The following is a 115343-nucleotide window of genomic DNA, read 5'->3' as shown; positions in this document are numbered from 1 at the left end:
ACCGGGCTTCACTTTGGGAACCGGTATTGCGGTTAACCATTCCTGTTGTGAAGTCGTTGTAGAAACAGGTTGTTGCATCCAGTCCGCCTGCACTTCGATCTTTGTACCTGCTGCTGCATTACCCCATACGGTAAAGGGCTTTGCCTGTTGCAGTACCATATCAGACTGGATGGTGTTTGCCAGGGTGAACGATGGAGGAGCAGCAAAAGCGGCCGGGCCGCCAAACACAGCCCAGCCAGAGAATGCTGTATAAAGTATCAGAGCGCGCATATTAGTCGTTTATTTTTACACGAACGAAACGTGGACGGTACAATTGCGGATGTTCTTTTACATCATTGAAGAAGTCGAAAGAGTTCACGTTATAACTGATCAGCAATTCATTGGGCTTCGAGAGCACAGGATGAACTTTCGCATTATATGGGAAGAAGTCCTTGTCCATTGAAACAGATGCGCTGCAATCAAAGAGCCTGATCACTTTTCCGAAGGGGCCAACAGGAGAATGGGACAAACGCATGGACACAAATCTTCCTACCCCTTCTTCCTGGAATACCAGCGCATAGCGGCCATCATCCAGCCTCATCATGCCCAGCTCATTGGAAAGACTGTCTGTAACCGTTTTGATCTTCGTGAGATCATTGGTCCAGCCATTGCCATCAAAGAAACGCCACTGGCCGAAATCCTCTATGGAAGCGGGCTCTACGCGGGCGATCATCAGTTCCTTCTTCATGCCACGGATACCATAGATGTATACATAGCCATCGGGACCGGAAGCGCCAGCTTCTTTCGTATTCACATAAATGCCTGCGCCGAAAGAACCGGTACTGTCTACGCTTTTTCCCAGGAAAAATGGAATATCGATCTGTCTTTGAGTAGTGAACGGCGGCTGGCTATTGCCTGGTAATACCACCAGTGTATTGCCCATTTCCTTAAATGGAAAAGGGGAACCATCGTGTGTATCCTTGATTCGATAGCCGAAAATATAAAGATCATTGTTCTTAGCCTGGTTCACGAACCCATCTCCCATCCAGTAATATTCATCCGAACCGGTTCCGGGTGTATTGGGTACAAAGAGTGATTTGTTTTTTCCATTTTCTTTCGGCCAGTAGAAATTGATGCGGTTACTGTCGGGTTCCGATCCTTTCAGTACAGAAATGGAATTATGGATCATTTCGTAACCTGGTTTCAGTTTGCCATCTTCGCCGATCTCTCCCAGCATGGTATCGCTGAACCAGATGATGGTTTCGCTGCCGGCTGATGAATTGGGGTTCTCGCGGCCGTCACGGGTTACGGCAAAGATGCCGTCACCACCGAACCAGCCGAAAGTGCGTTTGAAGAGGCGGCTCCATTCGGGCGCTTCTTCAGCAGTGAAGGAAACGGAATCCAGGCTGAGTTGCTTCTTTTCTTCAGCTGGTTTTTCCGTGTTGCTGGTGCAGCCGCTCATGAGGAGGGATGCGAAAGCCAGTGAAGCAACCGAAAATAGAACGTTCCTTTTTACATTTTCCATCTTACTACAGTATTATGGTGCAGGAATAAAAGTATAAACGAATTGCTCTTTGTCCGTATAAGGAGGGCCAAGCCAGGAGAGGTCAATCACAATATCCATAACCAATTGGGAACTGGAGATACTCCTCACCTTATATACTTCTACAGTTCGCTGCGCAGGGCTGAACAGGTTGTAGTATTCCCATTGAAACGTTTTTTCATCTTCACTTAATTGCCATTTATCATATACATTAAGGCCTTCCAATCCGCAACCAGGAGCTCCAAAATTCACGCTCATGGAACTATCTCCATTGAATGTGTAAATATTGTCGGGTTCACATGCGTTCAATTCTTCTTGCGGAGGTGTAGCTGTAATGCGAAGAGTAGAGATCAGCTTCCATTTTCTTGAATAGATAATTTCCGCGCCACTGGCTTCCGTGTGAACCGTGAGGTCTTTTTCCGTTACTCTACCGAGATTGTCTGTCAATTTGAAATTGAAACCGACCAGTTTATCAATCTCAGCTTGTTGCAAGGTGTAGTGGAATACATACCTATATTTGTTATCACCTAAAGCAGCAGGATCCACCATTTCTGTACCATAATCTGTATCGGCCTGCAGGTTTACACCTTTGGTGATGGCCAGAGATTTGACCCCGTCCGGCACAACCATATCAAGCGTTACTTCAATATCTTTGGTTGATTTGTTCACAATAAAGTCCGTAGACAAATCCAGCCTGGGAATATTGGGATCGATATCATCCTTATCGCAACCTGTGAAAACAAACAGGCAGACTGCCATCAGCAGTGTAAATGGGAATAGGCGCATGATCGTTAGATTTAATATTTTAGATAAACAGATGTTTCAGTTAAATGCCTTTTGTTTTCCAGAACTGCTCGATCTCTTCCAGCGATTTCTCCTTGGTTTCCGGCACCAGCCTCCACACGAAGAAGAAAGCGATCACAGACATCACCATGTAGATCCAGAAAGTGATTGCGGGACCAACAGAGGATTGCAGCATCGGGAAAGTTTGGGAAACGGCAAATACCGCCACCCAGAGAAAGAAAATGGCAACGGACATGGCTCTTCCACGCACATTTGTGGGGAAGATCTCGGCCACCACTACAAATGTGAGCGGCCCGAGCGAAATAGCAAAGAACGCGATATAGGCCAGGATCGCCACCAGGATCATCGGCCCCTGGTTGAACCCGAAATGGAAAGCAGCCCCTACCAATGCCAGGCAGATGGTCATTCCACCGGCGCCGATCAGCAGCAAAGTTTTACGCCCCCATTTATCTACATAACGGATAGCCACAATCGTAAACAGGGTATTGATAACGCCCACCAGCACAGTCTGCATCAATGCGCTTGATGAGCCGTCGCCACTGGATTTGAAGATCTCCGGCGCATAGTACATGATGGCGTTGATCCCTGTCACCTGTGAAAGTATGGCGAGAATGATGCCGATGAACAGTACATAACGAAGGCCGGGTTTCAACAATGCACTGAAACCGGACTGCCGTGCATCTTCCTGCATGGCAGCGCGAATGGATTGCAGTTCCTCTTTTGCTTTTTCTTCTCCGTTCACTTTTGTGAGCACGTCTTCGGCTTCGCCCAGCCTGTTCTGCTGCGCCAGCCAGCGGGGGCTTTCGGGCACATTCAATAATAGAATAATGAACAACAGTGAAGGCAGCAATCCACTTCCGAACATCCATCTCCAGCCGCTTTCCACATTCCAGGATTCGTTGTGCATTCCGGCGATCCATGCATTCACGAAGTAGATGAGCAGGATGCCGAGAACGATGCCCATCTGGTAAATGGAAATGAGTCGCCCGCGGATATTAGCCGGGGCGATCTCAGAAATATACAATGGAGATAACATGGAAGCGATGCCGATACCGATGCCTCCTATGAGCCTGAAAATAATGAAAGAGTTCAATCCCATGGGAAGCATGATACCGAGGGAGGAAATGGCAAAAGCGAATGCTGAGATCATCAGCACTTTCTTCCTGCCAATGCGGTCGCTCAGACTTCCGGCAAACATCGCTCCGATCACACAGCCTACCAGCGCACAACTGGCCACCCATCCCATCATGGCGGGCGACAGTGAGTATTTCTGCTGAATGAACCCGATGGCGCCGGCAACCACTGCTGTGTCGTAACCGAACAGCAATCCTCCCACTGCCGCCACATAGGTACATTTGTAAACGTATTGTAATCCCTGTTTGTGCATAATCGTTAGTAGTTAGTTTATTCTGTTATCAATCAGATGCTCTGTGCGTACATATGCCTTGATAGTGGCGCACTGCTGCCCTTCACTTTCTCCATATGGCCTGATGGTGTACTCACCGGCATCGGCAGGTACAATGAAGGTTTCAGCATAGTGAACAATAAATGGTTTGAATGCATTGGAAGGACTTTCAACAATAGCTTCCCTTCCTTCGATCAGGTTCAGCACATTGAATCTTCCTTCAGTATGATGTGTGACTTTCTTTGTGAACCAATGTCTCCTTGTTTCAATAAAAGAGAACTCATCCAGCCCTGTCCGTTCTTCTTTCCAGCCATCCCCTTCCGTGATCAGTTCCTTTTTATCGAGGATATGTTCGCGGGTCCATTCGGTGGTGCGGTCCCACTGGATCACATTCCTGCCATGTTCCAGGGAGATGGGGCGTGGTTTTCCATCGAGTCCCATTCGTCCCCAGTCCCACAACTTGAATGTAAAAATGTACGGCGTGGCGCTGATCTCCAGTACAACGCTGTTGGACCCTGAGCAATGCACGGTGCCAGAAGGAATGAGTACATGATCATGTTTTTTGATGGGCCATTTCTGTACATAAGCTTCAGCATCAAAACCGGAGCCATTGTCCTGAGCATCTTTCAGTGCAGCGATCATTTTCTCCGGCACTACATTATCCTTCAGTCCGAGGTACACGAAAGCGCCTTCTTTGGCTTCGAGAAAATAATAGCTTTCGTCCTGCGTATAAGCCATGCCGAATTTTTCGCGGATATATTCTTTCAGCGGATGCACCTGCAGGCTGAGATTGCCACCTTCCATTGTATCGAGAAAATCGAAACGGATAGGGAACTCTGCACCGAATGCTTCGTACACTTTTTTACCGAGCAGTTGCTGCGGCTGATTGAACACGAGGTTGATGCTGGGTGTTTCGAAGATCATATCACCGAATTTCAACAGCAGGCTGTTCTCTTCCGGAACACAGTCGAATCCCCAGGCGAAATTCACCTGGTTGGGATCGAGGCCGATCACTTTCTTCAGCCATTGACCGCCCCAGGGGCCGGGATCAAAATAAGGCACTACGCGAAAAGGCTGTTGCACAGCTTGCCTGAAAGCGGCCAGCAATGCGGCCCCGCGGACCATCTTCGGTTCACCGGCAATTACAGTGTCCAGTGCAAAATCCCAGCGCTCCATGAGTGCAACCTTGTGGCGGTCTATCACTCTCCAGTCAACGAAGAAGGAGCGCTTGTATTTGTAAGCGAAGCTATCAGTGAAATTGGTGGCGCCCAGGTTGCTTACTTCGTTCCTGCGGAAACGGAGCTGGATCTCCCAGCGTGGCATATCCGCATATACGAGTACATCCGGTTTGGGAACAGCCAGGGTAGCACCGATGCCGGTCACAACAACAATTCCTTCTGCTATGGCTTCCACTTCCTTTTCCATGTCAGCAAGCAGATTTGCATCAAAGAACTGGTCCAGTTTCAACGGAGAGATATAACCGAAAACAGGATCATCAGTTACATAAGGGTACACCATCTCATTGATGGTTTGCTCTGGTAACAGAGCGGATGAAGTCTCAAAGATCCGGGCAGTTGGGAATCCTTTACGAATTTGCGTTACCACTTCAGTCAATTGTACGCCATGATAACATTCCACGGCAATTACAGTGCGTTTCTTTCCGGCAGCAGAAGCCTGCTGCTCCAGGGCTGTGATCACGGACGACCAGCCGCTCCATCCTTCGTAACCATCTACACTGATGGCGGGGTACTTGTCAAAATTTGAAATTTCCAATGCTCGGTCTTTAAAAGTGAAACAATATCTTGAATCGTCTTTACGCTAATATCCGTTGTTGGGCAGATTGGTATTGAGTTCACGTTCTGTCTGCGGTATAGGGAAAAGATAATTTCTTGCTGCTGGTACCACACCGGGCTTGGCTTGCGGCACCAGGGTTTCCAGGGTATTGGTGCGCGCGAGATCGAACCAGCGATGGCCTTCGGCTGTCAGTTCCAGTCTTCTTTCTTTCAACACGGCTGCGCGGAAGGCGTCTTTGCTGAGCCCATCATAATCGGGTACGGTATTCCGGTAGGTAGTGCCGTCGAATCGGGCGCGCTTACGCACCATATTGATATACTCATGTGCTTCATCGGGATGATTGTCTTCATTCATCGCTTCAGCGTACATCAACAGTACGTCGGAGTATCGGATCACGGGAAAATCCTGTGAACTCTCATTGCCTTTTGGTTCGGCTACCCTGTCCCAGTACTTCTGGATATACGGCCGGATAGTAATAGTAGAACCATCAGTTTTAGTAACGCTGGTGATGAAGGTCACTTCCCTTCTCCGGTCCTCCGCATCATAGCTGTCGTACAACTGCTGTGTAGGATACTGCCATCCCTGGGCATTCACCACACCTGCATCTCCGAGTTGGGGAGGCAGAAGGCGAACGAGGAATTGTCCTACTTCCCAGAAGATGATAGCGCCACCGGCATCTCCAAAACCAACGGAGAAAACTGCTTCCTTGCCTCCGCGACTGGAGAGTTTGAAGGCATCTGCAAAATCTTCCCAGAGATCATATTGTTTGGAATCGATCACCACTTTGGCTTGCTCCGCTGCTTTGGTCCAGTTCTTCTCGGTGAGATAAACTTTGGCGTCCAGCGCATAGGCGGCGCCTTTAGTAGCGCGTCCCCTTCCCTGACCGGGATCGAAACTGAGCGGCAGATCGGTCTGTGCTGATCTCAGATCGGCATGGATCTGTGTGTAGATATCTGCCACTTCCGCAACGGGCGGTCTCAGCGGCTCCACTTCTTTCAATACGAGCGGGATCTTTCCGAACATGCGCACCATGTTGAAATACATGAGACCGCGGAGGAATTTAGCTTCACCCACCAGCCTGTTGCGCAGGTTCACATTCATATCGATGAGGGGTATGCGCTCGATAGCAATATTGGCCAGGGTGATGGTCTTGTAATGCATCGCCCAGATCTCCTGCAATGCTGCATTCTGCGATGTATAAGTGAAAGTGCCCAGTTGATCGAATTGCGGAGCGCCTACCTGGTTATTGATGAGCTCATCGGAGGCCAGTCCTGCAGTTACCCAGAATGTGCTGTGGTACACGCCTGCCGTGGACCCTGTGTTGATGGAGTTGAGGTAGGCATAGATGGAATTAACCGCAGCGATGGCATCCTGTTCTGTTTTATAGAAATTGTTGATGTTGACCAGGTGTTTAGGGTCCTCTTCCAGGAACTTGGAGCAGGAACCCAGGCTCAGTAAACCGATACCGAGCATTATGGCGAATGATGTTTTTCTTGTTTTCATTTTTTCAGCAGTTTACTTTTTTAAAGCCCGAGGTTGATGCCGAAGATGAAGGTCTTTGCCTGGGGATAACCGCCCAGATCCAGTCCCATCAGCGTGGTTGACTGACCGAAAGCATTGGCTTCGGGATCAAAACCTGAATAATCGGTGATGGTGAAGAGGTTGGTGGCGCTTGCATACAAACGCAGTCTCTTCAGGTGCATCTTTTTCAGCAACCTGGTGCTGAATTCGTAACCCAGTTGAATATTCTTGAGGCGGAGATAGGAAGCATCTTCCACGATGTTTGTAGAGATGAGACCATTGTCGAGACTACCAGCCGCCAGTGCGCGTGGGTATTTGTTACTGGGATTAGTGGGCGTCCACCTGTTCAGGGCTGCTTCTGCCAGCAGGTTGGTCTGGCCGTTGAAGTTGAGCAGGTCCAGGTTGTTCAGGTTCGCCATTTTGTTTCCCTGGGAACCCTGGAAAAAGATGTCGAGGCTCCAGTTTCGGAAGTTCAGGTTATTGGAGAAGCCCCAGGTGAATTTCGGTGTGGCATAACCGAGGATTACACGGTCGTTCACATCGATCTTCTTATCGCCGTTGATGTCTTTGTATTTACGGTCGCCTGCTTTCGCATGTGAGGCGGCGTTAGGTCCTGTAGGTTCCTGTCCTACCAATACCGGGCTGGAAGCTGCTTCAGCATCGGTCTGGAAGATGCCATCGAACACATATCCGTAGAAAGCGCCAACAGAGAGGCCCTGGCGGAGGATCAGTCCACCCATCAGCGGAATATCGTTCTCTGAATTGAGGTTGGTGATCTTGTTGCGGTTGATGGAAATATTGATGGCGCTGTTCCAGTTGAATTCCCCTTTTATATTTTCGGTGCGGATATCGAAATCGAAACCATGGTTCTCGATATTACCGATATTCATCACGGCGAAACCAAATCCGGAGGTTGTTGGAATGGGTGCATTCAGCAGCAGGTCATTCGTTTTCTTATGATAGAAATCTGCTGTGAGCGCAACCCGGTTGTTGAAGAGACCGAGATCGAAACCGATATCGAACTGACGGGTGGTTTCCCATTTCAAATCAGGGTTCACATAAGTTTTCGGCTCCAGGCCGGTATAAACTTCGCTGCCCTGGCTGCTGTTGAATACCCCTTCACCGAAAGCATCCACTACTGCCAGTGATTGATAAGGTGGTATCGATTGGTTACCGATCACGCCGTAGCTGGTGCGCAGCTTCAGATTGCTGATCTGGTCCACATCTTTCATGAAGTCCTCTTCCGAAACGCGCCATGCAAAGGCGCCAGATGGGAAGAAAGCATACTTGTTGTTGATACCGAATTTGGAGCTGCCATCAATACGGCCGGTAAGCGTGAAAAGATATTTGCTGTTGAAAGTATAGTTCAGGCGGCCGAGGTAAGAGATCATACTCCAACTGCTTTCAATATTGACGGGCTTCTGCGGTTTTTGTCCGGCGTAAATATTGTGATAGCCTGTATGGTTGCTGGGAAATCCGAATGCGATCACATTCAGCCTGTCCATATTGAATCGCTGCATGGTATAACCCAGCAATGCGTTCACACGGTGTTTGCCGGCAAAAGTATTGTTATAGGTGAGCGTATTCTCATTCAACCAGGTCATTCCATCTGATTTGCCAAGTGATGCTTCGCCTTCACTGGCCTGTGTGCGCTTCAGGAAATTGGGACCGAAGCTGCCTTCTTCAATGGAGAAGGCGTCAACGCCGAAGCTGCTGCGGAATTCCAGTTGTTTGGTGATCGCGTATTTCAGGTAGGCATTACCGAGAAAGCGCGACATAGCCGTGTTAGAAATATATTCTTTGGCTTCTGCTATCGGGTTGCCCAAAGTTTTGCCTAAGTAAAATCCTTCCCTCCTGTTCTCATAAGTGTAGCCACCGGGACCATTGGGATCATACACCGGGAAAACCGGGTTGAACTGGATAGCGCTGAGCACTACTCCCGGAACGATCTGCTGGTCGTTGGTGAGTACGCCTTTGCTGTTCACGCGTGAGTATGCGAGATTGGCACCCACTGTGAGTTTATCATTGATCTGACGGTCCAGGTTGGCGCGGAAAGAATAACGTTTGAAATCGGAATTGAGGATGATGCCATCCTGTGAGAACAGTGATCCCGAGATGTTGTATTTTGTTTTTTCATCACCGCCGCTTACAGAAGCCTGGAGATTGCTGATGGGCGCAGTGCGAAAAAGCTCGTCCTGCCAGTTTGTGCCCTTGCCGAGGTTCCTGGGATTCACGTACACCGGCATCTGGTTGGCATTCATCCTGGCTTCGTTGTAGAAATTGGCGAATTGTTCCGCGTTGAGGAGGTCCAGTTGATTAGCGATCTTCTGGTAGCCGTGGTAGGCTTCAATATTCACTTGTCCGTGTCCGCTGCGGCCACGCCTGGTAGTGATAAGCACCACGCCGTTAGCGCCGCGTGCCCCGTACATGGCGGTGGCCGAAGCGTCTTTGAGGATCTCGATCGACTCAATGTCTCCCGGATTGATGCTGGATAAGGGGCCGAGCCTGGGGCCGCGGGTAACGCCGCCGTTCACATCGCCACCATCGCTGTTCACCAGCATGCCATCTACCACGTAGAGCGGTTCATTGGCGGCATTGATGGAGCTGGTACCCCGGATACGGATGGAAGGCTCGCCCCCGGGCTTACCCGAAAGTGTGGTTACCTGCACACCTGCGGCGCGGCCCTGGAGGGCCTGATCGAAGGATGTGGCCGGGATGGCTTTGAGCTCATCCGCTTTCACGGACACTACGGAACCGGTGAGATCGCTTTTACGGGCAGTTCCGTATGCGATCACCACCACCTGGTCCAGCTCTGCATTTACATCTACTAAAATAATGTTGAGGGAGTTCCTGTTACGCAGCGGAATTTCCTGCGTTATGAAACCGATGTGCGAGACAACCAGTGTGTCTTTTCCGGCAGGCACTGCAATGGAGAACTGACCGGTTTTGTTGGAGGCCACGCTCTGCATGAGGCCTTTCACAGTAACTGTAGCCCCCTCGATTGGACTGCCGGAGGCGCTGGTGATTTTTCCTGTTACCTTTCCGGGTGAATCCTGGGCGATGGCCGGGATGATGCACCACAGGAAAAAAGCGGTGAACAGGGCAGCAAGCTTGTCGTTAGATGAATACTTTCTCATTAAATAAGCATTGAAGAGTGTGGGGATCAAATGTCCGAATGTTCGTACATATTATAGCATAAATTTTTTTAAGGTTCTGTGGATAAGGTTCAGAGGCCCTGGTTAGTGACGTTCTATGTCGATTGTATACGTGAACCTGTCGGCCCTGTAATGACCGAGGTTATATTCGATGGGACGATCGCCTGCATCACAGACCACGCGTTTGCGGAAGAGAATGGGCGCGCCGGGTTCAACGGCCAGCAGTTTGCTGATCCGCTTATCGGCAAGGATAGCGCTGATCCCTTCTTTGGATACGGAGGCCACAATATGATGATCGTTCTCCAGCATCTCGTATAATGGTTTGTTGAAATCGTCATCGGTGGTAAGACCGGTACGGGGATGGAAATAGGAAATGAAGTGAACGATGGGTTCGCCGTCCAGGCCCTTTACGCGCTCCATCTTCAGCACAGTAGCGCCTGGAGCGAGTTTGAACAGTTGCTGGATCTCTTTGTCCGGCACCACATTGGACACCTTGATGCTGTAGTTGCGGAAGGTCATCCCCTTCTCGTCCATTTCGTGGGTGAAGCTGCTCCATTTGTCGAGCTTGGTGGAAATATTGTTGCGGGCCACTGAAGTGCCTACGCCTTTCTTTCTCACCAGTAAACGTTCATAAACAAGTTTGTTGGTGGCCTGTCTTACTGTACTGCGGCTCACGCCCAGCTTCTTGGCCATATTGATCTCATTGGGCAATAGTTTACCATTCTGATACTCGGGCTTGGCGATCAACCTGCGTAGCAGATCCTCTACCTGGGCATGTAACGGAAGCGCGCTCTGATGATCAATTTCCAACTTGTCCTTATCCATGTGAGCTTGTTTATATGTTCGTACATACTAAATTAAGGAGATTTGGGAAGATGCCAAATTTTTTTTGAGTGGTGCACAAAAAAAGCGCCGACCATCCGGTCAGCGCCCCAGTATAGAAATTCTCATGTAATCTTTGGTGCTTATGCTTTTGCCTGCAGGTCAACTTTCAGGTTGATCTCTTCGCTGATAGCATCGTCTTTCTGACCAGGATAGGTAATGCCCCAGTCGTGACGGTTGATATTGAAATCAGCTTTCGCTTTGAAAGAAGCCGGAGTGCTTTCAACAACATCGGCATCGAAAGTGATGTTCTTGCTGATACCTTTCAGTGTAAGGTTGCCAGAGATCTTCAGCTTGTTGGAACCGGAGTCTGCAACAGAAGTGATCTCGAAATTAGCTTCGGGATACTTGGCTACATCAAAAAAGTCGGCCGCCTTCAGGTGACCTTCCAGTTTTGCTTTGTAAGTAGTATCGGTGATGTCTGCATTCGAAATGGAATTCATGTCGATAGTGAATTTACCACCGGTCAGTTTTCCGTCCTGTACATTCAGGGTACCGCTTGAGATCTTGATGGTACCATTGTGCTTGCCCGTTACTTTGTTGCCCAACCAGGCGATGCTGCTCGCTGCAGGGTCAACAGCCAGACCTTCACCAGCTACGGGTTGAGTGGTTGAAACACTGTCTGTGGTTTCAGCCTTTTTTCCTTCAGGATTGTCAACGCAGCTTGTCAGGAATACAGATCCGCCTAACAGCACAAAGAGAAGTTTTTTCATGTTTTCCTTTTTAATTTGATTGGTTGAAAAAATACAACCGGCCTCCGTCAGAGGGTGAAATTGACCGGTTTCTAGAATGACTTACAACAAAACAAACGCCAAACAGTTTTTGTTGTTGAAACATCATATTTATTTTTTTCGATGGGTCCAGCTGCAGATAATTTTGTCTAATAACCTCTTAATCAACTACTTCTAAAACCAACTGCGAAACATCGATCAAAATTCTTTTTCTGATTTCTCATCGGAAATTCGATGCAAAACGGGTTGATTGATTCATTCAGTATTTGCCGGGGCAATCCCGCCGGAAATTTTCCATTATTTTGCAGCCCTTTTTCCCGCCATCAATCAAAAATCATGAGCATCTTCCCTAGCAGCTATTCTACCCTGTCCGCAGCCGCCCTCGGTGCCTTCATCGAACAGAAATATGGCTTTTCACCTGTACAGTGCCGTTATAAACTGCGAGGGTATTGAAGGCATCCGCCACGGCATCCTGTATCAATTTGCTACAGGCGCTCCCATCATAGAACAGAATGATGAACAGACCATACAATCCGCCCAATACCTGGCCCGGCTACATCAAAAAACAGAAAACCTGGAATTACCTTATAACAGGAAGGAGTATACGATAGATTCATTGCTCCATGAACCTTTGCGCGCCATCCGGCCGGCCTGCGAATATTTCAATCTTACAGAGCAATACTATCAGTTGGAATCCATTGCTGCAAAGCAACTGGAAACGCTCAATAAACTGAACAGCTCTGCATTCGCTACAGGTTATTGCCATTATGATTTCATGCCCAAGAACTGGCACCATGATCAGCAGGGCGCAATCACTTTATTTGATTTTGATTTTGCAGGCAAGGGATGGTTGATGAACGATATCGCCTCCTATGCCATCTATCTTTCGCTCCTTACCCCGGATAAACCGGATGCACAAAGGCGGCTTCAACTCTTCGTTGATGCATACTCGAAAATACGGATGCTGCAACCGGAAGAGCTGAAAGCGCTGTCCGCGTTGGGTTTTCTCTTTATTCTCTTTTACCTGAAATACCAGTATGAGAATTTTGAAGACCATACCAATGTATATTTCGGTCCCAGGTTCCTGAGAGAACGGATGAAGCAAATCGGGTATTACCTGAACTTCACAGAGGGATTGTTTTGATCCGGGGATTTACGCCCTCACCACTTCAACATTTTCCTTTTTCACCATTTTCAAAAACCTGAATGCCAGGAAACCTGCAGCGAAAGTGAGACCGGTGATCAGCCCCAGCCACATACCCGATGCGCCCAGATCCAGTTGGAAAGCGAAGTACCAGCCCACAGGGATACCAATTACCCAGTATGCCACGGCAATCAGAAATGTAGGCGCTTTAACGTCTTTGATACCACGAAGCAATCCTGCGCTGATAGCCTGCGTGGCATCGCTGATCTGGAACACGGCAGCAAAGAGCAGCAAGGTGGCGGCCAGCGCAATCACTTCGGTATTATCGTTGAACAATTGAGGTAATAAAAAGCGAAAAGATGCAAAGATGATGGCGCAGAGAACGCCATAGATCAGGGCCGTGATCATGGTGCTTTTACCAATGAGGTTGATCAGGCCCCAGTCCTTTCTCCCAAATGAATTGCTCACGCGGATCGATCCTGCCTGCGCCAGTCCCATGCTCACCATGAAAGTGAATGCAGCAAGGCTGAGTGCAATCTGGTGCGCAGCCTGCGCCACAGCGCCAAGTGTACCGATGATGATGCCAGATACGGCAAAGGCGCCGGCTTCCATGCCCAGTTGTAAACTGCTGGCCGTACCGATATGCAATAACTCACCCATCGTTTTGCGGCGAATTTTCCATTGTGAACCGCGAACGGAAATATAGGGCCGGAAGATCTTATGACGGAAAATCACTATCAACAACACGAAAAACATCAGAGTCCTGGTGATCAGCGTGCCCCACCCTGCTCCCACCAGTTCCAGCCTGGGTGCGCCCCAGTTACCATAAACAAGCAGCCAGTTGATGAACACATTGAGGGGAAGCGAAATCAGCGAAAGCACCATGGCTGTTTTCGTATATTCAAGACCGTCAGTGAACTGTTTCAGAGTCATGAACATGAGCATCGGGATCATGGAAAGGCTCATGAGCTTCATGAAAGGCACTGCATGATGCACCACTTCAGGGTCCTGACCCAGGTGATACAAAATATCCGTACCGAAACAAAGCGACAGCGATATAACGATCCCCATTACCGAGCAGAGCACAAATCCATTGAAGAGATAATGCGAAACCTGCCCGTCGTCATTCCTGCCATTGGCCATGCTCACCATCTGCGATACGGCGATGGTCATACCGATACCAAACACCAACGGAATATTAACAGTGTTGATCACGAGGGCTACAGCGGCAAGCTGGTGGTAATCGATGGAGCCCACCATGGCGCTGTCTATAATATGTAATGCCATCTGCGCCAGTTCCCCGATAATAATGGGAATGGCCAGTTTGATAGTAGCTGATGCTTCAGTTCTCAGTCCAATACGCTCTTTGTTCATAGAATCGGCAAAAATAAAATTGTTCAGGGGGAATAACAGGACAAATGTCCAATTGTTTGACCCCTATTTTTCGGCGGTTCAACTTTCATCCCCTTATAATCCGCTCCCGTACCCGTTTTCAGCGACTTAATAATTTTTTCTTCCAGATTTTTTTTGTAGAATTCAAAACATCACTAATTTTGCTAACACTGTTAGGTAAAATTCAAATATGGGCATAACAGAAAGACGGCTGCGGCAGCGTGACGAGGTGCGCTCAAGCATTCTGGCTACCGCATGGAGGATCGTAACGGAAGAGGGATGGCAATCACTCTCCATCCGCAAGATCGCCGACGCCATCGAGTACAGTGTGCCGGTAATCTATGATCACTTTGGCAGCAAGGAAGATATCCTGTTAGAGTTTGCACGGGATGGATTCAGATTGCTCACAAAGAAAATGGACCAGGCCAGGAACAAGCATGCAACCCCTGCCGGCCAGATCAAAGCAATGGCAGACGCCTACTGGAATTTCGCATTCCGCAATAAGGAATACTACCAGGTAATGTTCGATCTCGGCATCCCCTGTATAGAACAGGAAAAATGCATACCCGAGAAAGTGGGATTCAGGGAACTGATGATTCAACCCATCAATGCCATCCTCGGAAAGAATGCGAGTGAAGACAATGCCTGTCTCAAAAGTCATACGTTCTGGTCCATCCTGCATGGGCTCATCTCTATCAAAATGATGCGCACTTCAGATATGTGCGATGAACTGAATAAAATGGTTTTGGATGATGCCATCAGCGGCTTCATCAAAAACCTGACTCCTTAAACGGAATTTTTTTTCCCGAAATCGCTAACACTGTTAGGAAATATAGCAGTGTTACAACATTAACTGACGCGATCCGCCTGCCTGAATGGAAACTTAACCTCCGGTAAACACTGAACAGTAAAACAGAACAGATACAATAGATCCGTGAAAATTGTAATTACAAACGCGGGGAGTTTTCTCCCCCCAAACAACCATGTTATGCAACCATTTCTGAAGACCAATGGACGAGCCTTGAAACCGTTTCTGACTGTCCAACTATACGCCCTCATTTCCGGCGTACTTATCACCTCCATTATATTATCCGCCTGCGGATCATCAGCCAATCCCGGACAGGGATTTGCCGCGCCGCCCCCTCCGGAATTACCGGTAGTGGCTGTGCCGACCGCTCCGGCTACTACTTACCGTGAGTATGCCGCCGCCCTGGAAGGCAAAGTGAATGTGGAGATCCGCCCGCAGGTAGCAGGCTTCCTGGAAAAGATCTATGTGGACGAAGGCGCTTTCGTGAAAGCAGGCCAGCCACTCTTCAAGATCAACGACAGGGAATACAGCGAGACCTACAACAACGCCAAAGCAAGTCTCACTGCCGCACAGGCGAATATCCAGCGTGCGAAAGTGGAAGTGGACCGTCTCACTCCCCTGGTAGCCGCCAAAGTGATCTCTGAAGTGCAGCTTAAAACCGCACAGGCCAATTACGATGCAGCTGTTGCAGCAGCCGACCAGGCGAAAGCAATGGTGGGTAGTTCCCAGATCAATATCGGGTACACACTCATCAAAGCCCCTGTGAGCGGTTATATCGGCCGCATTCCTTTCAAAACAGGAGCGCTGGTAGGAAAAGGCGAAGCACAGGCACTCACCGTATTGTCTGACGTGAGCGAGATGTATGCTTACTTCTCTCTCAGCGAACCTGATTTCATCGCTTTCAGGAACCAGTTCGAAGGCAATACCCTGGAAGAAAAAGTAAGAAAGGTCCCTGCAGTTGAACTGCTGCTGGCTGACGGCAGCGTATATACGCAGAAAGGAAAACTGAGCACCGTTGATGGTCAGTTCAACAGAACGACTGGCGCCATCAGTTTCCGCGCTTCCTTCCCCAATACAGGCGGAACGCTCCGCACAGGCAACACCGGGAGGGTTCGCATCCCGAAGCTGATGCAGTCCGCACTGGTGGTTCCGCAGGAAGCCACTTTCGAGATCCAGGACAAAGTATTCGTATTCGCACTGGCAGACAGCAATAAGGTGGTGAGCAAACCGCTGGCTATCTCCGGTAAAACAGCCAATTATTATTTCGTGTCGTCCGGTATCACAGCTGGTGAAAAGATCGTGTTCTCCGGAGTGGGCAATCTCCGCGATGGTATGGCCATTGTGCCCCAGCCTATCTCCGCAGACAGCCTGCTGAAGGCAAAACCGCTGTAAGAACCAATACATGATGCTGTCAGTCGCTCGCCTCTGGTGAGTGACCGGTATTTGTTCGCCTCCGGCGAACACCGCGTCGCCGGAGGCGACTAAATAAAAATCACTCGCCGGAGGCGAGCGACTGGCAGCACTCAAAGCAAAATCAAATTCCATGTTTAAGAAATTCATTGAACGACCGGTACTATCAACGGTTGTATCCATCATACTGGTGCTGTTGGGGATCATCTCACTGACCACCCTGCCGGTTACACAGTTCCCGGACATCGCACCGCCCAGTGTTACCGTTACCGCCAACTACCCCGGCGCCAATGCCGAAGTATTAGCGCGCGCGGTGGCCACCCCCATCGAAGAAGCTGTGAATGGCGTGGAGAACATGACCTATATGACCTCCAACTCCAACAACGACGGCTCCATGACGCTCTCCGTATTCTTCAAGCTGGGCACTGACCCTGACCTGGCAGCGGTGAACGTTCAAAACCGGGTATCCAAGGCCGTTAGCCTGTTGCCTGCTGAAGTAGTTACCGCCGGTATCAGCACACAGAAGCAACAGAACTCCATGATCATGGTGCCTGCCCTCTACTCTACCGACAGCCTGTTCGACGAAACCTTCCTTCAGAACTATGCCCGCATCAACCTGATCCCCGAGATCCAGCGTGTGCCCGGCGTAGGTCAGGCCATGAGCTTCGGTTCCAAAGATTACGCCATGCGGATCTGGCTGAAGCCGGACAGGCTCGCCGCCAATAATCTCTCTCCCCAGGATGTACTCCGCGCAATCCAGGAGCAGAATATGGAAGCGGCTCCCGGCCGGTTCGGACAGAGCAGTACCGAAAGCTTCGAATATGTACTCAAATACAAAGGCAAGGGCAATCATGGCGAAGACTATGAGAACATGGTACTGAAAGCCAGTGCAGACGGATCTATCCTTCGCCTGAAAGATGTGGCCCGCGTGGAATTCGGATCATTCAATTACACAGTGGATAACAAATGGGGCGGTAATCCCGCCATTGGTATCGCCATCTTCCAGACGGCAGGTTCCAATGCCAACGAGATCCAGATCGCCATCAACGAAGTACTGAAAAAGAATGCCGAGCTCTTCCCCAGGGGCCTGCATTACATGAACATGTACTCTACAAAAGAGTACCTGGACGAATCCATCGACCAGGTGAAACATACCCTGATCGAAGCCTTTATCCTCGTATTCATCGTGGTGTTCATCTTCCTGCAGGATTTCCGCTCCACGCTGATCCCCGCCATCGCAGTGCCGGTAGCCATCATCGGTACTTTCTTCTTCATGCAGCTCTTCGGGTTCAGCATCAACCTGCTGACGCTGTTTGCACTCGTGCTTGCCATCGGTATTGTGGTGGACGATGCCATCGTGGTGGTGGAAGCGGTACATACGAAGATGGAGCATACAAGATTGCCGGCGCGTGAGGCCACTATAAAATCGATGCAGGAAATTTCCGGCGCCATTATCTCTATCACGCTCGTGATGGCTGCGGTTTTCATTCCCGTAGGTTTCATGCAAGGCCCTGCCGGTGTGTTCTACAGGCAGTTCGCCTTCACGCTGGCCATCGCCATCCTCATCTCTGCGGTGAACGCGTTGACGCTGAGCCCCGCGCTTTCTGCGCTCTTCCTGAAGAACCCGCATACAAATGACGAGCATGGACATGCGCCGAAAAAAGGATTCACACAGCGCTTCTTTGCCGGGTTCAACCGCGGCTTCAATGCCATGACGGACCGTTACGGACGCAGTGTGAAATTCCTGGCCAAATTCAAATGGATCGCCATCGCCGGCCTGCTGCTGGTAACAGGCGCAACCTTCTGGATGGCCAAAACAACACCAACAGGCTTTATCCCTGCGGAAGACCAGGGTTTCATTCTTTACAACGTTACACTGCCTGCCGGTTCATCACTGGATCGCACCAAGGAAGTGATCACGAAAGCAGAAGATATTATCAGCAAGATGGAATCCGTGGAAGCTTACTTCAGTGTTACCGGTTTCAACCTGCTGAGCAACTCCGCCAGCTCCAATTACGCGATCGGTTTTGTTCGACTGAAAAAATTCGCAGATCGCGGAGCCGTGAAAAAGCTCGCGGACAATATGGGAGCATTGCAGGGTGCGCTGGGCGCTATCAAGGAGGCCAGCATCTTTACCTTCGCCTTCCCTACGGTTCAGGGCTTCGGTAATGTGGAAGGTTTCGAATTCATTCTGCAGGACCGCAACAACGGTCCGGTTGATAAACTGGGCGGCATGGCCTGGGCCTTTGCCGGTGAACTGATGAAGCGCCCGGAGATCGCGATGGCCTTCACCACTTTCAATGCAGGCAACCCGCAATACATGGTGGATATCAATGAAGCCAAAGCAAAACAACTAGGCGTTTCCGTTAGTGATATCCTCAATACCATGCAGGTGATGTACGGCAGCACTTTCGCATCCGACTTCAACCGTTTCGGTAAGTTCTACCGGGTAGTGGTGCAGGCAGATGTTGAATACCGTACAAATCCGGAATCACTGGGCAACATGTTCATCAAGAACAGTTATGGAGAGATGGTGCCCTTGAATACGGTTGTAACCCTGCAGAAAACATATGGTCCTGAAACAGTAACACGCAACAACCTCTTCAATGCCGTTACCATCAACGGTATGCCGAATCCCGGCTACAGTACCGGTGATGCCATCAAGGCGGTTGATGAAGTGGCAGCACAATTCCTGCCCCGTGGATTCAAACACGAGTGGACAGGTATGAGTAAAGAAGAGATCGCCGCAGGTGGACAATCAGGAGTGATCTTCCTCCTTTGCGTGATCTTCGTATACTTCCTGCTGGCTGCGCAATACGAAAGCTACCTGCTTCCGTTTGCCGTTATCCTGAGCATTCCCTTTGGGATCTTCGGGGTGTTCCTCTTCATCAAACTGGTAGGCATCGATAACAATATCTATGTTCAGGTAGGATTGATCATGTTGATCGGTCTGCTGGCTAAGAACGCCATCCTGATAGTAGAATACGCGGTGCAGCGGAGACGACAGGGCATGACCAGGCTGGATGCCGCGCTGGAAGCAGCAAAGCTTCGTCTGCGCCCCATCCTCATGACCTCCTTCGCCTTCATTGTGGGTATCACCCCGCTGATGCGCGCCACCGGATCATCCGCACAGGGTAACCGGAGTATCAGCTTCGGCGCCGCGGGTGGTATGCTTACAGGAGTTATCCTCGGCGTATTCATTGTTCCGGTACTGTACATTATTTTCCAGTACCTCCAGGAAAAAGTATCCAGGAAGAAAGAAGAGAAAGAAGTGTTTGTTGCTGAATAATTAATAATCGAAGTATGACAACCATCAACACCAAATTATATAAAAGCATTGCTGTGGCGCTGGCCCTTGCAGGATTCTTATCCGCCTGCAAAGTAGGCAAGAACTATCAGCGTCCTGAACTGCCTTTGCCGCAACAGTTCAGTGCTGCGGACTCCGCCAATTCCGTGAGCTACGCAGACACCAGCAGCATTGCGGATATAGAATGGAAAGAATTCTTTACTGATCCCGCATTGCAGGCATTGATCAGCAAAGGCATCACTTATAACAATAACCTGCAGGCCGCCATCAAAAGAATGGACCAGGCGCAACAGCAGGTCAGGCAAGCGAAGCTGCTGCAATTACCGGATGTGAACCTTCAGATCCAGGGAAGCATCAACCGCCCGTCTGACAATAGTTTGAACGGTCTCAGTGTTGGCACCTTCCTCGGCAAATCTTATGTTGAGAATTATGTGACCTCGCTGAACTTCAGCTGGGAAGCAGATATCTGGGGTAAGATCCGCCGTCAGCAGGAAGTGACCATCGCTTCCTACCTGCAACAGCAGGAAGCCGTAAAAGCGGTGCAGACACAGCTGATTTCGGATATTGCTCAGGGTTATTACAATCTCCTGATGCTTGATAAGCAGCTTGAGATCACAAAGAACAACCTTTTGTTGAACGATAGCCTGGTGCTGGCCACCCGTGCACTCCGCGATGGCGGCTCCGTTACCACCCTGGCCGTTCAGCAGGTGGAATCTCAAAGGCAGGCCACTGCCCTGCTGATCCCGCAACTGGAAGAGAGTATCGTGATGCAGGAAAATGCACTGCAGTTGCTTACCGGACAAAATCCCGGCAGCATCGAAGGCAGAAGCACGCTGAGCCAGCAAACCCTGCGCGAACAATTATCTGCCGGTCTTCCCATTGCCATGGTAAGCCGCAGGCCCGATGTTCGCAGCAGCGAAATGGCCCTCACCGTTGCCAATGCACGAGTAGGATTGCAGCAGGCCAATATGTATCCTGCGCTCAATATTACAGCAGGTGGTGGTCTTGAATCTTTCAAGGCCAGCAACTGGTGGAGTGTTCCCAATTCTTTGTTTGGCATGGCCGCAGGCACCATCCTGCAACCCATCTTCAATCGCCGCAATCTCAAAACCAATTATGAGGTTGCCAAATTGCAGCGTGAAGAAGCAGTGGCCAATTTCCGTCAGAGTGTATTGCAGGCCACTTCAGAAGTGAGCAATGCGCTGACCCGGACTGCCAAACTCAAAGAGCAGCGCGTAATTGCCGATGCACAGGTAGACACATTGCGTTCCGCCGTGCAGAATGCGCAGTTGCTGTTCAAATCAGACATGGCGAATTATCTTGAAGTGATCACCGCGCAGACCAATGCACTGCAGGCAGAGCTTAATGTGGCCACCATCCAGCGCAGCCAGCTCGGCGTTGTTGTTGAGCTCTACCGCTCGCTGGGCGGGGGTTACAAATAAATATGTATGGGTATCGGTTGAAGTTGAAGGGCCGTCTCGCAGGAGATGGCCCTTTCTTTTCGCAGTGGCCGGTGGCTCGCCGGCGAGCAAATCCGGCTCTCTGCCGGAATATGGTCAGTCCGCGCAGCCTCAGTGATCAGGTCTGAATCCGGGCCGCATTGTTTTTTACCGTTCAATAAACGGAACTGGCCGGAAAATAAGCGGATTGTATTTATCATTGAAGAATATTACATCTTTATCTCCTTAACAATTAATTCAGCAGGGGTCGATCTACATAGGGCGCCGTCCGTTTGGGCGGCTTTTTTTACCCCGTAATACTTACTATTGCAGTATCCTCAAGCTTCCATAAAATATACGCCGCGATGATATCATCAACGGAGTAATATCTTTTCCCGTTTCAATTCTCCACCGCTTCTTTGCAACGTCACTACCACCAGACCTTTCGAAAAAGACACTGCCGGGATCAGGATCATATTACTGCCAGGATTAACCGAATGTTTTCCTGAGTAAAGTCTCATACCTGAAACACTCACAACACTGATCATAAGATTCTCCGATGAAACGGATTGCACCTGCACCTGGATATCCTGCCCCGACTGGCTCACACGCCAGTCGTTTACGCTCAATGCTTCTACCCTGATAACAGGTGAATACCATGAAACATTATCCACATCCAGCTGCTTCAAACGGTAATGGATAGTTGTAAAATTGCCTGCATCCGGATCTGCAAAACCATAACCGACCGGCACAGCGCTATTCCCATCCAATGCTTTGGAGTGTACCCATCCCGCGTATTGCCAGTTACCACCTTCCCGGCTCCGTTGCACTTCAAAGCCTTTGTTGTTCTGCTCGCTGGTTGTTGTCCAGCTTAGTTTCACCCGGCCCCCTTCTGCCACGGCGCGGAAATCCTGCAGTTTCACCGGTAATGTATTGATTGGAGGAACGCCGGTGACCGAACAACCGGAACTGGTATAGCCCAGGCCCGCAGTAACGATTCCGATTGGAGCATAACCATCGGAAAACGCCGGCTCACAGGCTGCAGCATTACAACTGGGCATATTAACCGTACTTGTGCCACTGGCAATGGTACGATCAACCGCCAGAAGGTCTAGACCACTGGCGCAATTGATGGAGCCATTGAGATTGATCCTTCCCCTGTCCTCTATTTCAATGGTCCCATTACCATCGATGGTGCCTGCATAACGGAAAGTAATATTGCTTTTGATGCGAAGCGTTCCCTCTACTGTAATAGAACTGATATTTGAATTTGCACAGGCCCCTGGAAAGTTGGACGTTGCCCCCATACAAAAATCAGCATTGATACAAAGAACAGTTCCCGACGGAATGGTAAACGCAGGACCCGGCGCCGTCAGCAGATCAGCCTCGGTAATTGTGAAAGCCTGTGAAAACCCGGAATAGAATGATAACAGCAAGGCACAAACGAAATAGAATTGTTTTAGCATAAAGTAAGAATTTACTCGTGTGGTAAATAGAAATACGGGAGGAGCTAAAACATGACGGGGAGAATAATGAATGAGGAAATGATATCCGGCAATATATTAAACTTTTACAATATTTAATATCAATTAATTACGACTACCAAAGATTTACTGGCACCTGAAACGGTAACAGGGAATATTAAATTTTCATGATCACATTGAAATAAATTGTATTTTGGCCGCACTGCAAGTGAATACCCCTAATGCCAATAACGACCCGGGTCACCATGAGGATCTTCAGGAACAACTGTTCCAGGAGCTATTCCGTGAATATGAGCAACGCCTCTATGTTTTCATCATGAAGATCCTTCGTTCAGATGCTACGGCCAGGGATATTATCCAGGACGTATTCCTGAAATTATGGATCATCCGCAGCAAACTTCCCGAGATCGAGAACATCAATGCATTCCTCTACAGGCTTACGGAAAACCGCGTGTACGACCACTTACGAGCCAGCGCCACCCGCAAGGAATACAGGCAGGCATTGTGGGAACAACTGCAACGCGCCAATAATGGCGAAGAACAGCTCCTGGAGAAAAAAGAATATCATAGCATTATCCGCGATGCCATCAAACAACTCCCTCCGCAGCGCCGCACTGTTTACCTGATGAACAAAGATGAGGGTCTCAGGCAGAAAGAAATTGCCGACAAACTCCAGCTATCTCCCAATACTGTCCGCAATCACCTGGCCGAAGCCATCAAACAGATCGGTTCTTATGTGAAGCGGAATATTTCAGGGTTCCTTTCCATTCTTCCATAATGACTGCACTGCTGAAGTCCTGTACCGTTTCCAGCCCGTATTGAACAGGATACGGTCATCATTTCTGGTCGTTCAAAATTTTTTTTCAATTACACTGGTAGATTTTTGCAAGCTGTCCGTCACACCTTCATATGACGAACAGAACCGAGATCCTTTTTCAAAAATTCCTGGATGGCACCTGCACAAAACAGGAGTTCAACGAGCTGATGGACCTGCTGCAGAACAATCAGCAGGAAGAACCAGTCCGCGCCATGCTGCAAAAAGTTTACAAAGAGGTGGAGCAAACCCTCCCTTCGCATACCTGGGTGGATGCAACCGGCAGTCTGTTACCCGAACAACCGGTACAGACGGAGCCCGGGCCGAAACGCACGGTGCGAAGTCCGTTCAGGCTTGCCGCCGCAGCAGCCATCCTGCTGGTGGCGTCACTGATAACCTGGGCATTACTGAAGCAAAGCGGCAATGTGCAAACCAATCATCTGGCGCAGACCGTAACCAAATCCACCGAAAAGAAAGAACAGAAACATCTCGTGCTTTCCGATGGCACACAGGTCTGGCTCAATGCCGCCAGTGAGCTCACTTATCCTCCTTCTTTCGATGGCGCCACGCGCGTGGTATACCTTAAGGGAGAAGCGTACTTCGATGTGAAGCATGCAGAGAAAATACCTTTCCTGATCTATACCGGCAATGTAGTAACCAAAGTATTGGGCACCGCTTTCAATATCCGCGCTTACCCTGATCAACAAGATGTTCGTGTAGAAGTGAAGCGCGGAAAAGTACAGGTAAGCAAGTCCAACAAACTGATGGCAACATTAACACCGGGCCAGGCCGTAATGGTGCCTTCCATCGCAAAGGAAGATGCTGAACTGAAAACAGTGAAGGAAACAGAAGTTGCAGAATGGAAAGCAGGCAAACTCCATTACCGGGACCAGCCATTGAAAGAGATACTGCTGGACCTGGAACGACATTTCAGCGCACAGATAGAAGTGGAAGACAAAGCATTGCTGCAGGAAAACCTGAGCACTACCTGCGACAAGAACTCGGGCCTGGAAAATGCGTTGGACAATATCTCTCTTTCACTGGGAGCAAGTTTTGAAAAGAAGAATGGCAAATACATAATCATACAGAAATAAGAACCATTAAACCAGATCAACTGATGACCAAAACAAGGGATTGACCCAAAAAAGAAACCGTTACCGGTGGCACCCGATAACGGTGGATGTTTTATTAAACCCATTTCGAATTAACAAAACTTAGTAAAGCTATGCTTTTATTGGATTCCGGCAAAGGCCGGGACAGGGTATTTGCCTTGTCCAAAATTAACTGCTTCAATTCCAGACTGCTTATGCGTGTAACCCTGCTATCAGTTGCATTCCTTACCTGCCTGGTGACACTCGCAAACACCAGTTCAGGGCAAAACCTTAAAGAAAGGATGACGGTCCGTTTTACGAACATGCCGTTGAAAAAGGTATTGCGGGAACTGGAGAAAACGACGAAGTTCAACTTCACCTGGCGCAGTACCGATGTGGCCAACAGCCCGTTGATCAATTACGAAGCTACCAACGAGCAATTACTCAAAGTACTGGCTTATGTGCTTGAACCAGCCGGGCTTTCGTATGTGCAGCGTAACAATAATATCGTACTGGTACGCAGGCCTGCCACTCCTTTCAGGCCGGTGGTAACATTTGAAGGAGGCAAACCCCTGGTAGTATTGATGCCGGTGTATGATACAGTGCCTTCAGTTATTGTGAAGGGGCGTGTAACCTCCAGTGAAAAACTCGGAGAACCGGTCCCGAATGCTTCAGTAACGGTAAAGGGCAGACGCATCAGTACCATGTCCGACCCCGATGGCTATTTCACCATCAAAGTTCCGAAAGGCGCTATATTCTTAACCTTCACCCAGATCGGTTACGAGCCTACCGAAATGCGCGTCGATTACGATGGCCAGATGTTCGTGTCTATGAAGCCGCGCGCTCAGGCGATGACAGAAGTGATCACCACGGGGATCTATAAGCGCCCGAAAGAAAGCTTTACCGGTGCTGCCACCACCATTTCCGGTGATCAGATCCGGGCCATGAGCATGACCAACGCACTTTCCGCCATCAAGCTATTTGATCCTTCCATCCGGATACCAGATAATATCCAGTTCGGCAGTGACCCCAATCAATTGCCCAATATCAGCATCAGGGGCAGCAATAACTTTACACAATCACTGGGCGCCACTTCTTCTGTGCCGCAATCAGGCGCTGATTTCATGGCCAGTTATAGTTCCAATCCCAACCAGCCGATCTTCATCCTCGACGGATTTGAAGTGAGCCTGCAAAAGATCTATGACCTCGACATCAACCGCATCGCTTCTTATACCATTCTGAAAGATGCCGCCGCAACCAGCATGTATGGTTCGCGCGCTTCCAATGGCGTGATCATCGTAGACACCAGGCAACCGGCTCCCGGAAAACTGCAGGCATCCTACAGCGGCAGCCTCAATATCACCGGACCGGACCTCTCAGTATACGATCTGCTGAATGCAAGGGAAAAACTGGAAGTGGAAAAGATCGCAGGCATATATACACAATATGCAAGCGAAACCGAACCTGGCGCTTCTTCGGATGCTTACTGGAGAAGGCTTCGCTCCTACCGTGAATCACTGGTGGCAAAAGGTGTGAATACAGACTGGATGTCGCTCCCCCTCAGGAACGGCGTTGGCAGCAACCACTCGTTGAATCTGGGTGGCGGCGACCAGTACATGCGCTACCAGCTCAACGTCAACTACAAGAGTGATGCAGGTGTGATGAAAGGCAGCAGCCGCAATATCTATTCAGGAGATATGACCCTTTCCTACCGTTACCGTGGCCTCAACTTCCGTAATGCGATGAGCATCGGTTCAGGAAAAGCTATTAACTCTCCATACGGTAATTTCAGCGATTACAGCAGGCAGAATCCTTACTGGGCGCCTTATGACGATGCCGGCAACCCCGTGAAGGTCCTGGAGCAGTTCGAAGAAGGAACAGCTTATACCAATCCTTTATTCAATGCAACGCTCAATGTGATCGATAACAATGAATACAACAATATCAGCAACAATACCGAGATCGAATGGAACGTGGGCAATGGCTTCAGGATCACCGGCAGCGTAGGCATCACCAAACAGACCGAAGAGTATGATGAGTTCCTGCCTTCACAACATACCAGGTTTGTAAATGAGACCAATCCGCTCAAACGTGGCTCTTACAGTAAGACCTATACGAAGTTCTTCAATCTGCAATCCAGGTTGAAATTCGATTACAGTCACCGCATCGGCCGCGGGCAGATCTTCAACACTGCTCTCGCCGAGTTGAACCAATCCAACAGGAGCGGGCAAAGTTACTCAGTGATAGGTTTCCCTCACGAGAGGCTTGATGATATCCTTTTCGGCAATAGTTATCCGGAGAACTCAAAGCCTAGCGGATACAAGGATATCTCCAGGAGGGTCTCTTTTGGAGAGAACTTCAGCTTCACATGGGACCAGCGCTATGCAGTGGAAGGAAGTATTCGTTTTGATGGGGCTTCGCAGTTCGGCAGTAATAATCGCTTTGCAGCCTTCTGGAGCCTCGGCGGTTCCTGGAACCTGCACAAGGAAGAATTCTTCACCGGAATTCCACAGGTGGATCAATTAAGGATCCGTGGTTCTATCGGTACTACCGGCGATGACCGTTTCAATACCAACCAGGCCATCACTACCTATAACTATTTCACCAATACCAGCTTCCACGGCGTTCCAGGTACCAATCTCTCTACCTATGGCAACCCGGATCTCAGCTGGCAACAGGCCGTGAAAAAGAATATCGGCTTGGACCTCACCATGTTCAATCAACGCCTGCAGGTGAACGGCGATTTCTATGTTACTAATACAGACAGGTTATTGCTGGACGTTAATACCCCTCCTTCGGTTGGTGTTACCAGTTATAAAGAAAATATCGGCAGCCTGCAGAATATCGGCTACGAATTTTCTCTCAAATACAATATCATCCACCAGACTAAACGGAGCGTATACTGGACAGTATTCGTGAACGCGAACTCCAATAAATCAAAGATCCTGAGCATTTCCAATTCCCTGAAGAAACTGAACGAATTGAATGATCAGAATCCGACTTCAGGCGCCGATCAATACAAACAGGTCCGTCCGCAGAACAAGTACGTGGAAGGCCAAAGCCCTGACGCTATCTGGGGTGTACGTTCGCTCGGCATCGATCCCAGCACCGGTCGCGAAATGTTCCTGACAGCTGACAACAAGATCACGTATACCTGGGACCCCAGGGATAAAGTGATCATCGGTGATCCAACAGGCGGCCTCTTTGGCAATTTCGGCAGCAGCGTTACATTCAGGAATATAACGCTGAGCGTTGCCTGCAGTTTCCAGACAGATGTGCAGATCTACAACCAAACCCTGGCTGACCGCGTGGAGAATGTGAACCTCACCTGGCAGGCAGACAAACGCGTACTCACCGAACGTTGGAAGAACCCGGGAGATATTACACAATACAAAGGGCTGCGTGATGAAAACGGCTTTACAGTTTCTACGAGGACTTATGTTACCAGCAGGTTCCTGCAAAAGAACAATTTCATCAACCTCAGTTCACTTTCCGCCAGTTACCAGCTACCCGACAAGATCAGCCGGAAAGCAAAGCTCAAAACCACCAGGTTCTCGTTCATTGCCAATAATATCACACGCTGGTCCAGCATTGAAATGGAACGCGGGCTGGATTATCCTTTCGCGAGAACATTCACCTTCAACCTGGTTACCAATTTCTAAACCGGACAATTTTCAAAGCATGAAACTCAACAAGATCATATACACTGTTACTGCAATTTCCCTGCTGATAGCCACGGGATGTAACAAATGGCTGGACGTACAACCTGAGACCACCATCAGTGAACGCGACCAGTTTGCCACTGAATCAGGTTTCAAAGACGCCATGCTGGGAGTTTACATAAAACTCAGCGATGCCAAAACATATGGCAGGAACCTCACTTTCGGGTTCCTTGACGTGGCAGGCCAGTGCTATAATATCAATACCTCGGATGCCAACTATGCGCAGGCCGTTAAACTGAATTTCCTGGATCCTTCCGCAAGGAAGTATGCAGACAGTATCTGGCAGGATATGTACGCCAATATCGGCAACATCAACCAGATACTCACCCATCTCGATTCCAATAATATCCGGTTCAGCGGACGTTATAAGAACCAGTTAAAGGGCGAAGCCCTTGCCATGCGCGCCTTCCTGCATTTCGACCTGTTGAGGTTGTTCGGTATGTCGCCCGCAGCCAATGCAGAAGCGAAAGCCATTCCCTATGTTACACTTTTTAAAGTGAAGGTATTCCCGGTACTCACCGTGAACGAAGTGATAGAGAAATGTCTTGCAGACCTGGCAATTGCAGAGGGATTGCTGGCGGAAGACAAGTCACTGGTGAAGAACTATGACCTTGCAGACCCCTACAAGTCTTTCACGCGCCACCATATGAATTACTGGGCGGTGAAAGGATTGCAGGCCAGGATCAACCTGTACAAGGGAGATAAGCCGGCAGCGCTGGCTGCTGCGCTGGAAGTGATCAACAACCAGGCGGCAAACTTTCCATTTGTTACTCTTTCTCAGGCATCCGCTACTTACAACAGGGACTACACTTACGCCAACGAGCACCTGTTTGCCGTGTTCATCAACAACCTTCAGGCTTTGTCTGAGTCTCACTTTCTCGGCAATATTCAAGGTGGCCCGGCCACACTTCCATTGACTGAAACACACCTGAAGAATTTGTACGAAACCGCAGCGGGAAACAGTACCGATATCCGTTACAATTACCTGTTCAGCGCCACCGGTTCTGCCTGGGCTACCATGAAGTACAGTCAGTTCAATATTGTTTCCAGCAGTCCTGAAAGTGATTATCTCCGCAAGAACATTCCATTGATAAGGGTTTCAGAAATGTATTATATAGCTGCTGAAGCTGCCCCCACCCCTGAAGAGGGAACTACTTATCTCAATATTATAAGACAGGCCCGCGGACTCACACAATTGTCCCTTAGCCAAACAGCCACCACGCTGGATACCGAGCTCAGGAAAGAGATCAAGAAAGAATGTTATGCAGAAGGCCAGAACTTCTATTATTTCAAAAGAAAGAACGGCACACGCATCATTACAATTGCAAACGGCAATCTCGCAACCACACCCGCAAGCTATGTATTGCCTATTCCTGAAGTGGAAAAAGAATACGGCGATTATTAATCTCTAAAAACGAGTTTTATGTTTTGCAGAAAACATTCATTATACATCATACTGCCGGCGCTGGTCCTGGCGGCTTTTACCTCCTGTAAGAAAAGCGAGCTAACCTCTTTTGAAGAGAAGCCCATGGTCCATTTTTATAAAAGGTTCGATGATCCGAAAAAAGACAGCTTCCTGTATTCTTTCGCCATTATGCCTCCTGAACGGACGAAAGATACCATCAAACTACCTGTTCGTATTTCAGGCGTTGCAACCGACAGGGACAGGAAAATAAATCTCAAACCTGTTGCAGACAGCACCACCGCCGTGGAAGGAACTGACTACAACATTCTTTCGGCAATTGTTCGCGCAGGACATTACAATGATTCCATCGTGCTGGTTGTACTCCGCAGTGCTGAAATGAAAACCATGGAAAAACGCCTGGTGCTGGAGATCATTCCTTCAGAGGATTTCAATCCCGGCCTGTACGACACGCCTTCAGCAAATTCAACAGTGAAGCTCACCGGGGGATCTGTTCGAATGCTGGTAAGGATCAACGATTTTCTTACCAAGCCTTCCAACTGGGATTCATTCCTCGTGTATTTCTTTGGCAATTACAGCCAGGTGAAATACCGATTTATTATCGATGTAATCGGCAGGGGTGAATTCCCTTCAGGCCCTACCGGCCTTCCCTATGGCCAGTTTATAGCCTACCAGCAGCTCATGCGCCAGGAACTGGACAAATACGAAGCAGAGCATGGCAGCATGATCGATGAGAACGGAAACATCGTGGAATTCTGATCCTTTTACCTCAGATTAAATCAAACAGTATGAAATTATTCTATTCCCTTTCCATTGCCGCACTGACAATGGCATCGATGCAGGGTTGTATAAAAGATAAAGGCAATTACACTTATAATGATATCAATTCCATTTCCATCCAGAAAGATATCCCGGATACTTATTTCGTGATGGTGCAGGACTCATTGAAGATAGATCTCGAAGTAAACCAGACCATGCCGGCAGCAAAGGGCATCACTTACGACTGGGTATTCTATCCTTCAAGCGCTGCACCTTACAGGAAACATATCGGTAATTCGGCCAATCTTCGGGCGCTCATCACCGATGCACCCGGTTCCTACGTGCTGGACCTTTTCATCACAGACAACAATACCAATGTGAGCTTTTACAAGAAGTTCTCCGTAAACGTAATGAGCGCCTTCAATGAAGGCTGGCTGGTATTGAATGAAAAGGATGGACATAACGATGTATCGATGATCCTTCCTTCCGACACCACTATTCACAATATTTTCTCGAAAGCGAACAACAACCAGTTCCTTTCCGCCGGGAAAGGTTCCATCACCGTCTTCCAGAGAAGAACAGCACAAATGGTTTACCTGTTCACACCGGGAAGCGGCTTACAAGCCAGTGTTTCCAATTTCACCATCGAGAGCAGGTTTAATGATTGGTTCTTCATTCCGCCTGCTACTGAAGCCCCGCTGGCCGTTTTCACAAATGGCGGCGAAGAGCATTTCCTCACCAGCACCAGGGCCTATGGCGTTAACCTCATCACGCCTCCTCCCTACAAATATGGAGTGGCCACTATCGGGGATTATTACCTGGCGCCCTACCAGATATCCAGCAGTGTTTATGGTTTTATTTTCTATGATACCATCGCGCAACGCTTCTGGTTCCGTTCAGGAAGCGACTTCTCATTACAAACCGTGGCCAGCGCCAAACCTACCGATGTGTGGAACCTGAACAATGTAGGCAAGAGACTGCTCTACGCAGGTCCGGGAACAGGAAGTAATTTTGTTTCCGTGTTCGAAAGCAACACCAAGGACTCGCTTTTCGTTTGCACAGGTCTTTCACAGGGCACCAACAGCTACGGGATATCATCAGACACATTGCCTGCCGGACTGCCTCTTCAATCCGCTGGTAAATTCCTCGCTTCACGAATGGTCCCTCATATTTATTTCGCTTATAACAACCAGTTATACATCTGGGACATTCCCGGGAAACTCCAGCGCCTCATTTATACATTCCCGTCAGGCACAGAAGTAAGGAGCCTGAAATGGTACGCAAACCCCAAAAACAGTTCTGACCCTGATAACAACCGCGTGATCATGGCCGCCACCAAAGAAGGAAGCGAAGGCAAGGTTTACCTGTTCGGCGTGGAAGCCACCGGCGACTTCACCGGAGGCACTTACAGCAAAGTATTCGATGGGTTCGGATTGATCCATGATGTAACTTTTAAGCCCCAACCCTAAACAATAAGCCCAATGCCGGTTACCCGGACATCTTCCGGGTGGCCGGCTTTTCCCTCATTCATTTTAAGATTTTCATCGATGAAATATTATTTTGTCCTGCCATTGCTTTTTCCCTTTATGTCCGCAGCACAACAAGCACCTGCCATTGTACAAGGCATTTACAACAGGACCAAAGCAGTGGCCGTATCCCTGTACGAAGTGAAAGATGGCGAACGCGAAGAGTTCGCTAAAACCAAACTCAGCGCCGGCAACAATTTCGCCTTTCAACTACCAGCAGCCAAAGCAGGTTTTTATTATCTGGGCAATGATGCGCAGCGAGGCGGCGTTCGCATTTACCTGTCCCCCGGCGCAAAGCTCAACCTGCTGGTAACGGATTCCGGCTACCAGTTACGCAACGCATCAGCAGAAAGCAAGCTCCTGCTGGAATGGGAGAACTTACGCGCACCTCTCCGCGCCATGAGCAGGAGTATGAGCAACGACAATTCACAATACCGCCGCCTGGCCGACACCTGCACCTACCGCAGTTTCTTTCCCATGCTGGAAGCCATGCTGCCCAAAGCTGAAGCCTTCAAAAAGAAGATCAACAGCCCCAACAAATCTTTCAACGAATTGCTGCGCTTCACGGTGGATGCCGATATGCAATCCATGGCCGTGATGTTCCTGTTGCAACCCAGGTCTGCACATCCGCAGCGGACCGATTACCCTGCTTACTATCAGCAGGTCGCAAAGTCGAACATACTGAACACAACACGTATCTATGCACTGGGCGAAGGACAGGACCTCCTCTCCGGCTTCCCTACATTCAAAATGTTACTATCCGATCCCAAACCGGAAAGGGAAAAAATGTTCGACTTCATTTTGGAACAGGTTGCCAACGATACTTTAAAAGGCGACCTCGTGGCCAGGCGCCTTGTCACCGGCAGATCTTACGAAGAAGTACTGACCAACATCAACAAATATGGCCAGTTCCTTTATACAGAAAGACAATTGGCGATGAAAGAAGAAGCCATGGAAAAGCTGGTGAAATACCAGAAGGGCGCCCCCGGCTATAATTTTGATCTCGAAGATATCAACGGGAAAAAAGTTAGCCTGAAATCACTTGCAGGAAAGATAGTAGTGGTGGACGTTTGGGCTACCTGGTGCGGCCCTTGCAAAGCAGAGATCCCCCATCTGAAAACACTCACAGAAGAAATGAAAGGGAAAGATGTGGTATTCGTCAGCATCAGCACAGACAAGGAAGCCGACAAAGAAAAATGGAAAAAATTTGTTGCAGAGGAAGAGTTGGACGGCGTTCAGCTCTATGATCCTTCCGGCAAATCCGTGATCAGCTATTACAAGATCCCCGGTATTCCACGTTTTATGGTGTTCGATAAAGCAGGAAAGATCGTAACTGTGGATGCACCACGCCCAAGCACACCCGAACTGAAAAAACTGGTGGAACAATATTTGTAAACGCAGCTGTGCTCATTTACTCAGGGAACAGTCGCTCGCCTCTGGCGAGTGACTTTTTTTTAGTCGCCTCCGGCGACGCGGTGTTCGCCGGAGGCGAACAAATAACCGTCACTCGCCAGAGGCGAGCGACTGCCCGCTAAGTAAATGCAACCTGTTACTTAAGTCAGCAGCGCTTGCCTGGCTGCACCTCTCGTAAAGGCAATGGCTTTGTCTGCCTTGTGTAGCTCCCCTCCCTGCAATGTTATCGCTTCACATTTTTCTCCTTCCAGCTGCAGGAATACTTTCGCGGGATTCAGCAAACGCGGAGCGCTCAGGAAAATCTCCCGGCAATTGATCAACCGCAATGCAGACTCTCCTTCTTTATCCGCCATCACCTGTAATCCACTGATCCAGGCATCCTGCACATTATCCATTACCACTGCCGGCCTGAGATCCTTTTCCTGGAATTCAAATCGTATATTGCTAAGGGTTAGTCCTTTTACATTCCGCGCATAGAGCCCATAGGCCGGAGGGCCATAGGGTTCCGTTCCCCATACCCCGAAATACTCGGAAGCAACAGCCGGTATGTCCCTTTTGGCAGCCTGTGCAGCCGTTCCGCCTCCTGCATAACGAATATGTATATCCGAGAACTGGATATTCTCCAGGTACACATCATTCATCGCATTCAGCGTTATGCAACTATTGACTTCCCCTGGAAATGGCTTCACCACAAATGGGATCTCGGGATGGTCCACAGGCCCTGTCACCACAGTTGCCTGAATGTTTTTGAACTGGATATTCCGCACGAAAGAAGGTTCGGAAGCAGCCGTATTGTTATTGTTGTTGTTCCTGGATGTTCCGCTGAAACCAATCCCGACAGGCCCTGTCACATTCCGCATGATAATATTCGAAAAAATGAAATTCTCTAATTGCCCTCTCCCTGTGCTGATCTTCACAGGACAACCATAAGACTCCATGATCACGCAATTGGTGACGGTGATATTCTGCGACTTTCCGCCACCAAAGCGGAAGATGGACCAGCGCGTACTGAAAGTGCAATTGGTGACCGTTACAAACTGGTTACTTCCGAAGAGCGCGCAGGCATCGTCCTGGCAGGCAACATCGCAGTTGGAAATATGCACGTAAGAAGAATCGTTGAAATGGAAACCGTCGTTGTTGCGGTTTACACGGTTATGGATACGTACGCCATGGATCTGCACATTGCTGCAATGCAAAATGCGGAAGCAGTGATAAGCACTGTTGGTGAGAAAAGCATCACGCACCAGCACATGTTTACATTTGTAGAGGATCAGCAAATGCGGGCGGTCCATATTCCCCGGCGTTCCACCCGGACCAGTGCCATCTCCCCTTCCATTGTTGAAAGCAGCGCCGCTGCCATCTATGGATCCCTGACCTTCTATACTGATCCTTTCCGCATTGGCGGCAAAGAGCAATACCATATTCCCGTTACCCGGAGGGATACCTTCGCCTGCTTTGTAATCGCTTTTCAATGTACTGCCCATCAATCTCGCTTTGGGCGCCAGGTGCAGGGTCACAAAAGATCTTAATTGTACAGTACCGATCATGAAATCCCCTGCCGGCACCAGCACGATGCCGCCGTTTTGCTGATGACAGGTATCGATAGCTGCCTGCAAAGCAGCACTGTCATTTGTTTTGCCGTCGCCTTTAGCGCCATAGTCGCGCACATTGTAAACCGGGAATACCGTGGGAAGATGAGATGCAGCCTGTGTTTCCGGCTCAATTCCATTGGCAAGGGCATTTGTGCTGAAGGCAGAAAGACCTGCCAGGGATAAAACAGGAACAGTGATCTTTCCCAGCAATTGCCGGCGAGTGATCGGGTCAGGATTTTCGTTCTTCATGATTGCAGCTTTTTATAAATCTACAAGAATTCATCCCCCGGGCGCTGGCAATCCCATAAGTTATTTTGGCAAAGCGGCCGGAGGTGGATATTTTTAATGTTCTTACACCCGGACGGATGACAGAAACCACAGTTTGTATTATCGGCGCCGGCCCTGCCGGGGCAGCAGCAGCTTTGCAATTGGCACAATACGGCATTCACTCTGTGATAGTAGACAAGGCATTTTTCCCGCGCGACAAAGTCTGTGGCGACGGCCTCAGCGGTAAGGTGATCACTGCCCTTACCCGCATCGATCCTTCCATTGCGGAAAGATTGCAACAGCATACCGAAAAAATCAATAGTTGGGGCGTCACATTTGTATCTCCCGGTGGTGTAAGCATGGACGTTCCCTACAAGCCGCAATACGATCCCGGGGAAGATGCGCCCATCGGTTTCGTTTGCAAGCGTATCCACTTCGATCAGTTTTTGGCAGACGAAATAAAAAGAAGACCTGAGATCAGTTTCATTGAAGGCGTATCCATCGATCAATACAAATTGGAGGACGATGGTTACCTGCTTTCCGAAGCCGGCGGGTCATTGCAAATAAAAGCCAAACTGGTGATCGTGGCCAATGGGGCCCATTCATCTTTCACCAGGCATGTAGCCAATTTCACCATTGAACCTGCACACCATGCCGCAGGCGTAAGAGCATATTACCGGAATGTAACGGGCATGCACAGTGATAATTTCATCGAACTGCATTTCCTGAAGCCCCTGCTGCCAGGTTATCTCTGGATCTTCCCCCTGCCCAATGGCGAAGCCAATGTAGGGCTGGATATGATCAGCAGCGAAGTGAAAAAGAAAAAAGTGAATCTCAAGCAATTATTGCAAACCACTATTCAGGAAGATCCCGTACTGAAGGAGCGATTTAAAGATGCCAGCGCTATCAGCCCCATTGAAGGATATGGACTACCGTTAGGCAGTAAACGCCGTCCCCTTGCCGGGGAACGTTACCTGCTCACCGGGGATGCGGCATACCTCATCGATCCTTTTACTGGTGAAGGGATCGGTAATGCATTGTATACCGGCAGGATCGCGGCAGAGCATGCCAGGGATGCTATCCAGGCAAATGATTTTTCCGAAGATGCCCTGGCATCCTATACAGATCATGTGTATCGTGTGCTGGGCGCGGAACTGAGCCTGAGCCACCGTTTACAGAAACTGGTGAGGTACCGCTGGTTGTTCAATTTCCTGATGAAGATGGCCACCAGGAACAAGCAGCTGAGGGATCTTGTTTCCTGCATGTTCTACGAGGTGGATGTAAGAAAGAAACTGGCCAGTCCGGTTTTCTACTTAAAACTCCTGTTCAATCGGTAGCTATTCCAAATTCAGCATTCACAAAAAGGATACAGGAATCACTGTGCTTCGGCAAACTCCCCATTGCATCCTGCACTATACCTGAGGGGATCCTCTTCTCGAAATTGTTACGGAACCAGTTCAGTCTGTGCCGGTAGGAATAAGCCAGTATTTTCCTGATCTCGAATTCAAATACAGCAGTCCCCTTTCTGTCGAATTCCTGCATCAGTCCATCAAGTTCTGAATGGTCCAGGCCAAGCGTATGCCCTATCTCATGGGCAATTACATGTGTTTCTCCCTGGTGTGTTCTTTTGAGCCTGATATGAAAAGCCTCACAGGTAAGCCCGATTGATTTTGTAATATCAGTAACCCGGCAATTGTTCAGGTTATTTTCGAAGGAATCTTTCAGAAGGAATACGTTTCGGATATCTGCGCCGGATTTTCCGGATGGATCGAGTCTTCCTTTTTTCTCGTTTTGTTTCCATGCTTCCTCCGGGTCATTACAGGAAAAAACTTTGAGATCGAAATGAAGAGGATATCTTTCGCCGGTGAAGTCCATTTTCTTATCCATCACTTTCAGGAAAAATTTACCACTGAGTTTATTCCAGAAATCCACTCCGGCCTGAGCCGCAATGCTGTCTGCCTGCTGGCCGGAAGTAACATAATAATTTGCGCGGATAATGATCCTGTGCCCGTATTCCGGATCTGCTTCCAGGTAAGTGCCAAAATCATACGTTGCGCCAGGCCCGATATTCGGTTGATAGCCGCATAAAACACACAGCAATACAACAAGGATAAAAGGTTTCATTCCTTTTGTTCAGGTTAATGTGAAATGATCTGTTGCTGATGGGCGGCTATGCATTACCGGCAGCACATGGAGAACCCTGTTGCATTTGCAGGAGCAAATGGTTCACGCAACACATGCGGGCTGCGGCAATACAAAGCCAGTCGGGACTTTACCCGCGTTACGCAGAGGGATTTGAATGGATGCAGTAAACAGAGGTGCAGGCAGCACTCCATAGGGAGCACTGCTTCTCAAAGCGCCTTCAGATGATAAACTGAGGGTCCGTATGGCTCCCCGGATGCAAGGGGGATTGCTCCATCAAAAGGCAGGCACTGTAAGTTTTATGAGGTAATATTCCCGGCTCTCAGCCCGGCCGGATAGTAGTGTAGGCTGTCGCTTCAATAAATATACGCAAAAAATGGAATAATGGAAATCCGGAGCAGAATATTGACAGATCACAAGAAGCAAAAAGGGCCCTTCCGGGCCCTCATGATTTATTAGAGATCAATAGGATTATTCTCTTACCAGTTTCTTTGTAATGGTCTTTCCATCTATATCCATGCGAAGGATGTATACACCGCGCGCATTGGCTTCCGGACTGAACATTACCCTGTGACTGCCTGCATTCAGCACCTTGTTTACCAGCACCGCTACTCTCCTGCCGGTAATATCGTATACTGTCAGGTTGGTCTGTGATGCCTTATGGAGATGGAATGTGATAGTGCTGTTGCCGCGGAACGGATTCGGGAATACGGCAAATTTCAATCGCTCTGCTGTATGGGCATCCAGCTCAACTGCCAGCGGTCGCTCTGCCACCGCCTGTTGACCGGTACTTGTTTGCACAACCAGTTGCGGCGGGTTGCTTCCAAACTCTTTGGAATTCCAGAACACACGGGGATCGTGGGCTGTAAGGCTCTTCATCGCAAAGCTGACTTTATTATGTGATGCAGCCAGCTCACCCTGCACATAACTGGTAACATCAAACGCTATATAGCCATAAGCAGTATTGGTGACCGTATTGGTATCCAGCCCCGCACCTGAAGCCGGTTTATTATTCCAGGTGAGTGCCGATTCACTCCAGGTAATATTGGCTACTGCGTAAATACCAATGGGAACACTGGGAACAGTAGTAAGATCAACCTTTCCATAAACACGAAGCGTAGCCGAACTTACGTTTCCACTGACAGAAGAAAGATCGAAGCGCAGATAGGATTCCCGCGCATTATTCAACTGTCCGGATGGAGCCACTTTAGTGATCAGCAAGGTAGGATCTGTAGTTCCATATGTGATTGCTGCGTTTGTACCATCCCGTACGTAGGCATCGGCTTCAGGAGTGAGTGTAAAAGTGCCGCCACTACCTGATCCTGTCTGTATCTTCACTTCGGTATAACTGTTCCAGAGGTTTATACTGTTACCATGACCAACAATACGAACATATTTTCCGTTTACGGGTGTAAAGCTGAATGTTTCCAGCGCCGTGCTGCTGCCGCTGCTCACAAGGCCGGAGGCTGCGGTAGTCCAGGTATTGCCATCATTCCCCACCAGCACATCAAAAGTGGAGGAGCGCACATTACCGTTGTAGAAAGCGATCTGTACACCAGTTACCGAAACAGGATCGGTGCCCAAACAAAACTGTATCCATTGTCCATCACCACTGGCAGACCAGCGGGTATTGAGGTCATCGTCCAGCACATTGGCGGGAACATTTCCATCGTCGGCGCTGGCAGTTACCGGCGCACAGGACGGAGGCGCTGCCACACTGATATTCACTGCTGCAGAAGTAGTGCCTGCATTGCTGTTGTCAGTTGCTTTTGCTGTGAGTACATAATTTCCGGCGGCAACACTGTTCCAGGTATATGAATAGGGAGATGCAGTGGCTTCGCCCAGTTTGGTAGCGCCATTGAAGAATTCCACTTTGGTAACGGTACCATCCGCATCTGCCGCTGTGGCATTGATCACTACCGATGCGGGCGCAGTAAAGCCGGCATTATTGGCTGGCGATGTGATGCTCACGGTTGGAGCGATATTACCCTGTTGTTGTTGCAGCTTCACTTCCGTGTAACTGTTCCAGGCATTCACAGTATTGCCATGTCCCAGGATACGGACCCATTTGGCCTGCACAGGAGTAAAACTGAAAGTTTCCAGCGCCGTGCTGGCGCCACTGCTTTGTAATCCCGTGGAAGCATTGAGCCAGCTGCTGCCATCGAGACTGTATTGCACATCGAAGAGCGATGATCGTGCATTACCGTTATAGAAGGCTATCTGCACACCGGATACAGCCACGGTATCGCCCAGGCAGAAAGAGATCCACTGACCGTCACCACTGGCAGACCATCTCGTGTTCAGGTCATTGTCCAGCACATTGGCTGGTACATTGCCATCATCTGCACTGGCTGATACAGGCAAACAGGGAGGATTGGGATTACCTCCGCCGGGGAAATCATCGGCAGGTGATTTGATCCGCTCGCGGACCCAGGCGCCTGCAGGTTTGAGACGGGCAACCGTCCAGGGACCATTGGAACAGGTGCCGGAGGTCCAGACTGCTCCGCTGCGACTATCATCGGAATAGTTCCAGTTACACCAGCTGATCTTTTTGGTGCGCATCAGGTCGAGATACTGCTGGCTCCTGGTGAAATTGTTCCCGCCATCGCCAGATGCTTCCTGTGTTCCAAACTCAGTTACAAACACCGGCATCCTGTCTGCGGCCCAGCTCAATTCATTGAGATAGCTGGTACCATGACTGGCCGCATAAAAGTGAAAAGTGTACATAATATTGGAATGGTTCACTGGGTTATTGAGGATGTCCTGTGCCGAACCGCCGGAAGAAACACCAAAAGAAGCCCAGCCATGTGTGCCGATAAGGATGGGCGCATCGGCATCGATGGCGCGGATCACGGGGATCAGTTCATTAGCGTAGTTCCTGATGGCAGACCAGCTCACATTGTTGGGCTCGTTACAGATATCATACAGGATATTGTTCTTGTTCTTATGTGCATTGGCAATGGCCGTGAAGAAGGTCTTAGCCTTGGTAAGATTGGCATTGGGATCACCGGGAGTCAGCTGGTGCCAGTCTACCAATGCATACATACCGCGTGCGGTCACCTTATCAATGATGGTGCTCACCATCTGTGTAAAGCCGGCGGGATCGGTGTCATAGCCACCTTCCTGCACATAGAGCGAGATGCGGAGGATATCAGCCTCCCAGTCGTTGGCCAGGGCATCCAGCGATGCATCGGTGATACAATCGCCCAGGCCGTACCATTGCAGGCCATGCGTACTCATACCACGCAACTGGATGGGATTGCCGTACTGGTTGCAAAGTTTCAACCCTATCACCTGCAATTGCCCGTTCTGCTGAACAGGCGTTTGCGCCTTCGCGTTATAAGCCCCTGCCAGCAGCAGCATAACGCAACCATAGAAAAACAGTGTAAATTTTTTCATGAGGATGTAAATTGAAGGTTTAATAAGAACAAAGGAGCAGGACCTGGAAAGGCCCTGCTTATTGTGATTGACTGCTTATTCTCTGAGCAGCTTCTTTGTTGTGACTTTTCCATCGATAGTCACATGTACAATATATATTCCTGCTGTATTGGCTCCTGAATTGAAGATCACCCTGTGATTACCTGCACTCAGCCTGTTGTTCACCAGCACAACCACTCTCCTTCCTGTAATGTCATACACAGATACATTGGTCTGTGATGATTTTTCCAGGTGGAAGGTGATGGTACTGATGCCGCGGAATGGATTGGGCAATGCAGCCAGTTTCAGTTTTGCAATTGCCGGTTTATCCATTTCAACGGTAAGCGGGCGGTTCACCTGGCTTTGCTGGCCTGCACCCGTCTGCACCACCAGCTGCGGCGCATTGCTGCCGAACTCTTTGGAATTCCAGAACACGCGCGGATCGTGGGCAGTCAGGCTTTTCATCGCAAAGCTGACCTTATTGCGCGATGCGGCCAATTCGCTCTGCACATAACTGGTTACATCCCAGTTGATATAGCCATAGGCAGAATTGGTAACTGTGCTTGTATCCAGCGCTGCACCTGTAGCAGGCTTATTGTTCCAGGTGAGGGCGGATTCGCTCCAGGTGGTATTGGCAACAGCGTACACGCCGATGGGCACGGAAGGCACTGTTGTGAGGTCCACTTTTCCATAAACGCGCAGCGTTGCGGAGTTTACATTACCACTCACGGACGAAAGATCGAAACGCAGGTAAGATTCACGTGCATTATTGAGCTGTCCTGACGGAGCCACTTTCGTGATCAGTAAAGTGGGATCGGTGGTGCCATACGTGATGTCAGCGTTTGTTCCATCCCGTACGTAAGCATCGGCTTCAGGTGTTAGTGTGAATGTACCACCGGAACCGGACCCAGTTTGTATTTTCACTTCGGTATAACTGTTCCAGAGATTCACACTGTTACCATGACCAACAATACGAACGTATTTGCCGCTTACAGGGGTAAAGCTGAATGTTTCCAATGCTGTGGAAGTTCCGCTGCTTACAAGGCCGGAGGCAGCCGTTGTCCAGGTATTGCCATCATTGCCCACCAGTACATCAAAAGTGGAAGAACGTACATTACCGTTATAGAAAGCGATCTGCAGACCGGTAACGGATGCAGGTGTTTCAAGACAGAACTGTATCCATTGTCCATCACCACTGGCAGACCAGCGGGTATTGAGATCATTGTCCAGCACATTGGCAGGCACATTGCCATCATCCCCACTGGCTATTACCGGCGTACAGGATGGCGCAGAAGACACGCTGATATTTACTGCGGTACTGGTAGTGGCGGCAGTACCATTATCTGTTGCTTTGGCTGTGAGCACATAGTTTCCTGCGGCCACATTGCTCCAGTTGTAAGTGTAAGGAGCAGCAGTGGCTTCGCCCAGTTTGGTAGCGCCATTGAAGAATTCAACTTTGGAAATAGTGCCATCACTGTCAGCAGCCGTTGCTGTAATGGTAACAGCCGCCGGTGCAGTAAAGCTGGCATTATTGGCCGGTGTTGTGATGCTTACCGTAGGCGGTATATTGCCCTGCTGTTGAATCACTTCCACTTCAGTATAACTGTTCCAGGCGTTCACGGAATTTCCATGACCGAGTATCCGCACATATTTCGTTTGCACAGCAGCAAAGCTGAATGTTTCCAGCGCTGTGCTGGTGCCGCTGCTTTGCAGTCCTGTCGCCACATTGGTCCAGCTACTACCGTTGTTGCTCACCTGAAGATCGAAAAAGGAAGAACGTGCACTACCATTGTAGAAAGCAATGCGTACGCCAGATACGGAAACGGTATCGCCCAGGCAGAACTGGATCCATTGACCATCGCCACTGGCAGACCAGCGTGTGTTGAGGTCATTGTCAAGTACATTGGCAGGTACATTGCCATCATCTCCGCTGGCCGTTACCGGATCGCAGGGAGGTGCAGCTCCCACTGTAATACTTACTACAGGAGATGTTGTGGTGGCGCTGCTGTCGTCCGTTGCTTTCGCAGTGAGGTTGTAAGCGCCCTGCGGCACATTGTTCCAGGTGAAAGTATACGGAGCGGTATCATCTTCACCCAATTTGGTAACGCCATTGAAGAACTCAACCAGGGTTATATTGCCATCTGCATCAGCCGCGGTAGCATTGATGGTGATACTGGCCGGCGCCGTGAAATTGGCGCCACCGGCGGGTGAGGTAATATTCACCGTGGGACTGCTGTTTCCGCCCTGCGTGATGAAACTCAGTTGCGGCGCATTGCTGCCAAACTCTTTTGAATTCCAGAACACCCGCGGATCGTGGGCTACCAGGCTCTTCAAAGCGAATGCCACTTTAGTTCTGCCCGCTGCTATCTCACTCTTCACATAGTTGGTCACATCGAAATTGACATAAGCATAGGCCGTATTGCCCACCGCCGCTGTAGCCAGTTCCGTTGTGCCGGTAGCAGGCTTGTTGTTCCAGGTGATGGCGCTTTCGGTCCAGGTGGTGTTGGCCACAGAGTATACTCCTGTGAGTACTGAAGGAACAGCTGTTCCGTCCACTTTTCCATAAACGCGCAAGGTAACATTATCGATATTTCCTGTAATGCTGGCAGCATCGAACATCAGGTAGGTCTCGCGCGCATTATTGAGCTGACCTGCCGGAGAAACTTTTGTGATCAGCAATGTGGGGTCGGTAGTTCCATGTGTGATGGCCGCATTGGTGCCATCCCTCACATAAGCATCATGCGTGGGCGTTAGATTAATTGGGTCCGGCGCTACGCGATAATGCGCCGTTAAGGTAACATCGTTATCACCCAGTGTTACTGTCTGCGAAGCGTTGCCTCCCTGGCTCCAGTGATCGAACACATATGTAACACCATTCAGGGTCTGTGGTGAAATGGCGGAAATATCCCTGGCCATTCCTGATACTGCTTCCGTTGTGTAGGGGGCAGTGAAGGGAACGGCATCCAGGGTTACCTGCAAGCCTGTAGGGTTGGTGGCCAGTGTAAGATTGGAAGTAATGGGGAATACTTCCACGTATGTTGTATCGATCACTCCCTGCGAATCTTCAACGGAGAGGTATATACGATACCAGATATTCGTTTCATTATGCCCCGCCAGGTCTGCCACAAAGGAAGAAGCTGCCACACCATTGGGCACCTGAGGGCCGGGATGCGTATGTGTTGCGTGATGGAAAGCGATCCACCATTTGTATTTAGCAACCGGGATAGCGCCATCTTCCGGATCAGTACCCGTACCGGAGAAATTGATCTGATCACCCGACCGGAACTGTGTTCCATTGGCAGGGCTGGTAATAGTAGCTGTGGGTGGCTGGCTCACCGTAAGTGTTGCATTGTTACTGGTAACGCTGCCCACACTATTGCTTACAACCACATTATAAGTACCGGCATGGCTTGTTTGCACATTGGTAATAGTATAGGTAGCGCTGGTGGCGCCTGAAATATTGGTAGTTCCTTTGCGCCACTGATAGGTTGGAGCCGGGCTTCCGGTGGCTGTAACGGAGAAACTTGCATTGCCGCCTGCAGGCGCCACGGTATTGGCAGGCTGTGTAGTGATTATAGGCGCAGAAGTTCCACCGGCATACAATATTTTGTAGAGTGTATTATTGCCAATGCGCAGGTAGTACAGGTTGCCATCAGGCCCCTGTTTGATACCCACATTGTCTGCACTCAGACTGGAAGCGAATCCGGTTCTGCTGGCGCCACTGCTGGGTGTTATATAATCGATCCAGGTGCCGCAATAATCCAGGAAAAAATATTTCCCATTGTAAGTAGAAGGATAATTACTGATAGCGCCATTGAAGAAAGTGCCGCCATTGATCGCACAACCCTGCCCGTTAGGTGGAGGATCTGAACGGTTGGTGGCATATACATACAGCGGATTCACAAATCCGGAGCAGCCGCTGGTACACATGCCCTCTTTGGTGGGCCAACCGAAATTTTGTCCGCCAGTAGTAGCATCATTGATCTCTTCCCAGGTGGCATTGCCTACATCGTTCACCAATAATCTTCCGCTCACAGGATCTACAGCAATGGTGAAAGGATTCCGGAGACCATAAACCCAGATGCGGCTCCGGGCTGCGTTTCCAGTGAAAGGGTTACCGGCCGGAACAGATCCGTCTGTATTGATGCGAAGGATCTTGCCGAGGTAATTGTCCAGGTTCTGCGAATTCGATCCCACCTGGTTCTCTCCTACTGCTACAAACAATTTCCCATCCAGTCCAAAGGCAAGTCCGCCTCCGTTATGATAGATACCGCTGAGTGTGGGAAGGTCAAGAATTGCCGTTTCACCGGTGGCGAGATCATTGGATCCAAGCGTGAAACGGCTTACCCGGTTATGCGGGCCGGAAGTGTGCGTGTAATGGAGATAGATATAATTGTTGGTAGCGAAGTTAGGGTCCACGGCCACACCGATCAGTCCGCGTTCGCCACTGGTGTTCACTGAAAGGGAAATGGCCGGCGTACTCAGCAGGCTACCGTTCTTGATCACCCGCAGTTGGCCGCCTTTCTGACAGACCAGGATACGATTGTCCGGCGTGAAAGCCATGGCAGTTGGACTGGTAAGCCCTGTAGCCACCTGCACGCGCGTGAAATTGGAAGGTAATGTTTGTGCCTGCGCGTGCCGGAACAACATCAGGAATACAAGGCAGCATAGCATAAGCAGCCGCCAGGATTTTGGTTGGTTTTGTACTTTCATATAAGATAGGTTTAAATGGAGCTCTTATTTTTAGCTGCATGCCATTGGCAAACAACCAGGTTTGTATACTTATTCCTGAATGATGCGATGCGTAACGGCCTTACCGCCATTCACCAACCGCAGCAGGTAAATCCCTTTGGCGCCTGCAGGAGGCGTAAACTGTGTTCTGTGCTCTCCCGCCGACAAATAGCCATTCACCAGCACTGCAACTCTTCTACCCTGGATATCGAACACGGTGAGTTCAGTATTACCCGGCTGGTGTACACGGAATGTGATCTTGCTGCTGGCGCGGAACGGGTTGGGATAAGCGAAGATGGATGAGCGCAGTTCCGGCTTATTCTCCTTTTGCAATGCTATTGACGCAACATTGGTTACCAGGCTTTCTGCTGTTTGCACTACAAGCTGTGGAGGATTGGACCCGGTTTCCTTCGAATTCCAGAAAACGCGGGGATCATGAGCTGTAAGGCTTTTCATCACAAAGCTGAGTTTGCTGCGCGATGCTGCCAGCTCACTTTGCACATGATTGGTTACATCGAATGTGATATAGGCATAGGCTGTATTGGTAACAGTATTGGTATCCAGGCCTGTACCTGATGACGGTTTATTGTTCCAGGTAAGGGTGGCTTCATTCCAGGTAGTATTGGATACAGCGTACACACCAATAGGCACACTGGGCACAGAAGTAAGATCTACCTTACCGTATACACGGAGGGTGGCCGAAGAAACCGTTCCGCTCACCGATGAGAGGTCGAACCGGAGATAAGCTTCGCGGGCATTGTTGAGCTGCCCTGCCGGAGGGACTTTTGTGATCAATAAACTGGCATCAGTGGTACCATGGGTGATATCGCCATTGGTGCCATCGCGCACGTAGGCATCTGCTTCGGGAGTAAGCGTGTACGTTTGTGCAGCTCCGTTATCTGTCTGTATCTTTACTTCGGTATAACTGTTCCAGGCATTCACACTGTTACCATGACCCACAATTCGTACATACTTTCCCGTTACCGGGGAGAAGCTGAAAGTCTCCAATGCAGTGGAGGTTCCGCTGCTCACAAGTCCGGATGCAACAGTGGTCCAGTTTGTGCTATTATTCCCCACCAGCACATCAAAGGTGGAGGTACGCGCATCACCACTGAAGAAAGCGATCTGCACACCTGTTATGGTTACGGTATCATCCAGGCAGAACTGTATCCACTGACCATCGCCACTGGCAGACCAGCGGGTGTTCAGGTCATTGTCCAGCACATTGGCAGGGATATTGCCATCATCTGCACTGGCGGAAACCGGCGTGCAGGCAGGAGGCGCAGTAACGCTTATATTCACGGCAGCGCTGGTGGTGCTTGCATTTCCATTATCCGTAGCCCTGGCAGTAAGCACATAATTACCGGCAGCAACATTGCTCCAGTTGAATGTATAGGGAGACGAGAGGGCTTCGCCCAGTTTGGTGGCGCCATTGAAGAATTCAACTTTGGAAATGGAGCCGTCACTGTCCGCCGCAACAGCTGTGATACCAACAGATGCCGGCGCCGTAAAGGCCGCATTGTTCGCTGGTGAGCTGATGCTCACTGTAGGCGCAATATTGGTCTGCTGCACAATCTCCACTTCGGTATAACTGTTCCAGGCATTCACTGTATTACCATGACCGAGGATACGCACATATTTCGTTTGTACCTGGCTGAAAGAAAATGTTTCCAGCGCCGTAGTAGTGCCACTGCTTTGCAACCCGGTAGCAACATTCGTCCAGCTACTACCGTTGTTGCTCGCCTGGATATCAAAAAGGGAAGCACGTGCATCGCCATTGAAGAACGCGATGCGCACACCTGTAACAGCTACTGTATCACCCAGGCAGAATTGTATCCACTGACCATCACCGCTGGCAGACCAGCGGGTATTCAGGTCATTGTCCAGCACATTGGCTGGTACATTACCATCATCACTACTCGCAGAAACCGGGTCGCAACCTCCGGTGGGAGGTGCACTACCGTTCGGCCCAACCATGGATGGCGAGAGGATCTGCGCCGTCACTGCCGCAGCAGAAACTTCATCTGCGCCGATATCGAAGCTGCCTGTTCTTGTTTGTCCATCCATATCCTTGCCGGCCCAGGAATAAGAACCTGTACCAGCATTGATGGCGGGACTTCCGCTTTGCAAATGGAATGTGCCCGTAGCATCGCGCGCCAGCAAAGGATTAACGTTGATGTAACCACCGGAGGGCATATCGCCTGCTCCGCTGGTTTGGTAAATAATATTGTTGCTCCACACGGCACCGGTATACGGTCCGTCGATGGCAGCCGCTTCACCGCCCCCCTGGATGATATTGTTGGCAAAGGTGGTATTAGTGGCGCCCAAACCATTGGTGCGGCTGGTCATCCTGTAATTGGATGTATTGTTCACAAGCGTATTGTACACAATGAGGCAGCGGTCTGGCCGGTCATGCGAGGTCAAAGGATCTCCATCCGCTACTTCACCACCACCATTACCGATATTGATCGCCACACTGCAGCTTTCATAGTGATTGCTATAGATCTTGTGGTCATCGCCAAATATGCGGAGGCCGGGCGTATTGAGGAAATAGTTGCCATACACTTCACAGAAATTTCCGTGACGCAGCGTAAGCTGCGCCGGGCAATCACGCACGGTATTGAAGCGTACCACCAGCTTTGAAGCTTTCACGGAAAGCAGTTCATTTTCACCGGCGCAATCTTCAAAAAGATTGTATTCAAAAATGCTATTGGTGTTGCTGAGGCTATAACCGCTCAATCCGAACTGGATCGTTTCGTTCCCGTTGCCGGACTCGGGAGGCTGATTGTAGAAATAATTATGATGCACCCATAGCCGTTGTGCGATCTGGCTTCCTGATCCTCTTACGATGATGAATTTTCCCAGACCGGTCTTGTTCTGGAAAGTGTTGTAATCCACTTCGTGATCGTTACCATTGAGCAGCAGGTAATCGCCGTCTCCGGTATTCTGAAAGAGGTTCTGCGTCCAGCGGATGAAGCTGGTTCCACTTGCCATAGTGGCCTGTGATGCAGCATGTGTGAATTTGAAGCCTTTGATGATGATATACTTTGCGGGACTGTTCAATGCAAACCCGTTGGTACCTTTGATCTCGGCGCCAAGTATTGATTGCGCCTGGATGGTAATGGGTTGGGAAGCCGTTCCCTGTTTATTGATGGTGATGTCTGAACTGGCAGTGTACACACCATTGCTGAGGATGATAACATCTCCCGGATTGGCATTGTTGATAGCTGTTTGCAAAGCGCTCAGGGAAGATACCGTGATGGTTGCAGCCTGTGCTCCGGTTATAACGGAGATGCATAGCAGCAGTGTTAAGACCTTACTGGTCCATGTCCGGTTCTTCAGAGAATGGGCTGTTGTTTTGTTCATGTGGCAATCGTTTACGTTTAAGGCTTATTAGAAGAAAAAGCAGGAGGATCAATCCTGCTGTATTTTTGAAGTAATTGTTTTTCCGTTATGCACCAGCTTCAGGATAAGCACGCGGTTATTGCCTTTGGCATTGAACGGCACCCTGTGGTCTCCTGCTGGTAATTGTGCATTTACCAGCCTGGCCACTTCCCTGCCCATGAGGTCGTACACCACAAGGCTAGTTTGCCCGGCTTCAGGAAGATGGAACGTTACAGTTCCTGATTGCCTGAATGGATTGGGGACCATGCGGATGCTGGCTGGTTGTTGCCTGATATTTTCCGCAAGCGGCATCATTATTGTTTTTGAAGCACGGCTGGCTTCTTCCTCATCACTAACAGTCACCACCAGTTGCGGCGGATTGGCTGTTGCTTCAGAAGAATTGTAGAAAATGCGTGGATCATGCGCTGTCAGGCTTTTCATCACCAGGGATACATCGCTGCGGCTGGCTGCCAGCTCGCTAATTATGTAGCTGGTAATATCCCAGTTGAAATAAACATAAGCGTCATTGGTGACGGCAGTGGTATCCAGGCCAGTGATTCCGGCTGCCGGCTTATTGTTCCAGGTGATTGCATTCTCCGTCCAGGTGGTATTGGAGCAGGGAAATACAGCCACGGGAACGCTGGGTGTTGATGTGCCATCTATCTTACCATACACACGAAGTGTTGCGCTGGTAACGGTGCCGGTCACCTGCGCGAGATTGAATCGAAGGTAAGCTTCGCGTGCGTTGTTGAGCTGGCCTGTGGGCGCAATTTTCGTGATCAGTAAAGTACTGTCTGTAGTGCCGTGTGTAATATCAGCATTGGTACCGTCGCGCACATAGGCGTCGGCAACGGGGTTGAGGGTGAATGTTTGTCCGCCGCCTGTTGCTGTTTGTATTTTCACTTCGGTATAACTGTTCCAGGCATTCAAACTATTGCCATGCCCTACAATTCGTACATACTTACCTGTTACCGGGGTAAAGCTGAAGGTTTCCAGTGCAGTGGATGTGCCGCTGCTCACGAGTCCGGAGGCGGCTGTAGTCCAACTAACGCCATCATTACCTACCAGCACATCAAAAGTGGATGTGCGCGCATTGCCATTATAGAAAGCGATCTGAACACCTGATACTGAAACAGGGTTACTGCCCAGGCAGAACTGGATCCATTGTCCATCTCCATTGGCAGACCACCGGGTACTCAGGTTATCGTCCAGAACATTCGCGGGCACATTACCATCATCAGCACTGGCCGTAACGGGATCGCAGCCCGGAGGCGGCGTTCCGATATCGCTGGGGCAAAGGCTGGCACTGCTTTCCGTAACACAGAAATCCGCGAAACGGACCTGCTCATCGCGCAGCACATCATCTTTTCCACGGTATACGCCCCATTTGGGACGATTGTAGGATGCGCCTTCGCGCCACATATCCAGGCTGGAATTGCTATAGCTGAGGAGCGTGGCTCCATCGGAAAATCTTTTCAGCGTTATTTCGAAAGTTCCCCCGCTTCCTTCAGAGCTTTTGTACTTCACATATGCTTCCACCCATTCACCTTTGAACGGTGCGAGGTCTACCTGGTGTACTGTGCCCAGACCGCCGGAGCCTGAACCCGAGCTATGGATGATCTGCATTTTTTCCGGGCTGCCTGCGCGGGGTGTAATGGTGATCAGCGGAGCGCCTGCATCACCGTCAATTGCCTTTATCTGGAAGATATGCGTGAAACGGCTGCTCGGCTTGAAACCAGCATCCAGTTTAAATTTCCAGCGATAATAAGCAGTCTGCCCGCTGGTATGCTGGAGGTCTGCCGGAGAACCGTTGCCTCCTTTGATCTCCATGCGCACCCTGTCTTCATTCGTACAACGGTCGTTATCCAGGATATGATGACTGTGAAAAATGAAAACATACTTGTTAAGGGTATTGTCGAAGGTCTGGGTTACGTGCTGCCCAAAACTTGTATGCTGGCAGTCAGGGTTCTCAACTCCGAATCCTTTCGATCCAATAAGCGCGTATGTATCCGAAGATCCGTTGGCACTGAGCGTCACCTGTGCCTGCGATGTTGCGGTACTAACGGTGAGCAATAGTGTAATGGCAGCAATGTAAAGATGTTTCATCAGATAAAGTTTAATTGTGAATATTCATGGCGTCACTTCCCGCCAATAATGGCAGGCGCCCACGGAATAGGCTTAAGTCTGGGGAGTTGCTACTGAAAAAGGGTGCATCAGGAAAATGCGCCAATCACAATAAACTTCATGGAACAGCCGGGCAGATAACACCAGAGGAGTGTTGTCCGGAACAGAAATTACCTGCAACGGTATACGTGAAATAAATAATTTATTCCGGTACCTGCGTCAGAGAGATTAACAGACTACTAAGCTATATTAGCAAATAGATGAATTACTAACGGTGAGGGATATGTTTATTCCCGGTTTGTGGTCAGCCGCAGACCTGATAGCAGGCCAACGAAATAGATTTGGCAATTACGCCATCAACCTGTAAATTTATTCATCACTCATCTCCCTGCAAGTTCCTCTTCCCCACTCCCTTCCGGTTGATTGCATTCAACAATTTGATTTCATCATCAAACGGATTGATCATGAACCGATTTTTCAGTGAATACTGGTGGTTGTTCCTGCTGAGGGGAATTTTTGGCGTGGTCCTGGGCCTGATGGCTTTATTCATGCCGGGCGTAACTTTTACCACCCTCATTATTTTTTTGGGCGCTTACCTGCTCATCGACGGCATCTTCAGTATCGTGGCTGCCATCAATGCCCGCAAAACGCTGGACGCCTGGGTTTGGTACCTGGTATCAGGCATCTTCGGCGTGCTGGTGGGCATCATCACTTTTTACAATCCGTTCGCCACTGCCCTGGCCCTGCTCTATCTCATCTCTTTCTGGGTGATTGTGGCAGGTATTATCGAGATCGTGATCGCCATCCGGTTGCGGAAGGAGATCAAAGGCGAAGGCTGGTATATTCTTGGTGGTCTTCTTACAGTGATCTTCGGTATCCTCATCCTGGTGAATCCTATTGCCGGGGCCCTCACCCTCACCATGATCTTCGGTATCTATGCACTGATCTTCGGCATCATGCTGATCTACCTCGGCATCAAACTGAAACAGCGGAAAGGGCAACCTGTCCGGTAAAGATACCCTGAACGATCACGTTATGGTTTTCAACACTTTCATAGCGGCAATCTGCTATCCATTCCCTATTTTTGTGATATAAATAATGGTCATGTCGTTTTTTAAAGATAAGGTAGTAGTCATCACAGGCGGTAGCGATGGGATAGGCAGAGCACTGGTAGAAGCATTCATCGATCAGGGCGCACGCGTAGCCACCTGCGGCCGCAATCACGACAAATTATATACTCTCCAGATGCAGCACACCAATGTTATGCTGCATACCATGACCTGCGATATCTCCAAAGAGAACGACGCCAAACGTTTTATTGATTCCACCATCAAAACCTTCGGTGGTATAGATATCCTCATCAATAATGCCGGTATCAGCATGCGTGCCCTGTTCAAGGACATGGATCTTGACGTGCTCCGGAAAGTGATGGACATCAATTTCTACGGTTCTGTTTACTGCACCAAGTTTGCATTACCCTCCCTCCTGGAGCGTAAAGGGACCGTGGTAGGTGTGAGCTCCATCGCCGGCTATCGCGGGCTGCCCGGCAGAACAGGTTACTCCGCTTCCAAGTTCGCCCTCCAGGGTTGGCTGGAAGCCCTCCGCACCGAAATGCTGGAAACAGGCGTACACGTGATGTGGGTTTGCCCGGGTTTCACGGCCTCCAACATACGCCATGTTGCCCTCAACCAGGAAGGTCAGCCCCAGGGCGAGTCTTCCATGGAAGAAGGAAAGATGATGTCAGCAGAAGAATGCGCCCAGCATATCCTCAGGGCCGTTGAAAAAAGAAAGCGTACACTTGTTCTCACCAGCACCGGTAAACGAACCGTGTTCATGAACCGCTTCTTCCCTTCACTGGCCGACAAACTGGTGCATAAATTCTTTTACAAAAACGGAGAACTGGTCAAATAAAAATTACCCTCAGTAAATGGCTATCATCACCCTCACATCTGATATAGGTCAGCAGGATTACCTCGTGGGGGCGGTGAAAGGACAACTATTACAGGTGAATCCCCAATTCAACCTGGTGGATATTTCGCATACCATCTCCCCTTTCAATCTTCCCCAGGCCGCCTATGTTTGCCGCAATGCCATCAGGAACTTTCCTCCATTTTCTTATCATATCCTGCTCGTAAACCTCTTCGAGAAAAAACCTGAACAACTGCTCCTTGCCTATCACAACGACCAATACATTCTTTGCGCCGATAATGGCCTCCTCACCATGATCCTGGAAGACAAACCCGAAATGGTGATCGGCCTCCAGCTCAACCGCTCCGCTATCAAGAACACACTCTACTGCGCCCGTGTAATGGGAGAAGCCATCCAGGAACTGCTTAACGGAACCAGTCTCCAGCATATCGGTATCCCTGATGTAAGCTTCACGGAAAAAAATCACCTGCGCCCGCTCTTAGGTGAGAACTGGATAGAAGGACAGATCATCTTCATCGACAATTTTGAGAACATCATCGTGAACGTGACCCGTGAACAATTTGAAATGCAGCGTCGCGGCCGCAGTTTCAAGATCGTATTCAAGCGCAACGAAATGATCTCCACCGTCAGCGAAACCTACGCAGACGTACCGGAAGGTGAAAAACTCGCCATCTTCAATGCTGCCGGCTACCTCGAGATCGCCATCAACAAAGGCAATGCAGCCGGCCTCTTCGGCTTGCAGGGATTCACCGAACAAAGCGCCTCTATGCAGAACAGGTTGTTTTATCAGACCGTCCGGATCTTCTTTGAATAGCAGTCACCCTGTAAATAATTTTGGATTTTGTAGCGCAAAGGTGGATGGAACGCGGCTGGAAAACAAACCAACGCTTTTTTAGGTTCTATTGGGCATTTGATGGATGGGGTTGGGCTTTTGTAACTGGACCGGACGGTTGAGCTTTTGTTTCCAAGGCCGCTGATTCCATACCACCGTTTGCGCATGGGCGCCTGAAGTATGCCACATTTTTACCTCCCATTCAAAGAAGACCATCCGTCTGATAGTTGGGGGGAGAGGGGGTAAGAGTGCGTTAGCGGGAGTAATGGTAACAGATATTTATTAGAGAAATATGAGAGGCATTCGGAGGCAATGCTCATACACCTTCATGAAGATTTGTATGACTCCATCAACATAAGAATTTCTTCAAAAAGTTGTCAAAGTATCACAATGCCGCATTCGGGGCGGTTCCTGCTGCACCTCCGGGGGGGCCATGGTTTCGAGTGTGCTGGCAAAATGGGCCTTGAAAACAAAAGCTCCACTGCCCGGTTCCAACTACAATAGCCCCACCCAACCCTACCAAAGCCCCATAGAACCAAAAATGCGCAGGTTTGTTTTCCAGCCCCTTTTGCCAGCACCCGAGAAACCCTATATTTGCGACAGTTTTAAAAATTAATCCATTATGAATTTCAACCGGGTAAATAACATAGTAGGTTGGATAGTCTGTTTGATTGCCTGCACTGTGTATATTATGACCATGGAGGCTACCGGCAGTTTCTGGGACTGCGGTGAGTTCGTTTCCAGTGCTTATAAATTACAGATCCCCCACCCACCTGGCGCCCCCCTCTTTGTGCTTTTAGGAAGATTTTTCATCATCCTTTTTGGCGACGATCCCACATCTGCCGCAAGGGGCGTGAACTTCATGAATGCGATCGCCAGTGGTTTCACCATCCTCTTCCTCTTCTGGACCATCACGCACTTTGCACGTAAGATCGTGCAAAAAAGCGCCGGGGTACTGGATAAGGGTCAACTGTTCATCGTGATGGCCGCTGGTGTGGTTGGTGCACTCGCGTATACTTTCTCCGATTCTTTCTGGTACAGCGCCGTGGAAGGTGAAGTTTACGCACTCTCTTCTTTCTTCACCGCCATCGTTTTCTGGGCCATACTGAAATGGGAGCATGAAGTGGACCTGGAAAGCAAAACTGATGGTCACAAATTCTCACGCGCAGACCGCTGGATCATCTTTATCTTCTTCATGATGGGTCTGTCTATCGGCGTTCACCTGTTGAACCTGTTGACCATTCCCGCCATCGTTCTCGTTTATTATTTCAAACGCTATAAGGTTTCCCAATGGGGCACTTTCTTCGCCTTCCTGATCGGCTGTGTAATTACAGGCATCGTGCAGGTGGTAGTGATCCAATGGTCTATCAGAGGCGCAGGTTCCTTCGACATCTTCTTCGTGAATGAATTGGGAACTCCGTTCTTTGTAGGTTTCGGCGTTTACTTCGCCTTGCTGGCCCTCCTGCTGATCGCAGGTCTGCGTTTCAACGATGCCAGCATCAAGAAATTCACACTGTTCCCTTTATGGCTTTGCGCTATCATCCTTTTATTCTGCTTCCCCTTCATCAAATCAGGCGGTACCTTCTTCCTCCTGCTCCTGCTGCTGGGTGGCGTTGTAGCCCTCTGCTATTACAATAAAGAACGTATCGGGTCTTTCCTGAAGATCGGCGTATGGAGCACCATCTTCGTGATCCTCGGTTACTCCACTTATTTCACCACACTCGTCCGCTCTACCGCCAACCCATCGGTTGACATGTACAATGTAGACAACCCGGTGAGCCTGGTGGGTTACCTGAGCCGCGATCAGTATGGCGACTGGCCCATACTTTATGGTCCTGATTTCGTATACCGCCCGCCGTATGTAGTTACCGGTGACCAATATGCGAAAGGTGAAGAGAAGTACGAAGTAGTTGGAAAGAATCGTAAACAGGACTATGGCGCTCAACCCGAGCAACGTGATCTCGATGCCCTCCAGCAACAACACCCGGACTGGGATGTGAGCAAGATTGGACCGCATATCTTCCCGCGTATGTATGACAATGGCAATGAACGCAACCAGGAATACGTGTACCGCGCATTCGGCGGTATGATGGAAGGACAGCAACCCACTTTCGCCAACAATATCCGCTACTTCGCGGATTACCAGTTCCGCTGGATGTACTGGCGCTACTTCATGTGGAACTTCGCCGGAAAACAGAACGATCTCCAGGGCTTCGGTAATATCCGGGATGGGAACTGGAACAGCGGCATCACGTTTATCGACAAACTTTTCGGTCATAGTACGCCCGATGTGCTGCCCGCAACAGCCGGCTCCGAAAACAAGGCCAATAACAAACTCTTCTTCCTGCCATTCCTCCTGGGTGTGGTTGGATTCATATTCCAGTTGAACAAGACCAGAAGGGATTTCCTCGTGAACTTCCTCCTCTTCTTCTTCACCGGTTTCGCCATCGTGATCTACCTCAACCAGAGCGGCTACCAGCCACGTGAGCGTGATTACGCCTATGTAGGGTCCTTCTATGCCTTCGCAGTGTGGATCGGCCTTGGCGTTCTCTGGGTGAAAGAAAAACTGCAAAAATTCCTTTCGCCTGATGTTGCCGGTTATATCGCCTTCGGCGCCACATTGCTGGCAGTGCCCGTGCTGATGGCTTCGCAGGAATGGGATGATCACGACCGCAGCAAAAAAGTACTGGCCCGCGATCTCGGTAAAGACTACCTGGAAAGCTGCGCACCCAACGCACTTCTTATCTCCTTCGGCGATAATGACACCTATCCCCTCTGGTACACACAGGAAGTGGAAGGCATCCGCAAAGACCTCCGCGTTGTGAACTATAGCCTGCTGGGTACCGACTGGTATGTGAACCAGCTCAGGTATAAAGTGAACGAAAGCCCGGCTATGGACGTGATCTTCACGCCTGACCAGATCCAGGGAAGCAAACGCGATATCACTTTCACAGCCGATTATCTGCGCCGTGGCGGTTACAATAACCTCCTCACAGGATATGACCCCAATCAATACTATGATCTCTACACGGTATTGAAGAATGTTACCGCCAGCGATGCTCCCAACACCAGCATGCAGATGGATGAAGAATCCAGGGCCAACATCCTTCCTTCCAATAAAGTGAGCATCCCCGTTGATGTGGAAGCTGCCAGGAAAACCCTCAAGCTCAATCCGGGCGACAGCATCGTGAGCGAACTGAAACTGGATATCAAGAAGAGCTATCTCTACAAGAATGATCTCGCCGTACTGGCGCTGATCGCAGCCAATAACTGGAAACGTCCCATCTACTTTACTTCCACGCAGGAACTGGAAGACCTGGGCCTCGAGAAATACGCACGCATGGAAGGGCTCTCCTACAGGCTGGTGCCCATCGAGAACTCACAGATAGGCGTAGACGACAGCTACAAGAACGTGATGGAGAAATTCGTATACGGCGGCGCAGAAAGACCCGGCGTTTACTTTGATGAAGAGAACCGCAGACACCTCAACAGTATCCGTCAGGCACACGCATTCCTGGGACTGCACCTCGCAGAAAACGGCCAGAAAGACTCTGCACGAAATGTGCTCAACAAATACGATAAGAACGTTTTGCAGGAAAACCTCCCGTATGGATTCACCAGCAACAGGGGCAATTTCCACAACCGTGTAAGCATGACCTTCCTCCTGGCTGCACTTCGCGCAGAAGACTGGACTCTGGCCGATAAGGTTTCCAAATCACTGAAACGTGACCTGGAGCAGCAGATGTCTTACTACCGTTCACTCGGTGATGCCATGCCCAACGAAAAACTGGCCATGGAAGCTGCCGCCATCATGAATGGAAGAGGTGGAAACCTGTCTGACAAACAATTCGATTTCGCCAACGATATCCTCTCTTCATTCCAGATGCTGAACCAGATCGGAGAATGGGAGAAGCAATTCAAACCAGGTGGCAAAGGAGGTAGTGCGGAACTCGCACCTGACAGCCTGAGCACTCCTGAGAAACCAGCTATCGATACAACGAAGCCGTAGATTATTTTCTCCGGTATCACCTATAAATCAGGGAGGCGGCCAATGGTCGCCTCTCTGATTTATACCCAAAAGAGCTGAGAGCTGGCAGTCGCTCGCCTCCGGCGAGTGACTTATATTTGCTCGCCTCCGGCGAGTGACTTATATTTGCTCGCCTCCGGCGAACGCTGTGTCGCCGGAGGCGACGGAACGAAACTCACTCGCCGGAGGCGAGCGAGTGGGCACAGCGCAATGAAATGTAACAGCCTTTTGCGTCAGCCCCACCGCGTTGTCCCGTCAAACAAATTCAACCCTGATTTGTAATTAGATAGATACGTTTCGTACTATTCTCATCTCATACCCCAAAATATCCTTAAATTGAGGTAAGTGATCGTAACCATTTAAATGATTAGTGCAGTGATAGGATTCAGGTTCAATAAATTCGATCCCAATCAGAACGGGAAAAGTAAGTTCGACCAGTTGCTGGACGCATTCATGCAACTGCTCACCTACACCAACGGGGATGTCAGCGAAGCCCTCAGCTGGATGAACCAGCTTGACAAAGAATACGAGCTCACAAATGATGAATATGGCATGGGTGATTTCATCGAGGACCTTCGGGACAAAGGCTTTATCCAGGAGAATTCCGTCAACGGGGAGATCACCATCACACCAAAAACAGAACAGGGCATCCGCAAACGCTCGCTGGAAGAGATCTTCGGTAAACTCAAAAAAACAAAAGCAGGAGACCACCATTCTTTCAAACCCGGTCAGGGCGATGAACAGAATCCCGAAACCAGACCTTTCCAGTTCGGTGATATGCTGGAGCAGATCGATTTCACCACCAGTATCCGCAATGCGCAGATCAACCACGGCATCGAAGCATTCAATATGCAGGAAGATGACCTGGCCATCCGCGAAACGGATTTCAAGGCGCAAACCTCCACTGTGCTGATGATCGATATCTCCCACTCCATGATCCTTTATGGTGAAGACCGCATTACGCCGGCAAAGAAAGTGGCCATGGCGCTCAGCGAACTCATCACCACAAAATATCCGAAGGATACGCTGGACATTGTTGTATTCGGAAACGACGCCTGGCCTGTGGAAATAAAAGACCTCCCCTACCTGCAGGTAGGACCTTATCATACCAATACCGTGGCGGGGCTTGAACTGGCCATGGACCTGCTTCGCAGGAGAAAGAACCCGAACAAGCAGATCTTCATGATCACAGATGGAAAGCCCACCTGTTTGAAAAGTGGAAAACGTTACTACAAGAACAGTTACGGGCTGGACAGAAAGATCACCAGCCGATGCCTCAACCTGGCCGCACAATGTAAAAAATTAAAAATACCCATCACCACTTTCATGATCGCTACAGATCCATATCTGCAGCGCTTTGTACAGGAATTTACAGAAACCAACAGCGGTAAGGCGTTCTTTGCATCGCTCGACAGATTGGGGGCCTTTATCTTCCGTGACTTTGAGAGCGGTAAAAGAAAGACTGTGTTTTAATGAAAAAGAATAATACAACAACAATCGGGAAAAGTATCACTACTCTCGGTCAATTGAAATCGAGCGGGTATAAGTCACGCTCTGTCAAAGACGAAATCAGAACAAACCTCCTTGCGAAACTGCAGCAGCAGGAGAACACTTTCAAGGGCATTATCGGTTATGAAGACACTGTTGTTCCCGATGTGGAGAGGGCATTGCTCTCCCGGCACAATATGCTATTCCTCGGTTTGCGCGGACAGGCAAAAACACGCATGGCCCGGCAGATGACAGAACTGCTGGACGAATACATTCCCGTGATAGCAGGCAGCGAGATCAATGATGATCCATTCAACCCCATCAGCCGTTATGCACTCGACCAGATAGCCACCTATGGCGATGAAACGCCCATCCACTGGCTGCACCGCAGCGAACGTTACGGCGAAAAGCTCGCCACGCCAGATGTTAGCGTGGCCGACCTGATTGGTGATATCGATCCCATCAAAGCGGCTAACCTGCGACTCAATTTCTCCGATGAACAGGTGATCCACTATGGCATCATTCCACGCAGCAACCGCGGCATCTTCGTGATCAATGAAGTGCCTGACCTGCAGGCGCGCATCCAGGTGGCCCTCTTCAATATCCTTGAAGAAGGCGATATCCAGATCCGCGGCTTCAAACTCCGGATGCCACTGGATATCCTGTTCGTGTTCACTGCTAACCCTGAGGACTATACGAACCGCGGCTCCATCGTTACGCCACTGAAAGACCGTATCGAAAGCCAGATTCTCACACACTATCCAAAGAATATCGATACTGCCCTTGCCATCACCGAACAGGAAGCAGATATCCTGCCTGAGCAATCCAGCCTTGTTGAGATCAGCGACCTGCTGAAACGCATGGTGGAACAGATCGCCTTTGAAGCGCGCAGCAGCGAACTGGTAGACAAGAAAAGCGGCGTATCCGCCCGCCTCAGCATCTCTGCCCTGGAGAATGCCATCAGCGCCGCAGAGCGCAGGGCCGTGATCAACGGTGAGCAACAAACGCAGGTATGGGTCAGCGATCTCGTGGGCGTTGTACCCAGCATTACGGGAAAAATTGAACTGGTGTATGAAGGAGAACAGGAAGGCCCCTTCCAGGTAGCCATGAACCTGCTGGAGAAATCCATCCGCAGCCAGTTCGTGAACTACTTCCCCAATCCTGAATCACTGAAGAAGAAACGGACACAGGCGCAACAGGAAGAGAATCCCTACCGCAGCATCCAGGCCTGGTTCGATAAAGGCAATACGCTCGATCTCTTTCTCAATCTGAAAGACGAACAAAAAATACAACAGCTTTATAAAGTTGACGGATTGCATGCGCTGGTGAAAAAATATTACAGGCAGGCGAATGAAAAAGAAGCAGCTTTACTGATGGAGTTTGTGTTGCACGGACTCAGTTCTTTTTCCCTGATCAGTAAAAAAATAGTGGAAAACAAGATCGAATTCAAAGACCTGATGGGCTCCATGCTGAATTTAGGTAATACTACTTCTTATTCAGATGAAGAATTTGATAACGAAGATTTTAACTAACTGTACCATACGGTACATCTACTTAATAAGCCGCTCAAAGCCACGTGCAGAGCGGCTTTTTCTTATCCATAACACTTTTAGGGTATGCCGTTTTTTTGGTAGATGCAGCAACAGCATCTAACTTTATTCCACCACCGGAAATTACACCATCCCACTCTCTGATTATTGCAACCCCTAAATTGGTCCCTCTCCACCAACCCTATCCGTTACAGATTTTTCTGGAACCATTTTATTCTTTAACCATAAACATCCCAGACATGAACGCAAAAAAGAAAGCGCCGGTCAGGGGGCGGACGGATATTGTGAAAGTTGATCCTGTAAAGGATTACAAGCAGCATATCATGAAGCCCGATCTTAAAAAACTGGAGCCGAAGCTCAAACTCTTCGGATTCCGCAGAGTGGAAGAGATGCCTCAGATGCCACTGATCTGCAGACTGAAAAAAATTGGACCGGTGATCCTTCATCCGAAACAAACCTTCGATCCTCATATCGGAGAGATCAGGGAATTCATTCGCCCGGTTACCTGTGATTCACTGCAAAAACTCAAAGCGCTGGTAGGCACTCCCAATGAAGTGCTGGCCAGGGAAAGGAAGATGAGAGCCAGCACCAATATCAGGAAAGTGCAGATGCAACATCTTCCGGCAGAAGCAAAATTCAAATTCACTTCGCTGGATGCGCCAGGCAGGATCGCACTGCATGATATGGCGCATAACCTGCTCCACGGTTACGTGGAAGAAGAGCGCATGCAGCGTCAGCCTTACAAAGCGGTTGTGGACTACATGATCGGTAAAGCCAGGGAGCTGCCCACTTTCGTGGCGCAGGAGCTGATCGTTTGTCCCGGTGAAACCGTTTTCTTCAACGGGTTTGCAGCCATGTTCTTCGTGAACGTGATCGTGTATGGCGATGGCCAGATCAGAATGGCGAACAATTCCAAACTGCATGCTTATCATATCAAACATGTACCTGTTTGATCATTCAATACTACTAACACTTTAAAACATATTTTATGGCAATGTTTACTGGTCCGGGTAACGATGGCGTTAACGGTCTGACCGGCAGCGCAGGAGCGCCACCGGCTCCCAATACAACAGCAGCGAACGGCCCCGGCGGCCGCGATGCAGAATGCAGCACCTGGGGCGATGAAAAGCCCACCAATGGCGGCGCAGGCGCACATGGCGGACAGGGCGCGCAGGGACATCCAGGCAACAATGGCGGTCATGGCAGCAACGGTTCACACGGCGCTGTTGTGACGATAGACAGTACTTTCCTCACGGGAACCATCACACTAAATTTCCGCGGCGGCAGAGGTGGTAACGGTGGTGATGGTGGCAATGGCGGACAGGGACAGCAAGGTCAGAACGGAGGCAACGGCGGTCAGGGCGGCAGCGGCAAAGGCTGCGAGCCTCATGCCGCAGACGGAAAAGGCGGCAATGGCGGCAAAGGTGGTCGTGGAGGTCGCGGTGGCAACGGCGGCAATGCCGGCAGCGGTGGAAATGGCGGCCATATCGTGATCCTCTACGACCCCAATGCCCTCTTCCCGAATGTGATCGCAGATCCCGTGGACGGACTGGCAGGCGGCCCTCCCGGCGCACCTGGTGCAAGAGGTCAGGGTGGTCCCGGCGGCCCCGGTGGTAATCCCGGCAGCGGCAGCAGCTCAGGCGATGGCGGCACTACCGGCGATCCGGGAGAAGACGGAACAAACGGAGCTACCGCAGCAACCGGCAGCCCCGCTACAGTTGACATCATTGAACAACCCTGATCATGATACAACCAACACTCAACAGTTTCTATCAGCGCAGGATTGCGCTGGTAGAAACTACGGTTATAGGTCAACGATATACAGACGGCAGCAGGCTTTCCTCCCAATACAACCAGCTTTGGCAATCGTTACTGAAACCAACGTTCAACATCCGGCCCGTAACCACTCCCCTGCGTGCAGCCTCCATATGCGTAGACGGAACGCCGGTGGTATTTTCGGTTAAACTAACCCGTGAGCAGGAAGCCCCGGCCTTCCGCGTGCTGGTGGAACCCGGCGGCACCGGCATTACCGTACCCGAGCAGATCAACTGCTCCCTCCGGGCCGCTGATGAACTGTTGCAGATCATGGGCTGGCAGCAAGCCGCAGAACAGGTGAACAGGATCATCCATCATGTATTCCCCGCCAACAGCGCTGAACTGGAAAACTGGTGGGGAGGCATCTGGCTCGGCACTTCCATTTCAGAAACGCATACTGAATTACGTATGTACCTCAATCTTCGTCATGGCAATGCCCTGCAACGATGGCAGCGTGTGGCCGATGTGCTTACCGAATTCAGCGACGATAGTATTGCGCCGGTGCTGGAGAAACTCATTGCCCAAACTTCGCCTCATGCCATACCCGTTGGACTGGGCATCGTGATCAGCGGTTCGGTCAGGGGTATCCGTTTGTATGCCGGAATGCAGGAACCATCCGAAGAGAGTATTATGGGATCTATTTCAGGAGATGCATCCCTGGTGAAAAATGAAATACACTGGTTCTGTAATGCCATCCTGGAAAACTTCGGACCATTTGCGCGGCAAAGCATTACACTAGGTTATGATTTCCATTTGGATAAGAAAGGAGTTTTACAGCCACTGATCTCGCGCACCAAGATCGATGTGGCTTGTCAGCGCTTTGCAAAAGCCGAAAACTTTATTCCATTTTTACACAAATTGGTGCAACAATTCCAATTCGATAACAGCCAGCTTCCCTCCTTCCTTGCTGATCTCCGCCACTGCTTCAACGGATGCGATGTGGAATACATCAGCCTGGGAGTGGATAGCGGCATCGATCACCTGACCGTTTATGCTAAACCTCATTCACTTCAACCCGCAGGCAGTAACTGATGCCGTGCAGCGGGCAGAGCATTTTCTGATTTCACAACAGGATGCTGATGGCTGCTGGCGCGATTACCAACTGGAACCAGGCGCCTCGGAAGCCTGGACCACCGCCACTGTTTTGTATAGTCTCACCGGTGCCCAGCCATCTTCGGTTCCCGTTCCGATCGTGAATGCAGCCATACAGGCATTACTTAACCTGCAACGTCCCACTGGCTGGGGCTATAACCGCCATACCGCAACAGATGGCGATTCCACCGCTTGGGCCTGCCGGGCGCTCGCTTCCCTGGAAGCCCTGCCCGGCACTTTACTGGCTGCCCTCCTGCAGAACTATATTCATGAAAATGGCAGCACCAGAACTTTCTTATTGCAGGAAAGGTTCGGTAGCTGGGCAGGTAATCACGCAGACGTACAACCGATGATCGGCCTGGCTCTGTTGAAATGCTATTCCAGCAAAACGGCCTTGCAGGCTACTGAAATGACCCGCCTTATTTTCCTCCTGCGGAACCATTGCATCAACAGTGCCGGCAATGGACTTTGGAGATCATTCTGGTGGGCTTCCGACGCCTATGCCATCGCCATCAACCTGGAATTCCTTCAAACCAGCGGTGGGATCCCCGTAACTATCCGGCAGTCAGCAATTACCTGGCTGAAAAAGGAAATAATCCCTCAAACCGCTTTTGAAGCGGCACAACTGCTGAAGATCGCTTTATTGTGTGGGTCCGGCGCATATCTTGCCACAAGTTATACCCGGTACCTGCTTGATAAACAAATAGACGATGGAAGCTGGCCCCCGGCTCAACTATTGCTTGTTCCAAAACAGTTTGAAAAAATACAACAGGGAAACGATCACTCTTCAGCTTTTACAGACAAAAATAAACTGATGAGCACGGCAATGGCACTAACTGCATTGAAAACAGTATTGGCAACATTTGGGTCTCCCGGCATCGTAAGAGTTTTTTCATCCTGTAGCTGAACCGTATCATTATTTTTTAGCAAACAGGTAGATCATCAGTACCAGGTACAGGAAAAGAATGATGAATGTATCAAGGCTCAGCAGCCAAAGATGCTTTTTCTTTGGCTTGAAAAGCAGACCAAGCCCTACTACTGTTGTCATTAGAATAGTGATGAATACCGAGATCAGGTGTGAAGAGGAGATATTCCTGAAAATTGAGCCCTGCCTGTAAAAAACATCATCAACGCCAAGTATGAACATATTGAAAACATTACTGCCCAGCAAATTCCCTACCGCCATATCCAGCGCTCCTATTCTCAATGCGGCCAGCGATACTACCAGTTCAGGCAGCGAAGTTGCTGCGGCAATGAATAGTGTTCCGAAAAAAGAATTACCCAGGCCCGTCCGGGCTGCAATGTTTTCACCAAAAAAAGGAAGGAACACCGCTGCCCCGATCACTACCAGGGCATTCAGCGCATAATTGCCTACCGCTCTTCTCAATTCCGCCGAACGCGAAGCGGTAAGAACAACAGTTGATGGTGGCGATTCAACCAGGGAAGCATGTTCATACTTATATATGCCCCATACAGCAATAAGGTAAATAGCGAAAATCAGGAATGTAAAACTGCTCATCCAGAGTATGCCCGGAACCTGGTCAGATAGGTAAATAGCCATTCCTGCCACCGTTAGCAAGATGATCCCAAAAATTGCCGCAACGATATGGCTCGACTTCACTTCAGACAGAAGGGGTCTTTTTACACGGGCATCCAATACAGAAAGAATAAGCAGGTTAAAAACGCAGCTGCCGAAGATATCGCCGGCCGCCAGGTCCGGCACTTTAACGATCGCCACGGAACTGATGCCTGTTATCAGTTCAGGCAGGGATGTAACTGAGGCCATTATGATCAGCCCTACCCAGGCTTTCCCCATTCCCGTCAGCTCAGCAATCTTATCGCCATAGAAGGAAAGCTTTGAGCCGCTAAAAATGATAACGGCAGCACATAAGATAAAGCCAGAGATGTTGAGATAAAGATTTTCCAAGTTGAAAATATTTTCTATACTTGTTCAGGGATCACCAGTAGCGGCTTTTGGGTTACATAAGCCATATTTTTAGTGATACTTTTCACAAAGAAGTTTTTAAGAAAAGTCTTGTTTCTCCTCACCATCACCATCACATCATAAGGAACCCGCTGGTCCAGCGTTTCCATTGCTTCAATTACCGATATAGCGTCCAGCAGTTGATAACGGACCTTTACAGCGCCGGATCGTCTTTGCTGGTTGCAGGCGTACTGTTCAAAGTTATGTTTATCTTTTTCCTTTTCAAATACCGGTTCACAAATATCCTGAAAATGAAGGACCGTTATGGCTGCATCATACAATTTGGCAATTTCTTCAACTATTGAAAGGGCAGCCTGGTCATTTCCAGAAGATTTGGTAGCAAAAACAAAATGGCTGGTTTCTCCCGGCACATATTTTTCCGGCACCAGCAAAACCGGCCTGTCTGATCTATCTGCAATCCTTGCAGATACAGAGCCTACAATAACTCTTTTCAGCCCACTGCATCCCTGAGTACCCATCACAATCAGGTTTACCTGATTGATTGCAGCAAAATCAAGTATGCTGCCAACCAAAGGAGGGCGTCCGATAACTGCAGATACCTCTACCCCGCTTATTCCTTCTATAACCTTTTTGATGAGCCGCTGCAGCCGCCTCCTGATATTTTTTTCGCATCGTTCATTGTACTGTTTTCGCGATTGCATGGTTCCGATAAAAACGTTTTCGAGCGGAATATGAACGTGGTAAAGAATAATGGAACTCCCCGCTCTCTGAGCAAGGTCCACTGCAAAACGGAATGCTTTTTCTGCAGCAGGAGAAAAATCCGTGGGAACTAACAGACGTTTCATAATTCAATTACTTATGATCAAAATTATTACACGGATAAATTTGAGATAGAAATAAGTTATGAGGAATGACGAAGCTCATATGCTGAATTGATTATGAGAATTTCCAAAAACATCAAAAAAAATACACAGGCGCCCGAGGTGCCTGTGTATTACATGGTTTCAGGTACATTATCGTTGTTCAATAGAACTGGTATTCAGCTTCCTGCTTCAATGCCCGTACTACGGCTTTGTCTTTTCCACGCAGCAAATGGTGATAATCTTTAGGATTGATCGGCTTGAAATATTCAATTGGCGACAAGCTCAGTTTCCTTTTCAATCCCATATCCTTCATCAGCAGGTCCAGGTGATGATAATTGAACGGAGCGATGCAGGTTCCGCTGAATTCCGAAGCAATAGGCCTGCTGCTGCTGCGCCATTTCTCCATATAGTCCATTTCCTTATTCATCTTTTCAACGGAAGGCAGCGCCAGTTTCTGTTCCGCATACCGCACCAGCCAGTTGGCCGCTACTTCAGAAGTAAGCGTGGTGAATAAACTTGAATTGAATCCCACAAATCCGAGTTGAGGCAATTGCGGGTTGATGATATTCCTGAACAGCCGGTATTGTCCGTTCTGCCCGATGATGAATTGTTTGTACGCAGGCTCCAGGAAAGGCAGTTCCTGTGTAAAGCCTGTACCAAACACGATCATGTCAGGCTGGATGGTTTCACCATTGCCGAGTATCACGTTCTTCCCTTCCATTCTGGCAATAGTGGTCTGTTTCGCATTGATAAGCCCTGACCTCACTTTCTCATAAAATCCTTCCGGTGCAACACCCAGGCTGCAACTGATCTGATCTTCGATCCTGTGTTTTGGCACCATTCCACAGGCTTTCAGTTTGAATTGCATTTTCAGTAAGGCTTCCAATCCTCTCCATTGCGCCCATACCAACGGCTTGCCTATTGAATGCAATATTTTTTGCCCGAATGATTTGCGTGGCGCACTGAAGAATGCCTCCGATAATCGTGAGAACAGCAGGAATCGCATATTCACTTTATTTCCGAAATAGCGTGGTACCTTCCACTGTGCCTTACGATAGAGCAAAGTACAGGCTGCCGCATTGTCGGCCGCTGTTGTTGCAATATCCGTAGCCGATTTGGCAAAGCCCACTACCGCAACTTTTTTTCCTTTCAACATATTCGCATCCTTCACCTGGCTGGAATGAAGTATCTCTCCTCCTTCCTGCAAAAAACTCTCACTACCTGCAACAGCAGGAATATATGGTTTGTGGAATGTGCCTGTGCAAATAGCTACAAAATCGAATCGCATGTATTTATCTTCAGCGGTCTTCAGGTCCGTTACCTCCATATGCCAGGCGCCTTCCCGGAAACTCAGTGTGTTCACCTTAGCATTGAACCAGATATGCGGAAATACCCGGAATCTTTTCGCATATCCTTCCAGGTAAGCCTGCACCTGTTCTCCTGAAGGCCACAAAGGGTAACCTGCCGGCATCGGATAATCAGAGAAAGCATATTCATCCCTGGTGGTTTGTGTTGCAACGCCAACGTAGGAGCGGCTTCTCTCCCATACTCCCCCTGCACTGGACGATTTTTCCAGGACAGTAACCTGGTATCCTTTCTCGATGAACGCTTTTGCTGTGGCGAGACCGCTGATGCCGGCCCCGATAATGCCGATATGTTTCATGGGATCTGTTTTAATTGTTGAACCAAAGCTAACCTTCACTGTTAGTTCACTTACCCGCCGGTTAATGATTGCGGGTTGTTGCTTAACGGAAGACAAAATCGGCTAAACGGGATACCACTCATTTTCATTAATTTTAGTCACTACCTTTTAAAAACACCTTTTTATGGCAAAAAGCAAGACCATCTCCGCCGCTGACGATTTTTTCGCCAATGCCGAAGCATGGCATGATGAATTCGAACAATTGAGAACGATCCTGCTGGATTGTCAACTGGATGAAGAACTGAAATGGGGACAGGCCTGTTATACATACCAGAATAAGAATATCGTTCTGATACACGGTTTCAAGGAATACTGCGCACTACTTTTCTTCAAAGGCGCGCTGCTCAACGATCCAAACGGCATCCTGGTACAACAATCAGAAAATGTACAGAGCGCCCGGCAGGTCCGTTTCACCAATGCGAAACAGATCACCAAATTGAAAACCGCACTGAAAACATATGTGTATGAAGCCATCGAAGTGGAAAGGGCCGGACTGAAAGTGAAACTGAAAAAGGTGGAGGAATATCCGGTAGTGGAAGAATTCCAGAAAAAGCTCGACAGCAAACCTGCACTCAAAAAGGCTTTCGAGGCATTGACGCCTGGCCGCCAGAGAGGATATCTTTTGCATTTCTCATCCGCCAAACAATCCAAAACCCGTGCTGAGAGAGTGGAAAAATGTACAAAATTGATACTTGCAGGCAAGGGGCTTAACGATTAGGAGTAACCGATTTGATCATCTGAATCAATGTTGCCTATGGAAAAGAATAAAATCAGTAGAAGTACTATAATAGCAACTCAATATTTTGAATTCCTGGACCATCATATTGAAGATGTTGTGAACGGAGATGTACCTGATTTCTTCGAACTGAACCGCATTGCGCGCGAACTGGCCGTTTCCCACAAGCATCTCACCGATATCATCAAAACAGAGAAAGGGCACCCTCCCTGCCATTTCTATGATGCAAAGATCATCAGCAAAGCCCAGGAATTACTGATTGAATCCGATCTTTCCATTGCACAGATCGCCATGAAACTGACCTACGACCCTTCCAATTTTTCAAAGTTCTTCAAGAAGTTGACAGGGTTCACTCCCGGTGATTACAGGAATGAAAAAAAGAAGTAGTAATCCGGTAAAAAATCCGAAAAGTTCACCATAATAAACCTGTTTACATCATTGACCTTCGTATCCAACTTAAAAAAGGATACTATGGCAAACAACAATGTAAATGGAAAAGTGGTCTTAATTGCAGGAGGAGCCAAAAACCTTGGCGGATTACTGAGCAGGAACTTTGCGGCGAAAGGAGCCAAACTGGTGATCCACTACAACAGCGCCAGCACACAGCCCGATGCGGAAAAAACATTGACAGAAGTACAGGCAGCAGGAGCAGAAGCCATCCTCTTCCAGGGAGATCTTACCAGGCCAAGGAATATCATCACGCTTTTTGATGCAGCCGTTTCAAGATTTGGTGGTATCGATATCGCCATCAACACAGTCGGCAAGGTTTTGAAAAAACCAATTGCAGATACAACCGAAGCAGAATACGATAGCATGAGCGATATCAACTCGAAGGCCGCTTACTTCTTCATCCAGGAAGCAGGAAAGAAACTGAACAACAATGGTAAGATCTGCACCATCGTTACCTCGCTGCTGGCTGCCTATACAGGACTCTACTCTACTTATGAAGGAATGAAAGCGCCAGTAGAACATTTCACCAGGGCAGCTTCCAAAGAATTCGGCGGCAGGGGAATTTCAGTGACCGCAGTTGCGCCCGGACCAATGGACACGCCGTTCTTTTATGGACAGGAAAGTGAAGATGCCGTTGCCTATCACAAATCAGCGTCTGCACTCGGTGGTTTGACAGACATAAAGGATATCGCGCCGCTGGTAGAGTTCCTGGTCACTGATGGCTGGTGGATAACCGGACAAACCATTTTTGCAAACGGAGGTTATACTACAAGATAAACATTTCGCACAGTCAGTATGAAAATGAGAAGCTTTGGCAGGCTTTTCATTTTCTTTTTTATAGAATAATAAAACATTACAACTATGGTCCTGAAAGTCATCAACGCAATACTGATCCTTATTGCCGTTTTCATGGGGTTCAAACAGGGATATGCCATGTTCTCAGGAAAACCGGAAATGTTGCAGATGTTCAGCAAATGGGGATTGGAAAGAAATGGCGTAATGATAAATGGCGCCATTACCATCATCGCTGCCTTGCTGATCCTGTTCCCAAAAACTTTCGTTTGGGGCAATTTCCTGATGGCCGCAGGGATCCTTCTGATCATCTGTTTTCAACTGCTGGATAAAAATTTGAAAGGAGCAGCCATTGAACTGCCCTTCCTCCTGCTCAATCTGGTGATCCTCTATCTGCAGCATCCTTTGAAAAATAACTGATTGCCATCCTCCGGACAGACTACCTGAACTGTTCTTTTCCTCCCTGTTTTTTACTTCTCAAAAAAAAATTGCCGATTTTTTTTGCACAATCATTTGACTGCATATATTTGCAGTCAAATAGCTGCAAATGGAATTAAGAAGAGATGTTTTCCAGGCCATTGCCGACCCAACCCGCAGGGCCATCATTACTTTACTGGCAGTGAGCGCCATGACTCCCGGCGCCATTGCTGAAAATTTCGATTCCTCCCGTCAAACCATTTCCAAACATATTCAGATCCTCACCGAGTGTGAACTGGTAAAACAGGAACAGAACGGCAGGGAGATATTCTATCATTTAAACCCTAAAAAGATGAAAGAGATTGCAGATTTTATCGAGCCTTTCCGGAATCTTTGGGATGATCGTTTCAACAAACTGGAATCGATCATGAAAAAATATAAAACTAAAAAATAGAAATCATGGAAAGAAAGACACAGGTACATGCTGAAGAGGGGAAACAATACCTCACCATCACCAGGGAATTTGAGATACCCGTTGACCTTTTATTCCAGGCCCATACCGATCCGGAGATCATTACGCAATGGATGGGCACCAAAGTATTGAAGTTTGAAGGCAAACAAAATGGCGGCTTTACTTATGAAACCTCGGACCCGCAAGGGAATGTGGTATTCCGGGGCAATGGCGTGTTCCATGAATTTGTGCCGAACGAAAAACTGGTCCGTACTTTCCAGATGATGAGTGAAGGCTTCGACGCACAACTGGAATTCTTCACATTTGAAGCGCTGGATGAGGATAACAGCAAACTCACCATGTTTGTAGTGTACAAAACCCCTGAACACCGGGAAAACCAACTGAAACTTCCATTCAGACAAGGTCTCAACTGGGCGCATAACGAAATGGAAAAAGTGGCGAAACAGATAAAAGCAGCCCGCTAAGGTCCGGCACAGTTTTTCTTGTTATCAAATAACCATAAAAGCAGTCATATGAGTAAATCCACCACAAAGAAATTATCCGCAGCTGAACAACAGGAACTGCTGCAAACATTGAAAGCCCGTTTCGATAAGAATATGAATCGCCACAAAGGAATTGCATGGGAAGATGTTCGCGCCAAACTGGAATCCAAACCGGCAGCCCTGCATACACTCAATGAGATGGAAATCACCGGCGGAGAACCGGACCTGGTGGGATTCGATAAGAAGTCCGGCGAATTTATTTTCTTCGACTGCTCTGCAGAATCACCGAAAGGCCGTAGAAGCGTTTGTTTCGATGGTGAAGCTCTCGCCGCCCGCAAACAGCACAAGCCAGACGACAGCGCCGTAGAAATGGCCAAAGCCATCGGTGTTGAAATATTATCCGAAGAAGAATACCGCTATTTGCAGGAACTGGGAGAATTCGATCTGAAAACATCCAGTTGGATCCAGACCCCGGCAAAGATCAGGAAACTCGGCGGTGCTTTGTTCTGCGACAGAAGATATGATACAATATTTGTGTATCACAACGGCGCAGATTCTTATTATGCAGCGAGAGGATTCAGAGGAAGCCTGAGAGTGTAATGACTATTACTTATTTATTTTGGTGCTGGCAGTCGCTCGCCTCTGGCGAGTGACTTGTATTTGTTCGCCTCCGGCGAACACTGCGTCGCCAGACGCGACTAAAAAGCAGTCACTCGCCAGAGGCGAGCGACAGCCAGCACGCTGTACAGCCCCAACTTTCCATTTTCTCACTTTTCCGTCTCATAGATCAGCTGCACTACTCCTGACCTGAACACTTTCGTATCCATCAATTTCAACCTCACCCTTTCTTTCAGGTTCTCAAATAAAGGTTTGCCGCTTCCTAACGCTACCGGGTGTACGGAAACCCTGTATACATCTATCAATCCCAGATCGATAAAAGTTTTGATCAGGCCCGCTCCGCCGTATAACCAGATATCTTTCCCTCCTTCATTCCTGATGGCGTTCACAGCAGCAACGATATCACCAGAAACAAAACTGGCCCTGTCATCATTTCTCTCCTGTTTTGAAAAAACGAACTTCTTCTTCTCATGTACATTTTTCCATAACTCCTGTTCTGTTTTACCGGCATTTGCATCGGGTTGGTAATTACCCCAGGCATCATAGCTCACCCTGCCGTAGAATATGGTATCGATACCAGACAGGAATCCATTAAAGTCCATATCATCATCCATAATACACCAATCGATCTCGCCATTGGGACCTTCAATAAAACCGTCCAGTGTAACCGCCAGGTCCAATACTATTTTTTTCATGATTAAAATTTATTTGACGTATAACAAAACCAATACACGCTATTGTTCGGATTGTGGAAAAATGAACAGGCTAAGAATGGAAACAATCTAAACAGTATCTTGCAACTTTCTGCTACCCATGTACACGAGAGAAGAAATATCGAAGATCAAACAATCCTTCTGGGCTGCATTCGGCAGTTACATGAAGCCCATACAATCCGTCGATGGCCTGCCCGTTACCTGGCTCAATTACAAGACAGGCGTGAATGGCATCAGTTTTAAAATGGATGCGGACCGCGACCATGCCATCATCCTCATCTCCCTCTCACATAAGAATCCTGAAACCAGACAATCCCATTACCAGCAATTCATCCGGCTCCAGCCCATGCTTTGGGACGCTTTAAAGGAAGACGACTGGATCTGGAAAGAAAATGAAACGGACTGGTTCGGCAAAACCACCAGTTCCATCAGCAAGCTGCTCGAAAATGTAAATGTACTCAAACAATCAGACTGGCCTGAAATCATTTCTTTCCTCAAACCGCGCATCATGGCCCTGGACGAATTCTGGTCTATCACAAAGCCCGCTTTCGAACAATAAACCACCAGGCTGCCTCCTCATCCGTTAATTCAAATGCCTCATCCGTAAAGTCAGTCGCCACATTCATTCCTCCAATTGGCATCTTTGTGCAAAGCCCCGCTTGAATGAGGATCTCTATTATTCATGTTTTTTGTCTCCTGCTCACACTAGGTTGCTGCTTGCCGTTATCAAAGGCGCAGCAGGCTGGTCAGTGCGACAGCTGGGCCACTACCCTGGCAAACAAAAAAGGAACGGTTACCGCACTCTGGGACAACATCGAACCTTTCATTTACATGAACAAAGCCGGTCAACTTTCCGGGGTGGAATACGAGATCATGGAAAGCCTGAAATCATACCTGCAGCTGAAATACAAGATAGAGCTCGATATCCGCTGGATGCAGGCCGGAAGCTTCCACAATATTTTCAGCAGGGTGAAGGAAAGTGATTGCAGCGGCCTCTTCGGATGGTCCTATTATTCCATTACCCCTGAAAGAAAAAAAGAAGTGCAGTTCACCATGCCCTATATGCCGGATGTGAATGTGCTGGTCACCAATAACCTGGAACCCATGTATGCAAGCCCGAAAGAGTTCACCGGGCGCCTCCGCGATATGCACGCTTTCACACAACCGCAAACCACCATGGAAGAGGATGTGATGATGCTGCGCAACAATTTCTACCCCGGACTGCCCCTCTCCTATGCCACAGATGATTACGAGATCATGAAGGCTGTTGCCAATCACAATAACAGCTTCGGTTATGTGCCACTGTCAGTTTACATCGTTGCATTACAAAAAGATATTCGTGTAAAAAGGCAACAGGTGCTGAGCAGCCACAGGCAAGGCTTTGCAGCCGTGATGCCGATCAGTTCGGATTGGAAACCTGTAATGGACGAATATTTTTCCTCGCCTCTTTTCCGCATGAAGGCCAGCGCCATCATCGCCAAATACCTCGGCACGGAAGTGAAAGACCTGGTGTTCGAAGACAGCCTGCTAATGAACGGTCCTGCTGCATCCGACCTGGTATCGCTGGAAAAGGAGATCGTCACCAAACGATTGATGGACACGGTTGTTGAAGTACAACAGCAGGGCGCATTGCGCAATATCCTCATCATACTGTTCGGATCAGGCGTACTGATGAGCGCTGTACTGTACAGCCGTTTCCGCACAAGGCAAAAACTCAATGCCCAACTGGAACAGCAGAAGCAACAGATAGAACAGATGAACCAGCTGCTGAAGATGAAGATCCTGCAGGCAAGGCTCAACCCGCATTTCCTGTTCAACTCGCTCAATTCGATCCAGTATTTTATTGCCGGTGGCGATAAGAAAATATCGCTGCAATATATCAGTCGATTTGCCGCCTTTCTCCGCAAAGTGATCAACTATGGCGACGAGCTCAGCATTCAGGTACAGGATGAAGCCAGTCTGCTGCGCGAATACCTCTGGCTGGAGCATTGCCGCTTCTTTGACAAATTCGATTATGAGATCACCGTGCATCCATCCGCCAGCAAGGCCAGCATCCTGCCTTTCCTCACACATTCGCTGGTGGAAAGTGCACTGTACAAAGGCATCCTGCACCTCAACAACGGGCATAAGGGAAAACTTGATGTTGAATTCATGGGCGAAGCAAATTCGCTGGTGGTAAAGATCTCCGACAATGGCTGCAACCGCACCATCAGTCAGATAGTGGAAAACAGGAAAGAGCATATTAACGGTGATGAACAAATGCTGATGCGGAGGATTGAACTTTTCAATGCGCACAATCAACGGAAGATAACCGCCAGCGCGGCAGACAATCATCAGTCCGGTGAGCAGCACCGGCATGTGGCCACACTGGAAATACCTCAACCTTTATTCGATCTGAACCAAACTTAACAACCTTAATTATGAAATACCAGGCAATCATCGTGGAAGATGAACAACTGAACCGCGATTTCCTGCTGAACCTTTTACAGGAATTTTGTCCACATATCGAAGTGGTAGCCACAGCCGCTTCCGTGAACGAAGCCGTATCCGCCATCCGGGCCCATGATCCGCAGATCATTTTCCTGGACATCGAGCTGCAGACAGCTACCGGCTTTGATGTACTGGAACTGGTGCGCGACACAAAATTCGAGATCATCTTCACCACCGCTTACGATCATTACGCCATCAAGGCTATCCGCTTCAGCGCCATCGACTACCTGCTGAAGCCCATCAATTACGAAGAGCTAACACGCGCTGTGAGCAAAGCCATCGAATCACTGAAAGTAAAACAGCAGGACGATCGTCTGGAATTACTCATGCGCAATGTCCGCATCCCTTCGGGAGATGATTTTTCCATCAGTCTCTCCACTGCTGAAGGCATCGAATACATTCCCCTTCAGCAGATCAGTTACCTGGAAGCAAAAGGTCCGTATACCACTTTCTTCCTGAAAAGCGGGAACCATATGATCGTGTGCAAACATTTGAAGGAATATGAAATGATGCTGACCGAACATGGTTTTTTCCGTTTACACAATTCCTATATGGTGAATATGAAAGAAGTGAAAAAGATGATACGTGCAGACGGTGGTTATGCCGTGATGAACAACGATGCCATGATTGCCATCTCGCCCAGGAAGAAAGATGAATTCCTGCAACTGATGAGCCGGCGGCTGGTGTAAGCCTCCTTCAACTTTATCCCATTCAAGATGTCTAACACGAACCATATTCTGGAACAACAATTCAGGCTGCTGCAACAGGAGAACGAAATGCTGCGCAGTGGCCGGTTTCCGCATACCAACTCGGTGAATGTGCCCGATGAGCTACGTCCTGTTTTTGATGTGGCGGAAGGAACAGTACGGGAATATTTCAGGGATTTCAAAATGGATCCCGGCTGCGGCACCATCGAGATCAATGATCAGCGCTATGTGCTGGTGCGCGCCTCCGCCTTTTCCAAAGGATTCCTGGAAACGATACAGGGGCTGTATGCAGACAAAGGCCCCAGCGAAGCCTTCGCCATCGGCCGCAATTTTCTTTTCGACTATGCGCATGTGATAGGCACCCATGATGCGCGCGACTTCCACCAGAAAATGAACCTCACCGATCCCATTGCGCGGCTGTCCGCAGGTCCCGTGCATTTCGCCTGGTCGGGCTGGGCATTCGTGAACATTCACCCGGAAAGCAATCCCAGTCCGGATGAGGATTTCCTTTTATTGTACGATCACCCCTACTCATTTGAAGCCGATAGCTGGATACGCGCAGGCGTATTGAGCAAAGAGCCGGTCTGCGTAATGAACTCCGGTTATTCTTCCGGATGGTGCGAAGAAAGTTTCGGACTGCCACTTACTGCCGTTGAAGTAAGCTGTATTGCCAAAGGTGATGCCAAATGCAGTTTCGTGATGGCGCCGCCACACCGCATACAGGAACACCTGGAAAAAATAAACAGTAAGAAAAGATATGCTTCGCGAAAACAGTACAATATCCCCACACTCTTTGAAAGGAAAAAAGTAGAAGAAGAAATGGAAAGATCGAAAGCCCTGGCAGAAGAATCAGCCAAAGCAAAAGATGATTTCGTCGCCAACATGAGCCATGAACTGAGAACCCCGCTGGGCGCCATTCTCGGCTTTGCAGACCTCTTACAGAAAACCGATCTCGATCCCGTGCAGCAGGAATATCTCGAAGCTATCCATACTTCAGGCAAAAGCTTACTGAGCATCATCAATGATATCCTCGATCTCTCCAAATTAGACGCCGGTAAATTCATCATTGAATCCGTTCCCTTCAGTATACCCGAACTGATGCACTCCATCCAGGTGATGTTCTCGCCCAGAGCTGCGGGTAAAGAGCTGCGCCTCAGCTGCAGCGCCGATCTCAGCATCAACTACCAGGTAACCGGAGATCCCATGCGCCTCACACAGATACTGGTGAACCTGATCGGCAATGCCATCAAGTTCACAGACAATGGCAGCGTGGATGTGAACTGCATCGTCAGTAAAGAAGATCACGACTCACTCGAGCTGCATTTTTCCGTACGCGATACCGGCATCGGCATCGAACCTGAAAAGATACACAGCATCTTCGACCGCTTTACACAGGCCGAATCACATATCACCCGCCAGTACGGCGGCACAGGGCTTGGACTGGCCATCACCAGGCAACTGATAGAATTGCAGGGAGGAAATATCCGGGTAAAAAGTGAACTGAACAGGGGAACAGAATTCCATTTTATGATCCCCTACAAAAAGGCACATGAGCAACTGCATCAAATACATACCCCATCGAATGGCGCCCCGCGCTCCTTTGGCAGCTTCCGCAGGGTCCTTATCGTGGAAGACAACCTGATCAACCAGAAACTCACCTCCACCATCCTGCATCACAATGGTTTCGAGGTCCGCATCGCGAAAAATGGACGAAAGGCCATCGATATGCTGAAGGAATCAGGGTTCGATCTTATCCTCATGGATATCCAGATGCCCGTACTCGATGGTTACCGCACCACACAACTCATCCGCGACGAGCTCCATATCGGCACTCCCATCATCGCCATGACAGCACATGCGCTTAGTGGTGAACGTGATAAATGCCTCAAAGCAGGCATGAACGACTACCTCGCCAAACCTTTCAGGGAAGCCGATCTGCTGGACAAGATCGCGTATTGGGCATCGTTGGCAGAAGGCAATCATGATTCCAATCATCCCAATTTCAAAAGGATCGACCTCAGTTTCCTGCTGGAGCAAACGCGCAACAACAAGACTTTCATCAGGGAAATGATCCGCATCTTCCTGAAACAATATCCCAAAGACAGGGAAAAACTGAAAAACGCGATTTTAAAACAAGACTATAAGCAGATCTATAAAACGGTACATGCGCTGCGGAATACAGTAGGCTTGTTCGGGCTGTCCTCTTCTATCGGCAATCCGCTGCTGGAAATGGAAAAGCTGGCCCTCGCCAATGAAAAAGTGGAAAACATTCAGCAGCTCCACAACAAAGTGCTGCCGTTGTTCGAAGAAGCTGTAAGAGAGTTGGAATTGTTCAAAGATAATTAGCGTGCCGCCAGTCGCTCGCCTCTGGCGAGTGACTTGTATTTGTTCGCCTCCGGCGAACACCGCGTCGCCGGAGGCGACTAAACAAAAGTCACTCGCCAGAGGCGAGCGACTGGGCACACTCAGATAATATTCACCTCGCGTTCCAGAGCTACGCCAAATCTTGATTGTACACTATCCATTATTTTTGTACTCAGCTCGTATATCTCAGCGCCCCTTGCATTTCCATAATTCACCAGCACCAGTGCCTGTTTCTCGTGGCAACCGGCATCGCCTCTCCTGTAACCTTTCCAGCCGCACTGCTCTATCAGCCAGCCAGCAGCTAATTTCACTGAGCCATCTGCGTTAGTATAACCAACAATGCCTGGGAAATCCTGTTTCAGTTGTTCATAATGCGCAGCGGGCACGGATGGGTTCTTGAAGAAACTGCCGGCATTACCAATTTTTGCGGGATCAGGTAATTTAGAGCTCCTGATCCGGATCACGGCATCGGCAATGGCGCGGATACTGAGTTCTTTCACTCCCATCCTTTCCAACTCCTGTTCGATGGCGCCATAACTGGTATTGAAACGCGGCGTTTTGTTCAGACGGTACGTCACATTAAGGATCACGAACTGGTCCCTGTAACGTCCTTTGAACACGCTTTCACGATAGCCGAATGCACAATCATTATTGGTGAAAGTCAAGATCTTTTTGTCTTTGAGATGGAAAGCTTCCAGCTCTTCGAACACATCCTTTATTTCTACTCCGTATGCGCCGATATTCTGCATGGGACTGGCGCCAACATTCCCCGGGATGAGCGAAAGGTTTTCCAGGCCGGCCCAGCCCCTGCCAATGGAATACTGTACAAACTGATGCCAGTTTTCGCCGGCGCCTGCTTTCACATAGTAATGCGTATCAGTTTCACTTATGAGTTGAATACCCATCAGTTCATTCTTCATCACCAGTCCATCGAAGTTGCGCGTAAACAAAATATTACTTCCGCCACCCAGCACAAGTTTGGCAAGATGATCATCGTCAGACCAGGCTGTCAGTTCCTGTAATGCTTCAAGAGTTCCAAATGTGGAAAACTGACGGGCTCTTGCATCGATGCCCATAGTGTTAAATTGCCTGAGTGAAATATTTTCCTGAATTTGCATATTGCCGTGTTACCCGCAAAATAACGAAATTATGCAAACACAAACAGCGGTCGTATTAGGCGCCACAGGCATGGTAGGTGGCTTATTGGTGCAGCAGTTGTTGCAGAATGATCTGTTCAGCGCCGTTCGTATCCTGGTAAGGAAGCCTGTATCCTTGCAGCATCCCAGGCTGGAAGTGAAACAGGTGAAATTCGATGATGCAGAAAGCTTCAATGATGGCCTGGGTAGAGGCGATTCTATTTTCTGCTGCGTGGGCACTACACAGAAAAAAGTGAAAAACGATAAGTCTGCGTACAGGAAAGTAGATTATGATATTCCTGTAACTGCCGCGCAGTTGGCCCTGAAGAACGGTTTCAGAAAATACCTGCTCGTATCGGCCGTTGGCGCCAATCCGAATTCAGCCAATTTCTATTTGCAACTCAAAGGATCAGTGGAAGAGGACATCAGTTCTTTACCCTTCGAGAGTACACATATCTTCCGGCCCTCATTGCTGATGGGCGATCGTAATGAAAAAAGGACCGGTGAAAAGATCGCCCAGGTGGTGATGCCGCTTATCACCTGGACCATGCTCGGTCCCCTGCGTAAGTACAGGCCTGTCAGCGGCGAAAAAGTGGCCAGGTCAATGATGAATGCTGCCCTCTCTCCTCTTACCGGCCTGCATATTTACCAATATGATCAGATGAAATAATTTATTGCGTGTCTACATCGGGAATGATCACTACGCTGCGAAAACGTTTATCGTAGTGCAATACAGCTATCTGGTCCTGTATCTGTTGTTTACACTGCTGGATGAGGGCTGAATCTTTCGGCAGTTTGAACATCAGCTCCATGAGGTATTGATTACGGATTCGGTTCACAACAGGCTCTGCCGGACCGATCATATATTGTCCGTATTGCGGTTTCAGGTATTCGGCCAGTTGCCTGGCAGCTCCGTCCACCAGCTCTTTCGATTTATTCCTGAATGTCAGTAATATAATACGGGAGAATGGCGGATAAAAGAATTGCCTTCTTCCTTCGATCTCGGTATTGAAGAATGCCGGATAATTATGTTGTTGCACATAATGTAAAACAGGATGCGCCATCTGGGCCACCTGGATCATTACATGGCCTTCCCCATCTTTCCTGCCTGCCCTTCCGCTCACCTGTTCCATCAGCTGAAAGGCGCGTTCGTTAACGCGGAAATCGGCAAAACTCAGGAGACTGTCGGCATCCAGCACGCCAACAAGATTTACATTTTCGAAATCAAGTCCTTTCACCACCATCTGCGTACCAACCAGTACCTGTATGCGCTGTTGCTCGAATTGCTGGATGAGGTTATCATGCGCAGTTTTGCCACGCACACTGTCAACGTCCATCCTGGCCACTTTCACGCCGGGCAGTTGCTCCTCCACATACTCTTCAATTCTTTCCGTACCGAAATTCTGTTGGAGGAAATGATGGTTGCCACAAGCCTGACAGGTGTATACCAGCGGGTACACTGTGCCGCAATAATGGCAATGCAGTTTATTGGTGTTCTTATGGAAATTGAGACTCACATCGCAGAACTTGCAATGCGGGATCCAGCCGCAGGTCTGGCAAACCTGGTAAGGGCTGTAGCCGCGCCGGTTCTGGAAGAGGATCACCTGCTTGCCTGCCTCGAGCGACCGTTGAATGGCCGCTTTGAGTTCGGGCGTGAGGATCACTTTCTCCTTGTTCAGTTTTGGCGTTTTCTTGATGTCCACCAATTCAATGGTTGGCATCTTCACACCGCCGAAACGCTCGGCCAGTTCCACAAATCCATATTTCTGTTGCTGCGCATTGTAATAGCTTTCCACGGAAGGTGTGGCGCTGCCCAGCAATACTTTTGCTTTGAAGAGTGATGCATAATATATCGCCGCATCGCGCGCATTGTAACGAGGTGCAGGTTCCTGTTGCTTGAAACTGGGATCATGTTCTTCGTCTATCACAATCAATCCCAGGTCAGTAAAAGGAAGGAAGATGGATGAGCGGGCGCCCAGCACCACTTTCAATTCCCCGGTCTTTACTTTATTCCATATTTCTATCCGCTCGTTCTGGTTGAATTTCGAGTGATAGATCCCGATATAGCCACCGAAATGTTTCTGCAATCTTCGTATGATCTGGCTCGTGAGTGCGATCTCCGGAAGCAGGTATAACACCTGCTTGCCCTGCCGTATGGCATTTTCGATCAGCCTGATATACACCTGTGTTTTCCCGCTGGCAGTTACTCCGTGCAGCAGGGTCACCGGTTTTTGTTCGAAGCTTTGTTTCACTTTTTCATAAGCTTCTTCCTGTGCAGGCGTGAGCGAGAAATCTATTTTGATATCTCTTGGAAGATAGAGCAGGCGGTCTATCTGTCGTTTTTCCAGCCAGAGGATATTCTTGTCAACAAGTCCTTTGAGCTGCGCATCGGAAGCCCCGCTTTTTTTCAGCAGTTCCGATTTGGTTACCTCGCCCTGCGTTTTCTGCAGGTGGAGGTAGCTGAGCAGCAGCTCCATTTGTTTTTCGGCGCGTTGCAGTTTTTTATCTTCATTCAGCAGGTCCGCCAGTGCATCTTCATTATCATACACTGTGTTCAGCATCACGAAAGTTTCCTTCTTGGGCGAATAGGATTCTTTCAATGCCTCCCAAACGGAGCAGACTTTTTTCTCGATCAGCCGCTTGATCACGGGATATACATGCGATGAATCCAGCACCTGCTGTACTTCCGGAACTTTCAGTTCTTTTTTGATGAGCAGTGCTTCTGCCACGAGGAATTCGTCGTGGTCCAGTTGCATGAAGTCTTCACCATACTCTTCATTGAATACGATGGTGGTTTCACTGCTGAGTTTGAAATGCGAAGGGAGTGCAGCGGCCATCACTTCTCCTTCGGAGCACATATAATATTGGGCGATCCAATGCCAGAGTTGTAATTGCTGGGGATAAATGATGGGTTCCACATCCAGTACATTGAGCACTTCCTTGGGCTCAAAAGCCTGTGGCATCTCATTATGCAGGTTGCGGATCACCCCTGCATATTTCTTGTTCTTGCCCAGCACCACTTCCACGCGAACGCCCGGACGCACCTGTTCCCGGAACCGTTCAGGTACGCTCCAGGTATAGTTCCTGGGTAAGGCCAATGGTATGATAACTTCAGCAAACAAGATCCAAATGTAAGTCAGAACATCCGGTTTTTAATCAAGGGGTTGGCAGTCGCTCGCCTCTGGCGAGTGACTTTTATTCCGTCGCCTCCGGCGACGCGGTGTTCGCCGGAGGCGAACAAATACAGGTCACTCGCCGGAGGCGAGCGACTGTGGCACGCTGTGGATCCATGCTGCATTATATTTCCGCAGCGCAGTGGCCATGGCATTGTATACTTTTTCTTTCAGCGCCTGCACGTCCCTGGTGGTGAGGCCATCTACCGGAACAGGCTCGAGAAAAACACTCCGGCTCTTTCCGGGATTCAGTGAGAAAACACTTTTATAGTGCTGCCTGGCGTAGGTATCCAGGAAGAGTACTGGTTTGATGGGCGTTTGCGTTTCGATGGCAATGCGGAAAGCGCCGTCATAAAATCCACGAAGTGGCTCATGCGATTCATTGAATGTGCCTTCGGGAAATATAAAAATGGAAATCCCTTTTCTGATAACTGATTTGAGTACACGAACACTTTTGGCCCGGCCTTCGGCGCTGGACCTGTCCACTGTTACAGCTGCATTCCTGTAAATGAAACCGAATACCGGCACTTTACTCATTTCGGCTTTGCCGAGAATTCGAACGGGCTGCCGGATCGTTTTTACGATCACGGGGATATCGAGATAGGAAATATGATTGGCAACAAAAATATATTGCTGGTTTTTATCATGGGGGAACTGGTAGATATTCCGGTGTACAATGCCTGTGAGGAGGAACCAGGCGTCTGCCCAGAGCTGGCAGCAACGGTAGATGAAATTCCCGCCGTTGATCTTTCCGAAAAATGAGGCCACCATCACCATGGGGAAAACGAGTAGCATCAGCACAACGAAACAGATCGCGGCATAGAGGAAATAGAGGCCTTTAGCGGGTAATAAAAGATACTTCATCAGGGTCGAAAACGTAAATATAATAGATGCGTTCGAATACCTGCAAGAAACGCTTCCCGATCACAGGGTTTTAACTTATTTACAATTGCAGGGCCATTCAGTATCGAGATCGATCACGGTGATCACCACCATGCCGCGGTCTGATGGTGCGAAGATGATGCGCACTTCCTGTCCGTCTTTTGTTTTGCCTTCGAGAGCGTATTTGGGATCGGGGCGGGCGGCGGGATCGCTTTTGCGATCATTGACGCGTCCGTTCAGGAGAATATCGCGCACTTCCGCTTCATCGATATGGCGGCAGCCCATGCGGCAGCGGGCATGCCTGGTGAAGATCAGCTTTTCCGAGCGGCGGTTGAATCCTTCCGTGCGGTTGGGATCATCACTGGGTGGGTTAGACGGGTCCCGGCGGGAAGGATCGTTATTGCGCCTGTTCTCAGTGCGTTTATCGCGCTGTTCTTGTGTTGTTTTCTCTTTTTCCTGTTTTGCATGATTATTCCTGATAAAAGTGGTTATCAGTATCGCAGCGAGCGCAACTACAGCTATCAGGTATTTAATTTTTCCGGACTTCATTCAACCAGTTTTTTTAGAGTGCCGCGGGGGCTGACCAAAAAGGGCGGAGAGCTGGCAGTCGCTCGCCTCCCGGCGAGTGACTTCTATTTGTTCGCCTCCGGCGAACACCGCGTCGCCAGAGGCGACTAAACAAAACTCACTCGCCGGGAGGCGAGCGAGTGGGCTCCCCGAAATGCTAAGAGGGAAGCTTTTTAGTCAGCCCCCCGGCACCTTGTTTTCTGCAATTTAACGGCAAAACCCAGACTTTCCTATCTTTGCGCCCTGATGGAAACAAAAAGAACAGTAGCGTTTCATACACTCGGTTGTAAACTCAATTTCTCCGAAACCTCTACCCTGGCCCGGATGCTGGAACAGGATGGCTTCGAGAAACGTGCGTTTGAAGACCTGGCGGACGTATACGTGATCAATACCTGTTCTGTTACCGAGAATGCCGATAAGGAATGCCGTCACCTGGTGCGCCGCATCCAGCGCAAGGCCCCTCAGAGCCTGGTGGTGATCACCGGTTGCTACGCACAATTGAAACCCAGAGAGATCGCAGATATTCCGGGGGTAGACCTGGTGCTGGGCGCTGCCGAAAAATTCAATATCGGCCAACACCTGAAAGAACTCACCAAGGGCAATTCCGCCCTGATCTGCAGCTGCGATATAGAAGAAGTGAGCGGATTCAACGCCTCTTATTCCCGGAACGACCGCACCCGCACTTTCATGAAAGTACAGGACGGCTGTGATTACAACTGCTCTTTCTGCACCATTCCCATGGCCCGCGGCAAGAGCCGTAGCGATAATGTTGACAATGTTGTGAAACATGCAACCCGCCTGGCAACAGAAGGAGTGAAAGAGATCGTTTTGACAGGTGTGAACCTGGGAGATTTCGGGAAAGGCGCCGATGGCAACAAAAAACACGAAGAGAATTTCTTCGATTTAGTGAAAGCGCTGGACCTGGTGGAAGGTATTCAACGCTACCGCATTTCCAGCATCGAGCCCAACCTGCTCACCAATGAGATCATTGAACATGTTGCCAACAGCAATAAGTTCATGCCTCATTTCCATATTCCGCTTCAGAGCGGCAGCAACAAAATACTTGGACTGATGCGCCGCCGTTACAAAAGGGAACTGTATGCAGATCGCGTGCAGTTGATCAAAACCCTGATGCCGCACTGCGCCATCGGAGTTGACGTGATCGTTGGCTTCCCCGGCGAAACTGAAGCAGATTTCAGGGAAACATTCGACTTCCTCCATTCACTCGACATATCTTACCTCCACGTATTCACCTATTCCGAGAGAGACAATACCAAAGCGCTGGAAATTACACCGGTAGTGCCCATCGAAGTAAGGCACGAACGCAACAAGAGCCTGCGCAATCTCTCCTATATGAAAATGCAGTACTTCACCCAACTTCATGCCGGGCAAACCCGTAAAGTATTATTCGAGATGTTCAACAAGAATGGTATGATGGAAGGGTATACAGACAACTACATCAAAGTGACCACGCCCCACCGCGCCGAATGGGCCAACCAGGTGGTGGAATGGAAATTGTAATCCTGCATATAGAACCTTTTCCTCCGATTTACTGTTATAACATTCAGTCATGAAGAAATACCAGGTTACGATACATTTTGAAATGGATGATGATTTTACGTCCCTGGTCCCCTCCCACCGTGTATACATCAATACATTGATCGAGAAAGGGATCATCGATCAGTATGTTGTGAGCATGGAATCCCAGCGTGTATGGATCACGTTCACAGCGGAAGACAAGGAAGATGTTGAGAATTATCTTCAGCAATCCCCTCTTTACCGGTACTGGAGTTGTGAGATCGATGAACTGTTTGTAGTGGACGGCCAGCATTACAGGTTACCGGCTGTTCGTCTCAATTAATACACCAGCATATACTTGTAGTACGCCGGGAATTCCCGGACCAGTCCGAAGATATCCTTCCAGAAATATGCACGTGAGTGATCTGTAGCAACATTTTCAAATCCGAGTTTCTTTACAATATACCTGCATCGCAGCACATGGAACCAACTACTCACCACCACGGCTGACCGAAAATGTTCCTGCTGGTTCAGCGCGATGAAATTTTTAGCCGTGAAATAACTGTTATCGCCTTTATTATCTGTAAAAATATCTTTTGCCGGCACGCCCTGTTCAACCAGGTAATTCCTCATAGCATCGCCTTCGGGAAAACCGGATTCTCCTATTCCGCCACTCACCATGATCATTTTCACCTGCTGATTACGGTAAAGCCTAAGCGCAGCATCAACCCTTCCTTTCAACCAGGGGCTCAGACTACCATCGCTGTACGCTTCATTACCCAGCACAATGGCCACATCTGCCTGTGTTCTGAAATCCTGAAGCCCCACAACTGTGGCCCAGGTACAATGTACGATCATCCAGAGAAGAACCAAAGAGATACAACGTTTGAGTAATCTTACTATCAGGAACATGAATTGGAGCTTTGGGACCAGCGGTCCTGTTTAATTTTTTGTTTAACGGTTTTTTCTGTTAACCTTCCGGGAATAATTCTTCATTACCAGGAAACATTTTTCCATCCCCCTCCGGCAACTGCCTTCGTCCTCCGGTCCCGTCTGCGCCGGCAAAAACCCGAAAGTTCCCTTTCTTTCAGACTGTATACGAATGAGTTGAAAAGAATTGCCTTCCCAAGTTTACAAAACCATATCAGGTATCAAAAAAACGGAAGCAATTTTTTTGTGAAAAAATATCTTAGTACCTTTTTCCGGCAATTGTGAAGCAACTCTCCGACTCAACACCTTATCCTGAAGGGCATTTCAAACTCTGACCCCGTATTTCCGTACCTGCCCTGATACGGGAATGCGACATTTATTGACAAAAGAAAGAAAACTGAAGGTTAGCAATAACCGTAAATGGTTGTGATGTTACCGGTAACGCTCCAACATCCTCCACAATTTAGCGCTATGATCAATTCTACGCACCTGCTTCACATCCTGATCATTGAAGATAGTCCGAGCGACTTTTACCTATTCAATGAATTCCTTCGATTAACACAATTACAAGTTCAGACACTGCATCATGCCAATTCACTGGCAGAAGCCATTCCTATTGTGGACGAGTACCAGCCGGACCTGATCTTTCTTGATCTGACACTTCCGGACAGTGAAGGCATCGAAACATTCAAACAATTACACCAGCGCGCTTCGCATATCGGTATCATCGTACTGAGCGGGCTGGACGACAAACAGGTTGCACTGCAAACCATCGCCGAAGGCGCGCAGGACTACCTCATGAAAGGCGAGTACGATGAGATCCTGCTCGCCAAGGCCATCCAGTACAGCATAGAAAGAAAAAAGATCCTTCAGGCCGTGGTAGAGAACTATGAACGATTCAACACACTCATCAAAGCCACCAACGATACCATCTGGGAATGGAACCTAAACAACCAGCAGATCACCTGGAATGAAGGTATTACCACTACTTTCGGTTACCCGGCATCGAAAGTAAAGCCTGCTGCATCCTGGCATCATAAAAATATCCATCCGGACGACCGGGAACGGGTGCTGGACCGCATTGCACGCTGCCTTAGCGAGGGGCTTGACCAATGGGAAGATGAATACCGGTACCTCACTGCAGACGGACAATATAAATTCGTGTACGACCGGGGTTATATCCTTAGCCGCGATCAAAAGCCTTACGGCATGATCGGCGCCATGCTGGATATTACGGAGCGGAAAAGAAAACAGGAGGAACAGATCGAAACGCAGAAACTGATCACCCGCATCACCATACAAACTCAGGAACAGGAAAGAAGGGAGATCGGCCTGGAGCTGCACGACAATATCAACCAGATCCTCGCTACTGCCAAACTCTGTGTAGACATGGCCATCAATGAGGACGATATCAGCAAGGAACTGTTGTATAAAAGTTACGACAGTATTTCCAAAGCCATCAATGAGATCCGTTCACTTTCCAAGAACCTTGTTCCTCCTTCCCTGGGAGACATCGGTCTGAAGGAAGCATTGCTGGAAATGATCGAGAACATGACTGTATCACCCGGCCTTAAGATCAAGATCAAAGCCAATGACCCGCATGTGGAGAGTTTGAGCAATAACAAAAAGCTCATCATCTACAGGATCGTGCAGGAGCAGGTGAACAATATCGTGAAGCACGCGAGGGCCAGCCTGGCGGAAATAGAGCTGAAAACAGATCAGCATGCTACATATCTCGTCATAAAAGACAATGGGATCGGATTTGAGCCGCGGAAAAAAGGCAAAGGCATTGGCTTGCACAATATCCTCAGCCGCGTGGAAATGCAGAACGGCAATATGGAGATCATCAGCAGTCCCGGAGCCGGATGTACCCTGAAGATCGTGATGCCGCTCTGAACGGCTGATCAGAATTTTTCAGGGAAATATTCCTGCAGTACATCCATCAGCATTTCTGTTGTCAGTGGCTTATTCCTGAATGCGGCGATCATGTTGTGATTTTTTGCTTTCACCTCATCTTCAGGATTGTAAGAAGTAGTGAGCATTACCACTACAACGCGGGCCTTCTGGTCTGGCGTGAGTTTTTTATATTCATCCAGGAACTCCCAGCCATCCATGGCTGGCATATTGATATCGAGAAAGATCAGGTCGGGTGTTGCCGATCCTTCTTTCTCATCAGGTTCAGCTGTAAGGTAATCGAGGGCGTCAGTTGCGCTTTGTTCTACCTGAACATTCTCAGCGCAACTGGCTTCATCGATGATCATTTTGTTCAGAAAATTAGTGGGCTCGTCGTCATCGATAAGTAGGATGCAGTTTAGTTTACGTTTCATAATCGCTGTGTTTCGGAGATGGTGAAGAAAAAGGTGCAGCCTTCATCAGGCACAGATTCTACCCATATCTTACCTCCGTGTAGCTCTACAATTTTTTTGCAATAGGCAAGTCCGATACCTGTTCCTTCGTAATCCGATCTCTTATGCAGTCTTTTGAACAGCACGAAGATTTTCTCATGGAAGGCAGTATTGATCCCTATGCCATTGTCTTTGAATGAAAAGGTCCATGACCCGTTATCTTTTTCAGCTTTCACGGTGATCACCGGATCGCTGTTGTTCTTTCTGAATTTGATCGAGTTGCTCACCAGGTTCTGGAACAGTTGTTTCATTTCCGTTTTGTAACCTGTTATCTGCGGCAGCGGCTCGGATTGTATCGAGGCATTGGTTTCGCGGATACTCTGGTCCAGATCATGCAACACATCCTGCAAAAGTTCATTACAACACAAAGTAACCAGCTCTTTTTCCTTACCAAGCCTCGAGTAGTCGAGCAGGTTATGGATCAGTACTTTCATGCGGTCAGACGATTGTGAAATATAATCGAGTACCTGGTCCGCGTTATTGTCCAGCTGCCCATAATACCGCTTACGAAGAAGGTCCACAAAACTGGTGGTTGTTCTCAAAGGCTCCTGCAGATCATGCGAAGCTACGTAAGCAAACGTTTCCAACTCGCGGTTTTTTACTTCCAGCTCCGCCGTTCTCTGTTTTACTTTCCTTTCCAGGGAACTATGGGCTTCGCGGACCTCCATTTCCAGTCTTTTCTTTTCAGACAGGTCGCGGATGGCCGCCGTCAGTAACAAACCTTCTTCGGATTTCATAGGGCTTAAACTGATCTCGATGGGAAACTCTGTGCCGTCAACTCTTTTGCCAAAACATTCCACTCTTTCCACCATGGGGCCTGGCTTATTGGTGCCTGCCGACAATTCGCTTCCGATATGCAGCAGCCTTTCAAACCTGGAGATCATCAGCATTTCCACCTTGTTAGTGATCATTTGCTCCCTTTTGTAACCAAACATCTTCTCCGTTTGCGCATTCACCAATTGAATGGTTCCGCTTTCGTCCATGATCACCATGCTGTCCGGCGCAGCTTCCAGGAGGTTACGGAATTTCTCTTCTGCTTTTTTCCGTTGGTCAACCTCTGCCTCCAGTTGCGAATTGGTCTTCAACGCAAATGCCTGTGGCAAAAGTTTGAGCAGGTAGATTACCGTGATCCAGCTGAATACCCCGGTGCAAAAGCGGAACAGGGCATTCAACCTGTATACCGGGAACCAGAAGGTAACGGCATCGATTAGGTGCGTGGCGCCACAGGCCAGGATAAATCCTGCAAAGAAAAAATAGAGCCTGAAGAACCTCGCATCCTGCCGCCGGGAAATATAGCGTATAATGATCAGCGGTATAGCAAAATACGCAGACCATACCAAAAGATCACTGATAATGAATAGCCAGCCATGAAAATCCGTCCAGTTTCCGCAATGCCAGCGTGGTGGCCAGTCTGATGTATCCAGTAGTTTTTCAAAGAATTCGATTACCTGCCGCATAATGGATTAGATTGTACCCACCTACGCTGCACTGCACTTGCAAGGGCCGTCATAGGATTCAGGGCGATTAAAGTTACAATCCAATTTCCATTTTTTATCAGATCAAGGAAAACAGGACAATTCACATTGTCAATTAAAATATTTATTTGACAATTCGCAATTCAGAAACAAACGAAGCGTTTTCACAATTATTGTAACTGGGTTAAAATCTATTGGTTTGTGCATTATCCAATAACTTTGCGGCCCTAACCTTTTTCCTCTAAAATTATCTGTATGAAATGGCATAATAAGGTCACTTCATTGCTCAATATCAGTTATCCTGTAGTGCAGGCGCCAATGCTGGGCATTACCACTCCTCAAATGGTTGCTGCTGTATCTGAAGCCGGTGGACTGGGATCATTACCCGTAGGCGGTCTTTCGGCTGACCAGACCCGGGAGTTGATCCGTTCAGTGAAAGCGCTTACCAGTAAACCATTTGCCGTCAATCTTTTTGCGCATTCGATCCCTTCCAGTATAGATACGGCAGCCTTCACGGCCATGCAGGAATTCCTAACCAGGTTTGCCGCCTCCAATGATATCACGTATGTGCCGCCGGTGCAGAGCATGCTCCGCTTCCATACGTATCACGACCAGATCGATATCCTGCTCAGCGAGCAGGTCCCTTCCGTCAGTTTTACTTTTGGCATTCCGGAAGATGAGCATATAGCCGTTTTAAAGAATCGCGGGTCAAGGCTGATTGGTACAGCCACCTGCGTGGAAGAAGCTTTACTGCTCGATAATAAGTTTGTGGATGTGATCGCTGCACAGGGAGCGGAAGCTGGTGGTCACCGGGGCACTTTCATCACTGAGGGAAAACCTCCAATGATCGGCACCATGAGCCTGGTGCCGCAGATAGTGGATGCAACGCGCCGTCCTGTACTGGCTGCGGGAGGCATTGCAGATGGCAGCACCATGATGGCCGCTATGATGCTGGGCGCGCAAGGCGTTCAGGTAGGCAGCGCTTTTCTCGTCTGCAACGAAAGCTCCGCACCGAATGCGCATAAGCATCGCATTCAGAATGCATCTGCCAGTGATGCCGTGCTCACAAAGAATTTTTCTGGACGATGGGCAAGAGGCATCGAAAATAAATTAATGCGCGCGATTGAAGGATCGGGATTGTCTGCACTCCCCTATCCTTATCAGCAAAGTCTCACAGCAAGTATCAGGAGCTTCGCTCAGCAAAAAGATCTGACGGACTTTGCCACCATGTGGGCCGGGCAATCTGCCAGCAAGGCTGTGAGAAAGCCGGCGGCGGCTATCCTTCAGATGCTGATAGATCAGGCCCGCACTTCTTTTGAGCAGATAGAGAAACATGTGCAGGTGAAGGAGTAGATGCTTGATTTATGATTGGTCAGGCTCCCAGTCCTTTTGCAGACAGGTATTGTTGAACAAAGGCCTGATCAAGTTGTTCCTGTTCAATTCTACCTTTTGTTTCGCGCAAATGACCAAATGCAGTCAATTCAGTTTCTTTCAGTTTCAATTCCATTTTTATATTTCTGGTATCGATGATGCGCATGCCCTGTTGATGATACTTCAGCGTTTCTTCATCCATGAGAATACTTTCCAGTGCAGGGTATAATTGTCTGAATTGATGGAGCATCCTGAAACCAGCCTCATCCAGATCTCCCCAATACAATAACCTGGCTTTTTTGAAGAACGGAACGTCAGAAAGCACATGAAGTGCATTCCCTTTACTCACCAATCCCACTGCATTTTGCCTATTCTGAAGCAGGAAAAGGTTGGTTTCATTCTCTACCAGCCATACTTCCGATATTTCCGGGTCCATTTTTTTCAGGTCTTCTGATGAAACGGCCAGGGTTACAATCCCGGCAGTGTATCTGACGGCCATTCCGGGATCAAGCCAACGTATAGGATACAACACCGGTTTAGCCTTTACGCCAAGGGCCCTGCCGATATCATTTACTTCAACCGGAAATCTCTCTGGTGCAATTTGTTTCAGCAAAGAAAGTAGTATGCTCTCGTACTGTTTAATGAACTTCGTATGCACGGGAACAGGTATGCTACGGAGATAGAACTCAGACAAATCATGGTCTTTTACATAATCGATCACTGCCATCAAATGCTGCCATTGTTCAGAAAGCTCCAGCACTCTTTGTGGCTTATTGGCCAGCCATGGCCTGAGCACAGGTTGCCAGTTCAGCAATTGCTGAACAAGCATCTTGTATTTTTGAATCTCCGCAACCTTATCAAGAATATATAAATAGTCTTCCTCTGCTTCAATCGTAATGTTCGCCGGCCATTTTTGAACACCTAATTTCTTGCTGCTCCAGGTTTCCCATTCAATCGCCCAGCCGGGTCTGGTTTCTTTCTTTTCAAATTCAACAAAATCTTTTGTGGCGTTATGCAACTGTACAGTATTGGCAGGTTTAGTCAGCCCTCTTAACCTGACAGGAAAAAAATGCTCTCCTGTGATCAGTGATCCCAGGTAAACAGCATATTTCTTTTCCAGTTGATTAAGAAATGGATTTCCCTTTTTCATTCTTTGCTGCTTTCCTCTGTTTTTCTTTCAATTCCATTTTGGTCATATTGAAGAGAATACTGTTCCTGCTGTTCACACGTTGCACAAGATGAACGTGCGCAATGAAATCTTCCACTATCTGGATCTTATCACTTGGAGTTACTACCAGCAACTGAAGATGCAATTGTTTGCAAAGTTCCATCAGGTAAGTAGCTTTTTCTTCATCCTGATTACTGAAGCTTTCATCCACAGCAATAAAGCGAAGACTGCGTGCATTTTTACCTTCTCTCGTTATTCCGAACTGGTAAGCAATAGCTGAGCAAAGGATGGTATAAGTCAGCTGTGCCTTTTCACCGCCGGATAGCTGCCCCATCTGCCGGTAAGTTTTTTTCAACTCATCAGTGTTCCTGAATCGCTCGTCAGCCCAGAACTCGAACCAGTTCCTCACATCGAGTACACGTGCACGGTATGACTCACCTTCATCCAGTACATTGATGAGGGGTTGTACTTTATTCCTGAAATGCTCTGCTTTATCATCAAATGAACTTTGTTGCCAGTTCACTGCCTGCGGCAATGCTTCCAGTAACATATTCCTGAACTCCTTAACTGTTGAATCAGCCACAGAGCGAATCCCCAGTTGAATGTATGTGTCCGGCAGCCTGTTGAAGTTGATGCCACTGAGCGACTTGTTCAACACATCCACACTCTGCCGGATGGTTTGTTCCCAATTGCTGAGCTCTTCATTCAACTCGCCCATTTTATATACCATCGTATCGTGGAGGTAACGCTCAAAATCTTTTTTGTACCTGGGCAGATTGTCTGTTTCCAATTTATCCAGCCACTCGATATATTCCCCGGCAAACTCACGTTCACCGGAAAAAGGTTGTACATCCGCCGCCCAGTCTGTGAATCTCTGCAGGATCTCCATGGGCGGGTTCTTGATCCTGGTGATGGAGCGCTCAAGAAAACTGCCTTCCTTGTTCACCATTTCTTCTATCTTATGGGAACGCGTTTCGATCTGGTCCTTCAAATGAAGGAACTGTACCTGGATATTCTGAAGACTGATCTCTGCAAGCTCGTTACTGTATTTTTGCTGGAACTGCAACAACTTTTCTTTGTCTTCTGTTGTAAGCTGGTTCAATACCGGTTCAAGAGCTGTTTGTTCTTTATCCATTTCATCGATGCGGGTTTGATCAACACTGATCTTCCCCACCAGAGAATCCCTTTCTGCTTCGATGGCATTTCTTTTTTTCAGCAATTCATCTACCTGTCTGGTGAGCACTTTCAATTGATCGCTTGACTCTTTCAGGGAACCTATCTGGTCCTGCGTTTTCTTGATGGTCCTTTGAATAGCCGAAACATTCAAAAGTTCGAACCTGCTTTGCTCCGTAATCTGTCCGGCTGCACTTACCTGTCTTTGCAGTTTTTTATTTTTCGCTTCGGAGCGTTGCTCAGATTCGCCTGCCTTTTCAATTTCGCTGAGTAATTGCAATCTCCGGTTTTGCAATGCTTCTCGTTTACGCTCATTGTTCCAGCCCATCACATAGTTGCTGGCGTCGTTTTTTTGGGGGCGGTCGTCCTTTTCATGCCTGGAGCGGTTCTTGATGAGGCCGTATACAGTAATGGCTTTATCAAACCGTTCCAATTCCTTTTCGTTATTGGCACAGTAATAATCCATATGCATGATGATATGCTGTGCCACCCAATTGCTGAGTGGATGTTCAGGATGGAATTCAAGCAGGTGGAATATGGAGCCTTCTTCGGGATGCCCTGGCACTGCCACATCCTGTACATGTTCGTAGATAAGTTTTGCACGAAGATTGGTCTGGTTCACGTATTTACTCACTTTCCTGTAGTGCTTGTGAGGCACCAGCATTCGGGTGGCAAGGCCACGGAGCAATTTTTCCAGGGCCGGCTGCCACTCCAGGTCTTCCGATCTCACCTGCATCAGTTCTCCGGCAAACGGAAGCTCGGCGGTATCCAGTTTAAGCGCAGAACAAAGATCTTTTCTCAAAGTGACCAGGTAGCCGGGAATATTGTGTTTGCTTTGCTGGAGCATGTTGAACTCTTCCTGGATACGGTTCTTTTCCTGTTCGGCACGTTTCAGCCTGTCTTTCGCATCCCATCGGTCCTCATCATTGTTCCTGATCTCTGTTTGCAGTTTCCTGCTGATGCGCTCAGCCTCCTTCACTATCCTTTGGAAGGCGGCTTCATCAACAGGTGTTTCATCGATCCCCAACTCCTTGCTGAAATCATTGAATTTCTCCAGCATGAGCTCAGTTTGCCTGAGTTGGTTTTCCTGTGCTTCCAGGTCTTTTTCAAGTTGCAGTAGACGTTGTCCTGCTTTATTACTATCCAGCTGGTTTTGCAACTGTCTTTCTTCCTCCAGCATATCGTTGATGCTTTTCCTGGCATCTGTCAGCTTTTCCTGCAGCGCCCTGATCTCTTTTTTCCCGGCTGCAATGCCTGCATCCAGCAGGTTATATTTTGTATAAATATTCCATAACCTGGCAATCTCAATTTCTTCTTTTGCCCTGACCAGTTCATCTGACTGATCTTTGTACACCTGGAAACTTTTCTGCAGCGGCTTCAGCAGCCTGATCTGCTCTTCAACTTTTTCGATATTTCGTTGTGCATCCAGTAAGGTGCCCAGATGCTTCTTCAGTTCCTGGAACTGTTCTTCCATATTGCGAGGCTCAAGCATATGGGTCCTGATGAAGCCATTGAGCTCACCCAGCACTTTGATACCAACGGTCTGGTTGAAAAGCCCGAGCGCCTGGATGCTTTGCATGCCCAGTACATCCACCATGCGATGTGCGTACCGGCTGGCGCTGTCGAACCATTCCACCATCTTACGGCTGCCCTTGTTATGTTGGGTATCGATGCGTTTGCGCCAGTTGCCATTGAAGTCGAAAGGCTTGAAATCATCTTCGATATGCAATGGTTTGTGAGCAATTGCAAACACGCGTTTCATTTCATTACCGCTGAAATAACGCACCTGGAAAAGTGTAACATACTGCTCGGCTTCATTGGCAAAATGCGCCAGCAGCACGCTATAGGCTGTTTCGCGGGACTCGCGGAGGTAAAGGGTTTTGGTACCCTGACCATTCTCTGTAGCTACAGTACCATAGCCGCCCATGATATAGGTCTCTTCAGTTCGGTCACCTTTCTTCTCCGAGCCGGAGCTCTGATTATAGAAACGATATTTTTTCTCGGGAACGATCAGGGTCAGCAGCGCATCCACGAAAGTGGTCTTGCCACTGCCATTGGCGCCGGTGAGCAGGGAAGTCTCCCCGCCAGGGTTGATCTTCCACACATGCTCATCAAAAGTGCCCCAGTTGAAGATCTCCATGTACTGCAATCTGAATCCACTCTTGCGATCATCCGTGCTGAATACCGTTAGCTGCATGTGCCTGTAATTGTTGTTTAAAATTTTCCAAAACCTCGTTGTCTACTTTTGCCTTGATGATCTTGCGGATCCTGAATTTCTGTTCATCGGGGATCTCATGGTCTTCGATGCGATGAAGGAACCCTAACTCTTCTGCACGATCAATGAGTTTGTCGAGTTCTTTGATGAACTTAACCCGGCTTGCATTTTCCCTGAAGAAAAGCTCTGCATATTCCTTGATCTCGCGGCGTTTGCGGATGAGCTCACGACTGGTAACTTCACCTACTTCGAATTCCGCCATCATATCCCGCAGCAACACCAGCAGTACACTTTCTTCGTAATTGATGCTGGTCCTTCTCACCCATCCTGCGGTGCTTTCTTCTTCATCCAGTTTCATCTGTTCCAGGTAGGCATAACCATCCTCTTTGTCCAGCACAAGGATCAGTCCCAGCTGTTGCAGGAAAGTGGTGAGCTCTCCCTGGTAAGTCAGCAACTGTTCCCAGGCTCCTTTTTCGAAATACTCCACGGGGCCTTTCAGGAGTTTGATAAATAATCCGGTGTATGGAAGCATTACGATTTGTTTAATGATTGATGAATTACCGGCTGAACAAGAGGTACGGTACTTCAATGAAACGTGTCTGCGCCTTGTCCAGCGGGATCAGTTCCTTCATATCAGGCAGGGCCTGTACACGATTGCTCTTTTCTTTGAGGAAGCTGAAATAGCTGACCACTTCTCCCACCCCATGTTCAAGGCCGACTGTGTCTATGATCTCACGAAGGGTGGCCGTTTGATGTTTTTCCAGCACTTCTTCCACCTGGCTCCATAATTTCTTTTTATCGATGAAAGCAGTATTGAGCATTTTGTTGAAGCGTTCAAGGTCTTCCACTTTTTCAGCTGCGTTGGCAGGTTGCTTCACAACCGGTGGCGCTTGTTTTGGCATCAGGTTGAGCTTTCGCTCCATACTCATCCTTATCTCTGCTGATCCGCTGGTGGTAAGGCCTGCATCCACTTTGGGTTCGTCCATCAACTGGAATACAAGTTCCTTGATGGAACTGATCTGTTGCCTTAAACGCCTGTGGCGTGCGATCTCTTTTTCTGTAATGATGCGGCTGAGTTTCTCGGCCATTTTATCATTGGCATCGTACACACTGCGTCCCTGTTGCAGGAGCAGGCTTTTGACATTTCGGATATAATTGTCGTTGGCATCGATCTCGCGCTCCTGCAATAACGCCAGCAGGCTGTCTGTCATCTGTTTCCATTCTTCCTGTCCGCTGCGGCTGATGAGGAAGTCCCAGAAGGCGTAGAAACTTTTGCCCTGGTCGCTTTTTCGGAGTTCGTCGTATGCGCCGAAGGCGAAGCCCACGATGGCGCCCTTGCTGGCCTCTGCTTTCGTGTGTTGCTCAACGATAGCGCGGTGGATACCTTTGAAATTATCCTCCACCTCCCTGAAATCGCTGAGAAGCTCATAGCTGAGGCGAATGAACCAGTCCAGCCGCTCTTTCACCTGCGCATTGCTGAACACTTCGGGCTGATAACCCATTTCCAGCTTTTTGATCTCTTTATCTATTTCAGCTCTTTTGTTCTTCAGGTCTTCCAGTCGCGCTGCACTATTGTCTTCAGTATATTCCACCATTTCCTTCAGCGTCTGGAACAGAAAACGGAACCGGCTTTCCGTTCCCACGAATTGCCGCTTTTCCAGGCTTTGCAGCCACTGGAAAACTTTTTCCGTATGCGAGCTGAGCTGGTATTGTGTTACTGCGTCTGCATCAGGGAAATCCTGGAGCAGTCGCTTTTGTACCCAGTTGAGCAGGTATTTGCGGGCCCGGCTTTCTTCGTCCTCCCCAAATTCGATCCTGGCCTCTTCCAGGTCCTCTGTACCTTCCGCATGGGTACGCAGTTCTTCTGCCAGTACCGAGGTCAGTACCGGTTCCGGGATACTCAGTTTGTTCTCGGATTTGAAGGTCTGGTACAGGAATGGCAGTACCCAATGGGCATTGCGCATACGGATCATTTGTACAGCGGGGGAAGTGGTCAACAGTTCAGAAATATCGGATTGCTGCATGCTTTCATCACGGGATTAGGCGCCCAATTTATTAATAATACCCAAATAGTTAAAAAAACTATCTTCACATCCTCTAAAACCTTCTATAATGTCCACCCGCAGGCGTTTTATCGGCCAGACCATCCGTGCCGCCATGGTGCTCAGCGCCGGAAATATCCTCCAGTCATTCGCTCCCGGCTCCTTCGAACTGCCGGACCCGGGAAAGATCCTACTCCGCTTCGCGCTGGCTTCAGATGGCCATTACGGGCAGCCCAAAACCGAATTCGGGACCACCCACCAAACAATGATCGGATGGCTGAACAGGGAAAAAGAAACCCGCGGACTGGATTTCACTGTTGTAAATGGCGACCTCTTCCACGATAAGCCGGAATTTTTTCCACAGGTAAAGAAAGTATGGGATACATTGAATATGCCCTGGTATGCCACGCATGGCAATCACGATAAAGTCACGGAAGATGTTTGGCGGGAATCACTCTCCTATGGCTGGCATCATTCTTTCGAGCTGAAGGATTGCGGATTCGTTTTCCTCAACACCGCCGATCAAACCGGCAAATACGTTTGTCCTGATCTTGATTTCACCGCATGGGAACTGCACAAACACGTTTTCAAGAAACATACATTCGTGTTCATGCATATCACGCCATTCAAATGGACAGATAACGGCATCGACTGTCCGGAATTGATCCCCATCCTGGATGCGCAGATGAACCTGAGGGGCATTTTTCATGGGCATGATCACGACCAGGACAGCGTAAAAGAGAATAATGGAAAACATTATTTTTTCGATGGTCATGTTGGCGGCAGTTGGGGAAAACCATATTATGGTTACCGCATCGTGGAAGTATTGAAGAATGGCGATATGCTCACTTACCAGATGAATGGGGACACCGCCAAACAGGAAAACTCAAATACCATCAAAGGTTAATCATTCAGTTGACACTGACTTTTTGTTATTCCGGCGCACATTTCCGGCAACCTGCGATATCTGCTCAACGGGCAGGAAAGAATGATTGTCAATTTGGATATAAATCCAACAATCATGTTCTTCCGAACCTTAGTTATCTTTTTTCTCTGTCAAACCTTTTGCCGGTTTGCTACAGCACAATCGTTTCAGAAGATCCTGCGCAAATCCGATAACTCATCACATTATTGCAGGAAGCTCATCAAGCTAAGTGACACGGAATTTGCTTTTCTGACCAGTACTGAATTATACCGTATCGATCAACAGGGCGCCATTCTGAAACAGGTAAGCATCGGAAATAACGGGTACGACCTGCAGGATATCGGGCAGCTCACTAATGGACAAACAGTGATTACAGGCGGCGTGTATACAGGTACGCAATCCGCCATCAAACTGACCAGGCTCGATGCGAACGGCCAGGTGCTCCGGGAACTGGAATTCAATATCAACGGCAGTTTTGATCACCTGCGATTGGTGTCTTCCGGCAACAATCGTTTTTTCCTGGTATTTGTGCATGTAGAACAACAACGAAGGCATCCTGATGTGATGTACCTCGACCAGGATTTCAATATCCTGTGGGAAAAGCATCTGGGCTATGAAGTATACAATGAGATGAATGCCATTGCAGGCAACAATGGCGGTGTGGAATTCCTGCACATGAGCCCCGGCGATATGGCGCTTCATCACTTCAAATGCGATACTGATGGCAATATCACCGAACAACCTGTAGCATTCACCGGCCCACAGGATGCACTTACCATCATCAGGCGTGTAATCAAAACTCCGGATGGCGGCTATCTTTACTCGGGAGTACAGCTCACAGGTGTAAAGAACGAGGATATTTTCCTCCTGAAAACAAATCACAAAGGCAATACCGAGTGGGTAAAAAAACATGATTTCTATTTCGGTGACAGCGATGAGAATATTACGGTTAATGGTAATGGTTATACACTCCTGGCGCGGGTGGGGAACCGCATTGGCGACCTGAACCAGAACAACGCAGACATGGCTTTGGTAAGGCTGGACGCAGCCGGAGAAGCAGTCTGGATAAAAGCATATGGTTCACCCGTAATGGATTATAGCCGCGGCCTGCTGATAGATAAAGATGGCAATATCCTTATTGGCGGACAAGCCACTACATACTACATGATACTCACCGAACCCGTACTGCTCAAAACAAATGCTGATGGGAATTTCCCTGAATACGCTTTCCCTCACCCATTACTGGATCCTTCCAGGATCGTAAGAACAAATGCTGATCCGCTCAGCCCCGTTCATCGCATGACCAATGCAGCCCTTCTTCCTGATGGCGGCATGATAATGGCCGGGTCTATTCTCGATCCCATATCCGACCAGATGCGTCCATACCTGACACGTGCAGATGCACAGGGCAATGTGGTCTGGCATCAGCCTTCACCAGGCAATGGCATCGAAAGCGTGATGCTGAAACCCATGTCAGACGGCAGCTTCCTGTCAGTAACAGAAGTCAGGAACCCCTTATTCATCAATGATTATTATGTAACAAAATTTGATGCCGATGGAAAAATAGACTGGACGAAAGTTGTTCACGCCAATTATATCAGGGACGCTGTGATGGCGCCTGATGGAGGTTACCTCCTCTGTGGCATGGAGCACGAAGGCACCGGCGCTGTAGTGAGGATGCTCTGTGTGATCAAACTGAACAAACAAGGTGATGAGGTCTGGAAACAAAAGCACCGGCTCAACAATATGTGGATCTATGGAAGAAGCATCCGGGTAACTCCGGAAAATGATATCCTGGTAAGCGGCTTCATGCAAAACATGCAATCCTCCACTTCGGCTGCCTATCTCAGTAAGCTGGACCCGCAGGGAGGCTTACGCTGGTACAAAACCTTTCCCCGCGGCACCAATGTATCCGTGGGAAATAAAGTAATCATCACATCCGCCAATCATTACCTGGTGACCGGCTATGTGAGATACCCTGGTGAACCGGGAAAACAGGATTTGCTGTTGGTGAAGACAGATACAGACGGTAATCTTCTCTGGGAAAAAGAATACCATATCAACAAGATGGATGCCGGCACCAGCGCCATCGAATACGGAGGACAATACTATATCGCCGGAACCACCGGCCAGCCTGAGTTTGGGGCGAGGGAAAGCTTTGGTCTATTGCTTCGTACAGATGTAAATGGCATTCAGCAGGGGTTTACCGCCTTCGGCAATAAAAGCACAACAGTTACCTGTACAGATTTCTATTCCGATGCGCAAAACAAACTGCATTTCATGGGAACTGCACAACAACCTTTCGGCATTGAAAGACCTTTTCAGATCCTGCTGGAGCCAGACATTATTTTAGGAACACAAGATCCGGTGATAGACAAAACAGTACAGATCTATCCTGTTCCTGCCGTGAATAATGCTTTTGTTTCGATCAATAATAATCATACAGGCATTGTTCATATATCCATTACCGGTATTTCAGGTATACAACTGTATCAACAGACCTTTGAAAAGAAGCTGCAATATTTCAGGATACCACTTCCGGTAAGCACTTATCCTGCCGGTACTTATGTAGTGGAAATTATCATGGACAAATCGAGGATCACCAAAAAATTACTGATCGGAAAATAACACGGAGCCGCCAGTCGCTCGCCTCTGGCGAGTGACCCGTATTTGTTCGCCTCCGGCGAACACCGTGTCGCCGGAGGCGACGGAATATAAGTCACTCGCCAGAGGCGAGCGACTGCCCCCTGCGGCTGCATCGCCCTTCCCGCGGGCGTTACAGCCAGGCGCATCAATTTTACATTTTGAATCCGAAGCGGAAACGATTCCGTAAGTTTTCAGCCACAAGCTGGAAATTCTTCGTAGTATAACATAGGAATATTGCTTCAAAAATTCAAAATGATTGCTATGCGATTAATACCATTACCGGTAATAATGGTTCTTTTGTTGACTGCTCTTTCCTCTTATGCACAAAACAAACGACTAACCGGAAAAGTAACTTCCACAGACAAACAACCCCTTGCAGGTGTTTCCATTCAACTAAAAGGTAGTAGCGTAGTTACTACTTCAGCAGACAATGGCAGTTTTGCCCTTAGCGTTCCTTCCACCGGCAGCATCGTGCTGGTGTTCTCTTCCATTGGTTATGAAACGATGGAAGTGACTGCCGATGGCGATGGCCCCATCGAAGTACAACTGAAAGGCGATGCCAAAAGCCTCACAGATGTAGTTGTGGTAGGCTACGGCACTCAACGCAAATCCGATCTCACAGGGTCCGTCAGTTCACTGCGTGGAGATAAGCTGCGCGAAATGCCCGTGGTATCTGTGGAACAGGCCATGAGCGGCCGCATGCCTGGCGTTCAGGTGCAGCAAACATCCGGGCAACCCGGCGCAGGGATCAGCATCCGCATCCGCGGCGTCAGTTCCATCGCCGGCGGCAATGAACCACTCTATGTGATCGACGGTTTACCACAGTTCAATGATGATGTTCGTGGCGTCAATGGCCTGGCCACTATCAACCCTTCGGACATAGAATCAATTGAAGTGCTCAAGGATGCCGCCGCCACCGCCATCTATGGCTCCCGCGGCGCCAACGGCGTAGTGATGGTCACAACGCGCTCAGGAAAAGCAGGCGTTCCACGCGTGGTGTTCGATCACTCGGCAGGTATCCAGAAACTGCGCAAGAAACTCGACATGATGAATGGTGAAGAATGGTACAATTACACCAAAGCTTATTACACCAATTCAGGTCTGGCCCTGCCAGGCGATTTCCCCGCTACAGTTCCCGCAACGAATACCGACTGGCAGGATGAAACCTTCCGCACCGCCTTGCTGCTCAACAATTCCATCAGCGTTTCCGGCGGTAATGAAAAGAGCCGCTACTACGTTTCCGGCGGCTACTTCGACCAGCAGGGCATTGTACGCAACAGCGGATACAGACGTGGCTCCCTCCGCGTGAACCTCGATAACAGGCTCAGTGATCATTTCAGCCTTGCTTCCCGCTTCACCGTTTCAAGAGGCGTGCAGGATGGTTTCTCACCTTCGCAGGGCGACAATACCCGTAACTTCGGTAAGTCCGGTATGGGTTCCGTGCTGCGCGCATTACCTGTAGTGCCCGTCAGGAATCCCAACGGCACCTATACAGACGTTACACCGTATGGATTCAATGGTATCGATGCTGAAAACCCGGTAGCGCTCGCGGAAGAAACACTGGACCGCAATACCACTACGCGTATACAGGGCGGCATCGATCTCAAAGCCACTATTGCCAAAGGCCTCACCAATACAACCCGTGTATCGGGCGACTACTACCAGATCCGCCGCGATCTCTATTTCCCGCGCATCCTTCCACGCCTCGGGCAGGCCGCAGGTGTGGCAGAGCTCGGCAACTACGATAAAACATCCGTACTGCTGGAAGACTTTCTCGAATACAAAAAAGACCTCACACAGGACATCGCTCTTGAAGCCATTGCCGGTATGAGCTATCAGCATGAAAGGCTCAACACAACCGACCTCCTGGCTTCCGGCTTTGTGAACGATGATCTCAAGAATTATAATTTCAGTTCAGCCACCACCGTCAGCAAACCCGTGACCACCGTGGTGGAGAATACCATCATTTCTGCATTCGGTCGTATACGCTTCAACGTGAGAGACCGCTACCTCGTTTCTGCCAGTATCCGCCGCGACGGCGCCTCGGTATTTGCGGAGAACAACAAGTACGGCGTGTTCCCCTCCGTATCAGCAGCCTGGCGGATTTCAGAAGAAAACTTCATGCAGCAACTCCACTGGATCAGTAACCTCAAAGTCCGCGGCAGCTGGGGTGAATCAGGCAATCCCGCCATCAGACCTTATCAAAGCCTGTTGCTCGGACGCGCTGTGAATACCAGTCAGGGTGCAGGTACCGGTATCGTGGTTGGTCTCGCTCCCACTTTCCCCAACCCCAATCTCAAATGGGAAACCACCGCTCAGACCAATATTGGGCTGGACCTTGGATTGCTCAACGAACGCATCCGTTTCTCATTCGACTATTATGTGAAAAAGACGAAAGACCTGCTCGCACTGGTACAACTGCCTCCATCCGGTGGCGTGGGCGCCGGTGTGGGAACAGGCGCCAGCCAGATCATCGATAACGTGGGCGAAGTGGAAAACAAAGGATGGGAAATCGGTGCAGGCGCTACCTTGCTGAGCAATGAAGACTGGACCGTTTCCATCGACCTCAATTTTTCCGGCAACAAGAACAAAGTGCTCAAAACACTCGATAACAAAGATGTTCCCACGCAAACCGGCGGCGACGATGCTTCCGGCGCAGTGAGCATCATCCGCCCGGGCTATCCGCTTTCAGTTTTCTATGCACCGAAATTCACAGGGCTCGACAAAAACGGTGTTCCCACTTATCAAAACCTGAATGGCGACAGCTCCAATGGCCGCCCAGTGATCAATGGCTCCGACAACCAGATCATCGGAAGTCCGTACCCGGACCTCACTTACGGCTTCACACCAACTATCAGGTATAAGCGATTAACACTCTCATCCGTTTGGGCAGGCGTGAGCGGCGGTGTGATCAACAACAGGAACCTGGTTGAACTCACCAATCCAAGCCCGGTTAACCAGTTCAACAAACTGCGCGCAGCGCTGGACTACTACCCCAGGCCAAGCCAGGCAGCAGCCAACGAACACCGCACTTCCGACCGCTACCTGGAAGATGGTTCTTTTTTCCGCTTGCGTAATATCAGGCTCGATTACCAGGTACCGCTCAATTCCAAAGCCATCAAAAACCTGAATGTATATGTGAGCGCACAGAACCTGCTCACCTGGACCGATTATTCCGGCTACGATCCTGAAGTGAATTCCTTCAACGGGAACGACAGAAGACAGGGTGTAGACCTCGCGGCCTATCCATCTTCCAAAACCTTCAATCTCGGATTCAGTCTTACATTCTGATCACCACCAGTAAAAAAAAGTATATGAAACGATATAGCATATCCCTCACCGTTATACTCCTGCTGTTGACCGCAGTGCTGGAAACAGGATGCGATAAATTGCTGGAGGAGAAACCAAAATCCACTATCAGTCTTGGTAACCTGGACCCCAACCTGCTGGAGCAGACGGTAATCGGCGTGTATGAACCACTAACGCGCAGCCGTGGCCGGCTCTGGGAATCCACTATCGGCCTTGGTTTTGAGCTGATGGCTGAATACGCCGATGCAGGCGGCAGCAGCCAGATCAACTGGAGTAATTACAATAACCTCAACACCAGCAATACAGCGCTCAATCAACCCTGGACAACATTGTACGAAGCTATCGGCCGAGCCAACTCGTTGATCGTAACACTCGACAATAGTCCGAACCTCCCAGACGATATCAGGAAAGTGGCATACGGCGAAGCCTATTTCGTGCGCGCCATCTGCTTTTATTTTGCCGTCCGCACATTTGGTAAATTCCCGATGCGCCTCAAGCCCATCCTGAATTCAAAAGATGTGCTGCTGGCTTCTTCCGATATTCCCGTGATCTATGATCAGATCATCAAGGACCTTCAGGAAGCAGAGAAAGTGTTGCCGCCAACCGTGCCGTCTTCCAAAGCTGGTCGTGCTACTGCCGGCGCTGCCAAAACAGCCCTCGCCGATGTCTACCTCACGCGCGGCGATTATCCGAATGCAAAACTCAAAGCCAAAGAGGTGATAGACAATAAAGCCACCTATGGTTATGATCTTGAAACTTCTCTTGCAACACTTTACTCACCCACCCTGCCCACCAATAAAGAAGATATCTTCTCACTCAAATTTTCACAGGTGATCAACCAGGGCTCATTCATGGCCAGCTACTGGGCCGATGCAAACGCCAAAGCTGCCGGCTTTTCCATCAGTGGCAACAAGTTCGGCGGCATTACCAGTAATGCACCATTAATAAAGAATTGGGACGATAATGATCTCCGCAAGAAATTCAGTCTCTATAACAGTTACATCATCAATGGTGTGGTAACGCCCGCCAGTCTCGATGCCGATTACGATTTCCGAATGGGCAAATACAAAGATCCGAATGCGCCAATCGATACCGGCAATGGCAATGATCTCTACTTCTGGCGCTATGCCGATGTACTGCTCATCTTTGCAGAAGCCGACAACAAGATCAATCATGGCCCCACCACAGAAGCCTACGACTACATCAACCAGGTAAGGCGCAGGGCTTATGGTCTTCCCATCAATACACCCAGCAATGTATCTGACCTGCCGGCGGGCCTCAATGAAGAAGCCTTCGATGATCTCGTCTTCCGTGAAAGAGGCTACGAGTTCATCGGCGAATTCAAACGCTGGTTCGACCTGGTGCGCACCAACCGCGTAGCAAAAATGATCAACGAAGTGCGTGCAAATATTCCAAGGCCTAACCGGAAGCCTGTACCTTCGCGATTCACGTTCGCCATTCCTGACGTGGAGTTGTTGAATAACCCATTGGCTGGAAATTAAATTGCATTGCCGGCTTGGGTTATGAAAAGTACGGCTGGGGATTATACCGGCGCGGGAGAATATCATTGAACTTTTGTTTGGAAAGATGGGGCTTGGGAACTATTCCCGGCCCCATCGCTTATATTCCCAGGGCCGTATTTTCATAATCCCGCGCCGGCATGGGCACTCAGCAGGTGCAGCCATTCAGTTTGCATCAAAACTGCTGCACTTTTTATCGTGCTGCGTAAACGGGATATGTCAAAAGCGGCCTTGCGAAATGTAAGCGAGGAAGAAGATTAATATTCTACTGCCACATCTCTCCTATCCAAAGCTCCACAAATATTCTCCCGCGCCGGTTCATTTCCCAGCCGCGTTGACATATCCCTTTACGCCCCCAGCCGCGTTGACATATCCCTTTACGCAGCCACCCGCAAAAATGATACGGACAGCCGCAAGCATCCATCGTTCCTGATTTTTCGTTACATTCAGTGAAGCAATCAGAATCAGCCTATGGAGCGCAAACTCACCGCCTGGCACAGCCCGGCCCTCAACAAAAATATGCCCGTAGCCATTTATGGCTTTTATGGTTTCGCTTTATTGCTGATCCCAACGGCAGCAGCCGATTACCTGGAGTATGAAAGATTCCAGCTGATCGATTCACTTCGTCCACAGATCGAGGCTGGCGTTGTAAAGGTTTTTTCCATCGACAGTATCAATAATGAAAGCTGGATGAATCAGTCTGTTGAGCCCAGGCAAAAGGCTATCCGTCATCAGCAGTGGAACCAATATGTTTTTGAGGAGCTGATCCCATTCATCAGGAAGGAAACAAGTGAGGATACGCCGATACTTACCTGTGGCGCCAGTTTCGGGGCATTGCACAGCGCCAATCTTTTCTTCAAACGGCCCGATCTGATCAATGGCTGTATCGCCATGAGCGGCGTTTATGCATTGACGGAATACACGCGCGGATATTTTGATGATGATGTATATTTCAACAGTCCGGTCCATTATCTTCCTAACCTCAATGATCATTCGATATTGGAGCAGATCCGGAAAAGCAATCATATCCATATCCTTTCAGGAAGCGGCGCCTATGAAGATCCGCAGGCTGCGAGACAGCTGGCGGGGATTCTGCATGCAAAGTCGATCCGTTACGATCTGAATATCTGGGGGCCGGAATGGACGCACGACTGGCCTACCTGGCGGGCTATGCTTCCGAACGATCTACACTCCGTTCGCCTTTAGCAGTTCGATGAATTGAGTACGCGGGACCATGCGTGCGCCAAGACTTTCAAGATGGGATGTGTATACCTGGCAATCGATCAGCTTTACACCTTCTCGGATCAATTGTTGCGCGTATCTGATGAATGCAAACTTGCTGGCATTGCTGACTTTACTGAACATACTCTCTCCGAAAAAAACATTTCCCATTCTAACACCATAGCAACCTCCTACCAGTTCTCCATCCAGCCATGCTTCTGCGCTGTGCGCAAATCCTGCCTGATGAAAAGCGGTATAGGCATCCAGCACATCCGTGGTGATCCAGGTCCCATCCTGTCCTTCACGGTTGATCTGCTGGCAATTGCTGATCACTTCACGAAACGCCTTGTTGATGGTGAATTTGAAAGTTCCTTTTTTGATTAACTGTTGCATGCTTTTACTGATGCGGAGTTCTTCGGGAAAGATCACGAAACGAGGGTCCGGGCACCACCAGAGAATGTGTTCACCTTCGTACCAGGGGAAGATGCCATTGCGATAAGCAAGTTCCAGCCTGGGGAGGGTAAGATCTCCGCCAACGGCGAGTAGCCCGTCCGGTTCTGCCATATGGACCGGAGGAAAATGCAGTTTATTGTCCAGTGCAAATAATGGCATGGCCTGAGTAGAAGATTATGCAGCCACTACCTCGATGGTAGCGCCGATGCCTCTGTCTGTAATGGCATCGCATTGTGGTTTGAGCTCGTCGAAGGTCCCATTCTTCACAGCATACTTGCCCTGAAAATGGATGATATAGGCGCATTGCTCGGCCTGCTCCGCGGAATGTCCGCAAACAGCCATCAATGTTTCGATCACCCATTCGAAGGTATTCACCTCATCATTCCACACGATCAGGTTACAGGGTTCCTCAACGCTGGTGAGCACATCTGTATCGTCTTCCTGATAAGGCCTTGTTGGTCCGTCAAATGCCATAAGTACGATTTAATAGTAGGGCAAAGTTATATAAATATGACAAGGGTGCAAGACCGGGAACGGAGGCTTTTAGATGAGATCATGATCGTGATGTATTCAGAATGATGGTGTTGGAGAAAAAATCTTCCGTTTTTTTTATATAAAAATTTGGTGAGAATGTTCCAATCCCTATCTTTGCACTCCCAAACGAACAAAGGGAAATCAAAAAGGGAGTTTAGCTCAGCTGGTTCAGAGCATCTGCCTTACAAGCAGAGGGTCGGCGGTTCGAACCCGTCAACTCCCACTCCACCGGAAGGAAGTACAAAATAAAATGTACTTCCTTCTTTTTTTTGGCGAAAAGCCGCGTCCGGCGCGAATAGGGAAGGATCAGGTTGAAAAGTTGGGGGATTTATAAGAAATCTGTTGTTTTGCAGCCAGATGAATAAAGCTCAAGGACAGGACACGCTAAAAGAATTGATGGGTTATTTATTGCCCGCTGGAACATTGGATTATTTTGAGTTAACCCACATAGTAAAAGACAAAGAAGGGCTGGTGTTGTTTTTAGAAGAAAAGAATCTTCCACCAACTGAATACAAGGATCAAACACTTCACTCCAAAGGTATCCTGCCTGAAGTCAGAGTACAAGATTTTCCCATCCGTGATCAGAAAGTAATCTTAAGTATCCGCCGCCGACGCTGGGAGATAGTCAGCACCGGAGAAATCGTATCACGCAACTGGGACCTGGTAATGCAGGGAGCACGACTCACCAAAGAGTTCGCGCTTTTTTTAAAAGGTGCACTTGGATAATCATCCAATCAGTTGCCATCAATTGGGCCGTCTGTATCAACTGGATGGCAAACTACTTCAACAGCAATACAAACATCATATCAGCGATTACAAAGACTGGGATCAAAAGGAACATGCTTCAGAGTGGATGCTGTTCGAAGAAAACATGGGCACCCACCTAAGCATTGATGAAACAGCTTTGTCCAATGATGAGCTTTACACTATCATCACCAATAAAGCAGCCAGGGGTGGCAAAGGCGCACTGGTGGCTATGGTGAAGGGAACACTGGCTGACCGGGTGGAGGAAGTCTTATCCCGCGTGAGTTTGCGGGTAAGGAAGCGTGTGCAGGAGGTCACCCTGGATATGGCTGCTAACATGAACCTGATCGTCAAACGTTGTTTCCCTTTTGCAAAGCGGGTTATCGACCGCTTCCACATACAACAACTGGCTGGTGAAGCCGTTCAAGAGATCCGCATCAAATACCGCTGGCAAGCGATAGATGAAGAGAACGAGCAGATCGCACGGGCAAGAAAAGCAAAACAGACTTACGTTCAGCAACTCTTACCTAATGGTGACTCACCCAAGCAACTTTTGGCCCGCAGCCGCTACTTATTATTCAAACAAAAGATCAAGTGGACTCCTTCACAAAAACAACGGGCCGAATTACTCTTTGAACATTATCCCAAAGTGAAGCAAGCTTATGATTTATCTATGAGGTTGGCTGAAATCTTCCGTCATTGTAAATGCAAGGAAGAAGCCTATATAAAGATGGCGTTGTGGCATAATCAAGTGGTTGATGCTGGCATAGAGACCTTCAGAACAGTGTCCCGAACTATGATAACTCATTATGACGGCATACTGAACTTCTTTGACAACAGAAGCACCAATGCTTCAGCGGAATCCTTCAATGCTAAGATCAAGGCATTTAGAGCATCAGCCAGAGGTGTTAGAGATATCAAATTCTTCCTGTTCAGATTGTCTAAACTATATGCCTAGAAAAATCAGTCCCCAGAAATTTTACTTGATCCATAGGGAATAGCGCCTGAACGATAACATTATCGGAATTGGTTCGAACTGTTCCATCTTTAAAAGTGAATTTTTCCGGGAAGGTCGAACCAAGGAAATGGTATTTCTCCTCCGGGCTTGCTAGCTACCTCCTTCTGTGTCCATTCACTCAACAACTTTGGGTATATGAGTTCAATTGATCATAATAGCAAACGCCCTCCGGATGGAGCTACCTCAGCTTTGCAGGACGAAATAATCAGGATTGCTACTCAAAGACTAATCAGTATGGTGCGAATAAATAGATGGGGCTTGAATCCATCATCGGTACTGTCAAATTTATTGAAGTAGATGAGTTTGAAAATTATTTAACTGGGTGCCAATCCGGATTTTCTTTTCTGTTACTTCATAAGAAATTCTGAATCTATGAAGTTCAAAAGCCCGCCAGCTACCATCATTGTTTTTTCTTGAACTTGTCTGGATGATGTCGTTCAGGATGCTGAACCAAAGTAAGCGTTGCGCCGACGATCTCATTCATTACTGCCTGGACGGCTTGTGGCGAGTCTGTGGCAATATATTCAAAAGCTTGGCGAAGTGCAGTTTTAGCGCTCTCCCATACCCAAAAAAAGAAGCACAAGATTGTACTTCTTTTTTTATTTCGCAAAAAGTGATCTCCTATTTCACTTCCAACAATTCCACATCAAACACCAACACAGAATTGCCCGGAATCCCTCTGTAATCATTGCATCCATAAGCCAGGTAAGGTGGGATGATCAGTTTTATCTTTCCTCCCTGTTTGATCAGTGGGATACCCAATTGCCAGCCTTCAATGACGCCACCCAGCGGGAAACTGGCTTCTCCGCTATCAAAGGAAGTTTTGTTGGTGTACGTGCCTGTATATTTCGCTTTCACGGTTGAGTTGATGGTGGGAATTGCACCTGTACCCGGCTCAATGATCTGGTAATACAAACCACTGGCATGTTTAGTAGCTGAAACGCCATTGTCTGCAATATATTTTTGCATTTTTGCATCATCTTCTGCTGCTGTAGTGCAACTATTACCTTTATCCTTATTACTGCATCCCAGGAGAGTCAAAACCAGTACCATACTGGAAACAAGATTAAATAAACGCATGTAGATTATAAGTTTAAGAACAAATATAATACGGTGCTGGTATATTTATCGGAATAATAGAACACTTCTGCTCAGGAAACGACCTGAATGATTGAAATCATAATAGGCACATCGATTAAGGACACTTAATGAGAAACCCCGCAAATGCGGGGCTTCACGTTTTCCTAATGAAAACGGCTTAGGGTTATGGATCTGCCGGATAGCTCAGGTCAAGCTACCTTCTTTCAAAATGATGCATCTCTTCAAAGCCGCTTCGAAACTTTTGGTCACGTTGGCTTTTCCGATTGCAAACAACAATCTGGATCGTTTCAGTTCATTCAATACCTGTTCATGAGTAACTTCAGACAGTATCAATTTCACACCTTGTTTACTGATCTCTTTATGTACTTCTTTAATAGCATTGATACCTGTTGCATCAATAACCGGAATGTTTCCCATGCGGATGACCAGGAACCGCGGAGGCTTCCCTACCACCCTGATGGCATCTTTGAACTTATAAGCAGCGCCAAAGAACAAAGGACCTGTCACTTCAAATACTTCAACTCCATCCGGTATCTTGGGGTGATCCTTTTCCAGAATTCCAGCATTACCGTTTTCCTCTTTATCGATCGATAGGATCTTTACACTGGTCGACTGGATCAACTTTCTCATAAACAAAAAAACAGCCAACAGGAACCCTATTTCGATGGCTACCGTGAGATCAACCATGATAGTCAGAATGAATGATGTCAGCAATACAGCCAGGTCGCTCCCCGACCCTTTGGTAATTGCACGGAAATTTCTCCATTCACTCATATTGTATGCCACCATCACCAGTATACCTGCGAGGGTAGCCATGGGGACCATCGCAGCCCATTGTCCTGCAAACAGGATGATCAGCAATAAGGTCAATGCATGTACCATTCCCGCAACAGGTGTTCTTCCTCCGTTCTTCACATTGGTGGCAGTGCGGGCAATGGCGCCGGTGGCGGGGATGCCTCCGAAAGTAGCTGAGAACACATTGGCCAGTCCCTGCGCCACCAGTTCTGTATTTGATCTGTGCCTGTCACCCGTCATGCCATCGGCAACCATCGCCGACAATAGCGATTCGATCCCACCCAGTAATGCAATAGTGAATGCAGGTTGCACCAGTTTTTTTACAGAAGCGAGATCTATACCGGGAAATACCGGCGCTGGCAGCGAAGAAGGAATTGCAGGAAACCTGCTGCCAATAGTTTCAACAGGCAGGTCCAATACATGAACAATTACCGAACAAACAAGGATTGCAATAAGAGATCCGGGTATTCTATGCGTCAGCTTCGGCCAGGCTATGACAATCATGAGCGTTATTGCGGCAATTGAACAGGCATACCAGTTCACACCAGGCGCTGCGACAAAATAAGTTTTCCATTTTTCCATAAAATCTGCAGGCAGCTGTTCTATCGGGAAACCGAAAAGATCTTTCAACTGCGAAGAAAATATGATCACAGCTATCCCACTTGTAAATCCTACCACCAGGGGATATGGTATGAATTTGATAACTGTTCCCAATTTTGCAAAACCCATTATCATCAGCATTACACCTGCCATCAGCGTAGCTGCAACAAGGCCATCAGTGCCGTATTGTTGCACTATTCCATAAACAACAATGATGAAAGCGCCTGTTGGCCCTCCGATCTGCACCTTACTGCCACCAAAAAAAGAAATGATAAAACCGGCGATCACAGCAGTATAAATCCCCTTCTCCGGCGAAACGCCGGAAGCAATGGCAAACGCAATTGCCAAAGGCAAAGCCACCACTCCCACAATCAATCCGGCAAGCAGGTCTTTAGCCAGATCCCTGGCTGAGTAATTCCTGATGGTATCCAATATTACCGGCCTGAACATAATGAATTGGCTGTGTGATTACAATATTTGTTCGCTTTGCTTTATCCAGCATTTCAGCAGCCCCTCTTCCTGACTATTTGCCAACCGGTATCCCTGTGGGATTTCGTCATCCCAGCTGCAATAGGTAACAACCCTCACGCCTACGGGAAGTTCAGAAAGTTTACGGCTCAGATAGTACGTGTAATAGTCGTATAACTCTTTCGTGTATTCAAGACTGTTATCTATCTTATCGGTACCCGGCAGATTCTCAAAAAATGAATTGTAAAAAAAGAAAGCATCAAATTCACTGAAATCAAGCTGCGTAAAATTCCTGCAAATGAAATTCACATTCAGTTCTCCCAGCCTTTCATTCGCATGCCTTGCTGCATCAATCAGGTATTGTCTTTGCTCAACGCCGGAGAACGATACAGCAGGTTGATAATATGCGCCGGCAAGGCAAAACTTCCCTGCCCCACTGCCGATATCCAGTATATTCATACCCGGCCGGGTTGCCAGGAATTGAACAGCTTTTTGCACGATCCGTAGTGGCGCCCAATGCATCCGGTTCAATTCTCTGATTGAAGGGGAATACAGTTCACAGAAACTTTGCTCACTGGCAAAATACCTGTGGATACCCGTTGATTTTCTTACCAAAGTCATACAGATTGATTTAGGCGAAGAATGACCTTCAATTATTATTCTTTTACCCAGTATTTCAATAGTCCTGCAGCATGCTCTTCCACCAGGTGAAATTCCGCCGGTATCATTTTTCCAGCAGAATGGAAAGTGGCCAGCCTGGTTCCCGGAGCCACTGTAACGAGCTTTTTGTACAGGCAGCGGTTATAGTAATTGTAAAGATGCGGAGAGCACATTACCGAATCATCGATCTTTTCAGTATTCTCGAGGTTCTCATAGAATGAGTTGAAAAAATAAAAATGATCGAATTGCGTAAAATCGACCTGCGTGATATTCTGATGCAGGAAATGTACATTCTTCATACCGAGCACAGCTTTGGCAGTTTCAGCATGGACCACCAAATGTTTACGCTGCTCTACACCGAAGAACTCTGCCAATGGCTTGAAATAAGCTGCTGCCAGGCAAAATTTCCCTGCGCCGCTTCCAATATCAAGTATACGGGAATTGTTTTCGGGCGCCAGAAAGTCCACCACCATCTTACTGATCTCAAGAGGTGTCCAATGCCTGGCCGCCAGGGCGCGGATAGAAGGAGGATATAAATAATGCAGCTGTTTTTCAGAGCTAAACCACCTGTCCATCATATGATTCCATTTTTGTACTTTTGGCAGCG

At 48.8% G+C, this 115343-nt stretch carries 84 protein-coding genes and 1 tRNA gene (1 of these 85 only partly in view); 47 read left to right on the top strand and 38 right to left on the bottom strand.

Annotated elements, in window-relative coordinates:
• The 9 genes from D9Y29_RS10510 to D9Y29_RS10470 all read right to left on the bottom strand — a co-directional run.
• Window positions 1–270, bottom strand: the start of a protein-coding gene (locus D9Y29_RS10510) for a sialate O-acetylesterase (RefSeq protein WP_127127790.1). It extends 1236 nt beyond the left edge of the window; only the first 270 of its 1506 coding nucleotides appear in the window; it begins with the start codon at window positions 268–270; its stop codon lies beyond the left edge, outside the window.
• Between the two features lies 1 nt (window position 271).
• A complete protein-coding gene (locus D9Y29_RS10505) occupies window positions 272–1504 on the bottom strand; it encodes a DUF4185 domain-containing protein (RefSeq protein ID WP_127127788.1) in 1233 nt (410 codons plus the stop codon).
• A gap of 12 nt (window positions 1505–1516) precedes the next feature.
• Window positions 1517–2308 carry a hypothetical protein gene (locus tag D9Y29_RS10500; protein WP_127127786.1) on the bottom strand — a complete coding sequence of 264 codons (792 nt, stop codon included), beginning with the start codon at window positions 2306–2308 and terminating at the stop codon, window positions 1517–1519.
• A gap of 40 nt (window positions 2309–2348) precedes the next feature.
• Window positions 2349–3713: a sugar porter family MFS transporter gene (locus D9Y29_RS10495; protein ID WP_127127784.1), complete on the bottom strand. Its 1365-nt coding sequence runs from the start codon at window positions 3711–3713 to the stop codon at window positions 2349–2351.
• A gap of 12 nt (window positions 3714–3725) precedes the next feature.
• Entirely contained in the window at window positions 3726–5504 is a 1779-nt protein-coding gene (locus D9Y29_RS10490) for a class I mannose-6-phosphate isomerase (RefSeq protein ID WP_127127782.1), read from the bottom strand.
• A gap of 45 nt (window positions 5505–5549) precedes the next feature.
• Window positions 5550–7028: a RagB/SusD family nutrient uptake outer membrane protein gene (locus tag D9Y29_RS10485; RefSeq protein WP_127127780.1), complete on the bottom strand. Its 1479-nt coding sequence runs from the start codon at window positions 7026–7028 to the stop codon at window positions 5550–5552.
• Window positions 7029–7048: 20 nt separating this feature from the next.
• A complete protein-coding gene (locus D9Y29_RS10480) occupies window positions 7049–10183 on the bottom strand; it encodes a SusC/RagA family TonB-linked outer membrane protein (RefSeq protein ID WP_127127778.1) in 3135 nt (1044 codons plus the stop codon).
• Between the two features lie 102 nt (window positions 10184–10285).
• Window positions 10286–11026, bottom strand: a complete 741-nt coding sequence (locus tag D9Y29_RS10475) for a GntR family transcriptional regulator (protein WP_127127776.1) — start codon at window positions 11024–11026, stop codon at window positions 10286–10288.
• A gap of 140 nt (window positions 11027–11166) precedes the next feature.
• Window positions 11167–11796, bottom strand: a complete 630-nt coding sequence (locus tag D9Y29_RS10470; protein ID WP_127127774.1) for a YceI family protein — start codon at window positions 11794–11796, stop codon at window positions 11167–11169.
• Window positions 11797–12220: 424 nt separating this feature from the next.
• Between D9Y29_RS10470 and D9Y29_RS10465 the strand changes: the two genes are divergently transcribed.
• A complete protein-coding gene (locus D9Y29_RS10465; RefSeq protein ID WP_127127772.1) occupies window positions 12221–12958 on the top strand; it encodes a phosphotransferase enzyme family protein in 738 nt (245 codons plus the stop codon).
• A gap of 9 nt (window positions 12959–12967) precedes the next feature.
• On the opposite strand, the gene D9Y29_RS10460 is transcribed toward D9Y29_RS10465, so the two are convergent.
• Complete coding sequence (locus D9Y29_RS10460; protein WP_241237894.1) at window positions 12968–14332, bottom strand: MATE family efflux transporter; 1365 nt, start codon at window positions 14330–14332, stop codon at window positions 12968–12970.
• A 208-nt stretch (window positions 14333–14540) separates the two neighbouring features.
• Between D9Y29_RS10460 and D9Y29_RS10455 the strand changes: the two genes are divergently transcribed.
• From D9Y29_RS10455 to D9Y29_RS10440, 4 genes are all read left to right on the top strand, one after another.
• Window positions 14541–15140: a TetR/AcrR family transcriptional regulator gene (locus tag D9Y29_RS10455; protein WP_127127770.1), complete on the top strand. Its 600-nt coding sequence runs from the start codon at window positions 14541–14543 to the stop codon at window positions 15138–15140.
• A 198-nt stretch (window positions 15141–15338) separates the two neighbouring features.
• On the top strand, window positions 15339–16550 hold the full coding sequence (locus D9Y29_RS10450) for an efflux RND transporter periplasmic adaptor subunit (RefSeq protein WP_127127768.1): 1212 nt from the start codon (window positions 15339–15341) through the stop codon (window positions 16548–16550).
• A 151-nt stretch (window positions 16551–16701) separates the two neighbouring features.
• Entirely contained in the window at window positions 16702–19857 is a 3156-nt protein-coding gene (locus tag D9Y29_RS10445) for an efflux RND transporter permease subunit (RefSeq protein ID WP_127127766.1), read from the top strand.
• 14 nt (window positions 19858–19871) lie between these two features.
• Window positions 19872–21317, top strand: a complete 1446-nt coding sequence (locus D9Y29_RS10440; RefSeq protein ID WP_127127764.1) for an efflux transporter outer membrane subunit — start codon at window positions 19872–19874, stop codon at window positions 21315–21317.
• A gap of 371 nt (window positions 21318–21688) precedes the next feature.
• Here D9Y29_RS10440 and D9Y29_RS10435 read toward each other — a convergent pair whose 3' ends face one another.
• Window positions 21689–22780 carry a hypothetical protein gene (locus D9Y29_RS10435; protein ID WP_127127762.1) on the bottom strand — a complete coding sequence of 364 codons (1092 nt, stop codon included), beginning with the start codon at window positions 22778–22780 and terminating at the stop codon, window positions 21689–21691.
• A gap of 211 nt (window positions 22781–22991) precedes the next feature.
• Between D9Y29_RS10435 and D9Y29_RS10430 the strand changes: the two genes are divergently transcribed.
• The 7 genes from D9Y29_RS10430 to D9Y29_RS10400 all read left to right on the top strand — a co-directional run bounded on the left by D9Y29_RS10430 (window position 22992) and on the right by D9Y29_RS10400 (window position 33528).
• Entirely contained in the window at window positions 22992–23576 is a 585-nt protein-coding gene (locus tag D9Y29_RS10430) for an RNA polymerase sigma-70 factor (protein WP_164735354.1), read from the top strand.
• Between the two features lie 131 nt (window positions 23577–23707).
• Window positions 23708–24706: a FecR family protein gene (locus D9Y29_RS10425; RefSeq protein WP_127127758.1), complete on the top strand. Its 999-nt coding sequence runs from the start codon at window positions 23708–23710 to the stop codon at window positions 24704–24706.
• 212 nt (window positions 24707–24918) lie between these two features.
• Entirely contained in the window at window positions 24919–28365 is a 3447-nt protein-coding gene (locus D9Y29_RS10420; RefSeq protein WP_164735353.1) for a SusC/RagA family TonB-linked outer membrane protein, read from the top strand.
• 19 nt (window positions 28366–28384) lie between these two features.
• Window positions 28385–29830, top strand: a complete 1446-nt coding sequence (locus D9Y29_RS10415) for a RagB/SusD family nutrient uptake outer membrane protein (protein WP_127127754.1) — start codon at window positions 28385–28387, stop codon at window positions 29828–29830.
• A gap of 18 nt (window positions 29831–29848) precedes the next feature.
• The gene (locus D9Y29_RS10410) at window positions 29849–30607 is read left to right on the top strand and encodes a DUF4843 domain-containing protein (protein ID WP_127127752.1); all 759 of its coding nucleotides are present in this window, start codon (window positions 29849–29851) and stop codon (window positions 30605–30607) included.
• A 29-nt stretch (window positions 30608–30636) separates the two neighbouring features.
• On the top strand, window positions 30637–32076 hold the full coding sequence (locus D9Y29_RS10405) for a PKD-like family lipoprotein (protein WP_127127750.1): 1440 nt from the start codon (window positions 30637–30639) through the stop codon (window positions 32074–32076).
• Between the two features lie 78 nt (window positions 32077–32154).
• Window positions 32155–33528 (top strand): TlpA family protein disulfide reductase, encoded by a 1374-nt coding sequence (locus D9Y29_RS10400; RefSeq protein WP_164735352.1) that lies wholly within the window; start codon window positions 32155–32157, stop codon window positions 33526–33528.
• A 158-nt stretch (window positions 33529–33686) separates the two neighbouring features.
• Here D9Y29_RS10400 and D9Y29_RS10395 read toward each other — a convergent pair whose 3' ends face one another.
• Window positions 33687–35387 carry a glycoside hydrolase family 28 protein gene (locus D9Y29_RS10395; RefSeq protein ID WP_127127746.1) on the bottom strand — a complete coding sequence of 567 codons (1701 nt, stop codon included), beginning with the start codon at window positions 35385–35387 and terminating at the stop codon, window positions 33687–33689.
• A gap of 116 nt (window positions 35388–35503) precedes the next feature.
• Between D9Y29_RS10395 and D9Y29_RS10390 the strand changes: the two genes are divergently transcribed.
• On the top strand, window positions 35504–36742 hold the full coding sequence (locus D9Y29_RS10390) for an NAD(P)/FAD-dependent oxidoreductase (RefSeq protein WP_127127744.1): 1239 nt from the start codon (window positions 35504–35506) through the stop codon (window positions 36740–36742).
• Here the strand turns inward: D9Y29_RS10390 and D9Y29_RS10385 are convergent.
• The 5 genes from D9Y29_RS10385 to D9Y29_RS10365 all read right to left on the bottom strand — a co-directional run bounded on the left by D9Y29_RS10385 (window position 36732) and on the right by D9Y29_RS10365 (window position 51185).
• Window positions 36732–37529 carry a matrixin family metalloprotease gene (locus tag D9Y29_RS10385; RefSeq protein ID WP_127127742.1) on the bottom strand — a complete coding sequence of 266 codons (798 nt, stop codon included), beginning with the start codon at window positions 37527–37529 and terminating at the stop codon, window positions 36732–36734. The two genes, D9Y29_RS10390 and D9Y29_RS10385, sit on opposite strands and share 11 nt — an antisense overlap.
• A 489-nt stretch (window positions 37530–38018) precedes the next feature.
• Window positions 38019–40946 carry a cellulase family glycosylhydrolase gene (locus D9Y29_RS10380; protein ID WP_127127740.1) on the bottom strand — a complete coding sequence of 976 codons (2928 nt, stop codon included), beginning with the start codon at window positions 40944–40946 and terminating at the stop codon, window positions 38019–38021.
• A 75-nt stretch (window positions 40947–41021) separates the two neighbouring features.
• Window positions 41022–45677: a CBM96 family carbohydrate-binding protein gene (locus tag D9Y29_RS10375; RefSeq protein WP_127127738.1), complete on the bottom strand. Its 4656-nt coding sequence runs from the start codon at window positions 45675–45677 to the stop codon at window positions 41022–41024.
• A gap of 69 nt (window positions 45678–45746) precedes the next feature.
• Window positions 45747–49061, bottom strand: a complete 3315-nt coding sequence (locus D9Y29_RS10370; RefSeq protein WP_127127736.1) for a CBM96 family carbohydrate-binding protein — start codon at window positions 49059–49061, stop codon at window positions 45747–45749.
• 48 nt (window positions 49062–49109) lie between these two features.
• Entirely contained in the window at window positions 49110–51185 is a 2076-nt protein-coding gene (locus D9Y29_RS10365) for a CBM96 family carbohydrate-binding protein (protein WP_127127734.1), read from the bottom strand.
• Window positions 51186–51667: 482 nt separating this feature from the next.
• On the opposite strand from D9Y29_RS10365, the gene D9Y29_RS10360 reads away from it, so the two are divergent.
• The 10 genes from D9Y29_RS10360 (at window position 51668) to D9Y29_RS10315 (ending at window position 64843) form a co-directional block, all read left to right on the top strand.
• Window positions 51668–52216: an HdeD family acid-resistance protein gene (locus D9Y29_RS10360; RefSeq protein WP_127127732.1), complete on the top strand. Its 549-nt coding sequence runs from the start codon at window positions 51668–51670 to the stop codon at window positions 52214–52216.
• 91 nt (window positions 52217–52307) lie between these two features.
• Window positions 52308–53114 (top strand): SDR family oxidoreductase, encoded by an 807-nt coding sequence (locus tag D9Y29_RS10355; protein WP_127127730.1) that lies wholly within the window; start codon window positions 52308–52310, stop codon window positions 53112–53114.
• Window positions 53115–53130: 16 nt separating this feature from the next.
• The gene (locus tag D9Y29_RS10350) at window positions 53131–53946 is read left to right on the top strand and encodes an SAM hydrolase/SAM-dependent halogenase family protein (RefSeq protein WP_127127728.1); all 816 of its coding nucleotides are present in this window, start codon (window positions 53131–53133) and stop codon (window positions 53944–53946) included.
• Between the two features lie 640 nt (window positions 53947–54586).
• Window positions 54587–57973 carry a glycosyltransferase family 117 protein gene (locus tag D9Y29_RS10345; RefSeq protein ID WP_127127726.1) on the top strand — a complete coding sequence of 1129 codons (3387 nt, stop codon included), beginning with the start codon at window positions 54587–54589 and terminating at the stop codon, window positions 57971–57973.
• A 381-nt stretch (window positions 57974–58354) separates the two neighbouring features.
• Window positions 58355–59464, top strand: a complete 1110-nt coding sequence (locus D9Y29_RS10340) for a vWA domain-containing protein (protein ID WP_241237893.1) — start codon at window positions 58355–58357, stop codon at window positions 59462–59464.
• Window positions 59464–61011, top strand: coding sequence for a sigma 54-interacting transcriptional regulator (locus D9Y29_RS10335; protein ID WP_127127724.1), 1548 nt, complete (start codon window positions 59464–59466; stop codon window positions 61009–61011). Before D9Y29_RS10340 ends, D9Y29_RS10335 begins: the two co-directional genes overlap by 1 nt.
• Before the next feature lie 257 nt (window positions 61012–61268).
• Window positions 61269–61982, top strand: a complete 714-nt coding sequence (locus D9Y29_RS10330) for a hypothetical protein (protein WP_127127722.1) — start codon at window positions 61269–61271, stop codon at window positions 61980–61982.
• 35 nt (window positions 61983–62017) lie between these two features.
• Window positions 62018–62770: a hypothetical protein gene (locus tag D9Y29_RS26510; RefSeq protein ID WP_164735351.1), complete on the top strand. Its 753-nt coding sequence runs from the start codon at window positions 62018–62020 to the stop codon at window positions 62768–62770.
• A 2-nt stretch (window positions 62771–62772) separates the two neighbouring features.
• Window positions 62773–63876, top strand: a complete 1104-nt coding sequence (locus tag D9Y29_RS10320; protein ID WP_127127720.1) for a hypothetical protein — start codon at window positions 62773–62775, stop codon at window positions 63874–63876.
• Entirely contained in the window at window positions 63836–64843 is a 1008-nt protein-coding gene (locus tag D9Y29_RS10315) for a prenyltransferase/squalene oxidase repeat-containing protein (protein WP_127127718.1), read from the top strand. The genes D9Y29_RS10320 and D9Y29_RS10315 overlap by 41 nt, the downstream gene beginning before the upstream one ends.
• A gap of 9 nt (window positions 64844–64852) precedes the next feature.
• Here D9Y29_RS10315 and D9Y29_RS10310 read toward each other — a convergent pair whose 3' ends face one another.
• The 3 genes from D9Y29_RS10310 to D9Y29_RS10300 form a co-directional block, all read right to left on the bottom strand.
• Window positions 64853–65863, bottom strand: a complete 1011-nt coding sequence (locus D9Y29_RS10310) for a sodium:calcium antiporter (RefSeq protein ID WP_127127716.1) — start codon at window positions 65861–65863, stop codon at window positions 64853–64855.
• A gap of 14 nt (window positions 65864–65877) precedes the next feature.
• Window positions 65878–66726: a universal stress protein gene (locus tag D9Y29_RS10305; RefSeq protein WP_127127714.1), complete on the bottom strand. Its 849-nt coding sequence runs from the start codon at window positions 66724–66726 to the stop codon at window positions 65878–65880.
• Window positions 66727–66904: 178 nt separating this feature from the next.
• Window positions 66905–68407, bottom strand: a complete 1503-nt coding sequence (locus D9Y29_RS10300; protein WP_127127712.1) for a flavin-containing monooxygenase — start codon at window positions 68405–68407, stop codon at window positions 66905–66907.
• A gap of 163 nt (window positions 68408–68570) precedes the next feature.
• Between D9Y29_RS10300 and D9Y29_RS10295 the strand changes: the two genes are divergently transcribed.
• The 7 genes from D9Y29_RS10295 (at window position 68571) to D9Y29_RS10265 (ending at window position 72395) form a co-directional block, all read left to right on the top strand.
• Window positions 68571–69164, top strand: coding sequence for a YdeI/OmpD-associated family protein (locus D9Y29_RS10295; protein WP_127127710.1), 594 nt, complete (start codon window positions 68571–68573; stop codon window positions 69162–69164).
• 36 nt (window positions 69165–69200) lie between these two features.
• Window positions 69201–69569 carry a helix-turn-helix domain-containing protein gene (locus D9Y29_RS10290; RefSeq protein WP_206513757.1) on the top strand — a complete coding sequence of 123 codons (369 nt, stop codon included), beginning with the start codon at window positions 69201–69203 and terminating at the stop codon, window positions 69567–69569.
• An 84-nt stretch (window positions 69570–69653) separates the two neighbouring features.
• Window positions 69654–70409 carry an SDR family oxidoreductase gene (locus D9Y29_RS10285; protein ID WP_127127706.1) on the top strand — a complete coding sequence of 252 codons (756 nt, stop codon included), beginning with the start codon at window positions 69654–69656 and terminating at the stop codon, window positions 70407–70409.
• Window positions 70410–70493: 84 nt separating this feature from the next.
• Window positions 70494–70844 carry a DoxX family protein gene (locus D9Y29_RS10280; RefSeq protein WP_127127704.1) on the top strand — a complete coding sequence of 117 codons (351 nt, stop codon included), beginning with the start codon at window positions 70494–70496 and terminating at the stop codon, window positions 70842–70844.
• Window positions 70845–70971: 127 nt separating this feature from the next.
• Window positions 70972–71295, top strand: a complete 324-nt coding sequence (locus tag D9Y29_RS10275; RefSeq protein WP_127127702.1) for an ArsR/SmtB family transcription factor — start codon at window positions 70972–70974, stop codon at window positions 71293–71295.
• Between the two features lie 5 nt (window positions 71296–71300).
• Window positions 71301–71777 (top strand): SRPBCC family protein, encoded by a 477-nt coding sequence (locus D9Y29_RS10270; protein WP_127127700.1) that lies wholly within the window; start codon window positions 71301–71303, stop codon window positions 71775–71777.
• 48 nt (window positions 71778–71825) lie between these two features.
• A complete protein-coding gene (locus D9Y29_RS10265) occupies window positions 71826–72395 on the top strand; it encodes a DUF4256 domain-containing protein (RefSeq protein WP_127127698.1) in 570 nt (189 codons plus the stop codon).
• Window positions 72396–72562: 167 nt separating this feature from the next.
• On the opposite strand, the gene D9Y29_RS10260 is transcribed toward D9Y29_RS10265, so the two are convergent.
• Window positions 72563–73108 carry a dihydrofolate reductase family protein gene (locus tag D9Y29_RS10260; RefSeq protein ID WP_127127696.1) on the bottom strand — a complete coding sequence of 182 codons (546 nt, stop codon included), beginning with the start codon at window positions 73106–73108 and terminating at the stop codon, window positions 72563–72565.
• A gap of 118 nt (window positions 73109–73226) precedes the next feature.
• Between D9Y29_RS10260 and D9Y29_RS10255 the strand changes: the two genes are divergently transcribed.
• From D9Y29_RS10255 to D9Y29_RS10240, 4 genes are all read left to right on the top strand, one after another.
• Window positions 73227–73685, top strand: coding sequence for a DUF4268 domain-containing protein (locus D9Y29_RS10255; protein ID WP_127127694.1), 459 nt, complete (start codon window positions 73227–73229; stop codon window positions 73683–73685).
• A 158-nt stretch (window positions 73686–73843) separates the two neighbouring features.
• The gene (locus D9Y29_RS10250) at window positions 73844–75535 is read left to right on the top strand and encodes a histidine kinase (RefSeq protein WP_164735350.1); all 1692 of its coding nucleotides are present in this window, start codon (window positions 73844–73846) and stop codon (window positions 75533–75535) included.
• Between the two features lie 11 nt (window positions 75536–75546).
• A complete protein-coding gene (locus D9Y29_RS10245) occupies window positions 75547–76305 on the top strand; it encodes a LytR/AlgR family response regulator transcription factor (RefSeq protein ID WP_127127690.1) in 759 nt (252 codons plus the stop codon).
• 27 nt (window positions 76306–76332) lie between these two features.
• The gene (locus D9Y29_RS10240; RefSeq protein ID WP_127127688.1) at window positions 76333–78669 is read left to right on the top strand and encodes a response regulator; all 2337 of its coding nucleotides are present in this window, start codon (window positions 76333–76335) and stop codon (window positions 78667–78669) included.
• Window positions 78670–78788: 119 nt separating this feature from the next.
• Here D9Y29_RS10240 and murB read toward each other — a convergent pair whose 3' ends face one another.
• Entirely contained in the window at window positions 78789–79805 is a 1017-nt protein-coding gene (gene murB / locus D9Y29_RS10235; protein WP_127127686.1) for a UDP-N-acetylmuramate dehydrogenase, read from the bottom strand.
• Window positions 79806–79836: 31 nt separating this feature from the next.
• Here murB and D9Y29_RS10230 point away from each other — a divergent pair, with 31 nt between their 5' ends.
• The gene (locus tag D9Y29_RS10230) at window positions 79837–80493 is read left to right on the top strand and encodes an NAD(P)H-binding protein (RefSeq protein WP_127127684.1); all 657 of its coding nucleotides are present in this window, start codon (window positions 79837–79839) and stop codon (window positions 80491–80493) included.
• Window position 80494: 1 nt separating this feature from the next.
• Here D9Y29_RS10230 and priA read toward each other — a convergent pair whose 3' ends face one another.
• The 3 genes from priA to D9Y29_RS10215 form a co-directional block, all read right to left on the bottom strand.
• The gene (gene priA, locus D9Y29_RS10225; protein WP_241237892.1) at window positions 80495–82945 is read right to left on the bottom strand and encodes a replication restart helicase PriA; all 2451 of its coding nucleotides are present in this window, start codon (window positions 82943–82945) and stop codon (window positions 80495–80497) included.
• Between the two features lie 126 nt (window positions 82946–83071).
• The gene (locus tag D9Y29_RS10220; protein ID WP_127127680.1) at window positions 83072–83860 is read right to left on the bottom strand and encodes a lysophospholipid acyltransferase family protein; all 789 of its coding nucleotides are present in this window, start codon (window positions 83858–83860) and stop codon (window positions 83072–83074) included.
• Window positions 83861–83935: 75 nt separating this feature from the next.
• The gene (locus D9Y29_RS10215) at window positions 83936–84427 is read right to left on the bottom strand and encodes a DUF4258 domain-containing protein (RefSeq protein ID WP_127127678.1); all 492 of its coding nucleotides are present in this window, start codon (window positions 84425–84427) and stop codon (window positions 83936–83938) included.
• A 264-nt stretch (window positions 84428–84691) separates the two neighbouring features.
• Here D9Y29_RS10215 and mtaB point away from each other — a divergent pair, with 264 nt between their 5' ends.
• Together mtaB and D9Y29_RS10205 are read left to right on the top strand one after the other, a co-directional pair.
• Window positions 84692–85966 carry a tRNA (N(6)-L-threonylcarbamoyladenosine(37)-C(2))-methylthiotransferase MtaB gene (mtaB, locus tag D9Y29_RS10210; RefSeq protein WP_127127676.1) on the top strand — a complete coding sequence of 425 codons (1275 nt, stop codon included), beginning with the start codon at window positions 84692–84694 and terminating at the stop codon, window positions 85964–85966.
• Between the two features lie 49 nt (window positions 85967–86015).
• Entirely contained in the window at window positions 86016–86306 is a 291-nt protein-coding gene (locus tag D9Y29_RS10205) for a hypothetical protein (protein ID WP_127127674.1), read from the top strand.
• Here D9Y29_RS10205 and D9Y29_RS10200 read toward each other — a convergent pair.
• A complete protein-coding gene (locus D9Y29_RS10200) occupies window positions 86303–86875 on the bottom strand; it encodes a YdcF family protein (protein WP_127127672.1) in 573 nt (190 codons plus the stop codon). The genes D9Y29_RS10205 and D9Y29_RS10200 overlap by 4 nt on opposite strands.
• Window positions 86876–87364: 489 nt before the next feature.
• On the opposite strand from D9Y29_RS10200, the gene D9Y29_RS10195 reads away from it, so the two are divergent.
• On the top strand, window positions 87365–88789 hold the full coding sequence (locus tag D9Y29_RS10195) for a response regulator (protein WP_164735349.1): 1425 nt from the start codon (window positions 87365–87367) through the stop codon (window positions 88787–88789).
• Between the two features lie 8 nt (window positions 88790–88797).
• Here the strand turns inward: D9Y29_RS10195 and D9Y29_RS10190 are convergent, their stop codons facing one another.
• The gene (locus D9Y29_RS10190; RefSeq protein ID WP_127127668.1) at window positions 88798–89220 is read right to left on the bottom strand and encodes a response regulator; all 423 of its coding nucleotides are present in this window, start codon (window positions 89218–89220) and stop codon (window positions 88798–88800) included.
• Window positions 89217–90755 carry a sensor histidine kinase gene (locus tag D9Y29_RS10185; RefSeq protein ID WP_127127666.1) on the bottom strand — a complete coding sequence of 513 codons (1539 nt, stop codon included), beginning with the start codon at window positions 90753–90755 and terminating at the stop codon, window positions 89217–89219. The genes D9Y29_RS10190 and D9Y29_RS10185 overlap by 4 nt, the downstream gene beginning before the upstream one ends.
• Window positions 90756–91028: 273 nt before the next feature.
• Between D9Y29_RS10185 and D9Y29_RS10180 the strand changes: the two genes are divergently transcribed.
• Window positions 91029–92126, top strand: coding sequence for an NAD(P)H-dependent flavin oxidoreductase (locus D9Y29_RS10180; protein ID WP_127127664.1), 1098 nt, complete (start codon window positions 91029–91031; stop codon window positions 92124–92126).
• A gap of 19 nt (window positions 92127–92145) precedes the next feature.
• Here D9Y29_RS10180 and D9Y29_RS10175 read toward each other — a convergent pair whose 3' ends face one another.
• Genes D9Y29_RS10175 through D9Y29_RS10160 form a run of 4 tightly spaced genes read right to left on the bottom strand, consistent with a single transcriptional unit; the run spans window position 92146 to window position 98724 of the window.
• The gene (locus D9Y29_RS10175) at window positions 92146–93294 is read right to left on the bottom strand and encodes a Wadjet anti-phage system protein JetD domain-containing protein (protein ID WP_127127662.1); all 1149 of its coding nucleotides are present in this window, start codon (window positions 93292–93294) and stop codon (window positions 92146–92148) included.
• Entirely contained in the window at window positions 93269–96682 is a 3414-nt protein-coding gene (locus D9Y29_RS10170) for an ATP-binding protein (RefSeq protein WP_127127660.1), read from the bottom strand. Before D9Y29_RS10170 ends, D9Y29_RS10175 begins: the two co-directional genes overlap by 26 nt.
• Window positions 96654–97232 (bottom strand): DUF4194 domain-containing protein, encoded by a 579-nt coding sequence (locus D9Y29_RS10165; protein WP_127127658.1) that lies wholly within the window; start codon window positions 97230–97232, stop codon window positions 96654–96656. Before D9Y29_RS10165 ends, D9Y29_RS10170 begins: the two co-directional genes overlap by 29 nt.
• Window positions 97233–97257: 25 nt before the next feature.
• Window positions 97258–98724 carry a DUF3375 domain-containing protein gene (locus D9Y29_RS10160; RefSeq protein ID WP_127127656.1) on the bottom strand — a complete coding sequence of 489 codons (1467 nt, stop codon included), beginning with the start codon at window positions 98722–98724 and terminating at the stop codon, window positions 97258–97260.
• Between the two features lie 88 nt (window positions 98725–98812).
• Here D9Y29_RS10160 and D9Y29_RS10155 point away from each other — a divergent pair, with 88 nt between their 5' ends.
• From D9Y29_RS10155 to D9Y29_RS10135, 5 genes are all read left to right on the top strand, one after another.
• Window positions 98813–99649 (top strand): metallophosphoesterase family protein, encoded by an 837-nt coding sequence (locus D9Y29_RS10155; RefSeq protein ID WP_127127654.1) that lies wholly within the window; start codon window positions 98813–98815, stop codon window positions 99647–99649.
• Window positions 99650–99763: 114 nt separating this feature from the next.
• Window positions 99764–102295 carry a T9SS type A sorting domain-containing protein gene (locus D9Y29_RS10150; RefSeq protein WP_164735348.1) on the top strand — a complete coding sequence of 844 codons (2532 nt, stop codon included), beginning with the start codon at window positions 99764–99766 and terminating at the stop codon, window positions 102293–102295.
• A 279-nt stretch (window positions 102296–102574) separates the two neighbouring features.
• Window positions 102575–105604, top strand: coding sequence for a SusC/RagA family TonB-linked outer membrane protein (locus D9Y29_RS10145; RefSeq protein ID WP_127127650.1), 3030 nt, complete (start codon window positions 102575–102577; stop codon window positions 105602–105604).
• Window positions 105605–105627: 23 nt separating this feature from the next.
• Window positions 105628–107124, top strand: coding sequence for a RagB/SusD family nutrient uptake outer membrane protein (locus D9Y29_RS10140; protein WP_127127648.1), 1497 nt, complete (start codon window positions 105628–105630; stop codon window positions 107122–107124).
• A 489-nt stretch (window positions 107125–107613) separates the two neighbouring features.
• The gene (locus D9Y29_RS10135) at window positions 107614–108348 is read left to right on the top strand and encodes an esterase family protein (protein WP_127127646.1); all 735 of its coding nucleotides are present in this window, start codon (window positions 107614–107616) and stop codon (window positions 108346–108348) included.
• On the opposite strand, the gene aat is transcribed toward D9Y29_RS10135, so the two are convergent.
• Together aat and D9Y29_RS10125 are read right to left on the bottom strand one after the other, a co-directional pair.
• The gene (aat, locus tag D9Y29_RS10130) at window positions 108328–108975 is read right to left on the bottom strand and encodes a leucyl/phenylalanyl-tRNA--protein transferase (protein WP_127127644.1); all 648 of its coding nucleotides are present in this window, start codon (window positions 108973–108975) and stop codon (window positions 108328–108330) included. The genes D9Y29_RS10135 and aat overlap by 21 nt on opposite strands.
• 15 nt (window positions 108976–108990) lie before the next feature.
• Window positions 108991–109290: an ATP-dependent Clp protease adaptor ClpS gene (locus tag D9Y29_RS10125; protein WP_127127642.1), complete on the bottom strand. Its 300-nt coding sequence runs from the start codon at window positions 109288–109290 to the stop codon at window positions 108991–108993.
• A gap of 208 nt (window positions 109291–109498) precedes the next feature.
• Here D9Y29_RS10125 and D9Y29_RS10120 point away from each other — a divergent pair.
• From D9Y29_RS10120 to D9Y29_RS10110, 3 genes are all read left to right on the top strand, one after another.
• Window positions 109499–109573: transfer RNA gene (locus tag D9Y29_RS10120), tRNA-Val, on the top strand.
• Window positions 109574–109707: 134 nt separating this feature from the next.
• A complete protein-coding gene (locus D9Y29_RS10115) occupies window positions 109708–110076 on the top strand; it encodes an ISAon1 family transposase N-terminal region protein (RefSeq protein WP_127127640.1) in 369 nt (122 codons plus the stop codon).
• Window positions 110063–111052, top strand: coding sequence for an ISAon1 family transposase (locus tag D9Y29_RS10110; protein WP_241237891.1), 990 nt, complete (start codon window positions 110063–110065; stop codon window positions 111050–111052). Before D9Y29_RS10115 ends, D9Y29_RS10110 begins: the two co-directional genes overlap by 14 nt.
• A 681-nt stretch (window positions 111053–111733) precedes the next feature.
• Here the strand turns inward: D9Y29_RS10110 and D9Y29_RS10105 are convergent.
• The 4 genes from D9Y29_RS10105 to D9Y29_RS10090 form a co-directional block, all read right to left on the bottom strand.
• Window positions 111734–112192, bottom strand: a complete 459-nt coding sequence (locus tag D9Y29_RS10105; protein ID WP_127127636.1) for an FKBP-type peptidyl-prolyl cis-trans isomerase — start codon at window positions 112190–112192, stop codon at window positions 111734–111736.
• Between the two features lie 204 nt (window positions 112193–112396).
• A complete protein-coding gene (locus D9Y29_RS10100; RefSeq protein WP_127127634.1) occupies window positions 112397–114058 on the bottom strand; it encodes a SulP family inorganic anion transporter in 1662 nt (553 codons plus the stop codon).
• Between the two features lie 18 nt (window positions 114059–114076).
• Window positions 114077–114697, bottom strand: coding sequence for a class I SAM-dependent methyltransferase (locus D9Y29_RS10095; protein WP_127127632.1), 621 nt, complete (start codon window positions 114695–114697; stop codon window positions 114077–114079).
• Window positions 114698–114732: 35 nt separating this feature from the next.
• Window positions 114733–115314: a class I SAM-dependent methyltransferase gene (locus tag D9Y29_RS10090; protein WP_127127630.1), complete on the bottom strand. Its 582-nt coding sequence runs from the start codon at window positions 115312–115314 to the stop codon at window positions 114733–114735.
• Window positions 115315–115343 lie beyond the last annotated feature (29 nt).

The sequence above is a fragment of the Pseudoflavitalea rhizosphaerae genome (assembly GCF_003991355.1).
GTDB lineage: Bacteria > Bacteroidota > Bacteroidia > Chitinophagales > Chitinophagaceae > Pseudobacter > Pseudobacter rhizosphaerae.
Note: the sequence above shows the minus strand (reverse complement) of the source record. Positions and strands in the feature narration are given on the sequence as shown.

Coding starts and splice junctions, on each gene's coding strand:
- D9Y29_RS10465 (WP_127127772.1), top strand. CDS start 12,221: ATGGCTTTTCACCTGTACAGTGCCGTTATAAACTGCGAGGGTATTGAA.
- D9Y29_RS10420 (WP_164735353.1), top strand. CDS start 24,919: ATGCGTGTAACCCTGCTATCAGTTGCATTCCTTACCTGCCTGGTGACA.
- D9Y29_RS10135 (WP_127127646.1), top strand. CDS start 107,614: ATGGAGCGCAAACTCACCGCCTGGCACAGCCCGGCCCTCAACAAAAAT.
- D9Y29_RS10385 (WP_127127742.1), bottom strand. CDS start 37,529: ATGAAACCTTTTATCCTTGTTGTATTGCTGTGTGTTTTATGCGGCTAT.
- D9Y29_RS10100 (WP_127127634.1), bottom strand. CDS start 114,058: ATGTTCAGGCCGGTAATATTGGATACCATCAGGAATTACTCAGCCAGG.
- D9Y29_RS10305 (WP_127127714.1), bottom strand. CDS start 66,726: ATGAAACGTCTGTTAGTTCCCACGGATTTTTCTCCTGCTGCAGAAAAA.
- D9Y29_RS10365 (WP_127127734.1), bottom strand. CDS start 51,185: ATGAAACATCTTTACATTGCTGCCATTACACTATTGCTCACCGTTAGT.
- aat (WP_127127644.1), bottom strand. CDS start 108,975: ATGCCATTATTTGCACTGGACAATAAACTGCATTTTCCTCCGGTCCAT.
- D9Y29_RS10425 (WP_127127758.1), top strand. CDS start 23,708: ATGACGAACAGAACCGAGATCCTTTTTCAAAAATTCCTGGATGGCACC.
- D9Y29_RS10090 (WP_127127630.1), bottom strand. CDS start 115,314: ATGATGGACAGGTGGTTTAGCTCTGAAAAACAGCTGCATTATTTATAT.
- D9Y29_RS10155 (WP_127127654.1), top strand. CDS start 98,813: ATGTCCACCCGCAGGCGTTTTATCGGCCAGACCATCCGTGCCGCCATG.
- D9Y29_RS10475 (WP_127127776.1), bottom strand. CDS start 11,026: ATGGATAAGGACAAGTTGGAAATTGATCATCAGAGCGCGCTTCCGTTA.
- D9Y29_RS26510 (WP_164735351.1), top strand. CDS start 62,018: ATGGCAATGTTTACTGGTCCGGGTAACGATGGCGTTAACGGTCTGACC.
- D9Y29_RS10190 (WP_127127668.1), bottom strand. CDS start 89,220: ATGAAACGTAAACTAAACTGCATCCTACTTATCGATGACGACGAGCCC.
- D9Y29_RS10175 (WP_127127662.1), bottom strand. CDS start 93,294: ATGAAAAAGGGAAATCCATTTCTTAATCAACTGGAAAAGAAATATGCT.
- D9Y29_RS10215 (WP_127127678.1), bottom strand. CDS start 84,427: ATGAAGTCCGGAAAAATTAAATACCTGATAGCTGTAGTTGCGCTCGCT.
- D9Y29_RS10145 (WP_127127650.1), top strand. CDS start 102,575: ATGCGATTAATACCATTACCGGTAATAATGGTTCTTTTGTTGACTGCT.
- D9Y29_RS10260 (WP_127127696.1), bottom strand. CDS start 73,108: ATGAAAAAAATAGTATTGGACCTGGCGGTTACACTGGACGGTTTTATT.
- D9Y29_RS10270 (WP_127127700.1), top strand. CDS start 71,301: ATGGAAAGAAAGACACAGGTACATGCTGAAGAGGGGAAACAATACCTC.
- murB (WP_127127686.1), bottom strand. CDS start 79,805: ATGCAAATTCAGGAAAATATTTCACTCAGGCAATTTAACACTATGGGC.
- D9Y29_RS10245 (WP_127127690.1), top strand. CDS start 75,547: ATGAAATACCAGGCAATCATCGTGGAAGATGAACAACTGAACCGCGAT.
- D9Y29_RS10500 (WP_127127786.1), bottom strand. CDS start 2,308: ATGCGCCTATTCCCATTTACACTGCTGATGGCAGTCTGCCTGTTTGTT.
- D9Y29_RS10200 (WP_127127672.1), bottom strand. CDS start 86,875: ATGTTCCTGATAGTAAGATTACTCAAACGTTGTATCTCTTTGGTTCTT.
- D9Y29_RS10480 (WP_127127778.1), bottom strand. CDS start 10,183: ATGAGAAAGTATTCATCTAACGACAAGCTTGCTGCCCTGTTCACCGCT.
- D9Y29_RS10330 (WP_127127722.1), top strand. CDS start 61,269: ATGAACGCAAAAAAGAAAGCGCCGGTCAGGGGGCGGACGGATATTGTG.
- D9Y29_RS10295 (WP_127127710.1), top strand. CDS start 68,571: ATGGCAAAAAGCAAGACCATCTCCGCCGCTGACGATTTTTTCGCCAAT.
- D9Y29_RS10125 (WP_127127642.1), bottom strand. CDS start 109,290: ATGGCATTTGACGGACCAACAAGGCCTTATCAGGAAGACGATACAGAT.
- D9Y29_RS10335 (WP_127127724.1), top strand. CDS start 59,464: ATGAAAAAGAATAATACAACAACAATCGGGAAAAGTATCACTACTCTC.
- D9Y29_RS10410 (WP_127127752.1), top strand. CDS start 29,849: ATGTTTTGCAGAAAACATTCATTATACATCATACTGCCGGCGCTGGTC.
- D9Y29_RS10265 (WP_127127698.1), top strand. CDS start 71,826: ATGAGTAAATCCACCACAAAGAAATTATCCGCAGCTGAACAACAGGAA.
- D9Y29_RS10370 (WP_127127736.1), bottom strand. CDS start 49,061: ATGAACAAAACAACAGCCCATTCTCTGAAGAACCGGACATGGACCAGT.
- D9Y29_RS10495 (WP_127127784.1), bottom strand. CDS start 3,713: ATGCACAAACAGGGATTACAATACGTTTACAAATGTACCTATGTGGCG.
- D9Y29_RS10205 (WP_127127674.1), top strand. CDS start 86,016: ATGAAGAAATACCAGGTTACGATACATTTTGAAATGGATGATGATTTT.
- D9Y29_RS10440 (WP_127127764.1), top strand. CDS start 19,872: ATGACAACCATCAACACCAAATTATATAAAAGCATTGCTGTGGCGCTG.
- D9Y29_RS10275 (WP_127127702.1), top strand. CDS start 70,972: ATGGAATTAAGAAGAGATGTTTTCCAGGCCATTGCCGACCCAACCCGC.
- D9Y29_RS10400 (WP_164735352.1), top strand. CDS start 32,155: ATGAAATATTATTTTGTCCTGCCATTGCTTTTTCCCTTTATGTCCGCA.
- D9Y29_RS10105 (WP_127127636.1), bottom strand. CDS start 112,192: ATGCGTTTATTTAATCTTGTTTCCAGTATGGTACTGGTTTTGACTCTC.
- D9Y29_RS10230 (WP_127127684.1), top strand. CDS start 79,837: ATGCAAACACAAACAGCGGTCGTATTAGGCGCCACAGGCATGGTAGGT.
- D9Y29_RS10280 (WP_127127704.1), top strand. CDS start 70,494: ATGGTCCTGAAAGTCATCAACGCAATACTGATCCTTATTGCCGTTTTC.
- D9Y29_RS10485 (WP_127127780.1), bottom strand. CDS start 7,028: ATGAAAACAAGAAAAACATCATTCGCCATAATGCTCGGTATCGGTTTA.
- D9Y29_RS10450 (WP_127127768.1), top strand. CDS start 15,339: ATGCAACCATTTCTGAAGACCAATGGACGAGCCTTGAAACCGTTTCTG.
- D9Y29_RS10455 (WP_127127770.1), top strand. CDS start 14,541: ATGGGCATAACAGAAAGACGGCTGCGGCAGCGTGACGAGGTGCGCTCA.
- D9Y29_RS10460 (WP_241237894.1), bottom strand. CDS start 14,332: ATGAACAAAGAGCGTATTGGACTGAGAACTGAAGCATCAGCTACTATC.
- D9Y29_RS10360 (WP_127127732.1), top strand. CDS start 51,668: ATGAACCGATTTTTCAGTGAATACTGGTGGTTGTTCCTGCTGAGGGGA.
- D9Y29_RS10115 (WP_127127640.1), top strand. CDS start 109,708: ATGAATAAAGCTCAAGGACAGGACACGCTAAAAGAATTGATGGGTTAT.
- D9Y29_RS10180 (WP_127127664.1), top strand. CDS start 91,029: ATGAAATGGCATAATAAGGTCACTTCATTGCTCAATATCAGTTATCCT.
- D9Y29_RS10345 (WP_127127726.1), top strand. CDS start 54,587: ATGAATTTCAACCGGGTAAATAACATAGTAGGTTGGATAGTCTGTTTG.
- D9Y29_RS10315 (WP_127127718.1), top strand. CDS start 63,836: ATGCTAAACCTCATTCACTTCAACCCGCAGGCAGTAACTGATGCCGTG.
- D9Y29_RS10405 (WP_127127750.1), top strand. CDS start 30,637: ATGAAATTATTCTATTCCCTTTCCATTGCCGCACTGACAATGGCATCG.
- D9Y29_RS10350 (WP_127127728.1), top strand. CDS start 53,131: ATGGCTATCATCACCCTCACATCTGATATAGGTCAGCAGGATTACCTC.
- D9Y29_RS10150 (WP_164735348.1), top strand. CDS start 99,764: ATGTTCTTCCGAACCTTAGTTATCTTTTTTCTCTGTCAAACCTTTTGC.
- D9Y29_RS10195 (WP_164735349.1), top strand. CDS start 87,365: ATGATCAATTCTACGCACCTGCTTCACATCCTGATCATTGAAGATAGT.
- D9Y29_RS10375 (WP_127127738.1), bottom strand. CDS start 45,677: ATGAAAGTACAAAACCAACCAAAATCCTGGCGGCTGCTTATGCTATGC.
- D9Y29_RS10185 (WP_127127666.1), bottom strand. CDS start 90,755: ATGCGGCAGGTAATCGAATTCTTTGAAAAACTACTGGATACATCAGAC.
- D9Y29_RS10255 (WP_127127694.1), top strand. CDS start 73,227: ATGTACACGAGAGAAGAAATATCGAAGATCAAACAATCCTTCTGGGCT.
- D9Y29_RS10290 (WP_206513757.1), top strand. CDS start 69,201: ATGGAAAAGAATAAAATCAGTAGAAGTACTATAATAGCAACTCAATAT.
- D9Y29_RS10170 (WP_127127660.1), bottom strand. CDS start 96,682: ATGCAGCTAACGGTATTCAGCACGGATGATCGCAAGAGTGGATTCAGA.
- D9Y29_RS10095 (WP_127127632.1), bottom strand. CDS start 114,697: ATGACTTTGGTAAGAAAATCAACGGGTATCCACAGGTATTTTGCCAGT.
- D9Y29_RS10165 (WP_127127658.1), bottom strand. CDS start 97,232: ATGCTTCCATACACCGGATTATTTATCAAACTCCTGAAAGGCCCCGTG.
- D9Y29_RS10340 (WP_241237893.1), top strand. CDS start 58,355: ATGATTAGTGCAGTGATAGGATTCAGGTTCAATAAATTCGATCCCAAT.
- D9Y29_RS10395 (WP_127127746.1), bottom strand. CDS start 35,387: ATGAAGAACGAAAATCCTGACCCGATCACTCGCCGGCAATTGCTGGGA.
- D9Y29_RS10285 (WP_127127706.1), top strand. CDS start 69,654: ATGGCAAACAACAATGTAAATGGAAAAGTGGTCTTAATTGCAGGAGGA.
- D9Y29_RS10380 (WP_127127740.1), bottom strand. CDS start 40,946: ATGAAAAAATTTACACTGTTTTTCTATGGTTGCGTTATGCTGCTGCTG.
- D9Y29_RS10140 (WP_127127648.1), top strand. CDS start 105,628: ATGAAACGATATAGCATATCCCTCACCGTTATACTCCTGCTGTTGACC.
- mtaB (WP_127127676.1), top strand. CDS start 84,692: ATGGAAACAAAAAGAACAGTAGCGTTTCATACACTCGGTTGTAAACTC.
- D9Y29_RS10435 (WP_127127762.1), bottom strand. CDS start 22,780: ATGCTAAAACAATTCTATTTCGTTTGTGCCTTGCTGTTATCATTCTAT.
- D9Y29_RS10355 (WP_127127730.1), top strand. CDS start 52,308: ATGTCGTTTTTTAAAGATAAGGTAGTAGTCATCACAGGCGGTAGCGAT.
- D9Y29_RS10470 (WP_127127774.1), bottom strand. CDS start 11,796: ATGAAAAAACTTCTCTTTGTGCTGTTAGGCGGATCTGTATTCCTGACA.
- D9Y29_RS10220 (WP_127127680.1), bottom strand. CDS start 83,860: ATGAAGTATCTTTTATTACCCGCTAAAGGCCTCTATTTCCTCTATGCC.
- D9Y29_RS10445 (WP_127127766.1), top strand. CDS start 16,702: ATGTTTAAGAAATTCATTGAACGACCGGTACTATCAACGGTTGTATCC.
- D9Y29_RS10300 (WP_127127712.1), bottom strand. CDS start 68,407: ATGAAACATATCGGCATTATCGGGGCCGGCATCAGCGGTCTCGCCACA.
- D9Y29_RS10160 (WP_127127656.1), bottom strand. CDS start 98,724: ATGCAGCAATCCGATATTTCTGAACTGTTGACCACTTCCCCCGCTGTA.
- D9Y29_RS10240 (WP_127127688.1), top strand. CDS start 76,333: ATGTCTAACACGAACCATATTCTGGAACAACAATTCAGGCTGCTGCAA.
- D9Y29_RS10415 (WP_127127754.1), top strand. CDS start 28,385: ATGAAACTCAACAAGATCATATACACTGTTACTGCAATTTCCCTGCTG.
- D9Y29_RS10505 (WP_127127788.1), bottom strand. CDS start 1,504: ATGGAAAATGTAAAAAGGAACGTTCTATTTTCGGTTGCTTCACTGGCT.
- D9Y29_RS10390 (WP_127127744.1), top strand. CDS start 35,504: ATGACAGAAACCACAGTTTGTATTATCGGCGCCGGCCCTGCCGGGGCA.
- D9Y29_RS10320 (WP_127127720.1), top strand. CDS start 62,773: ATGATACAACCAACACTCAACAGTTTCTATCAGCGCAGGATTGCGCTG.